We start from the raw sequence: 111,715 nt of genomic DNA, 5'->3' as shown, positions 1-111,715 counted from the left end.
CCAGCGAGATGTACAGCTGGCCGGTGAGCAGGTTGCCGGTTCGCGCCTGGGCCCTGAGGCCGCGCTCGACGAACATCTGCATAAGGCGCGCGGCATGCTCCTCGGTGTTGCCGCCCAGGGCTTGGGACAGCTTGTCGTGAGCGGCGCCCAGGCGGTTGGGGAAAATCACCGCACCGACCACCACGGGGAAGTTCTTGTTCTGCTCGTCGTAGTCGAGCTTGACTGACACCACGCGGCCGATGGGTACGCCGAGAAACTCCACTGGTGCATCGACGTTGAGGCCGCGCAGGGGTTGGTCGAAGCGCATCTGCACGTAGCGTGGCGGGCCGTCCGCAGGGGCCATCGCTCGGCGCATGTCGGAAAACAGGGTGAATTCGCTGTCCTCTGCGGCGGGTCTGGCGTCGGGGCTGTAGTTGGGGGCGCGGAAGGCGATGCCGCCGGCGAGTATCGCCGAGAGCGACTCGGTATTGACGGTAAGGCCGTCGGCGGCGACCGATACGTCGACGCCACTGGCGTTCCAGAAGCGCGTATCGTCGGTGACGAAGTTGTCGTAGGGCGCGTTGACGAACACCTGGACCTGGACACCCTTGCCATCGTCGGCCAGGCCGAACGAGATCACCTGACCAACCTGGAGGCGGCGAAAGTACAGCGGTGAGCCGATGCCGAGCGAGCCCAGGTCATCGGTGTGCAGGGTGAACTGCTTGCCCTTGACGCCAAAGGTCACTGGTGGCGGCGCTTCCAGGCCGACGAACTCGCGGCGGGTTTCCTCGGCCCGTCCGGCATCCGCACCGATGAAGGCGCCGGACAGCAGGGTGTCGACGCCGGATACGCCACTGGCACCGATGCGCGGCCGCACGACCCAGAACTTGGTGTCTTCGCGGGTAAAGGGTTCGGCGTGCTGATCCAGCTCGATCGTGGCGATGACGCGAGTGTGATCCTCGCTGAGGTTGATTTCGGTGACCTGGCCGATGACCACGTTCTTGTACTTGACCTGCGTCTTGTTGGCCTCGAGTCCTTCGGCCGTCTCGAAGCTCACGGTGATCTGCGGACCGGCCGAAAGCCAGTTCTGCACCACCATGGAAAAGCCCACCAGCGCCGCGGCGATGGGGACCAGCCAGACCAGCGAGACGCGAGCGCGTCGCTGCCTGATCTCGGGGGCGCCGGCAGGTGTTTCGGGGCGGTATGGGTTATCGGACATCGTCGTTCTCTGCATCCCAGGTCAATCGCGGATCGAAGGTCATCGAGGCCAGCATCGTCAGCACGACCACCAGGCCGAAGAACAGGATGCCCAGGCGTGGCTCTATGGTACTCAGCGCGCGGAACTGCACCAGCGCCGCCACCAGGGCCACGACCAGCACGTCCAGCATCGACCAGTAGCCGATGGTCTCGATGAAGCGGTACAGGCGCGCACGTTCGCGCATGGCCCAGCGGCTGCGGCGCTGGGCGCAGATCAGCAGCATGCCGAGCACGAAGAACTTCATGCAGGGCACCACCACGCTGGCGATGAAGATCAGCAGCGCGATGTCCCAGGAACCGCCTTTCCAGAACTCGACCACGCCGCTAAGAATAGTGTTTTCGCTGCCGCTGCCGAACATGTCGGTGTACATCACCGGCAGCATGTTCGCCGGCAGGTACAGGATCAGCGCGGCGATCAGCAAGGCCCAGGTACGTGCGATGCTGTTCGGCTTGCGCGGGTGGAGCGCGGCCTCGCAGCGCGGGCAGTCGCGGTCCGTCAGCCGGCATGCAAGGCCGCAGTCGTGGCACAGCTGCAGGCCCAATTCCGAGGCATAGGGCGGTGGGGTCATCGTGCCTCCACGCCCAGTTCGTCCCACAGGCCGCGTACGTCGCGACCGGCGATCAGCAGGATCAGGATGGTGAGGATGGCCATGGCCCAGAGGCCGATGCCCGGATGCACTTCGAGCATACCGGCGAGCTTGATGATGGCGACCAGAATGCCCAGCAGGCAGACCTCCAGCATGCTCCAGGGACGCAGGTGCTCCAGTGCCCGCATGCAGGCGCGAAAGCCCGGCGCGATCTTGCCGCTACGGGCGTGCACCAGCACCCAGGCCAGCAGGATGATCTGCAGGCCCGGCGCGAAGATGATGCTCAGCCCGGTGACCAGCGCGATGGGCGTGATCCGCCCGTAGGCCAGGGCCTCGACGGCGCCCCACAACGTCGCCTCGTTGCTGAGCCCCTGCAGGCCGATCTGCATGATGGGGAAGGCATTGGCGAACAGGAACAGGATCGCGGCCGCCAGGGTGAGCGCCAGCAACTGGTCGGTGTTCAGGTGACGGCCCCGCTCCAGCAGCGCGCCGCAGCGCAGGCAATGGGCGGTCTGTCGGCGCGCCAGGACAGGGCGCTGGTAGACCGAGTCGCAGTGCTCGCAGATGATCAGCGGCCGCCCGTCCAGCATGTCTTGCGCGCCGATGGCGGCCCGATCGGGTGCATCGGTTGCAGGCGGTGACGTCGAGCTGACGGGGCTCAAAGCATCCACTCGATGGGAAGAATCGACATAAACGACACGCTGGCTCTTTTCCAGAAGCTGGTCCGTGGCTCGGTGTCATGGCGCACCTGCTGGCCATTCCATTGTTCCAGCCAATGGAGTTTGCCTGATTCGCTGAGCCGCACCTCATAGGAGTTCGCGGGAATGCTGGTGTCGAAGGCCTCTTCGATCGCGCCCGCCATGCGCGGACTTTCGATCACGAAGCCCAGTTCTGTATTGAGATCGGCCGAGCGTGGATCGAAGTTGAACGAGCCCACGAACACCCTCGAACGATCCACGGCGAAGGTCTTGGCGTGCAGGCTGGAGCCGGAGCTGCCGAAGGGACCGAGATTTTCCTTGTGATCCTTCTCCGGCGACAGGCGGCGCATTTCGTAGAGCAGGATGCCGGCTTCGAGCAGGTCCTTGCGGCGCTTGGCATAGCCGGCATGCACCGCCGCGACATCGGTGGCGTCCAGCGAATTGGTCAGCACGCGAATCTTTACGCCGCGCTCGGCCATTCGTGCGAAGGCCTCGGTGCCGGCGGCGGTCGGCACGAAATAGGGCGAAACCAGTTCGACATGGCTCTCGGGCTCGCCGAGGATTTCACGCAGTTGATGAATCAGCAGGCCATCCGATTCGGCCATGCCAAGCCCCTTGGCCGGGTCGTCGCTGACCATTCGGGTTTCGGCCCATTCGAAGGCCAGAACGCCTTGCAGCAGGTTGGTGATGAAGGCCGATTCACCGATCGCCTGGATATACTCGGTGGCCGCGGGCGCTTTGGCCATGCGCGCGGCCGCGTCGGCGAAGGCCTGTAGCTGCGCCGCGCCGGCCTCGGGCAGGATCAGCTGCGCCGGATACGACGAGTCGCTGGCCCAGTAGCGGTCGAAGTCGCTGGAGACGTCGGCGACCACCGAGCCAACGGCCAGCACATCCAGGTCGGCGAACAGCACGCCTTCGGTGGCACCGAAGTATTCGTCACCAACGTTGCGCCCGCCGATGATGGTGGCCTGGCTGTCGGCGGTGAAGGATTTGTTGTGCATGCGGCGATTGGCGCGCATGAAGTCGGTGACGTAGCCGATCGACTTGGGCGTGCGGATCAGAAAGGGGTTGAACAGGCGAATCTCGATGTTGGCGTGGCTGTCGAGGGCTGCCAGTTCGGCGTCCAGTCCGCCCGTGCCGTTGTCGTCGAGCAGCAGGCGCACCCGAACGCCGCGCTGCGCGGCGGCACGCAGCTCATCGAGCAGCAGGGTGCCGGTGGTGTCGCCACGCCAGATGTAGTACTGCACGTCGAGTGTCTTCTGCGCCGCCCGGGCCAGCAGTACGCGGGCGGCGAAGGCATCGTGCGGATCGGCCAGCGCGTGGATGCCGGCCTTGCCCGGATGGACCTGGGCGCGTGGCGCGATGGCCCGACCGAGCGCCGTGTCGGCGCTTTCCGCCGGCGTCAGTGCGGACGAGAGGCTGCGGCCCTCGAGGTCGGGCAGGGCGCAGCCGCTCAACAGTCCGCCAAGCAGGCAGAACATCAGGGTTCTCCAACTGGCGAGGGTGCGTCTGATGATGGGTTTCTGGTTGAGAGTCATCTGTTCGCTCATGAACGAATCGAGGCCAGTGTCTGCTGGTGCTGGCGGCGTGAATGCTAGCGCACAAAGAGCCACTGCGGCTGCATGCGCTGACGATCGCGGCGCGCGCCGGGCCTCATGCCCGAGCGACCGCCGCCCTTTGGCACTCAAGTTTTCCCGGGCCGGCCCGATAGCCCATGAGACCGCTTTGCTCCTGGAGTTCATCGTGCGCCTGCGCCCTCTTATCCTGGCTTGCCTGCTGGCCTCGCCAGCCAATGCCATCACCTTCCAGACCCGTCTGGAGAGGGTGGAGTGGCAGGTCGAGGGCGATCAGTTCGAGTGCCGACTGGTGCAGCCGATTGCCGGTTTCGGCACGGGAGAGTTCGTCCGCCGGGCCGGCGAGCAGGCCATTTTTCGTCTGCAGTCGCCGGATCGCTGGCTGGGCAGCGGCTCGGCGACGCTGCTGGCGGCGGCCGCGCCCTGGCAGCCGACACGCAGCGACATCAACCTGGGTGTGGTGTCGGTCGGTGGCGGCGAGATTCCCTTCAACAGCTCGCACCTGCAGGCCGGGCGCCTGCTCAGCGGCCTGCTCGAGGGGCGCAGCCCGGTGGTGCGCCACCGCACGCTGCATGGCGGGGAGTCGCTCGAGGTGCGCTTGCTGCCGGCGCGCTTCGGCAAGGCCTACGAGGATTACCGCGCCTGCACGACCAAGCTGCTGCCGGTCAACTTCGATCAGATTCGTCAGTCGCAGATCGGTTTTCCCACCAGCGATGTGGCGCTGGATGACGTGGGGCGCGCCAAGCTCGACATCATCCTACAGTTCCTCAAGGCCGACCCGAGCGTCAACCGCATCCAACTCGACGGCCACTCGGACAACAGCGGCAACCGGCTCACCAACCGCGACCTCTCCCGTCGCCGTGCGCTGGCCGTCGAGGAATACCTGATCGCCAATGGCGTGCCGAAGGAACAGATCACGGTGCGTTTCCACGGCGAGCGCTACCCGCTGGTGGCCAACAACGGACCGGCCAATCGCGCCAAGAATCGCCGGGTCACCTTGCGCCTCGAGCGGGCGCCGGTCACCACCACCGCGGCGGCCGAACAGGTTACGCCGTCGTCCTGAGCCGCGGCGAACTCGCGCCCCTGTAAAACCGGCGTCGCGACCAGTAGAATTGCCGCTTTCCTTCAATCCCGGGAGTGGATGGCAATGGCCGACGTAAAGAAGGTAGTCCTGGCGTATTCCGGTGGCCTGGACACCTCGGTGATTCTCAAGTGGCTGCAAGATACCTATAACTGCGAAGTGGTGACTTTCACCGCCGACCTCGGCCAGGGCGAGGAGGTCGAGCCGGCCCGCGCCAAGGCCAAGGCCATGGGCGTCGAGGAAATCTACATCGACGACCTGCGCGAAGAATTCGTGCGCGATTTCGTCTTCCCGATGTTTCGCGCCAACACCGTCTACGAAGGCGAATACCTGCTGGGTACCTCCATCGCCCGTCCGCTGATTGCCAAGCGCCTGATCGAGATCGCCAACGAGACCGGCGCCGACGCCATTTCCCACGGTGCCACCGGCAAGGGTAACGACCAGGTGCGTTTCGAGCTGGGCGCCTATGCGCTCAAGCCGGGCGTGAAAGTCATCGCCCCCTGGCGCGAGTGGGATCTGCTCTCGCGCGAGAAGCTGATGGACTACGCCGAGAAACACGCCATCCCGATCGAGCGCCACGGCAAGAAGAAGTCGCCGTACTCCATGGACGCCAACCTGCTGCACATCTCCTATGAAGGCGGCGTGCTGGAAGACACCTGGACCGAGCACGAAGAGGACATGTGGCGCTGGACCAAGTCCCCGGAAGCCGCGCCGGACACCCCGACCTACATCGAGCTGACCTACCGCAAGGGCGATATCGTAGCCATCGACGGCAAGGACATGAGCCCGGCCGAAGTGCTGAGCTACCTGAACAAGGTCGGCGGCGAGAACGGCATCGGTCGCCTGGACATCGTCGAGAACCGCTACGTGGGCATGAAGTCCCGTGGCTGCTACGAGACCCCCGGCGGCACCATCATGCTCAAGGCCCACCGCGCCATCGAGTCCATCACCCTGGACCGCGAAGTCGCGCACCTGAAAGACGAGCTGATGCCCAAGTACGCCAGCCTGATCTACAACGGCTACTGGTGGAGCCCGGAGCGCCTGATGCTGCAGCAGATGATCGACGCCTCCCAGACCACGGTGAACGGCGTGGTACGCCTGAAGCTGTACAAGGGCAACGTGATCGTCGCCGGTCGCAAGTCCGACGAGTCGCTGTTCGACGCCAACATCGCTACCTTCGAGGACGATGCCGGCGCCTACGACCAGGCCGACGCCGCGGGCTTCATCAAGCTCAACGCCCTGCGCCTGCGCATCGCCGCCGGCAAGGGACGTTCGCCGCTCTGATGCAGTGGTAGAAGACCGCAAACCCCGGCCACCAGCCGGGGTTTGCGTTTGGAATCCCGAACCGGTTCTTGAATGAGGAGAAAACCGATGAGACTACTCCACACCATGCTGCGCGTCGGCGACATGGACAGATCCATCGCTTTCTATACCGAAGTGCTGGGCATGACCCTGCTGCGCCGCAAGGATTACCCCGACGGCAAGTTCACCTTGGCGTTCGTCGGCTACGGTGACGAGGCACACAACAGCGTGCTGGAGCTGACCCATAACTGGGGTGTCGACAGCTATGAGCTGGGCACCGGCTACGGGCATATCGCCCTGGAAGTGGAAGACGTCTACAAGGCGTGCGAGGACATTCGCAGCCGTGGCGGCAAGATCACCCGCGAACCGGGGCCGATGCTGCATGGCAGCAGCATCCTGGCTTTCGTCGAGGATCCGGACGGTTACAAGGTCGAGCTGTTGTCACCGACGCGTAAAGACTGAGCGGTAACCGCGCGAGCAAGAAAAAGCCCCGATTTCGGGGCTTTTTCTTAGAGGTCGAAGTCGAACTCGTTGAGTTGCTTCTGCAGGCGACGTTCCTCGAGCAGGTTGTCGATGATCCGGCGCTTGGTCAGGTTGGTCTTGGCCACTTCCACCGGGGCCTCTGCGGTATCGTCTTCATCCTCACCGACGAAGTCGTCTTCAATCTGGATATCTTCTTTCTCGGACACTTGTCTTCACTCCACGGCTAAGGCGCGTTGTTGGCGCACCTTATAGCGACAAAAAACAAGGTCGTAAAAAAGATTTTTTCAATCAGACGATAGGTTTTGCAGCCGCTCGCTCAATCGTCTGAAGTCTTGTGCTTGTATTCGCACAGGTCCTCGATTCGGCAACTGCCACACTGCGGTTTGCGCGCCTTGCAGACGTAGCGTCCATGCAGGATCAGCCAGTGGTGAGCGTCGAGCAGGTAGTCCTTGGGCACGAACTTGATCAGCTTGCGTTCGACTTCCAGCACGTTCTTGCCGGGGGCGATGTTGGTGCGGTTGGCGACGCGGAAGATATGGGTGTCGACGGCCATGGTGAACTGGCGGAACGCGGTGTTGAGCACCACGTTGGCCGTCTTGCGACCGACGCCGGGCAGGGCTTCGAGGTCTTCGCGGTTGTCCGGCACCTGGCTGCCGTGCTTCTCGATCAGGATGCGGCAGGTCTCGATGACGTTCTTCGCCTTGCCCCGGTACAGGCCGATGGTCTTGATGTACTCCGACAGCCCCTCGACGCCCAGCGCGTAGATCGCCTCCGGCGTGTTGGCGACCGGGTAGAGCTTGGCCGTGGCCTTGTTGACGCCGACATCGGTGGCCTGCGCCGAAAGGATCACCGCGATCAGCAGCTCGAACGGCGTGCTGTAGGCCAGCTCGGTCTTGGGCTCGGGGTTGTCCTCGTGGAAGCGACGAAAGATTTCCCGGCGTTTTTCGGCGTTCATGGTTACTCGATCACTCCGGTTACCCGCACCCGACGGCTCTGCACCGGTACTTCCGGTTGCTGCGCCTTGGCGCGTTCGGCCAGATGCAGGTCGATGCGGTTCTTCAGGGCGATCAGCAAGCCGAGCACGATGAACGCACCCGGTGGCAGGATCGCCAGCAGGAAGCCCTTGTAGTCGCTGAATACCGTGATCTGCCAGTCGGCGGCGATGGGGCCGAACAGCAGGTGCATGTTGGCGAACAGGGTGCCGGTGCCGAACAGCTCGCGCAGGCTGCCCAGCACCAGCAGCACCAGGGCGAAGCCCATCCCCATGATGAAGCCGTCGAAGCTGGCGATCAGCGGTTTGTGCTTGGCGGCGAAGCCGTCGGCGCGGCCGAGGATCACGCAGTTGGTGGTGATCAGCGGAATGAAGATGCCGAGGATCTGGTAGAGCTCGTAGGTGTAGGCCTGCATCAGCAGTTCGATGCAGGTGGTCAGCGCCGCGATGATCATCACGAAGGCCGGCAGGCGCACCGCCGTGTTGACTACGCCGCGCACCAGCGAGACGCAAAGGTTGGAGCAGGCCAGCACCAGCGCGGTGGCCAGGCCCAGGCCCAGGGCGTTGACCGACGAGTTGCTGACACCGAGCAGCGGGCAGAGGCCCAGCAGCTGTACCAGTGCCGGGTTGTTCTTCCACAGACCGTTGAGGGTCAGTTCGCGATAGCTGGGTGTGCTCATGGTCTGTCGCCTGTCTGCTCGGGCTGCGGATCGGTGATCTGCATGTCCTCACGGGTTGCAGCGCCGCCAGCGCGGGAATGGCTGGTCGCTTCGTCGGGTTGGCTCAACTCCGGCAGCGCCTGCTCGGGCTCGACCGGGTGGGTACTGGCGCCGAGCAGTTCGTCCTTGTGCGCATCGAAATATTGCAGGGCGCGGTGCACGGCGCCGACCACGGCACGCGGCGTGATGGTGGCGCCAGCGAACTGGTCGAAATCGCCGCGATCCTTCTTCACGGCCCAGCCGGATGAGGCCGGGTCGGTCAGTGAGCGGTTCTCGAAGCTGCGTATCCACTGACTCTTGGCCAGCTCGATCTTGTCACCCAGGCCGGGCGTTTCGCGATGTCGAACCACTCGCACGCCGGCGACGCGGCCGTCGGCGAGTACGCCGACCAGCAGGTGGATCGCGCCGCTGTAGCCATCCGGCGCGATGGCCTGAAGAATCACCGCGCTGGGCTTGCCGTCGTTGCGGGCGATATAGGCGGGAACGGCTTGCCGGGTGCCGAGCAGCGGATGGTGGACCTCGATGCTGCTGTCGAGCAACTGATTGTCGTAGCTGCCACGGGGCAGAATTTCGTTCAGTGCTCGCAATTGCGCCGCGCGCTCGGAAGCCTGGATGCGTTCGGCGGTGAACTGTTGCAGCAAGGTCACCGCGCCCACTGTGACGATCGCGAACAATCCCAGCACCAGGGCGTTCTTGGACATCGAGCGGCTGAGTTCGGGAAGGATCATGTCATTCGCCCAGCTTGAAGCCGCGCTCGGCCTTGCGGTGGCCGTAGGTGCGCGGGCGGGTGTAGTAGTCGATGGTCGGCGCCGCCAGGTTCATCAGCAGCACGGCGAAGGCGACGCCGTCCGGATAGCCGCCCCAGGCACGGATCACGTAGACGAGAATGCCGACGCCAGCGCCGAAGATAAGCCGCCCCAGGGTACTGGTGGCCCCGCTCACCGGGTCGGTGACGATGAAGAAGGCGCCGAGCATGGTGGCGCCGCTGAGCAGGTGAAACAGCGGCGAGCCGTGGCTGTCGGAGCCCGAGCCGTTCCAGAACACCAGGCTCATCACCGCCAGCGCCGCGAGCATGCCCACCGGCGCGTGCCAGCTGAACAGCCGCTTGTGCAGCAGGAACAGCCCGCCGGCCAGGAACGCTAGGTTGACCACTTCCGAGCCGATACCGCCGAAATGCCCGAACGCCGGGTTGGCCCAGAGTTCCTCGACGGTCAGGCTCCGGTTCAGTTTCATCACGTCCAGCGCGGTGGCTTGGCTCCAGCCATCGGGCAGCGCGGCGATGCCGAGGATATGCTGCAGGCCGGCGCCCAGGCCGACGCTGTGGGGTACGGGCCAGGTGGTCATTTCCACCGGGAAGGAAATCAGCACCACCACATAGCCGATCATCGCTGGGTTGAACGGGTTCTGCCCCAGGCCGCCATAGAGCTGCTTGCCGAAGACGATGGCGCTGCCGGTGGCGATCAGCGTGAGCCACCAGGGTGAGTAGGGCGGCAGCGCCAGCGCCAGCAGCACGGCGGTGACCAGCGCGCTGCCATCACGCAGGAAGAATTGCACCGGACGTTGCCGAACCTTGAGCAGCAGCGCCTCGAAACCCAGCGCGACGGCGCTGGCCCAGCACAGGTTGATCAGCGTGCCGGCGCCGTAGAGCCAGGTGAGGACGATCACGCCGGGCAGCGTGGCAGCCAGTACCAGCAGCATGACCCGCTGGGTGCGGTTGCTGCCGGTGGCGTGCGGTGAAGTGATGCGTGGCAGGGCCATTGGCTCTCCGGTCGAATGGATGCAGGGTGCGGCTTCACGAAAATGGCCGCGCCCGATAGGTGCGCCTGGGGCGCCGCTACTTATGAGTCGGTGTGTTCCTGCAGCTTGCGCTCGGCCTCGTTCAGGCGCTGGCGCGCGGCCTCGACAAGGGCGGCGTCGCTGTCGGCGTCGCGCTCCAGCTTGCGCAGATCGGCGCGGGCGAAAGCCACTTCGGTCTTCAGCGCGCGGGCCTGCTCGTCAATCGGGCGCTTGTCGGTGCGAACCAGCTCCGGCGCGGGCTTGGCGGATTTTTCCTCGGCGGCATGCAGGGCCTGTTCGGCACTGGCCAGGCCATCGCGCAGCTTGCTGAGCTCAGCCTCGTCGGCGCCGGCTTTTTCGGCTTTCTTCAGTTCGGCACGCTTCATCGCCAGTTCGATCTTGGCCTTCTTCAGCGCTTCGTCGCCGGCCGGTTTGCTCGGGGCGGCGGGTGCGCTTTGTTGCGCGCTGGCTAGCGTCTGTTCGGCGTCGGCCAGTTGGGCTTGCAGGCGCGTCAGCTCCGCTTGTTGCTGCTCGTCGCGACTCTCCAATTTTTCCAGCTTGCGTAGCTGGGCGCGGAGCATGGCGGCCTCGATCTTCGCTTTCTTGACGGCTTCGTCGTCGGCCGATTTGGCCGAGGCGACGGGGGCGTTTTGCTGTGCCTCGGCCAGTGCCTGTTCGGCCTTGGTCAGCTGGGCCTGCAGACGCGTCAGTTCGGCCTCTTGCTCGTCATCGCGGGTTTCGAGCTTTTCCAGCTTGCGTACCTGTGCACGCAGCATGGCGGCTTCGATCTTGGCTTTCTTGGCTGCTTCATCGTTGATCGGAGCGGACGTGGCTTCGGCAGACGGTGCGGCAGCGTTGGCTGCATCCAGCGCCTGTTGCGCATGGCTGGCGGCGATACGCAGTTCGGCGACCTGTGCTTCCAGCTCGGGCGTGGCGTGGGCGGCGAGCTGTTTTTCAGCTTTCTTCAGCGCGACCTGGGCCATGCTGGCTTCGATCTTGAGCTTTTTCTGTTCTTCGGACAGGCCGGCTTTCTGCGCCTGGACGGGGGCGACCGTGTCGTCCTGGCCGGCGGTTTGTGCCTGGGCTTGCTTGGCGCGCGCGGCGCGTTCGGCACGGGCCTTACGGTCGGCTTCCTTCTGCTCTTCGGCGCGACGCAGGCGTTCCTGGCGCCATTCGAAACGCTGCCTGGAGTGCTCGGCCTTCTGCTGTTTCTGCTCGAGCGCGCGGATCTCGCCCTTGGCGGCGCGGTAGTACTGCACCAGCGGAATGCTCGAGGGGCAGACATAGGCGCAGGCGCCGCACTCGATGCAGTCGAACAGGTTGTAGGCCTTGAGCTGCTCGTGTTCCTGGCCCAGGGCGAAGAAATGCAGCTGTTGCGGCAGCAGGCTGGCCGGGCAAACCTCGGCACATTCGCCGCAGCGGATGCAGGGCAGCGCCGGCGGCGGTGGCGGCAGCTCGGCCAGGGTGCTGGCCAGCAGGCAGTTGGTGGTCTTGATCAGCGGCACGTCCATCGATGGCAGGGTGAAGCCCATCATCGGGCCGCCCATGATCAGGCGGTTTAGCTTGCCACTGTCGAGGCCGGCGAAGGCCAGCAGTTCGGCCACGGGCGTGCCGATCAGCGCCTCGACATTCATCGGCCGGGCGAGCGCTTCACCGGTCAGAGTGGTGATACGCGAGATCAGCGGCTTGCCCAGCAGCACGGCGTCGTGGACGGCGACGCAGGTGCCGACGTTCTGGCAGAGCATGCCGATATCGGCCGGAAGGCCGCCGCTGGGGACTTCCTCGCCGGTGAGTATCTGGATCAGCTGCTTCTCGCCACCGGACGGGTACTTGGTGGGGAAGACCTTGAGCACATAGGGGCGTTCGCCGATGGCGGCGCGCACGGCGGCGATGGCTTCGAGCTTGTTGTCCTCAATGCCGATCAGCACCTGCTGCGGCTGGATCAGGTATTCGAGTATCTCGATGCCCGCGACCAGCTCCGCCGCCTTCTCGCGCATCAGCAGGTCATCGGCGGTGATGTAGGGCTCGCATTCGGTACCGTTGATGATCAGTGTGCGAATCGTCTGCGTGGGTGGCGCGGTCAGCTTCACAGCGGTGGGGAAGCCGGCGCCGCCGAGGCCGTTGATACCGGCCTGGCGGATGATGTCCAGCAACTCGGCAGGGGGTAACTGGCGGTAATCGGTGTGCGGTTGCAGTTCGATCCACTGGTCCCGGCCGTCGCTGTCGATGACGATGGCCGTCGCGGTCATGCCCGAGACGTGCGGGTAGGGCTGCGGGCCGATGAAGCTGACGGTGCCCGATGTGGGCGCATGCACCGGCGCGCTGACGAAGCCGCTGGCCTCGGCGATCAACTGGCCCTTGAGCACCTGTTCGCCGAGCGTCACGCAAGGTTCGGCGGGCGCGCCCAGGTGCTGGGCAAGCGGCACGATCAGCCGCGCAGGCAGCGGCATCCGCTGGATCGGCGCGCGGTTGGACAGCTCCTTGCGCTCCGGCGGATGGATGCCGCCATGGATGTCCCAGACGTTCAACGAGGTCATGCGGCCTGCTCCCGGTCACTGGCGATCAGCTGGCCCGGCGCCAGCGGCTGGTCCCATTTCCAGCTTTGCAGGTTGCTACCCAATTCGATCATGTCGATGCAGTCCACCGGGCAGGGCTCGACGCAGAGGTCGCAGCCGGTGCATTCGGAGACGATCACGGTGTGCATCTGCTTGGCGGCGCCGACGATGGCGTCCACCGGGCAGGCCTGGATGCATTTGGTGCAACCGATGCATTCGGCCTCGCGGATATAGGCGACGCGCGGCGGTACTTCGCCTTCCGCGGCGTCCAGCGGCTCGGGCTCGACATCCAGCAGATCGGCCAGCGCCTGGATGGTGGCCTCGCCGCCCGGTGGGCACTTGTTGATCTTGTCGCCGCCGGCGATGGCTTCGGCGTAGGGCTTGCAGCCCGGATAACCGCACTGGCCGCACTGGGTCTGAGGCAGCAGGGCGTTGATCTGCTCGGCAATCGGGTCGCCTTCGACCCGGAAACGTACCGCCGCGAAACCCAGGATGGCGCCGCACACCAGGCACAGCGCCAGCAGCGCGAGTATGGCAATCAGAACCAGGCTCATAGCTTGATCAACCCGGTGAAGCCCATGAATGCCAGCGACATCAGGCCGGCGGTGACCATGCCGATGGCGGCGCCCTGGAACGAGCGGGGGACGTCGGCGATGGCGATGCGCTCACGCATGGCGGCGAACAGCACCAGCACCAGGGAAAAGCCCAGGCCGGCGGCGAAGCCGTTGGCGGTCGCGGTGATGAAGGTGAATTCGGACTTGTTGGCATTGAGCAGGGCGACGCCGAGCACGATGCAGTTGGTGGTGATCAGCGGCAGGAAGATACCTAGCACGCGATAAAGGAGCGGACTGGTCTTGTTCACCACCATTTCGGTGAACTGCACCACCACGGCGATCACCAGGATGAAGCTGATGGTGCGCAGAAATTCCAGATCCAGCGGCTTGAGCACGTACTGCTGCACCAGATAGCTGCACATCGCCGCCAATGTCAGCACGAAGGTGGTGGCCAGCGAAAGGCCGATGGCGGTTTCGATCTTCTTCGAAACGCCCATGAACGGGCACAGGCCGAGAAACTGCACCAGCACGAAATTGTTGACCAGGATGGCGCTAACCATGATCAGGGCGAGTTCGGTCATCGCGGAATCCCTGTGTGCTCTGCACGAGCCCGAGGCTAAAAGGCGGCTATTATCGGGAAGCGCCGACGGCCATACAAGTCGCGACGGCCTGTCGCAGGGTGGGACTGCCTCCGGCGCGCCGGCCGTCAGTTGGCCGATCGTCCGCGATCAGGCTGTGGTCTGATGGAATGAGTCGTGGGCGGTTCGTCCCTGGAGGTGCCTCATGAACATCAGAACGCTCGTGCTGCTGTTGGGCCTGAGCCTGGCCGTACCGGTGCAGGCCGATGCGCCCGGCCGCGTCTGGGTCTACCAGCCGGACGGTGCCAGCTATCGCATTGGTGGCGGAGCGTACCGGTACGATCCACGCAGCCCTTACCCGCAGCATCGGCAATATCGGCCGAATCTGCCGCCGCGTTATCAGGGGCAGTTGCCCCCGCAATACTACGACAGACATCGTGGGCTGGATCGGCCGCAGCGCTGGGACGGTGGGCGGCGTCACGGCCTGGACCGGTCGCAGCGTTGGCGCCATGAGCATCGGCAGAATTCGTATCGCCGTAGTCAGGGTTGGAATCAGCGCCATGATTATCGGCCGTCGCAGCGCGGAAGTTTCGATCGGCGGAGTTATCGCCGGCACTGATCCCGGCAGCTCTTGCGGGCAGTCCGTTAGCGGATGCCCGCATGCTGCTCCTGTCGCCGCTACGTTCGAGCCGGATCAGCGATTTCTCCAGAGGGGCTCGCGCTTTTCCAGAAAGGCATTGACACCTTCCAGCGTGTCTTCTGCCTCGAACAATCCGATGAAGGCTTCGCGTTCGGCCGCACCGAGGGTGTTCGGTCCTCGGCTGCGTACGCTGTCGATCAGCGGCTTGATGGTGCGAACCGCCACAGGGCTCTGGCGGGCGACGCGCGCCGCTAGCAGCAGGGCATGGCCACGTGCTTCGCCCGGCTCGACGATCTGCTCGACCAGGCCGATGCGCAGTGCCGTTTCGGCATCGAGGCGTTCACCGCAGAGGATCATGCGCTTGGCCCAACCTTCGCCCACCAGCCAGGCCAACGCCTGGGTGCCGCCGGCACAGGGCAGCAACCCTACCGAAGCTTCCGGAAGGCCCAGTTGAGCCTGTCGCTCGGCGATGCGAATGTCGCAGGCAAGCGCGCATTCCAGGCCGCCGCCCAGGGCGAAACCGTTGATGGCCGCGATCGATACGCCGCGAAAGTCGCGCAGGGCCTCGAAGGCTTCGCCGAAACGGCGCGCCATTTCCCGCGCGCGAACCCTGTCGCCATCGGCGAAGAGCTTCAGCTCGGCGCCGGCGCTGAAGAATTTCTCACCCTGGCCGCAGATCACCAGTGCGTAGATGTCGTCGTCGTGATTGAGGTGCTCGACCACCAGCTTGAGGCCGATCAGCGATTCTCGATCCCAGGTATTGGCGGGCGGATGGTTGATGGTGATCAATGCCGTGTGGCCGTGCTTCTCGACGGTCAGCTTGTGGGTCAGGTCGAAGATGCCGGGCTTGTAGGGTTCGACGGCAGTACTCATGGGCTTGATCCTCGCAAGTTGGTCGGGGCTCTGCTGCGGGATGCAATTCTCCGCTGCTTCCCTTCAGAGTTCGCCGAGGCGCTGTGGTTGCAGCCGATGGAGGGACCGCCTGGCAGGGCGCGGGCCCTGCCAGGCGGTGGCAGAAGTCACTGCAATTGTAGCGGCTGGTTGGCCGAACGCCGTTCTTCCTGCCATTCGGCCAGCGTGGGGGCGGCCTGCTCGCCGGCCAGGCGGTGGACGATCTCGAAGTAGTCCTGCCTGAAGGGGTCCTTGAGCACTTCGTCGCGCGGCTTGACCTTCACCGCGTAGACCGTCTGCACGCTCTGGTGATCGAAGGGGCGCCAGTACTGCTCGTCCTTGAGCAGCGTGTAGCGATGCCCTTCGAGCGCTGCGATCACCTTTTCGCTATCGATGCTTCTGGCCCGAGTCGCCGCGTCAGCCCATTGGTGGACGATGGTGTAGGCGGCTGCAGCGGAGCTGGAGGGGTGGGTCTGGTAGCGCTCGCCGAAGTTCTTCACGAACGCCTTGCCCTGCTCGGAACCTTCGATTTCCGGCACGCGCCAGGTCCAGGGTTCGGTACCCAGTACGCCACGCATGATGTCGGGACCGGCGGCCTCGACCATGGTCATGCTCAGGTTGGGGACCGCGATCTGCATCTTCTTGTTCAGGCCCATGTCATCGGCAATGCGCATGGCGCGTACCATGTCCTCACCATAGAGAACCAGTGCCAGTACGTCGGCCCCGCTCTGTTCAGCCTGCTGCAAGGCTGCGCGGAAGTCGGACAGACGCGCGCCCGGGAAGGGGGTTCTGGCGCCGGGGTGCTGCGACTGATCGGTGGTGCCGGTCGCCTGGCGCAACGAGCTTTCGCTGGTGTGGCCCCAGGTATAGTCGGCGGTAAGGTAGAAATAACGCTTGTTCGGCATGGTCTTGTTCAGGTACTGCCCCAGCACGCGCGCGCTCATCCAGGCGCTGTTGCACTCGCGGAACATGTACCGGTGGCCATCCTTGCCGGTGGTGTCGTTGGAGTAGGTGATGGTGCCGAAGTAGAGCAGGCCGCGCTCTCTGGCGCGCTTGCTGGCGGCGATCGCCACGGCGCTGGAGACGCCGCCGAACAGCATGGCGACGCCTTCGTCCGCCAGGCGGTCGACGTTGGCGACGGACTTCTCCGGGCGTGAGGCAGAGTTGCGGCTGGAGAGCTGCAGGGGACGTCCGAGCACACCGCCTCTGGCGTTGATTTCGTCGATTGCGAGCAGGGCGCCGCGCATCTGCGACAGCCCTTCTTCCTTGTAGCTACCGGTACGGGGGTAATTCAGGCCGAGAGTGATGGGGTCGGCAGCCTCGGCGGCGAGACATAAACCCAGCCCGGCTGCCAGAAGGGCAATCCGCTTCATCGCAAGCTCCTTGTTGTAATTGTTGTTGGCGTAATTATTAGTTGTGTGAGGTCTTTTACCTCCATGTCGAGCCCTCGTCATCTAACCGTTGGTCTTAGTTTGAAGGCGCGTGCGCTGCGCAGCATTATTGAGAAAAATCCACTTGCCCTCTGGTGGTCAACGAGCGGTGTGGTGTCAGCTGTGCGGTTGACAGCGCCAGAGATCGCCCCCTATGGTCCGCGCGCTTGGGCCGACAGGAATCACGATGAAGCAAAATGACCGCATCAAGCTCGAAGCCGGCTGGAAGGCTGCCCTGCAGGACGAGTTCGAGCAGCCTTACATGACGGAACTGGGCGACTTTCTGCGGCGCGAAAAGGCCGCGGGCAAGCTGATCCATCCGCCCGGGCCGCTGATTTTCAATGCGCTGAATTCCACACCCCTGGATCGGGTAAAGGTCGTCATCCTCGGTCAGGACCCCTACCACGGTCCCGGACAGGCGCACGGGCTGTCGTTTTCCGTACAACCCGGCGTTGCGCCGCCACCCTCGCTGCAGAACATCTTCAAGGAGCTCAAGCGTGACCTGAATCTGGAGATTCCGCGGCATGGCTATCTGCAGCACTGGGCGGATCAGGGCGTGTTGATGCTCAACACCTCGCTGACGGTGGAGCAGGGTATGGCCGGATCACATGCCAAGGCGGGCTGGCATGTCTTCACCGATCGAATCATGGAAGTGGTCAACGCTCGGCGGCCGCATCTGGTCTTCATGCTCTGGGGGGCGCATGCCCAGAGCAAGGCCCGGCTGCTCGATCCGACGCGCCATCTGCTGCTCAAGTCAGCGCATCCGTCGCCGTTGTCGGCGCACCGTGGCTTCCTGGGCAATGGACATTTCAGTCGAGCGAACCAGTTTCTACGCCAGCAGGGCCTCGAGCCTATCGACTGGGCGTTGCCGGTCGAAGTGTGAAGGCGGGTGCCGGAAGAGTCCGGCACCGCTGTGGCGCTGTTACCGCTTCGAGCCGTGCGTGGCAGCCAGCTGCTTGGCTTCCTGGAGATGCTGTTCCAGTTTGGGCAGGGTCGACTGGGCGAATGCCTTGAGATCGGCGTTGTCACCCTGCTCGGCGTAGTTCCGGAACAGTTCGATGGTCTGCTCGTGAGCGACCACCTGGTTGTTGGCGTAGGCCTGGTCGAAGCTTTCTCCGTCACGCAGCTTGAGGATCATGGCCTTGGCCTTGTCCATCAGCGTGGCTTCATCGGACAGCTGCAGGTCTTCGTTCTGCCCAGCGATCTCGGCGAGCTTCTGGTTGGCCCTGGTGTGGTCATCGATCATCTTCTGCGCGAAGGCCTTGACGTCCTCGGCGGTTCCCTTCTCGAGCGCGAGCTTGGCGGTTTCGATTTCAGCGAGGCCCTTGGCGGAGGCTTCATCGACGAAGTTTTCACCCTGTGCGGCGACTGCCAGGTTGGCGGCGACGCCGAACAGCAGTGCGAGGGCGCCCGAGAAAAGAGCGGTGTTGATGCGGATCATGGTGTTGTTCTCCTTCATCTACCTGGAAACGCCCGTACCGTCCGATGCGGCATCGGATGCACAAAGCGGGATGCGGCGGGATAGCCGTCCTCTTTTGTGACTGAGGGGCGTAGAGGCGGTTCCTTCGCGGAATTCTGGCCAGGCGATGAGGTGAACGGCGCGGAGGCGGATGCCAGCAGCATTCGCCTCCCTAGGTGGTTACTGCAGCATGCTCATTGCGGCATCCATTGCCGCGGACAGGTCCTCGTCGTCACGCAGTAGCGTGTCGGGGTTGAGCCCCAGCTTGTCGAAGGCGCGAACCTGCGACCAGTCCATTTGCGTGTAGGGATGCGTGGTGCCCAGGTAGCTTTGCAGTGTCGCAACCTGGACGATGTCGACATAGTCCACCCTGGCAGAATCGCGCTCGAAGTCGCTGTAATGGCCCGGCACCGCAGCGATCGGCTCGGGGAAATCCCAGGTGCGCAGGATCCTTTCGCCGACGATGGGATGAATGCGGTCGATGACATGGTTGAGGCTGATGGAGTCGCTGAGCAGTGCGCCGTGCTCTTCTGCATAGGTGAGAATGGGCAGGACACCGATCTGGTGGACCAGGCCGGCAAGCGTTGCCTGATCGGGCGGCAGGCGAGTGAAATTGCGGCACAGCACATGGCTGATGGCGGCGATCTCGGTGCTCTTGTTCCAGACTTCACGCATCTTGCGATCGATGACGTCGGTGGTTGCCTGGAACATCTGTTCCATGGCGAGGCCGGTGGCGAGGTTGCAGGTGTAGTTGATGCCGAGTCGGCTGATGGCCGTCTGCAGGTCATTGATCTCGCGGTTGGTGCGCAGCAGTGGGCTGTTGACCACCTTGATCAGGCGTGCCGTCAGCGCCGTGTCGTTGCCGATGACCTTGGCCAGCGTGGGGATGCCGACGTCCGGGTCTTCAGCCGCCTCGCGTACCCGAAGCGCAACCTCGGGAAGCGTGGGTAGCACCAACTGGTCATTCTCGATCGCCTGGATCAGCTCGCGCTGGACTTTATCGGCAAGAGTACTCATGTCATTCCTTGTCGTTGTGCGGCCTGGCTTGGTGCGCAGCCCGGTATGGCTGGTTGGCTGTCAGCGCTGAATTTCTCGATCGGAATCGAGTGTATAGGGCAGGTCGAGCAGGCTCAGCGGCAAGCCATCGGGTGAGCCCAGGGTGATACGACCGTCCGCAGCGGCATCGTCCTGCAGTACGGCCAGCAGCTCGAACCCTTCGTCGCTCGTCGCTGCCAGGACGACCTCGCCCACGCTCGAACCATGCACCGGCGAGAACAGCTCGACACCCGCTGCGGGGCATTCCGTTTCGGCACCCTGCGAGGCAAGGCGGTAAAGGTGGCGCTTGAGCTTGCCCAGGTACTGCATCCGGGCAACGATTTCCTGCCCGGTATAGCAGCCCTTCTTGAAACTGACACCGCCCAGTGCCTGCAGGTTGATCATCTGCGGGATGAACAGCTCGCGGGTGGTGCCTGTCACCTGGCCGATACCCGCGCGAATCTGCGCCAGCATCCAGCGATTCAGCGGGGCTTCGGGAAGCTGGGAAGCCAGCCGCGTACGCAGCGTTTCGGCTTCGTCGGCCTTGGCCCAGAGTTCGGCTCTTCCATCCGCCAGGCGGATCGCGATGCGCCCGTTTTCCCGGGTCACGCTATCGGCGGTTTGCGGCAGATCCAGACCGAGGCTGACGAGCAGGCCGTCGCCGGCCGCCAGGCCGAAACGCACCCAGTCATCGCTCTCGTCGTGCAGGGTGGATTTGGAAAACACGGCGAACTTGCGCAGGTCGGCGAGCTGCGGTTCGACCAGTTCCCTGGCCATCGCCAGCAGGTATCCGTCGTTTTCAGGGAGGATGCGGAAGCTCGATTGCATGCGCCCCTTGGGCGTGCAACGGGCGCCGAGGCTGGACTGGCTGGCGTTGAGATAGCCAAGGTTGCAGGTCAGTTGTCCCTGCAGAAATTTGCTGGCATCGGGGCCGCGTACGGCCAGGACGCCCTCATGCGACAGGACGCTGAAAAAAGCAGTATCGGTCATGATCGGTCGCCATGGAAAAATCAGGCGAGCATCATAGCAGGACCGTTTGAAAACGCAGCGTGGGCTCCGTTGCATATGCGCAAGGTCGACGGGCTGCCGGTGCTGGCGCGAGCCGTTATACTGCGCCGCTTCACTCAAGGAGCATTGGCATGGTTGAACAATCGGAACTCAATCGTCTGTTCTGGCAGAGTCGTCGCGGCATGCTGGAGCTGGATGTGCTGCTGGTGCCCTTCGTCAAAGAGGTCTATCCGGAGTTGGACGAGGAAGACCAGCGGCGCTATCGCAAACTGCTCAGCTGCGAGGATCAAGACATGTTCGGCTGGTTCATGGAGCGTGGCGAACCTGAGGACGAAGATCTGCGCCGCATGGTTCGCATGATCCTCGACCGTGTCCAGCCCAAGTAATCCGCCCTTCGAGTGTCGTTGGCAGGCGTCGAGGCTGCTGCTGGCGCTGTATCTGTCGGTGCTGGGGTGCGCCGCGTGGGGGCTGCTGCTCCTGCCGTTGCCGCTCTGGCTGCGATGCCTGGGGCTGCTCTTCTGTCTCGCCCATGCGGGCTGGGTCGTCCCGCGGCACATCCTGCTCAGCAGCGACGATGCGTGGCGCGGTCTGCGACATGATGAATCCGGCTGGTCGCTCTGGAGCCGGCGCGAAGGCTGGCAGCCGATCCAGTTACGTCCCGACAGCCTCGCGCTGCCGGTGGCGGTGATCCTGCGTTTCAGGCGGCCGGGGCAATGGTTCGCCCGGGGTGTCTGCGTGCCGCGTGGTGCCTTGCCGGTCGACGAGCACCGCCGCCTGAGGGTGCGTCTGAAGTTCAGTCGCGATAGGTGGGCGGCGCCAGAATAGTATCCAGCGCCTCGGGCAGCAGGTCGGGATAATCCAGCGTGTAATGCAGGCCTCTGCTCTCTTTTCGCTGCATGGCGGAGCGGATCATCAGGTCGGCCACCGTCGCCAGGTTGCGCAACTCGATCAGGTCGCGGCTGACCTTGTAGTTGCTGTAGAACTCGTCGATTTCGTCCAGCAGCAGGCGGACTCGGTGCTGGGCGCGCGTCAGGCGCTTGTCGGTGCGGACGATGCCCACGTAGTCCCACATGAACCGCCGCAGCTCGTCCCAGTTGTGAGCGATGATCACGTCTTCATCCGAGTTGGTGACCTGGCTGGCGTCCCATTGCGGAAGGTTGGTCGGTCCGTCGATTTCCGGTAGCTCGCGCAGGATGTCGCGTGCGGCGGAACGTGCATAGACGAAGCACTCGAGCAGCGAGTTGCTGGCCATGCGATTGGCGCCATGCAAGCCTGTGAAGCTCGTTTCGCCAATTGCATAAAGGCCCGGGATGTCGGTGCGCCCGGCCCCGTCGACGACCACACCGCCACAGGTGTAGTGCGCGGCCGGTACCACCGGGATCGGCTCGCGCAGTATGTCGATGCCGAACTGCAGGCAGCGCTCGTGAACGGTTGGGAAGTGCGCCTTTATGAACTCGGCCGGCTTGTGGCTGATGTCCAGGTAGACGCAGTCGATGCCGAGGCGCTTCATCTCGTGGTCGATGGCGCGTGCGACTATGTCGCGCGGGGCCAGCTCGGCGCGTTCGTCGAAACGTGGCATGAAGCGTTCGCCGTTGGGCAGCTTCAGCAGTGCACCTTCGCCGCGCAGCGCTTCGGTGATGAGAAAGCTCTTGGCCTGCGGATGGTACAGGCAGGTGGGGTGGAACTGATTGAACTCCAGGTTGCCGACCCGGCATCCGGCGCGCCAGGCCATGGCGATGCCGTCGCCGCAGGCTCCGTCGGGATTGCTGGTATAGAGGTAGACCTTGGCGGCGCCGCCAGTGGCCAGTACGACGAACTTCGCCTGGAAAGTGTCCACCTCGCCGGTGGATCTGTCCAGTACATAGGCGCCCAGGCAGCGCTTGCCGGGCAGGCCCAGCTTGCGTTCGGTAATCAGGTCGACGGCGACGCGCTGGTGCAGCAGGTCGATGTTGCTTCTTTTCTGGGTGCGCGCGAGCAGGGTGTTGAAGATCGCCGCGCCGGTGGCATCGGCCGCATGGATGATGCGGCGATGGCTGTGCCCGCCTTCGCGGGTGAGGTGATATTCGAAGCTGCCGCTTTCGCGATCGGCCTCTTCACGGGTGAAGGGGACGCCCTGCTCGATCAGCCATTGGATGGCTTCGCGGCTATGTTCGACCGTGAAACGCACCGCTTCTTCATTGCAAAGCCCGCCGCCGGCGATCAGAGTATCGGCGACATGGGACTCGACCGTGTCGGTATCATCGAGCACGGCGGCCACTCCGCCCTGGGCCCAGTACGTCGAGCCGTTGGCAAGATCGCCCTTGCTGAGCACTCCGATGCGAAGGCTTTCTGGTAGGTTGAGCGCCAGCGTCAGGCCGGCGGCACCGCTGCCTATTACAAGAACGTCGTATTGATGATGTTGGCTCATGTTCGTTTCCGCAGGAAAGCGGCCGCCAGTATATCGAGCGAGCGACTTCGCAAAAAAGGCGGCTTGCGAATTATGTGGGTGATTGTCGGAACTTTTCCTGGGGTGTTTGCTCTATGTTAGTTGTGAATTCATATGGCCGGCGACCTGTGCCATGGTCGTCGGATTTGCCGTGGATAGCCGGAAGGCGCCAATCGGAAATCATCTCGAGGCGCTGCATGCAGACGGTGCCGGATGTTGCAGGAAGCTTGCTAGGAAGGGGGAGAACTTTTGCGTAGAGCCCGGGTCTATTCTGGCAGGTCGGTTCGCTGGTGTGGGCAGCACTCCCCGATTCCACTGAAGGAGTGCTTATGCTAACCCAGGAGCAGGACCAGCAACTGGTCGAGCGAGTACAGCGTGGGGATAAACGGGCTTTTGATTTGCTGGTACTCAAGTATCAGCACAAGATTCTGGGGCTGATCGTACGCTTCGTGCATGATTCTCACGAAGCTCAGGACGTCGCTCAGGAAGCATTTATCAAGGCCTATCGTGCGCTGGCTAATTTTCGCGGGGACAGTGCGTTCTATACGTGGCTGTACCGCATCGCCATCAATACGGCGAAGAATCATCTGGTGGCGCGTGGGAGACGCCCGCCGGACAGTGATGTAAGTTCCGAGGATGCAGAGTTCTATGACGGCGATCACGCCCTCAAGGACATCGAATCGCCGGAGCGAGCACTTCTCAGGGATGAAATCGAAGATACCGTTCACAGAACCATACAGCAGCTTCCGGAAGATTTGCGTACAGCTCTAACGCTGCGTGAATTCGATGGTCTCAGTTATGAGGACATTGCGAACGTCATGCAGTGTCCAGTGGGTACGGTGCGCTCTCGGATTTTCCGAGCGCGGGAAGCCATTGATAAATCGTTGCAACCTTTGTTGCATGAGTCCTGAGACAGCGGCGACAGCCAAGAGAGGAACCGCCATGAGTCGTGAAGCCCTGCATGAATCGCTGTCCGCGGTGATGGATAACGAAGCGGACGAGTTGGAATTACGTCGAGTGCTCGCCGCGGACGGCGATGACGAGATGCGGGCGACCTGGTCGCGTTACCAGATCGCACGTGCTGCGATGCACAGAGAGCTGATCGAGCCGCGGCTGGACATCGCTTCTGCGGTATCGGCCGCTCTGGCCGAGGAGCCGGCGTCTGCAGCAGCCAAGCCTGTACGTTCGGGCTGGCGCGGACTGGGGCGTTTGGCCGTTGCCGCTTCGGTGACGGTGGCTGTACTGGCCGGGGTGCGTCTGTACAATCAGAACGAAGTCGCCGGGCCGCAGCTTGCCCAGCAGGCACCGCAGCCTGGTATCGCAGTGCCGCAGACCAATCAGGGACCAGCCGTGCTGGCCGGCTACAGTGAGGGTTCGGCATCCGAGCAGGCCCAAGGCAACGCCGCCCAGGCACCCGCCGAAGGCTGGCATGAACAGCGGCTGCCGGCCTACGTGCGTCAACATGCGCAGCAGGCAGCTTTCGGTAGTGGGACGGAAAGTGCCCTTCCTTATGCTCGCGCTGCCAGCATGGAAGATCGCTAAGGACCGTTAGGGAGAAACATGCGCGTAATACCGCTGTGTGTGATGTTCGGGGGCTGGCTATCAATGCCGGCCCTCGCTGCTGATGCCGAAGCCTGGATGAATCGCTTCGTGGCAGCAGAAGATAGCCAGAGCTATGCCGGTACATTCATCTACGAGCGCAACGGCAGCTTTTCCACTCATACCGTCTGGCAGGCTGCGGAAGGAGAGCACACCAGGCAGCGTCTGCTGCAACTGGATGGGCCGCCATCGGAGGTGTTGCTGGTCGATGGAGACATCCGCTGCGCCAGTGCCCAGCTTGCGGTCCAGATGCCGAGTGGGCAGGCCTGGTCTGACAAGGCGCTCGACGTTGCGGCTCTCTCGCAATGGTATGACTTTCATCTGATCGGCGATTCGCGTGTGGCCGGCCGGCCGGCGGAAGCGCTGGTTGTTCGCCCCAAGGATCAGCATCGCTACGGTTTCGAACTGCACCTGGACCATGAGTCTGCGTTGCCGTTGAAATCCCTGTTGCTGGGGGAGAGCGGGCAGCTTCTCGAGCGCCTGCAGTACACCCAGTTTTCGCTTGGCTCGGTCGATCCTCAACAGCTCCAGCCGGGGCCTTCCTGTGAGCCGGTGAAGGCGATTGACGAGCAGTCCGGGGAGAAGGCCGTCGCCTGGCATTCGGACTGGCTTCCACCAGGTTTTCGGCTGCTTGACTCCAATGTGCGATCCAGCCCTGCATCCGGCGAGCCGGTGTCCTGGTTGTCTTATGGAGATGGCCTAGCTCGGCTCTCGGTGTTTCTCGAGCCATTGCATGGCGCTGCCGTCGCCGATGCGCGCAACCAGATGGGACCGACCGTGGCGGTCTCCAAGCGTCTGACGACGACCGACGGCGACGTGATGGTGACTGTCGTTGGCGAGGTTCCGCTGGGTACCGCTGAGCGTATCGCCCTGTCGATGCGCGCCGGGACCGACCAGGAAGGAAAATGATAGAAGAGCAGGGGCGGGTCATTGCGTTGGAGCCCGGCGCCGTATGGGTCGAGACGCTACGCAAGAGCACCTGTTCGGGATGCGCGGCCAAGAATGGCTGTGGCCAGGGCCTGATGGATCGTCTGGGCGTGCGCGAGCGCCGTGGGACGATTCGCGCATTGTCCGATCTGCAACTGCAAGTCGGTGATTCCGTGGTCGTGGGCATTCGAGAGGATGTCTTGCTGCGAGGCGCTTTCCTTGTTTATCTTCTGCCGCTGCTCATGCTTTTCGCTGCTGCTTTGTTAGCCACTCAACTGGCGTTGGCCGAGCCGTTCGTCATCCTGGCGGGGCTGGGTGGCTTTCTGGTTGCATGGCTCTTCGTCCGCAAGCGCAGCCAGCGGGCGGCGAGCGATTCAGCGCTGCAGCCGGTTGTGTTGCGCGCCATGCTGGCAGGGACGGCAAGCGTGCTGTAGTTTCCTTCGTTTCGTCATTGGAGACGGGTTGTTATGTTCCATCGGAAGAACTATTTCATTCTGGCAGCGGTGATGCTGCTCGTGGGCCATGTCGCAGTAGCGCAGGCACAGTTGCCCGACTTCACCCCGCTGGTGGAAAGCGCCTCTCCCGCGGTCGTCAATATCAGTACCAAGCAGAAGCTGCCGGCCCGTGGCGCTGGGGCGCATATGCCCGACCTGGAAGGACTGCCCCCCATCTTTCGGGAGTTTTTCGAGCGCAGCATTCCCGGGATGCCGAGTGATCGTGACCAGCAGCGCGAGGCGCAGTCGCTGGGCTCAGGCTTCATCTTCTCGGAAGATGGCTACATCCTGACCAACAATCACGTGGTCGCCGATGCGGACGAGATCATCGTGCGCCTGCCCGATCGCAGCGAGCTCGAGGCCAAGCTCGTCGGTGCCGATCCGCGTACCGATGTGGCGGTGCTGAAGGTCGAGGGCAAGGGGTTGCCGACCGTCCAGCTGGGCGATTCCAGCAAGTTGAAGGTGGGTGAGTGGGTGCTGGCGATCGGCTCGCCATTCGGCTTCGATCATACGGTGACCGCCGGCATCGTCAGTGCCACCGGACGCAGCCTGCCCAACGAAAGCTATGTGCCGTTCATCCAGACCGATGTGGCGATCAACCCCGGTAACTCCGGTGGGCCCTTGTTCAACCTGAAGGGTGAAGTGATTGGCATCAACTCGCAGATATTCACCCGTTCGGGCGGCTTCATGGGGCTATCCTTCGCTATTCCGATCGATGTCGCCATGGATGTGGCCAACCAGCTGCGCACCGATGGCAAGGTCAGCCGTGGTTGGCTGGGCGTGGTCATCCAGGAAGTGAACAAGGACCTCGCCGAATCCTTCGGGCTGGAGCGTCCGGCGGGCGCGCTGGTCGCTCAGGTGATGGACGGCGGGCCTGCAGCCAAGGGCGGATTGCGCGTGGGCGACGTGATTCTCAGCCTGAACGATGAGTCCATCGTCATGTCGGCCGACCTGCCGCATCTGGTAGGGGCGATCAAACCCGGCAGCAAGGCCCGGCTTGGTATCGTGCGTGGCGGTGAGCGTGAAACGCTGAACATCGTAGTCGGTGCGTTGCCGGAAGAGGGCGAGGCGGTCGTGGCATCCAGTACCGATGCGCAGAAGAGCAATCGGTTGGGGGTGAAGGTCACCGAACTGACCGCCGAGCAGAAACGGAACCTGGACCTGCCTGGCGGTGTGGTGATTACTGAAGTGCTTAACGGGCCGGCGGCGATGATCGGCTTGCGACCGGGCGACGTCATATCTCACCTGAACAACCAGGCGATCGATTCGGCCAAGACCTTCAGTCGTGTGGCGGAACAGTTGCCCAAGAACCGTTCGGTATCGATGCGTGTGTTGCGCCAGGGACGTGCCAGCTTCATCACCTTCAAGCTTGCCGAATAGGTACCAGCACTTCCTGTTTCGAAAGGGCGGCCGAGAGGCCGCCCTTTGTTTTTGTGCGCGCCAGGGGCAGTCCCGGTTCGGCGTGGCGTCGCAAACGTCGATCAGTTACACTCCCCGGCTATTTTCGGCGGGCAATCGGCCTGCGGCATTTTTGAGTGTTCAGTTGTGAGTGACCTGAGTCATATCCGTAATTTTTCCATCATTGCGCACATCGATCATGGCAAGTCGACGCTGGCCGATCGGTTCATTCAGATGTGCGGTGGCCTGACGGAACGTGAGATGGCTGCCCAGGTTCTCGACTCGATGGATCTCGAGCGCGAGCGCGGCATCACCATCAAGGCTCACAGCGTGACCCTTCATTACCAGGCGCGGGACGGCAAGACCTACCAACTCAACTTCATCGACACCCCCGGCCACGTCGACTTCACCTACGAGGTGAGTCGCTCGCTGGCGGCCTGCGAAGGTGCGCTGCTGGTGGTGGATGCCGGTCAGGGCGTCGAAGCGCAGTCGGTAGCCAACTGCTACACGGCCATCGAGCAGGGGCTGGAAGTGATGCCCGTGCTGAACAAGATGGACCTGCCCCAGGCCGACCCTGACAAGGTCAAGGCCGAGATCGAACACATCATCGGCATCGACGCCACAGATGCCGTCGCCTGCAGCGCCAAGAGCGGCATGGGTGTCGACGAGGTGCTGGAGCGCCTGGTCGCCACCATTCCGGCGCCTACCGGCGAGATCGAGGCGCCGTTGCAGGCGCTGATCATCGATTCCTGGTTCGACAACTACCTGGGGGTGGTCTCCCTGGTGCGCGTGCGTCACGGCCGGATCAAGAAGGGCGACAAGGTGCTGGTGAAATCCACCGGCAAGGTGCATCAGGTCGACAGCGTCGGCGTGTTCAATCCCAAGCACACCGCCACCGCTGACCTCAAGGCCGGCGAGGTGGGCTTCATCATCGCCGGTATCAAGGATATTCATGGCGCGCCGGTGGGCGACACCCTGACCCTGGCCAATACCCCAGACGTGGAGATGCTGCCCGGCTTCAAGCGGGTCAAGCCCCAGGTGTATGCCGGGCTCTTCCCGGTCAGCTCGGATGATTTCGAGGATTTCCGCGACGCGCTGCAGAAACTGACCCTGAACGATGCTGCCCTGCAGTACGAACCGGAAAGCTCCGACGCCCTGGGTTTCGGTTTCCGCATCGGCTTCCTCGGCATGTTGCACATGGAGATCATCCAGGAGCGGCTCGAGCGCGAGTACGATCTGGACCTGATCACCACGGCACCGACCGTGGTCTACGAGCTGGCGCTGAAGAACGGCGACGTCATCTACGTGGACAGCCCGTCGAAGCTGCCGGATCTGTCGGCCATCGAAGACATGCGCGAGCCCATCGTGCAGGCCAATATCCTGGTGCCGCAGGAGCATCTGGGCAGCGTCATCACGCTGTGCATCGAGAAGCGTGGCGTGCAGCGCGACCTGCAGTTCCTCGGTTCTCAAGTGCAGGTTCGCTACGACCTGCCCATGAGCGAAGTGGTGCTGGATTTCTTCGATCGTCTGAAGTCGGTCAGCCGCGGCTACGCCTCGCTCGACTACAGCTTCGAGCGCTTCCAGTCGGCCAACCTGACCCGGCTGGATATCCTCATCAACGGTGACAAGGTCGATGCGCTGGCGCTGATCGTGCACCGCGACAATGCACACTACAAGGGACGCATCCTGGTCGAAAAGATGAAGGAGCTCATCCCTCGACAAATGTTCGACGTTGCGATTCAAGCCGCTCTCGGTGGCCAGGTCGTGGCACGCAGCACGGTCAAGGCGTTGCGCAAGAACGTTCTGGCCAAGTGCTACGGCGGTGACGTGAGCCGCAAGCGCAAGCTGCTGGAGAAGCAGAAGGCCGGCAAGAAGCGCATGAAGCAGGTTGGCAACGTCGAAATTCCGCAAGAAGCATTCCTCGCGGTGTTGAAGGTAGATAGCTGATATGTCGATCAATTTCCCGCTGTTGCTGGTGATTGCCGTTGCGGTATGCGGTGCGCTTGCGCTGGCTGACCTGCTGTTCTTCGCGCCCCGTCGGCGGGCTGCGATCCAGGCCTATGAAGGGCGCGCTGGCAGCATCGATCAGTCGACGCTCGAAGCGTTGAACAAGGAGCCGTTGCTCATCGAGTACGGCAAGTCCTTCTTTCCGGTTCTGGCGATAGTGCTGGTGTTGCGCTCGTTTCTCATCGAGCCGTTCCAGATTCCGTCCGGTTCGATGATCCCGACGCTGGAAGTGGGCGATTTCATCCTGGTCAACAAGTTCGCCTATGGGATTCGCCTGCCGGTGGTGGACACCAAGGTCATCGAGGTCAGCGATCCGAAGCGTGGCGACGTGATGGTGTTCCGTTACCCCAGCGATCCGAACATCAATTACATCAAGCGAGTGATTGGCCTGCCGGGCGACAAGGTGCGCTACAGCAGCGACAAGCGTCTGTTCATCAACGACACGCCGGTAGCCGAGACACTGATCGGCGAAGAGCCTGGCAGCCTCGGAAGTGCACGGCTGTTCGAGGAAAAGCTGGGCGAAGCGGAGCATCTGATCCGCAAGGAAATGGGTCGTTACCGGATCGAGCCCGATCGGGAGTGGACCGTTCCCGCAGGGCACTATTTCATGATGGGCGACAACCGCGACAACTCCAATGACAGTCGCTACTGGCAGGACGCCCATATCCCGGCCGATCTGGCAGGCATGGTTCCGGACCACAACATCGTCGGCAAGGCCTTCGCCGTGTGGATGAGCTGGCCCGATCCGAAACTCAGCAACCTGCCGCATTTTTCGCGCGTTGGACTTATTCACTGAAGTCTGTGAATCAGGGCCCCTGTTCCGATGACGGGGCTCGCTATATTTGTCCGGCCCCGCTCGGTGGGTAACGCAACGACATAGAGGTCGACATGAGTTTCGCTCGTTCGCAAAAAGGGCTGTCCATGCTCAGCTGGATCGTGGTATTGGCTGTGGTAGCTTTCCTGGCCAGCACCGCGTTCAAAATGCTTCCGCACTATTTCGACTATATGTCCATGGACAAGACGATCAGCTCGGTGGGTGCCGGAGGGCTTGAGGACGTGCGGACCGTTGGCGATTTCTACCGGCATGTCGGCAAGGGCATGGAAGTCAACGGCATCCGTGACCTCGATCTGCGCGAAGCCGTCAAGGTCGAGATCGTAGAGGGACAGTTTCAGGTCCAGCTGAGCTACGAAAAACGCGAGCCGCTGATCGGCAATCTCGATCTGGTGGCCAATTTCGACAAAGAATACCGCCTAAGGATGCCGTGAGCACTTCGTTAGCCCGTCTCGAGCGCAAGCTCGGTTATCAATTCAAGGATCAGGAGCTGATGCTGCTGGCCCTGACCCATCGCAGCTATGCCGGACGCAACAACGAGCGTCTGGAGTTTCTCGGCGATGCCATCCTCAACTTCATTGCCGGGGAAGCGCTTTTCACGCACTTTCCCCAGGCCAAGGAAGGACAGCTGTCCCGCCTGCGTTCACGGCTGGTCAAGGGCGAGACCCTGGCGGTGCTGGCGCGAGGCTTCGAGCTGGGCGAGTATCTTCGTCTGGGGTCGGGAGAACTCAAGAGCGGCGGCTTTCGCCGCGAATCCATTCTGGCCGATACGCTGGAGGCGCTGATCGGCGCCATCTACCTGGACGCGGACATGGAGACGGCGCGCGATCGCGTGCTGGCCTGGCTCGCCAACGAACTGGACGGTCTGACGCTGGTCGACACCAACAAGGATCCGAAAACCCGGTTGCAGGAATTCCTGCAATCGCGTGCCTGTGAGCTGCCGCGTTACGAGGTGGTGGCGATTCAGGGCGAGCCGCACTGCCGGACCTTCTTCGTCGAGTGCCAGGTGGCACTGCTCAGCGACAAGACACACGGGCAGGGCGCCAGCCGGCGCATTGCCGAACAGGTAGCCGCCGCCTCGGCCTTGATCGCCTTGGGCGTGGAGAATGGCCATGAATGACGCAACGCCCTCGGAAGAAAGCATGAGCCGCTGTGGCTACGTCGCTATTGTCGGTCGCCCCAATGTAGGCAAGTCGACGCTGCTCAATCACATCCTCGGCCAGAAGCTCGCGATCACCTCGCGCAAGCCGCAGACCACCCGCCACAACATGCTCGGCATCAAGACCGAGGGTGCCATCCAGGCGGTCTACGTCGACACGCCGGGCCTGCACAGCAATGGCGAAACCGCACTCAACCGCTACATGAACCGTACCGCTTCGTCGGCTCTGAAGGACGTCGATGTGGTGGTCTTCGTGGTCGACCGCACGCGCTGGACCGATGAAGATCAACTGGTGCTCGACCGCGTGAAATACGTGGAATGTCCTCTCATCGTGGCGGTGAACAAGACCGATCGTGTCGAGGACAAGGCCGAGCTGTTGCCGCACTTCGAGTGGCTGGCGCAGCAGTTGCCGAATGCCGAGATCGTGCCGATTTCCGCTCAGCATGGGCAGAATCTGGAGGTGCTGGAAAAGCTGGTGGCCAAACACCTGCCGGAAGGCGAACACTTCTTTCCCGAAGACCAGATCACCGATCGCAGCAGCCGTTTCCTTGCCGCCGAGCTGGTGCGCGAGAAGATCATGCGTCAGCTGGGCGCGGAAGTGCCTTACCAGATCACCGTCGAGATCGAGGATTTCAAGCAGCAGGGGCATGTGTTGCATATCCATGCGCTGATCCTCGTCGAGCGTGACGGGCAGAAGAAGATCATCATCGGTGACAAGGGCGAGCGCATCAAACGCATCGGTCAGGAAGCCCGCAAGGACATGGAAGTGCTGTTCGATTCCAAGGTCATGCTGAACCTATGGGTGAAGGTAAAGAGCGGCTGGTCCGACGATGAGCGTGCGCTGCACTCGCTGGGCTATCAGTAAGACGGAAGACCGGAAGCCGGAAAACCTGATCACGATCTGGCGTAGGGTGGATCACGCTTCACCGATCCACCGGGTGGCGTTCCACGCGGGTGGCGTTCCACCGTGTGGTACTCCACCGAGCGGCGTCATGGTGGATGTAAGAAGCGACATCCACCCTACAACCAGCCTTCAGTTGGCCGACCCATGGATTCCATCCCCGCCCAATCCGCCTTCGTCCTGCACAGTCGCCCCTATCGCGAGAGCAGTGCGTTGGTCGACTTCCTCACGCCCCAGGGTCGTTTTCGTGCGGTGCTGCGTGGCGCGCGGGGCAAGGCCGGAACCCTGGCCCGTCCGTTCGTGCCGCTCGAGGTCGAGTTTCGCGGTCGCGGCGACCTCAAGAGCGTGGCTCGTCTGGAGAGCGCCGGTCTTGCGCACTGGCTCGACGGTAACGCGCTGTTCAGCGGCATGTACCTCAACGAGCTGCTGATTCGCCTCTTGCCGGCCGAGGATGAGCATCCGGCAATGTTCGATCACTACGCCGCAACGCTGCCGGCATTAGCGGCCAAGCGTCCACTGGAGCCGTTGCTGCGCGCGTTCGAATGGCGTCTGCTGAGCGAACTGGGCTATGGTTTCTCGCTCGATGAGGATGTGTCCGGGCAACCCATCGCCAGTGCCGGTCTGTATCGGCTCGTGCCGGACACGGGCCTGGAGCCTGTCGGCCAGTTCCAGCCGGGGTTGTTCAACGGTGCGGAACTGCTGGCGATGGCCGAGGCCGATTGGGAGGTGCCTGGGGCGCTGGCCGCGGCCAAGCGCCTGATGCGCCAGGCCCTGGCACCGCATCTGGCTGGTCGACCCCTGGTCAGCCGTGAATTGTTCATGAACATGAAGGAGCCTGTGCGTGACTGAAGCCAATCGAATTCTGCTCGGTGTCAACGTCGACCATGTCGCGACGCTGCGCCAGGCGCGCGGTACCCGCTATCCGGATCCGGTCAAGGCTGCACTGGACGCCGAGGAGGCGGGGGCGGACGGCATCACCGTGCATCTGCGCGAGGATCGTCGGCACATCCAGGAGCGCGATGTGCTGCTGATGAAGGATGCGCTGCAGACGCGGATGAATTTCGAGATGGGCGTCACCGAAGCCATGCTCACGTTCGCCGAGCGCTTGCGTCCGGAGCACGTATGCCTGGTCCCGGAGACTCGCCAGGAGCTGACCACCGAAGGCGGTCTCGACGTGGCGGGGCAGGAGGCGCGTATTCGGGATGCGGTTGAGCGTCTGGCGGCCTGCGGCGCCGAGGTATCGTTGTTCATCGATGCCGACTCCAGGCAGATCGAAGCGTCCGCACGCATCGGTGCGCCGGCCATCGAGCTGCATACCGGGCGGTACGCCGACGCGCACAGCGTTGCCGAGCGTGCCTGTGAGCTGGCGCGGATTCGCGACGGTGTCGAGCTCGGTCTCGGCCACGGGCTGATCGTCAACGCCGGACACGGCCTGCATTATCACAACGCCGAGGCGATCGCTGCGATCCGTGGCGTCAACGAGCTGAACATTGGTCACGCCATCGTTGCCCATGCCCTGTTCGTCGGCTTCAAACAGGCCGTCAAGGAAATGAAGCACCTCATCCTCAGCGCTGCGGCACGTGGGTGAGCCACGAGGGCGGCCCGTCGTTGGCGGGTTGTCCTTGGTGCGCCTCAGCGCCGAAATAGATTCACCAGGATGGTGAGCACGACGCTCAGGACGATCATCGAGGTAATCGGGATGAAGGTCCGGCTGCGTTCCGACTCGATACGGATATCACCGGGCAGCTTGCCGAACCAGTTCAGCAGCCCCGGCGCGTAATGCAGCGCCACGCCCAGCAGCAACAGCAGCACTCCTGCGGCCATCAGCCATTTCGCCATATTGCCTCCAGAAGTTCTGGTTATCCGGTCAGGTCACAGCGTTACTTGCGATAGACGTTCAACGCCGCGATGACCTGGCGGGACAGCTCCTCCGCAGGTTCGCTGCGGTCGGCGGCGCGCAACAGCTTGATCTGATAATCACCAAGTGCCGGTAGGTCCGGCCCTTCGTCCAGCCGCTTCAAGGGTGGTTTGACCAGGCTCAGGGGATAGGGTGCTATCGCCAGGTCGGCGATCATCGCCGCTTCCTGACCGGCGCACTGCTCGCTGGAATAGGCGATTCGATACGGTCGGCCCACGCGGTCGAGCGCATGCAGTGCCAGGCGCCGCCAGGCGCAGTCGGGCGTCGCCAGGGCCAGCGGCAGCGGAGTGCGCTCGGCCGCGACGCCGCCGGCCCGGCCAGCCCAGACCAGCGGCTCGCTGTGAACGACTTCGCCGCGTGTATCGTCCTGGCCCGCGTTGCCGACGCTCAGCAGCGCAACGTCCAGCTCGCCGGCATCGATGCGCTGGATCAGATCGATGGTACGACCCACCGACACATTCACCTCGACCCCCGGGTGGCTGCGGGCGAACTGCGACAGCAGTCCGGGCAGGATATGCGTGCCGATGTCCGCCGGTGTGCCGAAACGCACCCGCCCGTTCAGCCGTGGCGCGATGAATGCCCCAACTGCTTCCTCATGCAGCCTGAGCAGCCTCCGGGCATAACCGAGCAGCCGCTCGCCGTCGTCGGTCAGCGCGATGCGCCGGGCTTCGCGGACGAACAGACTGCAGCCGAGTAGGTTCTCCAGCCGCTTGATCTGCATGCTGACGGCCGAGGTGGTGCGGAAGATCTGTTGCGCTGCCCGCGTGAAGCTGCCGCTTTCGGCGATGCAGACGAAGGTGCGCAATACATCGATCTCGAGCAGGGGCGTCGCGCACGTCGGGAGCGGTTCGGGCAGGCTGGTCATGGCACACCTTTCAATTTCTCTTAACTGAAGGTTTTATTTTAGTCGTTTGTCTGAATCGTCAAGGCGACACATCCTGCTTTTGCCGACCAACAGTCGGTCGGCAGGCCAGGGTGCGCCGAGGCACCCCGTGCAAGCGGGAGACGACGATGCAGCATTCCGAACGGCAACAGCGATACAAAACCAAGGATCCTGATCGGCCAGTGATGCCGGCGTTTTACATGCCGGCCATGTGGCCGGTCGACCTTCAACAGTGGCTGGTCGACTGGTTCGTTGCCTGGCGCAAACGACGGCTCTATCGGCGCCTGCTCAGGCTCACTGACCGTCAGTTGCGGCGGCGGGACCTGAGCAGACCTCGGATCACCGAAAAGGCGAGGCTGCCGTTGCGGCAGGTCATTGCGGAGCAGCGCAGTCAGCGTGCTCACGAGAATTGCCGGCTCGGGCGATGATCCGCCCGGCGGTCGCGGACGGGCAGCCTGGCGTCAGGGCTTGCGCGCGATCAGCACGGCGCGCATCGGCGCCGGCAAGCCTTCGATGGTCTTGCTGTGATCCTGCGGGTCGAGGAATTCGGGCAGCGACTGGTAGCGCATCCAGTCCGTGCTGCGCTGTTCCTGGATGCTGGTGACGCTGATGTCGACGCAACGCACATCGACGAAGCCGGCACGGCGCAGCCAGCATTCCAGCGCCGCCACCGAAGGCAGGAACCAGACGTTGCGCATCTGTGCGTAACGATCTTCGGGAACCAGCGCGGTGTGTTCGTCGCCTTCGACCACCAAAGTTTCCAGTACCAGCTCGCCACCCCTGACCAGGCAATCCTTCAGGTCCAGCAGATGGTCGACGGGCGAGCGACGGTGATAGAGCACGCCCATGGAAAACACCGTGTCGAAGCCTTCGAGTTTCGCCGGGAGTTCTTCCAGCGCCATGGGCAGATGCCAGGCCGGCAGCTCGTCGAGGTAGCGCTTCATGGCGTGGAATTGGCAGAAGAACAGCCAGTTCGGATCGATGCCCACCACCGAGTCGGCGCCAGCGCCGAGCATCCGCCACATGTAGTAGCCGTTGCCGCAGCCGACGTCGAGGATGCGCTTGCCGGAGAGATCCAGATGTGGCGACACGCGGTCCCACTTCCAGTCCGAGCGCCATTCAGTATCCACGTGCACGCCGAAGACGTCGAAAGGCCCCTTGCGCCACGGCGACAGGCCGAACAACGCATCATGGGTGGCGGCGCGCGTCGCCTCGTCGCAATCGCCTTCCAGGCGGAAGGCTTCGCGCAGCTCGACGGAAACGGGCTGGATATCAGGCAGCGCGTCGACCGCGCGTCGCCAGCGTGGCAGGTCGCCGTGGCCGATGGCGAGCTTGGCTTCCAGCTGCTGCTGCAGGCCATTGGCCCAGGCGGCCAGCGGGGTGCCGGCCAGGCGCCAGGCGAGGGGTGTCAGGTCGAGGTTCATGGCAGAGCGATCAGCGAGGCGAAATTCAGGCACTGGAACCAGGGCACCACCTTGGAGAAGCCGGCGTCCAGCAATCGCTGGCGGTGGGTTTCCAGGCTGTCGGGCTTCATCACGTTTTCGATGGCGCTGCGCTTCTGGGCGATTTCCAGCTCGCTGTAGCCGTTGGCGCGCTTGAAGGCGACGTGCAGGTCGGTGAGCAGCGCATGTTCCTGTTTGTCCTCGAAGCGCAGCTTCTCCGAGAGAATCAGCGCGCCGCCAGGCACCAGCGCCTGGCGAATCCTGTTCAGCAGCGCCGGCCGCTGTTCGCGAGGGATGAACTGCAGAGTGAAATTCATCGCCACCAGCGAACTCGGCTGGAACTCAAGGGCGAGCACGTCCGCCTCGATCACATCGACCGGTAGCAGCTCCTGGAACATGGCGTCCTGGGCATGCAGGTATTCGCGGCAGCGTTCGACCATCGCGGTGGAGTTGTCGACGGCGATCACCTGGCAGTGGTCGGCCTTGACGTGTCGCCGCAGCGCCTGGGTCACCGCGCCCAGCGAGCAGCCGAGATCATAGAGGTGAGTGCCGGGCTGAGCGAACTGTGCTGCCAGCACGCCGATGTTCTCGACGATGGTGGGGTAACCCGGCACCGACCGCTTGATCATGTCGGGAAACACCCGCGCCACGTCTTCGTTGAAGACGAAATCCTGGTGCTGGGCGAGGGGCTTGGCGAACAGGCGGTCTGGGTCGTGGCTCACGGCGGCGTCTGGGCAGGCGGAAAAAACAGGGGCGGCATTGTAGCGGAAAGTCAGGCGCCAGGTGACGTTGCCGCTTATCGCACTTCGATACGGCAGTCGAACAGGCCGGCCGGCTCGACATCCGTCTCCCAGGGGCGCTGGTAGGTCAGCAGCAGGCGCCCGGAGCCGGCTTCCCGCGCCTCGAAGCGCCAGGTGGAAATGCCGTCGCCGCCGACGAGGTCACTGTCCGGTGTGCTGAAGACTTCCGGTCCCAGGCTCTTCAGTTGCGCCGCGGAAGCGTCCTGCAGATTCCAACGATAACCCGTGGCCGGGTTGCTCGGCAGGCTGATGATCAGCTTCTGCCCGCTATGCAGCGACAGCGGGCACTGGCGGTCTTCGCTGACCGAAATGCTGCTGGGCGGCGTACTCGTGCAGGCACCCAGCAACAGCAGGGAAAACGGCAGCAGGCAACGGGAGAGGGCGAAAGGCATGGTCGTCGGCACCGGTTGGAATACGAAAGGGCAAGGATAGCGGGCCTTGTCGTGCAAGCCCAAGCATCGGAGTCTTTTCTGTTCCTTGACGGTGCCCATGCTCCGTGTGGGTACAAGAGCGGGACGCTCTGCGTCCTTTTCAGGCGCAGAGCATCTAGAGGCGCATTCCCACGCAGAGCGTGGGAACGATCACACAGAGGGTGAGTTAGCGGAACTGACCTATATCAGAAGAGCACCTTGATCACATCGCTGAAACGCTTGGCGAAGTGCACCGTCAGGCCCTCCTTGAGGTAGTCGGGCAGTTCCTGGAAGTCGCCGCGATTCGAGTCCGGAATGATCAGCTCATACAGCTTCAGGCGTCGCGCGGCGATCACCTTCTCGCGCAGGCCGCCGATGGCCAGCACCTGGCCGGTGAGGGTCAGCTCGCCGGTCATCGCCACGCCCTTCTTCGGCGCCTGGTTGCGTGCGAGCGACAGTAGCGCGCTGGCCATGCTGATACCGGCGCTGGGGCCGTCCTTGGGCGTCGCGCCTTCGGGTACGTGCATATGGACGAAGGCTTGGTCGAAGAAGGCCGGGTCGCCCTTGAACTCCTTCAGGTGCGCATTCACGTAGCTGTAGGCGATTTCGGCGGATTCCTTCATCACGTCGCCGACCTTGCCGGTCAGCTTGAAGCCCCGGTTGAGGGTATGGATGCGGGTCGCCTCGATCGGCAGTGTCGCGCCGCCCATGCTGTTCCAGGCCAGGCCGGTGACCACGCCGATCCCGCTGAGCAGCTGTTCGGGATGCCAGAACGGCAGGCCCAGGTAGCCTTCGATGCTCTTGGGACCGATCTTGATGGTGCTGTCCGGCTCGTCGAGCAGCTTGACCACCGCCTTGCGCACCAGCTTGCCGAGCTGCTTGTCCAGCTGGCGCACGCCGGCTTCGCGGGCGTAACCCTCGATCAGCGTCCGCAGGGCCGCATCGTTGATAGTCAGGCGATTCTTCGGCACGCCGGCCCGCTGCAGCTGGCGGGGCCAGAGATGGCGCTTGGCGATCTCCAGCTTTTCCTCAGTGATGTAACCGGACAGGCGCACAATTTCCATGCGGTCCAGCAGCGGGTCGGGCACCGAATAAAGCGTGTTGGCGGTGCAGATGAACAGCACCTTGGACAGATCCAGGCGCAGATCAAGGTAATGGTCGAGGAAGCCGAAGTTCTGTTCCGGGTCCAGGGTTTCCAGCAGCGCGGAGGCCGGGTCGCCCTGGTGACTGCTGCCGAGCTTGTCCACTTCGTCGAGCATGATCACCGGGTTCATCACCTCGACTTCCTTCAGCGCCTGCACCAGCTTGCCGGGCAGGGCGCCGATGTAGGTGCGCCGGTGGCCCTTGATCTCCGCCTCGTCGCGCATGCCGCCGACACTGAAGCGATAGAAGGGCCGGCCCAGCGACTCGGCGATGGATTTGCCGATGCTGGTCTTGCCGACCCCGGGTGGCCCCACCAGCAGCACGATGGAGCCGGAAATCTCACCCCGGAAGGTGCCGACGGCGAGGAACTCGATGATGCGGCTCTTGATGTCGTCGAGCCCCGCATGGTGCTTGTTAAGCACCTTGCGCGCATGCGCCAGGTCCAGCTTGTCCTCGCCATAGACGCCCCAGGGCATCGACGTGGCCCAGTCCAGGTAATTGCGCGTGACGGCATATTCGGGCGAGCCGGTTTCCAGCACCGAGAGCTTGGTCAGTTCGTCGTCGATGCGCTTCTGCGCTGCGGGCGGCACCACCTTGCCTTCCAGCCGCGAGCGGAATTCGTCGGCGTCGGCGCTGCGATCGTCCTTGGTGATGCCCAGCTCCTGCTGGATGATCTTCAGCTGTTCCTTGAGGAAGAATTCGCGCTGGCGCTCGCCGATCTTGCGATTGACCTCGCCGGTCAGCTCCTTCTGCAGCTTGGCGACCTCGACTTCCCGGCGCAGCAGCGGCAGTACCTTCTCCATGCGCTTGAGCACCGGCACGCTGTCGAGTACTTCCTGCAGCTCCCTGCCGGGCGCGGTGGTCAGGGCCGCGGCGAAGTCGGTCAAGGGCGAGGGATCGTTGGGGCTGAAGCGGTTGAGGTAGTTCTTCAACTCCTCGCTGTACAGAGGATTGAGCGGCAGCAGTTCCTTGATCGCATTGATCAGGGCCATGCCATAGGCCTTGACCTCGTCGCGCGGGTCCTCGTCGCTTTGCGGGTAATCGACTTCCACCAGGTACGGCGGCTTGCGCCGCAGCCAGCCGCGGATGCGTACCCGGGCGATGCCCTGGGCCACGAATTGCAGCTTGCCGCCTTCGCGGGAAGCGTGGTGCACGCGCACCATGGTGCCGTGCTCAGGCAGGCTGTCGGGATCGAAGTGGGCCGCATCCTGTGCCGGCGTGTCCATGAAGAACAGCGCCAGACGCTGGTGCGGCGTCTTGCCGACCAACTCCAGCGTCTGCGCCCAGGGCTCTTCATTAACGATGACCGGCAGCACCTGCGCGGGAAAGAAGGGCCGATTATGGATCGGGATGATGTAGAGCTTGTCCGGCAGATTCTGGTCCGGTAGCACCAGCCCGGTGGAGGCGTCGGGCTCGAAGTCCTGATTGATCTCGTCGTTCATGCAGCACCCAATATCGATACATGACCCTTAGATTGGTCTTGTGCGAATGATTTCAATGGCGAGTAGCCGCCGTCAGCCTGGCATGTGACGGCAGCGATGTGCGTGACTGGCCGGTGCTTGTGGCTGCGCGCATGCGCGGCGGCGAATGCGGTGCTGGCAGTCTCGGTCCGTGTACCGCGTCATGCGTAGCGCGAGCGGTGTCCCTCGGCGGATATTTCAGTCGTCGGCCACCAGCAGCGAGCGGTCATCGATGGCGCCAGCGGCGATCAGATGCTCAGCTTCATCCGCGGCGACATGCACGCTGGCACCGTCGATGTGCAGCAGGTCCATGCGCACCTGCGGATCGGTGGTGATGCGTACATCCATGATTGCGCTGCGATAGGTGGTCTCGCCGATGACGACGGAGCAGGTGCCGGTCGTGGTGTCGATCTGAACGCTCATTGGAAGCCTCCTCGGGTGAACAGGACGGTGTCGATGCACGCGTTGTTTCTGTTCCGACCACAGAAGCCGGCATAGGGTCTGTCCAAGGCTCACACGAAGCGAATCGGCGTTTGCAAAATCTCCGGTTCGTGGGCAGGGATCCTGGCGACAGGCTATCCTTGTCGTCCTAGAGCTTCTGCCGTCCGGTCAGGCGTTACCGGCAAGGGGTGGTGAGGCAAGACCTTAGGAAAAGGACCCAACAAAAATGAGCAATCCGACCCTGATCACCTTCGTGATCTACATCGCTGCGATGATTCTCATCGGTTTCACCGCTTACCGCGCCACCAAGAACTTCGATGACTACATCCTCGGCGGGCGGAGTATCGGCAGTTTCGTCACCGCCTTGTCGGCTGGCGCTTCGGACATGAGCGGCTGGTTGCTGATGGGGCTGCCCGGCGCCATCTTCGTCGCGGGCCTTTCGGAAAGCTGGATCGCCATCGGCCTGATCGCCGGAGCCTGGCTGAACTGGTTGTTCGTCGCGGGACGCCTGCGGGTACACACCGAGCACAACCATAATGCCCTGACCCTGCCAGACTACTTCAGCCACCGTTTCGAAGACCACAGCCGCCTGCTGCGCATCTTCTCGGCGCTGGTGATCCTGGTGTTCTTCACCATCTACTGCGCCTCGGGCGTGGTGGCCGGCGCGCGGCTGTTCGAGTCGACCTTCGGCATGGAATACGGCACTGCCCTCTGGGTGGGCGCCGCCGCGACCATTCTCTACGTGTTCATCGGTGGCTTCCTCGCGGTCAGCTGGACCGACACCGTGCAGGCGACACTGATGATCTTCGCATTGCTGATCACGCCCTTGTTCGTGATCCTCGCGCTCGGCGACATGGGAGCGGCAATGGAAACCATCGCTGCCCAAGACCCGTCGAACTTCGACATGTTCAAGGGGCTTTCCTTCATCGCCATCATTTCGCTGCTGGGTTGGGGGCTGGGTTATTTCGGCCAGCCACACATTCTGGTTCGCTTCATGGCAGCCGACTCGGTGAGCACCATTCCCAACGCTCGCCGCATCGGCATGACCTGGATGATCCTCACCCTGGCAGGGGCCGTTGCCGTAGGCTTTCTCGGCATCGCCTATTTCGCCGACAACCCGTCCCAGGCCGGTGCTGTGACCGAGAACGGCGAGCGGGTCTTCATGGAACTGGTGAAAATCCTCTTCAACCCCTGGGTCGCCGGCGTGATTCTCTCCGGCGTGCTCGCCGCCGTGATGAGCACGCTCAGCGCCCAGCTGCTGGTGAGTTCCAGCGCGCTGACCCAGGACTTCTACAAGGCGTTCCTGCGCAAGGGCGCGTCCCAAGGCGAGCTGGTCTGGGTCGGTCGCGGTATGGTCCTGCTGATCGCGCTGATCGCGATCGGTATTGCCTCCAACCCCGACAGCAAGGTGCTGGGACTGGTGTCCTACGCCTGGGCCGGCTTCGGCGCCTCCTTCGGCCCGGTGGTGCTGATCTCGCTGCTGTGGAAGCGCATGACCCGCAACGGCGCACTGGTCGGCATGCTGGTTGGCGCCATTACCGTGGTGGTCTGGAAAGAATTCATCGGCCTGGGCCTGTACGAAATCATCCCCGGCTTCCTGTTCGCCAGCATCGCGATCTACATCGTCAGCCTGATGGGCAAGGAGCCGGCTGCATCCATTCAGCAACGCTTCGAAGCGGCCGACAAGGAATACCACGCCGGCTGATCGAACTCACCGCAAGCACCACCCCGGCTGGGGTGGTGCTGTCCTTTTCATCGGTGACTGCGCCGCTCGATGTCCGTTTATAGTCGGGGCCCGGGTACAAGGAAAACCGAATGTTCATCTGGCTACTGGTCGTCACCCTCGCTGTTTCGGCACTGGTCTGCTTCATCGCAACGCGATTCTTCGACAAGCCCATCGGCAGCATCCTGACGCGACTCGTCTCCGAAGAGCTGAGCTTTGCCTGGCATCGCTACATCACCTTCGCCATCTACGTCGTCGGTATCTCCGGCGGCGGCCGCATCTGGGCGCTGGAGCGGTACATCACTCCAAACACCGAAGAAGCGAGTGTCGTTCAACTGAACGCCGCCCGCTGGACCCTAGAGGTCTATCGCACCATCGTCGAAACACTGCAAGGCATCGCCTGGATGCTGCTGGTGTTCTTCATCTTTGCGCTTATTGCCTATGTGATCGTTCGTGGATTCGAACTTAGGCAGGGCAAGCGGGGCGAGTAGGTCAGTGGCCTGCCTTGCGGGCGATACGTACTTATTGATATCACTAGACGCCAGAAAAGAAAAGCCCTGTAAAAACAGGGATTTAATTTGAGATTTCTGGAGCGAGCGAAGGGAGTCGAACTCGAACCCTTTTTGCTTAGTGTGTCGTTTCGGCTTTAAGTGTGTCGTTGTGCGGTTTCGGGCTGATTGCCCTGCTCGTTTCGGCGTAATCTGTCACAGTGCTTTCGACATTTTCTCGACACCGCTTGGCCGTCGCTAGTATGCGCATCGCCGCCAAGACGTATCTTCGGCGTCGTATGGTTTGCTCAAGGAAGACGTTATGTATCAAGGTAAAGGCTTTCGCCGTCCCGAACTCGAAGCAAGTGAGACGCGAAATATTCAGTTGTTCCGAAGGCTCTCCTCTAAGGAGCTTTTACTGCTCAGAGTAGTGGTTTTGGCGTTCCTGACGCTGCTAGTAAACGTCGCTCTGACCATGGCTGATAGCGGGAGGGTTGAGCTCAAAGCTAGCCGTCTGAATTTCTCTCTCTCCGGTGATACTTTGTGGGCGGGATACGTTTTGGTAGCTGCTGCGGCGAGCGTTTGTGTATGGATATTTTTCTATAACCACGTTAGCAGCAGGGTTCATAAATTACTGGGTGAAGCAGTATGCTTCTTCTTTCTGGCTAGTTGGTTATTGGCCGCTTTTCTTGGTGGCGACCTTTTACCACTCTAAGAATCATCCGCCCGCTCCCTTGCTGCAATCTAAGGATAGATATGCGTTCTGTAATAAAAAATTAATCCATGGTCGCGAAGGCTTCAGCACTTCCCAGTGGCATGGATGCTAATTCTCATAGAGGTACTATCCACCAAACCGATTACTCTCAGGTCTTACGATTGCCCTGAGCACTATTCCATTCCTTTGCCTCCTTTGTTACTTCTGTCCGAAAATCGCTAGGGTAAAAGGTTTGGTGGGAGTAGCTTCATGAGCGTAATCGCAATGATACTTCTCGCGTTGCTGTTGATCTATCCGAAGAACGAGAAGGATGACCTGACAGCGGACGAGCGCAAGGTGCTCAAGCAAATCATCGAGCGTTGGAGGTAATCACCATGAGCGAATTCTTCGAAGACCTTCTGGAAAGCGTCCAGCAGATGGACGAAATTCATCGTGGCGAACGTCAGCCATCGCGTGAGTTCGTCGTCGACTCGCTACAGGTGAAAGATATCCGCAAGGCGACCGGGCTGACTCAAGCCAAGTTCGCGGCCATGATCGATGTTCAACTGGGTACGCTGCGTAACTGGGAACAAGGCCGACGCGAACCTACTGGGCCGGCTAAGGCTCTTCTGCGCGCCATTCATAACGATCCGAAGCACGTCATCCAGGCGCTTTCGTCCGTCTGATTCAGCCCTTGCTGCTGGACCTTTTCGACACTTCTTCGACACCACCAAAAGCCAGAAATGAAAAAGCCCTGTAAAAACAGGGCTTTAGCTTAAGGTATCTGGAGCGGGCGAAGGGAATCGAACCCTCGTCATGAGCTTGGGAAGCTCAGGTAATGCCATTATACGACGCCCGCTCAGGGGTGCCTTTGTACCAGAAGGTGGGTGGGAATTGAAGCGGTTGGCCGGGTTTTCGCTGAAAGGTTCAGGTCAGTGCGATTTCTGCCGGCGTCAGCGCGCGGTATTGGCCGGGTTGGAGTTGCGGGTCCAATGTCAGCGGGCCCATGCGCTCGCGGTGCAGGCGGGTGACCTTGTTGTTGAAGTGGCCGAACATGCGCTTGACCTGGTGGTAGCGGCCTTCATGCAAGGTCAGTCGGGCCAGGTGCGGGCCTAGGATTTCGAGCTGAGCGGGGCGGGTAGTAAGGTTTTCGAAGCGGAAGTAGAGGCCTTGGGCGAAGCGTTCGATGCAGATGGGATCGATTGGGTCTTCGGTTTCCACCCGGTAGGTTTTGCCCAGCAGGCTCTCGGGCTGGGTCAGGCGGCGGGACCAGAGGCCGTCGTTGGTGATGATCAGCAGCCCGGTGGTGTTGAAGTCCAGGCGACCGGCGATATGCAGTTCGGCCTTGTCCGGCTCGTCGAGCAGGTCGAGAACCGTCGGGTGCTGGGGATCGGAGGTGGCGCTGACGCAGCCGGTCGGTTTGTGCAACATGATGAAGCGCGCGGCCTTGCCTGCCTGTAGCGTCTGGCCTTCAAGCGACACATGATCGAACACGCGGATATCGCAGGTGCCGTCGCGTACCGCCTGGCCATTCACTTGCACCTGTCCCGACGCCAGCAACAGGCGGGCTTGTCGATGACTGCAATGAGGCAGGTTGGCGAGGAAGCGGTCGAGGCGCATCAGCTATCAGGGGATGACTCGCCGCGGGCGCAGCGCGCACAGAGACAGGCCTTGTTCCGTGCCTCGCTGGGAATCCGTTGGCGAGCATCCGGCGCGATGATGGCGCTGAAGCACCAGCAGGGCTGATCGGCGCCCTGCGGTTCGCACTGGCCGCACTGGTTGGGCTGCCCGCACAGCGGGCAGCAAGTGGGGTTGAAGGCCTGGACTGTCACTTCACCCGCTGACCGGGCTTGGCGCCGCTGTCGGGGCTGAGCAGGTAAATGTCCTCACCGCCGGGGCCGGCGGCCAGCACCATGCCTTCGGATACACCGAACTTCATCTTGCGCGCCGCGAGGTTGGCCACATACAGGGTCAGGCGGCCTTCGAGTTTGCTCGGGTCCGGGTAGGCGCTCTTGATGCCGGAGAAGACGTTGCGCTTGGCATCGCCGATGTCCAGGGTCAGGCGCAGCAGCTTGTCAGCGCCTTCGACGAACTCGCATTTCTCGATCAGGGCGATACGCAGATCGACGGCAGCGAACTGGTCGAAGGCGATTTCGGCAGCCAGCGGCTCCTTGGTCAGCTCGCCGTTGCCACCGGTCGGTGCAGTGCTTTCGCTGGCCGCCAGGTCTTCCTTGGAAGCTTCCACCATGGCTTCGATCTTCGCCGGTTCGATACGGGTCAGCAGCGGGGTGAAGGCGTTCAGCTGATGATTGGCGAGCAGCGTCTGGTGATCGTCCCAGGCCAACGGCGCGACGTTGAGGAAGCGTTCGGCATCGGCGGCGAGGTTCGGCAGTACTGGCTTGAGGAAAACCACCAACTGGCGGAACAGGTTGATGCCGGTGGCGCAGATCGCCTGGACCTCGGCCTGCTTGCCTTCCTGCTTGTTCAGTGCCCAGGGCGCCTTGTCGGCGATCCAGGCATTGGCGCGGTCGGCCAGGGCCATGATCTCGCGCATGGCGCGGGCGAAATCGCGGCTCTCATAAGCTTCGGCGATCGACGGCGCGGCGGCGCGGAAGGCATCGGTCAGCTCCGGTGCGGCGTTGTCGGCGACCAGCACCCCGGCGTTGCCCTTGTGGATGAAACCGGCGCAGCGGCTGGCGATATTGACCACCTTGCCGACCAGGTCGGAGTTGACCTTCTGCACGAAGTCTTCGAGGTTCAGATCAAGGTCATCGACGCCGCGCCCGAGCTTGGCTGCGTAGTAGTAGCGCAGGTACTCGGGGTTCAGGTGGTCGAGGTAGGTGCGGGCCTTGATGAAGGTGCCGCGCGACTTGGACATCTTCTGCCCGTTCACCGTCAGGTAGCCGTGCACGTTGACGGCGGTCGGCTTGCGGAAGCCCGCGCCTTCGAGCATCGCCGGCCAGAACAGGGTGTGGAAGTTGATGATGTCCTTGCCGATGAAATGGTACAGCTCGGCGCTGGAGTCCTTGTTCCAGAAGGCGTCGAAGTCCAGTTCCGGGCGGCGCGCGCAGAGGTTCTTGAAGCTGGCCATGTAGCCGATCGGCGCATCGAGCCAGACATAGAAGTACTTGCCCGGCTCGTCGGGAATCTCGAAGCCGAAATAGGGCGCATCGCGGGAGATGTCCCATTCGTGCAAGCCGCTGTCGAGCCATTCGGCGATCTTGTTCGCCACCGAATCCTGCAGGGTACCGCTGCGGGTCCACTCCTTGAGCATGGCCTCGAACTCGGGCAGCTTGAAGAAGAAGTGCTTGGAGTCGCGCAGCACCGGTGTCGCGCCGGAGATGGCCGAGCGCGGGTCTTTCAGGTCGGTGGGCTCGTAGGTCGCGCCGCACTTTTCGCAGTTATCGCCGTACTGGTCTTCAGCGGCGCATTTCGGGCAGGTGCCCTTGATGAAGCGGTCGGCGAGGAACATGCCCTTCTCGGGGTCGAAATACTGGGTCACCGAGCGGGTGGCGATATGCCCGGCATCGCGCAGCTTGCCGTAGACCAGCTCCGACAGCTCGCGGTTTTCCTCGGAATGGGTGGAGTGGAAGTTGTCGAAATCCACCAGGAAATCGGCGAAGTCGGCACTGTGTTCGGCCTGAACGTTGGCGATCAGCTGTTCCGGAGTGATGCCTTCCTTCTCCGCGCGCAGCATGATCGCCGAGCCGTGGGCATCGTCGGCGCAGACGTAGATGCACTGGTTGCCGCGCAGCTTCTGGAAGCGTACCCACATGTCCGTCTGGATGTACTCCAGCATGTGGCCAAGGTGGATCGAACCGTTGGCGTAGGGCAGGGCGCTGGTAACGAGGATCTGACGAGCTTCGGACATGGAAATGGCTGCACCGGTAGAACGAGAAGTCCGCAACTATAAAGGAAGCGACCACATGCAGGCCACCGCCGGGCAGTGAGGACGGGATGTCGCAAGGGCGCGCGCCGGCGTTGTCGCTGCTGTTAATATGGCCTCCTGTTTTACTCGGTCTTTCCTTGGAGTAGTCATGCCCGTCACCCGTGAAGCTGTGGAAGCGGTACTGCGTCAGTACACCGACCCCCATTTGAACCAGGATCCGGTCAGCGCCGGATGCGTGCGTTCGATCGAGATACAGGGCGAGCGCGTCAGCGTGCAGCTCGAACTCGGCTACGCGGCCGGACTGTTTCGCAGTGGCTGGGCACAGACGCTGGCCATGGCCATCGAGCAGCTCGATGGCGTGAGCCGCGCGGACGTACAGGTCGATTGCGTGATCAAGCCGCACAAGGCGCAGGACCAGGTGCCGGCGCTGGCCAACGTGAAGAACATCATCGCGGTGGCATCCGGCAAGGGCGGGGTGGGCAAGTCCACCACGGCGGCCAACCTGGCGCTGGCACTGGCCCGCGAGGGCGCGCGGGTCGGCGTGCTGGATGCCGATATCTACGGGCCGAGCCAGGGCATCATGTTCGGTATTCCCGAGGGGACCAAGCCGGAGATTCGCGACCAGAAATGGTTCCTGCCGCTGGAGGCGCATGGCGTGCAACTGATGTCCATGGCGTTTCTCTCCGACGACAAGACGCCGATGGTCTGGCGCGGCCCGATGGTGTCAGGTGCGCTGCTGCAACTGATCACCCAGACCGCCTGGAAGGATCTCGACTACCTGGTGGTGGACATGCCGCCTGGAACCGGTGACATCCAGCTGACCCTGGCGCAGAAGGTGCCGGTGACCGGCTCGGTGATCGTCACCACGCCGCAGGACCTGGCGCTGCTGGACGCCAAGAAGGGCGTCGAGATGTTCCGTAAGGTGAACATTCCGGTGCTGGGCGTGGTGGAGAACATGGCCGTGCACATCTGCTCCAACTGCGGCCATGCCGAGCATCTGTTCGGCGAAGGAGGCGGCGAGCGACTGGCGGATGAGTACAACGTCGATCTGCTGGCGTCGCTGCCGCTGTCCATGGCCATCCGCAGCCAGGCCGATGCCGGCAAGCCGACGACCATCGCCGACCCGGAAAGCCAGATCGCCATGATCTACCAGGAAGTGGCTCGTACCGTCGGGGCGCGCATCTCGCAAAGTGGGCAGATCATCGCCCAGTCGATGCCGAACATCGTGGTATCCGACGACTGATCGAGCAACGGCCGGAGCGTAGGGTGGATAACGCGAAGCTTATCCACCGCGTCATCGGTACCGAGAACGATGCAAGCCTCAATGGCCGGGTGGATGCATTTGGCGCTTTTCCAGCATCCCAAACCGCAGGCATAAAAAAAACCCCGCCGAAGCGGGGTTTTTTCAGAGAAGCACAGGTTAGATAACCTGAACTTCCTCAGCTTGCATGCCTTTCTGACCACGGGTGGCGACGAAAGAGACCTGCTGGCCTTCTTTCAGGCTCTTGAAGCCTTCACCCTGGATGGCACGGAAGTGAACGAAGAGGTCGTCACCGGATTGCGGAGTGATGAAGCCGAAGCCTTTTTCATCGTTGAACCACTTAACGGTACCGGTTTGGCGGTTAGACATTTAATGTCTCCTTGAACAATGTAGATTTGGTTTGAACGGGCAAATACCCCGAACGGTGACTGTGTGCAAGGAGTTAAAGGAGTCGTAGCAATGATCGGATCGAAATCTAAACATGTAGCGATTCACGGTGACACATGCAGCAGCAGCCAACGCAAGATACCGCATTTGCGCAGCAAAGCGAGCATTATTTTCAGTTTCTGCCAGGCGCCCGCTGGTAGCGGCGCACGGTCCCAGGTTGCGGGCTTTGAACAGGCTACGCGGGGCCGGTAAGATGCACGCCTTCTTCAATGATCAATCAGCACAATCAGGACGCCCGTCATGAGCATCAAATCGGACAAGTGGATTCGCCGGATGGCCCTGGAGCAGGGCATGATCGAACCTTTCGTCGAGCGCCAGGTGCGCACCGAGGGTAACGAGCGTCTGATCTCCTATGGCGTATCCAGCTATGGCTACGACGTGCGCTGTGCCGATGAATTCAAGGTGTTCACCAACATCAACTCGGCCACCGTCGACCCGAAGAACTTCGACGAGAAGAGCTTCGTGGATGTGAAAAGCGACGTCTGTATCATTCCGCCGAACTCCTTCGCCCTAGCGCGCACGGTCGAGTACTTCCGCATCCCCCGCAATGTGCTGACCATCTGCCTGGGCAAGAGCACCTATGCCCGCTGCGGCATCATCGTCAACGTCACGCCGCTGGAGCCGGAATGGGAAGGGCACGTGACGCTGGAGTTCTCCAACACCACCACGCTGCCGGCTAAGATCTACGCCAACGAGGGCGTGGCGCAGATGCTGTTCCTCGAGTCCGACGAGGAGTGCGAAGTGTCTTATCGCGATCGTGGCGGCAAGTACCAGGGCCAGCGTGGTGTGACCCTGCCCAAGGCATGACGTGAGCCAATGAAAAGCGCCGGAGGCCGAACGAGTTTTTCGTCCAGCCTCCGGCGCTTTTTTGTTGCTTAGCCTCCCAGATAGGCGTCGCGTACCCGCGGATCGCTCAACAGTTCTTCACCGCTGCCCTGGATCACGATGTGGCCGTTTTCCAGCACGTAGCCGCGGTCGGCGAGCTTGAGCGCCTGGTTGGCGTTCTGCTCCACCAGGAACACCGTCACGCCATCCTTGCGCAGCTGTTCGATGATTTCGAAGATCTGCTGAATGATGATCGGCGCCAACCCCAGCGAAGGCTCGTCGAGCAGCAACAGCTTGGGCTTGCTCATCAGCGCGCGGGCGATGGCGAGCATCTGCTGTTCGCCACCGGACATGGTGCCGCCGCGCTGCTGGTAGCGTTCCTTCAGGCGTGGGAAGAGTTCGAGCACATGGTCGAGCTGTTGCTCGAAGTCCGCCTTGCCGGTGAAGAAACCGCCCATGGAGAGGTTTTCCTCCACCGTCAGCCGGGCGAATATCCGACGGCCTTCCGGTACCACGGCAATCGCCTTGCGCATGATGTCGCAGGTCTGTTGGCCCACCAGCTCCTCGCCCTGGAAGCGAATGCTGCCGCTGCTCGCCTGTGGAGAACCGCAGAGCGTCATCAGCAGGGTGGATTTGCCCGCGCCGTTGGCACCGATCAGAGTGACGATTTCGCCTTGCTGGACCTGCATGTCGACGTTGTGCAGGGCCTGGATCTTGCCGTAGAAGGTCGAGACGTTTTCGAAAGTCAGCATGCTCACGCCTCCCCCAGATAGGCTTTGATCACATCCGGATTGTTGCGGATCTGCTCGGGAGAGCCGTTGGCCAGGGGGGTGCCCTGGTTGATGACATAGATGTGGTCGGAAATGCTCATCACCAGTTTCATGTCATGTTCGATCAGTAGCACCGTGACGCCATGCTCATCGCGCAACATGGCGATCAATGCCTTGAGGTCTTCGGTCTCTCGCGGGTTGAGGCCGGCGGCAGGCTCGTCGAGCATCAGGATGCGCGGGCGCGTCATCATGCAGCGGGCGATTTCCAGTCGTCGTTGCTGGCCATAGGCGAGGGTTCCGGCCGGGCGGTTGGCGACGTCGGTGAGGTTCACCTGCTCCAGCCAGTGCGCGGCGAAATCCATCGCGTCGCGTTCGCTCCTGCGGAACGCCGGCGTCTTCAGCAGACCAGCGATGAAGCCGGTTTTCAGATGCCGATGCTGGGCGACCAGCAGGTTTTCCACGGCGGTCATGTCCTTGAACAGGCGGACGTTCTGGAAAGTACGAACCACGCCCTTGCGGGCGATCTTGTGCCCGGGCAGGGCCTGGATCGCCTCGCCGTCCAGCAGAATCTCGCCGGCGGTGGGTTGATAGAAGCCGGTCAGGCAGTTGAATACGGTGGTCTTGCCGGCGCCGTTGGGGCCGATCATGGAAACCACCTGTTTGTCGTCAACGCGCAGCGCTACTTCGTTCACGGCCAGCAGGCCGCCGAAACGCATGGTCAGGCCGCGTACTTCGAGAATCGGGCGGCTCATCGTTTCAGCTCCATGTGGGGGCGTTGCATGGGCAGCAGGCCCTGCGGGCGCCAGATCATCATCAGCACCATCATGGCGCCGAACATCAGCATGCGGTACTCGCTGAACTCACGCATCAGCTCCGGCAGCAGGATCATCACGATGGCGGCGAGAATCACTCCCAACTGCGATCCCATGCCGCCGAGCACGACGATGGCGAGGATGATGGCCGATTCGATGAAGGTAAAGGATTCCGGTGAGACGAGCCCCTGGCGCGCGGCGAAGAAGCTGCCGGCAAAACCGGCGAAGGTCGCGCCGATGGTGAAGGCCGAAAGCTTGATCACCGTGGGGTTCATGCCCAGCGCACGGCAGGCGATCTCGTCCTCGCGCAATGCTTCCCAGGCCCGGCCGATGGGCATGCGCAGCAGCCGATTGATCACGAACAGTGTCAGCAGCACCAACAGCAGGGCGATCAGGTAGAGGAAGATCACCTTGTTGATCGAGGCGTAATCCAGCCCGAAGAACTCATGGAAGGTCTGCATGCCTTCGGCCGCGCGGCGGTCGAAGGTCAGGCCGAACAGGGTCGGTTTGTCGATGCCGCTGATGCCGTTGGGGCCGCCGGTGAGGTCGGTCATGTTGCGCAGCAACAGACGGATGATCTCGCCGAAGCCCAGGGTCACAATGGCCAGGTAGTCGCCCCGCAACCGCAGCACCGGAAAGCCCAGCAGGAAGCCGAACAATGCCGCCATGGCGCCGGCGATCGGCAGGCTGAGCCAGAAGCCGAAACCGTAGTAATGCGACAGCAGCGCATAGGTGTAGGCGCCGACCGCATAGAAACCGACGTAACCCAGATCGAGCAGGCCGGCCAGGCCGACGACGATGTTCAGGCCGAGGCCGAGCATCACGTAAATCAGGATCAGCGTGGCGATGTCCACCGCGCCGCGCGAGGCGTAGAACGGCCATACGAGCGCCAGCAGCACCAGAGCGATGATGATGTAGCGCTGGGTGGACGGCAGGGTGAGGAAGTTGCCGGCGCCGGCGGGCACGGCCGGCAGGCTGGGGCTGGCCGCCCAGCCCGCTGCCAGGCGGGTGCGGAACAGTTGCCAGACGAACATCGCCACGGCGCAGGCCGCGATGGTCCAGAAGGTCAGTGCATCGCCGTTGTGAACTTCGAGCCTGATGCCGACGGTGGTGAGCTTCAGACCGAAGATGGGCACCGCGACGGCGATGACCAGCAAGGCGCTGAAGAAGGCTGTACGCAGGTTGCGAGTCATACCTTTTCCACCTCCGGACGACCGAGGATGCCGGTTGGGCGGAACAGCAGGACCAGGATCAGCAGGGTGAAGGCCACCACGTCCTTGTACTGGTCGCCGAAGATGTCGGCGCCGAAGGCTTCGGCCACGCCCAGCACCAGGCCGCCGAGCATGGCGCCGGGAATGCTGCCGATGCCGCCCAGCACCGCGGCGGTGAACGCCTTGATGCCGGCGAGGAAGCCGATGTGGGGGTTGATCACGCCGTACTGCATGCTGATCAGCACTGCTGCCACGGCGGCCAGGGCGGCGCCGATGACGAAGGTCAGGGCGATGATGCCGTTGGTGTTGATGCCCAGCAGGTTGGCCATCTTCAGGTCTTCGGCGCAGGCACGACAGGCACGTCCGAGGCGCGAGCGCTTGATGAAGAACGTCAGGCCGAGCATCGCAACGATGGTGACGACGAAGATCAGGACCTGCATGTAGGACACGACCACGCCGTTCATCGAGCTTTCGCCGAATACCAGATTGCCCGGCATCAGGTTGGGAATGGCTTTGTCCTTGGAGTCCTGGGCCAGCAGCACGAGGTTCTGCAGGAAGATCGACATGCCGATCGCCGAGATCAGCGGAATCAGCCGGTTGCTGCCGCGCAAGGGTCGATAGGCTACCCGTTCGATGCTGTAGCCGTAGGCGCTGGTGACGATCATCGCAGCGGCGAAGGCGCCGATCATCAAGATCGGCAATGCATCGAGCCCCATCATCGACAGGCCGATGATCACGATGAAGGTGACATACGAGCCGATCATGTACACCTCGCCGTGGGCGAAGTTGATCATGCCGATGATGCCGTAGACCATCGTGTAACCGATGGCGATCAAGGCGTAGGTACTGCCAACGGTCAGACCGTTGATCAGCTGTTGAAAGTAGTGGTAAAGCTCAGGCATCACATCTCTCCTGAACACCCAGCATCCAGTGCTCGGCCGCCGAGGCGGACCTGCTTCGAACACGCTGCACGGAGAATGCAGTGCCAAGGGCCGCGTGCGGATCGCGCACACGCCAGTTCGAGGCGGGCCCGCTGTGCAGGCCACTCGCTTGGTGAAGGTGTCGCTGGGGCGCCCATCGCTTGTGGCCGGGTCAGCCCCGATCAGCTAAAACAAAGCCCACAGAGGGTACCGTGGGCTTCGATCATGGTCGTTCAGGTCACTTGGCTTCGGTCTTGCTGCCGTCCTGGTGCCATTCGTAGACCACGAAGTTGAAGTCCTTCAGATCGCCTTTCTCGTCGAACGACAGCTGACCGGTGGGCGTGTCGAAGGTGTTGCTGCGCAGGGCTTCGGCCACCTTGTCGGTGTCGGTGCTGCCGGCCTTCTCGATGCCTTCGGCCATCACCTGTACCGCAGCGTAGGAGGGGAATACGAACGGGCCGCTCGGGTCCTGCTTCTTCGCCTTGAAGGCCTCGACCAGTTGCTGGTTGCGAGGGTCCTGATCGAAGGATTTCGGCAGGGTGACGTACAGGCCTTCCGAAGCCGGGCCGGCGATCGCCGTGATCTCGGTATGGCCGACCCCTTCAGGGCCCATGAAGCGCACGTCCAGGCCTTTCTCTTTCGATTGACGCAGCAGCAGGCCCAGCTCGGGGTGGTAGCCGCCGTAATAGACGAAATCCACGCCCTCGCGCTTGAGCTTGGCGATCAGCGAGGAGAAGTCCTTGTCGCCGGCATTGACGCCCTCGAACAGCCCGACCTTGACGCCCTTGTCTTCCAGGGTCTTCTTGACGGCCGTGGCGATGCCTTCGCCGTACTGCTGCTTGTCGTGAATCACGGCGACGTTTTTCGGTTTGACGTTGTCGGCGATGAAGTTGCCGGCGGTGGGGCCTTGCAGGCTGTCGAGGCCGATGGTGCGGAAGATCAATTCATAGCCGCGAGAAGTGATGTCCGGGCTGGTGGACGCCGCGGTAACCATCAGGATGCCTTCGTCTTCGTAGATGTCCGAAGCCGGCTGGGTCGAACTGGAGCACAGGTGACCGACGACGAAGCTGACGCCGTCATTGACGATCTTGTTGGCCACGGCCACGGCCTGCTTGGGATCGCAGGCATCGTCGTACACCACGCCTTCGAGCTGCTGGCCATTCACGCCGCCGGCCTTGTTGATCTGCTCGATGGCCATCTGCGCGCCGATGAACTGCATGTCGCCATACTGCGCGACAGGGCCCGTGACGGGACCGGCCAAGGCGATGCGAATGTTATCGGCGGCAAGCGTGTAGCTGGCCGCTCCGGTCAAAGCGATGGCCAGGAAAAGTTTGGAAAGACGCTGGTTGGTCTTCATATGCGCTCCGTTGACTCATTATTGTTGGAATCTGCTGGCTGCAGTCTCGTTAAGGGACGAACATCCTCAAACGATGCGGCAACTGTACCGGCACAGTGTAGAAGCGTCATCGCCTATTTGCACAGCCGGCATCGATTCGTTTGATGAGGGCTCTGCGACCGCTATCATGTCGCCTTTCGAATCGAGTGAGCCCCCATGACCGAAGAAGCAGGCACTCTCTATGCCAAGTTGCTAGGCGAAACCGCGGCGATCAGCTGGCAGGAACTGCAACCCTTTTTTGCGCGTGGCGCTTTGTTGCAGGTGGCAGGCGACTGTGACCTGGTCGAAGCCGCGCTGGCCGTGGCTCAGGACGACGGCGACAAGGTGGCGCAATGGATGGCGAGCGGCCAGCTTGGCCGGCTCGAAGTCGAGCAGGCGCAGGACTGGCAGGCCCGCGACCCGGACCTGTGGGCCGTGGTGATCGCGCCCTGGGTCCTGGTGCAGGAGCGCGGTTCGCGGCCTGCCCTGCACTGAAATGGGGCGTTGTGCTCGAGCTGTAGCGATCATGCTCACGCCACTTTCTTGCACACGTCCTTGCGGTTGGGCATTTCCTTGCATTTCTCGCCGAGCACGCGGAATTCGCTTTCGTTGCGTTTCAGCTTGTTGGCCAGCATCTTCTCGACGATGAACAGCTCCTCCGAACCCAGGTGGCGCTCGGCCTGCTCGATGGCGGTGAGCGCCGCATCCTCATTGCCGCTGCCCAGGTGTTGGTTGATCAGCTGTTCGTAGACGCCGGGACCGGCCAGCGACCAGTCGCTGATCGCCTTCAACTGGGCCAGCGCCTGTTTCCTTTCGCCGGCCGCCATGTGCACGTTGAACAGGCTGCGGCGTATGCCGGGCTGGTTCGCCACCGGCGAGCGAAGCGCGCGCTGGGCGAGCGCCCGGGCATCCTTCAGGTTCTTCTGGCCCAGGGCCTCGTTGGCGCCATAGGCATTGCGGTAGGCTTCCAGCGAGGCCTTCACCGTCGGGTTGTCGCGGACCTTGCGCCAGCTGCGCTTGTCGACCCGGCCGTAGCGTTGCTCGTCGTACTCGCGCTGCAGGTACTGGCGCAGATCGGTATCGCGGCGTTGCGCGGACATGTGCGAGCGCGTCAGGTGCTCGCCCACGGCGGTGACCGTGGTCGCCAGCCCTTGGTTGAGGAAGGTATCGATCTCTTGCGTGAAGCTGTTGAGGTCGAGCCGCTTCAGCGAATCCTGCATGGCGCCTTTGCGGGCCTGGAGGAAGCTGCCGAGGACCGGCTTCTGCTTGCCTTGGAAGTCCTCAAGCCGCTGCAGGCTGTGGCTCGCGCCCCGCGGTGCATAGTTGGCCTTGACCAGCAGGTCGGTGCCGAGCAGGTCGGCCTGGTCTTCCTGGGCGCGGCCCCATGCGGTGTTCCAGACGTTGTCCGAGAAGGTGTTGGCCAGCGCGGTATAGAGCACCGTGTCGCCGATGACCTTCTGGGTGGCCTGCGGGTCCTTGCTGATCAGCGTCCATTGCGAGGCGCCGCGCTGCAGCCGCGTGTCGGCCACCGTCGCGGCGATCACGGCGGTGGTGGCGATGTTGGTGAGCAGTTCGCGCTGCTGGTCGAAGGCCAGTCGCCGGTCGTGATGGCGCAGCAGCACGTGGCTCATTTCATGGGCCAGCATGGCGGCGATCTCGTCTTCGCTTTCCACGCCTTCGAGCATGCCCAGGGGCACGAACAGGTTGCCGTAGGGATCGGCCGAGGGGCCGAAGGTGTAGCTGTCGATCACTTTCACCTGCAGGGGCGGCAGTTCCCCGGGCCAGCCCTTGCCGAGCCGCACGACGATGCTCTGCAGGTAGGTTTGCAGGGCGGGGATCACCACCAGGTTCTGCTGGCGGATCTCGTTGGCCGGCAGGCTGCGGCCATCGTAGCTCAGGCGCAGGTTCTGGCCGTGCTGGCGGTCGAGCGCGAAGTGCCTGCGCACTTCCTCCTGTTCCAGGTATTTGCCCTGGAAATTGCTCTGGGTGCTTTTGCCGGCGAGGTTGATGATCGCGTCCGGGGCGCCCTGGAGCGTGGCGCAGCCGGGCAGTGCGGACACCAGCATGGCCAGCAGCAAGGTCTTTACGTCAGGGTTTCGCACAGCCTGCTCCATAGCCGATGGTGGACAGGTTGGTGGCGCTTTCGGCCTTGCCCCTGGGCAGCCTGGCGCACGGCATGGGAACGGTCTTGCCCTCGTTCAGCCGAACGTCGACGCCGTCGAGCCAGACGCGCTGGCCGTCGATCTCGACCTGCACCAGTTCGAGGTCTTCGTTCCACTGCAGCGCCGCCAGCGGCGTGGCGGGCAGTTCGGTGCGCGGCTGCTTGCGCAGGAGCCGACCGGTTTCGTCCAGCAGGGCGACCGGATCGCTGACGTACTGCACCACGGCCAGTTCGGCAGCGTGGCCGATACCGCCGAGCAACAGGCCGAAGAGCACGATGAAGGGTTTATGCATGGGGACTCCTTTCACGAAAGTTGTTAGCGCCAGATGTTGCGTGGCGGCTCGTCGGCCTGTTGTCCAGGCAGCAGCAGGCCGATCAGCAGCAGAAGGCCGAGGATGTTCACCGGGGTGATGCGCAGCGTGTAGAGCAGCCAGCTGAGCGCGAACAGGAGCGCAACCGTGCAGAGCGGGATTGCGATGCCGCGCCGGCTGCGCGATTGGAACCAGAGGACGAAGAGCACGAACGCCATTTCGAACAGGTCGAGCACGTCGATCTCGGTGTCGAATACGGTAGGCGGCGTACTGAAGTAATCCATTCCGTACTGGAGCAGGTTGTCCAGCGCCATCGCATGGGCATAGACGCCCGGCAACTGGCCGTGGACAGGGGAGAGGGTGCGGTCCTTGGCGGAGGCGATATCTGCGCCGACCAGTACCAGGCGGTCGGCCAGCAATTCGCGCAGCAGGTCCTTTTCCTCGGGCACTGTGGTGGCCAGGGTGCTGGCGGTGATGGTCAGGTGATAGGGATGCAGTGTTTCGGCGGGGCGGCTGATCCGCCAGAAGATGGCCTGCAGCACCTGTTCCAGGGCCTGGCGCCAGGCGCCATGTTCTGCCGTGTGCTCACTCATGTCGCTTACGTGGCGCTGCTCTCGCGGCAGACCACGCCCCCATTGCAGCGCCATCGGCGGCTCCGCGCCGGCCAGTATCGGCGTTTCCGGCAGCGGACCGCAGGCGTGCCGGCGGCAATGGGCGCGGTACAGCGCGAAGGCGGCGCTGTCCATCCAGCCTATGTTCGTTTCCGCAGCCAGGGGGTACTGGTCCTGATAGCCGCTCCAGCTCACCAAAGCCGGCTGGCTGGCGGCGGCAAGCTCGGACAGCGTGGGGATGTCCGCCGTGCCCATGCTGGCCAGGTACAAGGGGATGGCCGCGTCCTGATAGCGCTCGAAAACATTGCTCAGCAACTGGCTGCTGTCGTTGCCGCGACCCTGTGAATGGTCGTAGCTGTACATCAGGTCCACCATCACGGCGGCGGGGCGGTAGGCCAGCAACTGGCGAAAGAGCTTGCTCTGTTCGGCGTAGGGCAACGGCCAGTGGCTGTCGCGCTGGCGCAGGTAATCGTCGTCGATGAGGACGACGGCGATGCGTTGCCGGGCGCCCTCGTCGTAGCCGTTGGCCAGGAGCTGGTTCAACAGGCGGGCGGAAGCTGCGTCGGTCGCGCTGGTGAGACCGAAAGGGTCGAGGAGGATGACGATCAACCCGCCGAGGCCGGCCAGCAGGGAAAACTTGCGCAGGAAGGCTGGCACTCGATCGATCCTTGATGATGGCTAAGTGATATCAAGGAATGTTCGGTGAACTGCTCCGCAAAAGTCAAACGTTACTGGGGGGCTCGGAGGCCGTTCAGCCACGCACCCAGCGCTGGCGCGCCCAGCCGCTGAGGCTGTCCACCGCCAGTACCATCAGCAGCATCGCCAGGATGACCGTCGAGGCCTGGGCTTCCTGGAACAGGCTGAGGCTCATGTAGAGCATCTGGCCCAGGCCGCCGGCCCCGACGAAGCCCAGCACGCTGGCCATGCGGATGTTGTTTTCCCAGCGGTACAGGATGTAGGCCACCAGTTGTGGCCAGATGGTCGGCAGGGTGCCGTAGCAGAACGCCGCGATGCGCCCGCTGCCGGCCATGCGCAGCGCTTCGGTGGGTGCGGCCGGGGTGTTTTCCAGCGCCTCGGCGAACAGCCGTCCCAGCACGCCGGCGGTGTGCAGGGCCAGCGCCAGGGTGCCGGCATTGGGGCCAAGGCCGGCGGCCAGTACCATCAGTGCGGCCCAGACCAGTTCCGGAATCGCGCGCAGGGCATTGAGCAGCAGCCGCGAAATCGCCTGGGCGACGGCGCCGAAGCGATTCGCCGCGGGCAGCGCCAGCAGCAGGCCGAGCAGCGCCGCCAGCAAGGTGCCGATGGCCGACATGGCCAGGGTTTCCAGCGCGCCGTAGCCGATGGCGCGCAGGTGCACCGGCGACAGGTCGGGCGCCATGAAGCCGGCGGCGTAATCGGCCATCTGCCCGAGCCCTTGCGGGCTTAACAGCGCGCTGGCCTCCAGTTGAAGGAATGCGAACGAGGCGATCACCGCAGCGATCAGGGCCATCGGAATCAACAGGCGCGACAGCAGCTTCATGCGAACCTCCAGCGCAGCAGGCGGCTGAGCAGGTCGGCCAGCAACACCAGCAGCAGGAAGGTCAGCAACATGCTCGCCACTTCGCCTCCGGCGAACATGCGCATGGAGAGATCCATTTGCTGGCCAAGCCCGCCGGCGCCGACGAAGCCCATCACCACCGAGGCGCGGATGGCGCACTCCCAGCGGTAGACGCTGTAGGACAGCATCTCCGAGGTGGCCTGCGGGAGCACACCATAGAAGAAGGCCTGCAGCCGCGAGGCGCCGGCACCCAGCAGCGCACGGGCCGGTAGTGGGTCCACCGATTCGAATATTTCCGCATAGACCTTGCCGAGCATGCCGGCGTAGGTGATGGCGATGGCCAGCACCCCCGCGGTCGGACCGAGGCCCACCGCACGCACGAACAATAACGCCCAGACGATTTCCGGCACGCTGCGCAGCACGATCAGCAAACCGCGAACCGGCCAGCGCCCCGCACGGCTCCACCAGGCGGGGCGACCGCCGCGGATAAGTGCGGAAACCGACAGGGCGCGGGTGGCGACAAGCGCGCAGGGCAGCGCCACCGCCAATGCCAGCGCCATGCCGGCTGTGGCGATGGCGAGGGTTTCCAGCGTGGCTTGCAACAGCAGCGCGAGAAATTCGCTGCCGTGCTCGGGGGGCCAGAAACCGGACAGGAAGATGCCCATGGTCTCCGCGTTGCTGCCATCGAAGAGCACGCCGATATCCAGCTCGCTCAGCTTCAGCCCGGGCCACAGCAACGCCAGCGCCAGTACCAGCGTCAGCAATCGTGGAAAAGCCGCGGGATCGCGTTGAGCAGGCGAGGAGGTCAGCATCGAGGGAGGTTCGGCACCTGGGATGCGACCGGTTCCGCGGGGCGCTGTTCCAGTTGCTCGTTGGCATAGAGTGCCGTCAGCTCTTCGGGTCGTAGCGCCTCGGCCGGTTTGTCGAACAGGATTTGACCGGCGCGCAAGCCGATGATGCGTGGAAAATGCGCCAGCGCCAGGTCCACCGCGTGCAGGCTCGCCACCAGCGTGGCGTTGCGGCGTTGCGCCTCCTGGTTGAGCAGGCCAAGCGTGTGATCGGACAGCACCGGATCCATGGCCGAAACCGGTTCGTCGGCCAGGATCAGTTCCGGCTGCTGGTAGAGCATCCGGGCGATGCCGACGCGCTGCAACTGGCCGCCGGAAAGCTGGTCGCAGCGCACGTAGAGCTTGTCCGACAGGTCCAGTCGGGCGAGCGCTTCGGCCGCGCCGCTGCGGTCCAGCGGGTAGATGAGGCTGAGCAGGCTTCTGGGTAGCGACCAGCGCCCCAGGCGTCCTGCCTGCACCGCGGTGACGACTCGCTGGCGCGGCGGCAGCGGCGGCGCCTGATGGACCAGGCCGATACGCGCACGCAGCTTGCGAAGCCTGAATGAGCCTTCACCCCACGGTTGTTCGCCGAGCAGGGAGAGCTGGCCGCGGTCGGGCTTCAGCCCGGTCGCCAGCAGACGCAGCAGCGTGGTCTTGCCTGCGCCGGACGGACCGATGATGGCGATGCGTTCGCCTTGTGCGGCCTGGATATCGATCCCCGACAGCGCCGTTTGCCCGCTGGCGTGGGTATGGCCCACGCCGGACAGGCTGAACGCCGGGTTCGATTCGATGGCGCGCCGGTCATCCTGTACCGAGGCAGCGGCGAAGGTGCTCATCCGAGGACAGGGACCGGCATTACTTGAGCAGGCCGGCTGCGCGAGCAGCTTCCTCGATGCCCTCGTAGTTTTCCGGCTTGGTCTCGATGAAGCGGCTGGCGGCCTGCAGGTCGAGGATGGCCTTGTGCTCGGGGTTGGCCGGATCGAGGGCGAGGAAGGCCGCCTTGATATTCTCGACCAGTGCCGGGTCGAGGTTGCCGCGTACCGTCCAGTTGTAGTCGTAGTAAGGCGGCGTGGTGGAGATCACCCGAACCTTGTCGGTGTCGACCTTGCCGGCGGCGACCAGCTTGTCCCATACCGAGGCGTTGAGCACGCCGGCATCGGCCTTGCCGGCCTCGACCCAGGCGGCGGTGGCGTCATGGGCGCCGGAATAGGCGATGCGCTTGAAGAACTGCTCGGGCTGGATGCCGTCCTTGATCATGAAGTAGCGGGGCATCAGGCTGCCGGACGTGGAGGAGACGGAGCCGAAGGCGAAGGTCTTGCCTTTCAGGTCCTGCAGCGACTGCACGTCCGGGTCGGCGGTGATGAACTTGCTGGTGAACTGCTCATCCTGCTCGCGCTGTACCAGAGGAATCGCATCGCCGGTCTTCAGGCGGGTCTGCACGAAGGTGAAACCGCCCAGCCAGGCCAGGTCGAGACGATCGGAGGCCAGGGATTCGACCACTGCGGCATAGTCGGAAACCGGAGTGAACTTCACCGGCATGCCCAGCTGTTGTTCGAGGTATTCGCCCAGCGGCTTGAACTTGCGGATCAGTTCGGTCGGGGCTTCATCGGGAATGGCGGACACCCGCAGCGTTTCGGCAGCGTGTGAAGTGACAATAGTCAGGGAAACGGCAAGGCCGGCAACGGCTGCCAAGGTGCGCTTCAGCATTGTGGTTCTCCGGTTCAATAGCGGAAAAAGCGCCGAATTATAGGGTGAGTGACAGGGCCGGGGGCAAGCGGCTTGATACCGGCCGAAAGAAACCGGAGGGCAGAAGAAACGCAAGGCGGCAGATTCGATCAGAACAGAACCCGTTCACCAGGCGCAGACGTCGCGCCTCGCAGAGGTACGCAGAGATGCCCGCACTACAAGGATTCATTCCGCCCTACATTCTCGACCGCATCATCAGGAACGGTTCGCAGCACCAGCGTCAGTGCGCGCTGGGCACGCTGGCCCACGTGCAGCAGCTGTTGCCCAACCCCGGCCCGCCGCGTCAGCGACCGGGCAATACGCTGCTGGCGGAGCGAGGCCGGCCCGGACAGCCCTTGCGCAGCGTCCATGACGCCCAGCGGCTGATGCAGTTGCCTGGAAAGGAAGTCCGCACCGAGGGCCAGCCGCCGACCGGCGACGATGCCGTGGACGAAGCCTACGAGGCGCTGGGGACTACTTACGCCTTCTTCTGGGAGGCATTCGGCCGGGACTCGATCGATAACCGGAGCTTTCCGCTGGTCGGGACGGTGCACTACGGCGAAGGCTACGAGAACGCCTTCTGGAACGGTGCGCAGATGGTGTTCGGTGACGGCGACGGCGAGATCTTCCAGCGCTTCACCCGGTCGCTGGATGTGGTGGCCCACGAGCTGGCGCACGGCATCACCGAAAGCGAGGCGGGGCTGGTGTATTTCAACCAGTCCGGCGCGCTGAACGAATCCGTGTCCGATGTGTTCGGCGTGCTCACCCGGCAGTTCTCGCTCGGGCAGACGGCGGACCAGGCCGACTGGCTGATCGGCGCCGACCTGCTGACCGAGAAGGTCCAGGGCGTGGCCCTGCGCTCGATGGCCAACCCCGGCAGAGCCTATGACGACCCCTTGCTGGGCAAGGACCCGCAGCCCGGCCACATGCGCGATTTCGTCGATACGCGCGACGATAACGGCGGGGTACACATCAATTCCGGCATTCCCAACCATGCGTTCTACCTGCTGGCGATGGCGCTGGGCGGCCATGCCTGGGAGAGGGCCGGGCACATCTGGTATGACACCCTTTGCGACCGGCGCCTGGCCAACGACGCGGATTTCGTGGCGTTTGCCCGGTTGACCCTGGATAACGCAGCGAATCGCTTCGGTGTGTCGAGCCCCGAGCGGCAGGCTGTCGAGCAGGCCTGGGCGGATGTCGGTGTCACAGCAATCTGAGGAGGCTCAATGAACATGAAACAGCTACCGAAGTTGGGCGACGACACCACTCTGCGGCTTTCGCGGCAGGGGGGCGTGGCAGCGATACAGGCGCTCAGCCGACCGCGGGAGATCGAGTTTGCCCAGTGCAGCGAGCAGCAGCGCGGGCAGATCTGCTCGGTGCTGGAAGGCTGCCTGCCTCTGGCGAGCGGCGTCAGTGGGCGCGGCGATCAGCGCTACTACCAGATCGAGCTGCGCTATCGCGAACACGAGCAGGACGACGAAATGGTGTTGCGGATACCCGAAGAGCAGGCCCCTGGCGAGCTGGTGCGGCTGTGGGACAAGGGCGAGGTGCTTTGAGCGGGCAGGTTGAAGCCAGCCGGGTTGCGGCTAGGGCCTGTTCCCGTTTCATCGCGTCCGCGCCGGAGCCTGTTTTTGCGCGAGGCAAGGCACGAGGAGCGAAGTTTGGTCGTTTCAAATAAGCGACGAGAAACGCCGCATCGCGCAAACACAGGCCCGGCCCTTCGGGTTGCGCGGCAAATATCGCCAAGCGGCGTTGCGGGACTTGGCAAGGGAACCACCATTGCCTGCGTCCCGCGCCTTGCCTGGCGATATTTGGCGCAGCAACGCGGAATGCGCTGAAATGGGAACAGACCCTAAAATCCTTCCCTTCGCTTTCCAGGAGCAATAACCCATGTCCGACCTGCCATCCATTGCCTTCGCCGGTATCGGCCTGATGGGCCTTCGCATGTGCCGCCGACTGATCGCGGCCGGCTTCCCCTTGACGGTGTGGAATCGCTCCCCGGACAAATGCGCCCCGCTCGTCGAGGCGGGTGCGCGGCAGGTGGGCAGCCCCGCCGAGCTTTGTGCGGCGGCCGATATCGTGCTGCTCTGCCTGGCCGATACCGCTGTGGTGCGCGAGGTGGTGTTCGGCATTGGCGGCATCGTCGAGGGCGCGCGGGCCGGGCAGGTGCTGGTGGATCATTCCAGCCTGGAGCCGGCCGCCACCCGCGCCATGGCCGCCGAACTCGAGTCGCGCAGCGGCATGCGCTGGGTCGATGCGCCGGTATCCGGTGGCACGGCGGGAGCCGAGGCGGGCAGCCTGGCGATCATGGCCGGTGGCCGCGCCGATGTCGTCGAGCGGGTGCGACCGGTCCTGATGCATCTGGGCCAGCGGCTTACGCACATGGGCGAGATCGGCGCCGGCCAGGTGACCAAGGCCTGCAACCAGATGATCGTCGCCTGCAATGCGCTGGTGATTGCCGAAGTGGTGGCGCTGGCCGAACGCTCAGGCGTCGATGCCAGCCTGATCGCGCCGGCGCTGGCCGGTGGTTTCGCCGATTCCAGGCCGTTGCAGATCCTTGCGCCGCAGATGGCCAGCAGTGAGTTCGAGCCGATCAAATGGCACGTGCGCACCCTGCTCAAGGACCTGGATACGGCGGTGCAGCTATCCCGTGAGGAAGGCAGCGCCACACCCATGACTGGCCTGGCCGCGCAGCTGATGCGTTTGCACGGTAGCCAGGGCCATCTCGAGCAGGACCCGGCAACGCTGGTGAAGATGTATCGGGAGCAGGATCGATGAGAATCGCCGCCAACCTGTCCATGCTGTTCACCGAACTACCCCTGGCCGACCGCGTGCTGGCCGCCCGCACGGCCGGTTTCGATGGCGTGGAAATCCAGTTTCCCTACGAGCTGCCGGCGATCCGCCTGAAAGAGCTGCTCGAACGCGCCGGCCTGCCGTTGGTGCTGATCAACCTGCCCGCCGGCGACCTGCTGCAGGGCGGCGCCGGCCTGGCCGGCGTACCGGCGCGACAGGACGAATTCGACGTCGCCTTGCGCGATGCGCTGACCTACGCGGCCATGGCCCGGCCACTGTGCGTGAACGTGCTGCCGGGCCGGCTGGCTGAAGGCGTGAGCCGCGAGCAGGCCCTGACGACGCTGGCCGACAACCTGCGCAAGAGCGCCGAAGCTTTCGCATTGCTGGGCATCCGTGTGCTCTGCGAAGCGATCAACCCGCTGGACATGCCGGGCTTCCTGATCAACACGCCCGAGCACCTGCGGGCATTGCTGGAACGGGTCGACCATCCCAACTGCCAGGCGCAGCTGGATCTCTACCACATGGCTCGTCAGCAGCTGGACGTGGAGGCCGGCATTCGCCTGCTGGGCGAGCGCATCGGTCATGTGCAGTTCGCCGACTGTCCCGGACGCGGTGCGCCGGGGTCGGGCGAACTGTGTTTCGAACCGTTGCTGAAAGCACTGCAGGAGGGCGGTTATCACGGCTGGCTGTCCGCCGAATACCGGCCCGATGCGCAGGGCACGGCGGCGAGCCTGGGTTGGCTGGCGACCTGGCGGCAGCGCTGAACCCATCGCATCGTGCGGCATAAGCAAGGCTGATGGTCACAGACAGGCGCGTGACAGCGTTCTAGAGTCGTACTCGAATACCGGTCGGTCACGGTCGGCGAATAACAATAAAGCGAGAGTGACGTCATGCAGCAATCCACCCAAGCCGCAAACGCCTGGCGCGTGCTGTTCCTGCTGTTCCTGGCGAACCTGTTCAACTTCTTCGACCGGACCATTCCGGCGATCATCAACGAACCGATTCGCCTGGAATGGGATCTCAACGATTTCCAGCTGGGGCTGATCGGTACCGTATTCACCATCGTCTACGCCATTGCCGGCGTGCCCCTGGGGCGCATGGCCGACAACGGCTCGCGGCGCAAGATCATGGGCTGGGGGCTCACCGCCTGGAGCGGCCTGACGGCGATCAACGGGCTGGCCTGGAACTTCTGGAGCTTCCTGCTGATTCGCATGGGCATCGGCATCGGCGAAGCCAGCTACGCGCCGGCGGCCAACTCGCTGATCGGCGACATGTTCCCGGCGCACAAGCGGGCCCGTGCCATGGGCATCTTCATGCTGGGCCTGCCGCTGGGGCTGCTGCTGGCGTTCTTCACCATCGGCTGGATGGTCCAGGCGTTCGACAGCTGGCGTGCACCCTTCTTCATCGCCGCGGTGCCGGGGCTGATCCTGGCGGTGTTCCTGTTCTTCATCAAGGAGCCGCAGCGTGGCGCCGCGGAGACGGTGAAGGTGTCCCAGGAGCAGGTCCGGAATCCGATCCGCAAGGTGCTGGCGATCCGTACCTTCTGGTGGCTGATCATGGCCGGCCTGGCGTTCAACTTCGCCACCTATGCGAGCAACGGCTTCATGGTGCCGATGCTGATGCGCTACTTCGCCGTGCCGCTGGTGGAAGCCTCGGTGGCGACCGGGGTGATCGTCGGCGTGACCGGGCTGGTGGGGTTGACGCTGGGCGGCTGGATCGCCGACCGTATCCACGCGCGCTATGCGCGCGGGCGTCTGCTGTTCGCCACCGCCAGCATGCTGGTGGCGACCCTGTGCACCGGTTGGTCGCTGCTGGCAGGGCAGATCGAGGTCGGCCTGTTCGTCGCCGTGTTCAGTATCGGCTGGCTGTTCTCCTACACCTTCTATACCTGTGTCTACACCGCCATTCAGGACGTGGTCGAGCCGCGTCTGCGGGCGACTGCGATGGCGCTGTTCTTCGCCGGGCTGTACCTGCTGGGCGGCGGCATGGGGACCGTGGTGGTGGGGTTGCTGTCCGACCACTTCGCGCATGCCGCGATGCTTGCCGCCGGCGCCAGCGAGATGAGTGAGGCGTTTCGCGCGGTCGGCTTGCACGATGCGATGTATCTAGTTCCGGCGAGCTTGCTGTTGACCATGGTGTTCCTGTTCTGCGCATCGCGGAGTTTTTGCCAGGATGCCAAGCGGATGGCAGAGGGGATGGCGGCGGATGCGCCTGAAGGGGAGGCTGTTCCGGCTTGACGGGGAGCTTCGCTCCATTACTGGCCAAATTCTTGGCTAGGTGATAGGGACGAAGGTTATTGAGATTTGGTGATCGGGTTGCTGGGACTCGGTGCCAAGCCGTTATCCGGGGGCTGATACTTCTGGTTTCGCCCTGCTGGGCGAGTCACTTTTGCCAGTCGCGACAAAAGTAACCAAAAACGCTTGCCCCTACATCCGGCCCTGCGCTGCGCGCAGGGTTCGTTCGCTCCACCGCTGCTCCAGGGGCCGGCTTACAAGGGCCGTCCCTGGCCCTTTAAGCGGGGACGCCTAGTCCTCTCGCCGCATCCATGCGGCTCGCTCCCTTACGCAACGGTTCCACTCACCCTCCTGAAAGGGGCGGTTGGTGTCGTCTGTTAACTCGTGCAAAAAAGCAAAGCCAACCAAGCGAACACCAGCGGCCTTCCAGGCGACTCGGACTCCTTTCCCCGTCAGGAGGCCGAGTGGAGGTGTTGCGCAGGGGGACGCGAGGCAGGACGCCGAGCGAGGAGCGAAGGACGGGGCCGCCTAGGCAGGGACGTCCCTTCGTGACGGCCCCCGGAGCAACACCGGAGCGAGGGGAGTCTGGCCGCAGGCCAGACCCGGATGTCGGGGTGGCCTTCTCTTTGGTTACTTTCTCTTGGCCAGACAAGAGAAAGTGACTCGGCAGGGGGCCGAAACCAGATGTGTCACCATGCTCGATAAGCGATTTTAACCACCGAAACCTGAGTCGCCTTTCGACAATCAACCTGCACCCAACCCCCACCTCCATTACACTGCGTGGCCGTTTTTCTGCACCCGGACCGCCCCATGCAAGACCTCACCCCCGCCCATGCCTGTGGCATCGACTTCGGCACTTCCAATTCCACCGTCGGCTGGTGGCGCCCGGGTGCCGATCCGCTGATCGCGCTGGAAGGGGAACAGCCGACATTGCCCTCGGTCGTGTTCTTCAATTTCGAGGAACGGCGCCCGGTCTATGGCCGCCAGGCGCTGGACGAATACCTGGAAGGCTACGAAGGCCGGCTGATGCGTTCGCTCAAGAGCCTGCTGGGTTCCAAGCTGCTGAAGAGCGAAACCACGGTGCTGGGCAGCGCCATGCCGTTCAAGGACATCCTTGGTCTCTTCCTCGGCACGCTCAAGACCCGGGCCGAATCAGCAGCCGGTCGACCGTTCGAGCAGGCGGTGCTGGGGCGGCCGGTGTTCTTCGTCGACGACGATCCCCAGGCCGACCGTGAAGCCGGCGATACCCTGGCGAATGCGGCGCGCAAGATCGGTTTCAAGGAGGTCTCGTTCCAGTACGAGCCCATCGCGGCCGCCTTCGACTACGAATCGCGCATCGAGCGGGAGGAGCAGGTGCTGATCGTCGATATCGGCGGGGGTACTTCGGATTTTTCCCTGGTGCGGCTGTCGCCCGAACGGCGCAACGTCGACGATCGCCAGTCCGATATTCTCGCCACTGCCGGCGTGCACATCGGCGGGACTGATTTCGACAAGCAGTTGAGTCTGCAGGGCGTGATGCCTTTGTTCGGCTATGGCAGCCGGATGAAAAGCGACGCGCCGATGCCCACCAGCACCCACATCAACCTGGCCACCTGGCACACCATCAACGCAGTCTATGCGGCGGCTTCGCAACGGGCGCTGCAGAGCATGCGCTACGACATCCTCGACCCCACCGGCATCGACCGACTGTTCCGCCTGATCGACCAGCGTGCCGGCCACTGGCTGGCGATGCAGGTGGAGCAGGGCAAGATCGAGCTGACCGAGGCGGATCGCTATCCCATCGACTTCCAGCGCATCGAGCCAGGCTTGCAGGTGGAACTGACCCGCTGCGCCTTCGAGAACGCCATCGCGTCGTTGCTCGTGCGCATCGCCGGCAGTGTCGACCAACTGCTGGCCGATGCCGGCGTGCAGCATGACGCCGTGGATACGGTGTTCTTCACCGGCGGTTCCAGCGCCATTCCCGCGCTGCGCCAGCGTATCGCCCAGCTGTTGCCGCGTGCGCGGCATGTCGAGGGCAACCGCTTCGGCAGCATTGGCAGCGGTCTGGCCATCGAGGCACACAAGCGCTACGGCTGAGCAGCGGGCCGCGCTGAAACCCGCTGTCATACAAACTTCATGATTGTTCGTCAGCGCCGAGGCTAGCCTGTGGCTCCCGGGATTGCCGCTCCGCTGGAGCCTCGTCAAGGAGCCATCATGGCCTATCGAATCCGCCCCCGATGCAACGTCGCCAAGGAAGTCCGCAGCGCTGCGCTGGATCGCATCGGCGAAGCCCGGCGCGCGCTGAAGCTGCCGGCCGCACAGCGGGCCGAAGGCGTACATCAGGCGCGCAAACGCTTCAAGGAGCTACGCGCACTTCTGCGTCTGGTGCGTGAGCCGCTGGGCGACAGCTTCCAGCGTGAGAACCGCTGCGCGCGCGACCTGGGCAGGGCGCTGGCCGAGTCGCGTGAAGCCACGGCCATGCTGGAAAGCTGGGACGCGCTGGCCAAGACGCAGCGCAGTTTCTTCGCGGGTGATGCATTGCAACAGGTGCGTCAGCGCCTGGGCGAGCGGGCCGAACCGACGGCGAAGGGCGGAGCGCTCGAAGCGGATATCGAGCAGGCGTTGTCCGAGCTGCGCGACCTGGCCGGGCGAGCAAGCGAATGGCCGCTCGAAGGCAAGGGCTTCGCTCTCTTGAAAGGAGGGCTGGAACGCAGCTATCGCGAGGGGCGCCGGGATCTCGCCCGTGCGCAGCGCACCCCTGATGCCGAAAATCTGCACGAATGGCGCAAGCGCGTGAAGGACCAGTGGTATCACAGCCAGTTGCTCGCGCCGTGCTGGCCGCAGGATTTCAAGCGTCGGTGCAGACACCTCAAGCGCCTGGCCGATGATCTCGGTGACGATCATGATCTGGCGATGATGGGGCAACTGCTCGCGGACGAGCCGGCGCTGTTCGGTGATGAGGCGACGCGCGAACGGCTGGCGGCGCTGATCGAGGAGCGGCGTGCCGCGCTGCAGGCTGCGGCGTTCGCGAGCGGACAGCGGCTGTATGCCGAGTCGCCCAAGGCGCTGGTAAAGCGCATCGAGGCCTACTGGCGGATTGCCCGCGCCGAGCGTGATTGAGCGGCAGTGCTTTGCAGCCTCGAGGGCGCGGCTCCCACAAAAGTACTGATGGTTCCCATGCTCCTGCGTGGGAACCCCAGCCGCAGTACTCGACGCCCTGTGACGCGAAGCCCGCACGCTGCGCGCCCACGCAGAAGCATGGACGCGATCATGCATCGCTGGCGTAGCGCCGCCCTCGGCGCGAAGCTTTTCAGCGTTCAGGTATCAGCCGGCGACCAGAACCCGAATGGCTTCCAGACGTAGCGCGGCCTTTTCCAGAGCCGCCAGGCCTTCTTCACGCTGCTTGCGCAGGGCTTCGATCTCGCTGTCGCGAACGCTGGGGTTGACCGCTTGCAGCGCGGTCAGACGGGCCAGTTCCTCGTCCAGGCTGGCCTTGAGGCGCTGCTGACCCTGAGCCACGCGTTCGGCGTGGCGCGGGGCTACCTTGGCTTCGGCGACGGCGATCTGCGCCGTGAGCTGGTCGCGCTGGGCCTGCACGAACTTGTTGGCGCTGGCCCGTGGCACGCTTTCCAGCTGGTCATTGAGTGTCTCGAAGGCAACCTTGGCGGCCAGGTCGTTGCCGTTGGCGTCCAGCAGGCAGCGCAACGCCAGCGGCGGCAGGAATCGGCTCAATTGCAGTGCGCGTGGCGCTACCACTTCGCTGACGAACAGCAGTTCCAGCAGCACGGTGCCGGGCTTGAGCGCCTTGTTCTTGATCAGCGCCACGGCGGTGTTGCCCATGGAGCCGGACAGCACCAGGTCCATGCCGCCCTGCACCATGGGGTGTTCCCACGTGAGGAACTGCATGTCCTCGCGGGCCAGGGCCTGCTCGCGATCGTAGGTGATGGTCACGGCCTCGTCGTCACCGAGCGGGAAGCTGGCGTCGAGCATCTTCTCGCTGGGACGCAGGATCAGGGCGTTTTCAGAGTGATCCTCGCTGTCGATGCCGAAGGCGTCGAACAGCTCTTCCATGTAGATCGGCAGCGCGAACTGGTCGTCCTGTTCCTCGATCGCTTCGACCAGCGCAGCACCCTGTTCGCCGCCCGCGGAGTTGAGCTCCAGCAAACGGTCGCGACCGGCATGCAGCTCGGCTTCCAGGCGCTCACGCTCGGTACGGGCTTCGTCGATCAGCTTGGCGAACTCTTCATCGTCACCTTCTTCAAGCTGGCTCAGCAGGCGCGGGCCGAACTGGTGCTGCAGGGCGTTGCCGGTGGGGCAGGTATTGAGGAAGGCGTTCAGCGCCTGGTGGTACCACTGGAACAGGCGCTCCTGCGGGCTGGTCTCCAGGTAAGGCACGTGCAGCTGGATCACGTGCGCCTGGCCGATGCGGTCGAGACGGCCGATGCGTTGTTCGAGCAGGTCGGGGTGTGCCGGCAGATCGAACAGCACCAGATGGTGGGCGAACTGGAAGTTGCGGCCTTCGCTGCCGATTTCCGAGCAGATCAGCACCTGCGCGCCGAACTCCTCATCGGCGAAGTAGGCGGCCGCGCGGTCGCGCTCGAGGATGCTCATGCCCTCATGGAAGACGGTCGCCGGGATGCCGGAGCGCACCCGCAGGGCGTCTTCCAGGTCCAGCGCGGTCTCGGCATGGGCACAGATGACCAGCACCTTGTACTTCTTCAGCATCTTCAGGGTATCTATCAGCCACTCGACGCGCGGGTCGAAGGTCCACCAGCGGTTTTGTCCGTCCGGCTCGTCCTGCTGGCTCTGGAAGGCGACTTCCGGATACAGCTCGACTCGCTCGTCCATCGGCAGTTCGAGGTATTCGACGGGGCAGGGTAGCGGGTAGGGATGCAGCTGGCGCTCGGGGAAACCACGCACCGCGGCGCGGGTGTTGCGGAACAGCAGGCGCCCAGTGCCGTGGCGGTCGAGCAGTTCGCGGATCAGGCGGCCGCTGGCGTCGATGTCGCCATCGGTGGCTGCCGCCAGCAACGCTTCGCCCTCGGCACCGAGGAACTCGTGGATGGTCTGGTGCGCGCGCTCGGATAGCCGGCCCTCGTCGAGCAGTTCCTGCACGGCTTCGGCGACCGGCTGGTAGCTGGCGCTTTCGGCGCGGAAGGCTTCCAGATCATGGAAGCGATTGGGGTCGAGTAGGCGCAGGCGGGCGAAGTGGCTTTCCTGGCCCAGTTGCTCAGGGGTGGCGGTCAGCAGCAGTACGCCCGGAATGACTTCGGCGAGCTGCTCGACCAGCCGGTATTCGGCACTGGCGTTTTCTGGGTGCCAGACCAAGTGATGCGCCTCGTCCACCACGAGCAGGTCCCAGCCGGCAGCGAAGGCGGCATCCTGGGCGCGCTCGTCGTCCTTCAGCCATTCCAGCGAGACCAGGGCCAGCTGGGTGTCTTCGAAGGGGTTGCTGGCATCGCTCTCGATGAAGCGTTCGTCGTCGAACAGCGCGACTTCCAGGTTGAAGCGACGACGCATCTCCACCAGCCACTGATGCTGGAGGTTTTCCGGCACCAGGATGAGTACACGCTTGGCGCGGCCGGAGAGCAACTGACGATGGATCACCAGGCCGGCCTCGATGGTCTTGCCCAGGCCCACTTCGTCGGCCAGCAATACCCGCGGCGCGATGCGATCGGCGACTTCACGGGCGATGTGCAGCTGATGCGCGATAGGTTGTGCACGTGCGCCGCCCAGGCCCCATAGCGAGGAGGTCAGCTGTTTGCTCTGGTTTTCCAGCGTGTGGTAGCGCAGCGTGAACCAGTTCAGCGGGTCGATCTGGCCGGCGAACAGGCGATCGCTGGCCAGGCGGAACTGGATGAAATTGGACAGCTGGGTTTCCGGCAGGGTGCAGGCTTCGTTCTGCGCGTTCAGGCCGTGGTAAATCAGCAGGCCATCGACGTCCTCGACCTCGCGCACGGTCATCTTCCAGCCTTCGAAATGGGTGACCTCGTCGCCTGGGGCAAAGCGCACGCGCGTCAGCGGGGCGCTGCGGGCTGCATATTGGCGGGTTTCGCCAGTGGCCGGGTAAAGCACGGTGAGCATCCGTCCGTCGAGCATCAGGATGGTTCCCAGGCCGAGTTCGGCCTCGCTGTCGCTGATCCAGCGTTGCCCCGGTAGATACTGCTGCGCCATGCTGCCTCCCGCTATGAAAAAAGCGCGCTATGGTAACGGAACACTGTCGTGAGAGCGACGACAGATGCTGATCGAACAACGGTAGCCCAGGGGTCGCGAAACGGGACCAGGCCCTAAAGCCCGCCGATAGTCGGCCGATCAATCGTTGAAAGGGAGAGTCACAATGCTGCCACCCATCCCCTCAGGCGTCATCCAGGTCACGGCCCAGCAGGATGTGGTCAAGCCCCGTCCGGACACGCCGCCGGTCACCCCGGTGCAGGCCAGCGCCAATGAAAGCGCGATCAGCCCGGACCGACGTCATCCCGATGATGGCGTGCAACTGCGGCAGGATGAGCAGCGTCGCCGGCAGCGCCGCGCTCGCCTCGCGGGGGAGGCGGAGGACGAACAGCCCGAGACGGATGATGCCGCCGAGCTGGAGGAACTGCCGCGTCAGGGGCGATGGGTGGATGTCGAGGTCTGACGCCCAATCCGCTCGCGCCTCGCTCGACTGGTCGGATGGCCAGTTGCAGTACCTGCCGCAGTGGGTCGATGCGAGAATGGCCGAGCAATGGCTGCGCGAGCTGCTGGTACGGACGCCCTGGGCCCAGCCGCAGCTGACACTCTATGGACGAACCGTCGCTGTGCCGCGGCAGGTCGCCTGGTACGGTGATGTCGATGCGCGCTACTGTTATTCAGGGCATACCCATGTGCCGCTGCCCTGGACGCCCTTGCTTAGCGAGATTCGCCGGCGGCTCGAAGAGCAGGTCGGCCAGCCGCTCAATGGCGTGTTGCTCAATCTTTATCGCGACGGGCAGGATGCGATGGGCTGGCACAGTGACGACGAAGCGGCCCTTGGGCCCGATCCGATGGTCGTCTCGCTCAGTCTCGGGGCCGCCCGGCGCCTGGATTTTCGCCGCAAGGGCGGCAGCCGGATCGAACATTCGATCCGGCTGGAACATGGTTCGCTGCTGGTCATGAGCGGTTCTACCCAGCATCATTGGCAGCACCAGATAGCCAGGACGCGCAAGGTGACCGCACCGCGCCTGAACCTGACCTTTCGTCTGATCCGCAACGAGTCCGAAACATGAGTAGTGATGTCAAGCTGATCGACTTCGGCGCCGAGCGCGACAAGCGCATCCATGACCTCAACGACAAGCGCCTCGCCGAAATGCGCCAGGCGTTCGAACAGGCCTTGCCGCTCGGCAAGGGCAAGCCAGCTGGCAAGTCGAAGAAGAAAAAGCCCGGCAAGCGTTAGGAATTGTTGCCGTTCGTCGCGAGTCGCGTTGCAGTGAGAAATGGCAACAGACCCTAACCGATTCGCCCGGGCAAATCCTCTCCCTCCGAACCATTCGCGTCGGTAATCGCTGGTATCCGTGACCGTACACGGGGATACCTACCCGCGAATGCCCTCTCGATACCCCTATTTCTTGATCCAGATCAGCAGAACGACTACCGCTCGGCGGGTGCGGGTCGGCTATTGACCCCGGTCAATTTATTCCTGCGATTAGGCCGGTAACTTGCAGCCATCGGACAGCGAAATGGCTTGGAGGAAAGAAATCATGTTCGTCGATAATGTGGTGCTCGCAGGGGTGGTCACGGTCGGCCTGATGGTCGCCTTCCTCGGCGGTTTCGGATATTTCATCTGGCGGGACGCGCAAAAGAAGCGCTGATCCAGCCGGATCACAGAGCACGCAAGGCATTTGGGCGACTTAGGTCGCCCTTTTTTTCGCCCGCTTTCCACCTGTGAGCCGCCGGCCTGCGAGTCGGTCCGGCAGCGTCTCGCGGCCTCAGCCGATGGAGATCGGTGGCAGCTCCTTCAGTTCGACGGTTTCCGCCCGGCGTGGTGCCAGCACTTCCGCTTCGCCTTCTACCACCAGCTCGCCGTTCTGATTGGACACATTGGTGCCGACGCGCACCCGATTCTTCGGCAGTTTCTCGAGGATTTCCACGTGCACGGTGATGGTGTCGCCGATCTTCACCGGACGGGCAAACCGCATGGTCTGCCCCAGATAGATGGTGCCTGGGCCAGGCAGGGTGCAGGCCACCGCGGCGCTGATCAACGCGCCGCTGAGCATTCCATGGGCAATGCGCTCCTTGAACAGCGTGCCGCGAGCGAACTCGGCATCCAGGTGCACCGGGTTGCGGTCACCTGACATGGCGGCGAACAACTGAATGTCGCGCTCGCCGATGGTTTTCTCGAAGCTCGCCTTCTGGCCGACTTCCAGGGCGGAGTAGGGCGTATTGCTGATGGTGGTCATCAAGTTTCCTCGGTAAGGGGGGGCGCCGGCGCGTCGCGCTCCGACGGTTCGAATAGGGTCGCGCACTGTGCCGCTGCGGCTGCTCCCTGCGCTGCGGCTGCATTCTAGAAGCAAGTCGCCGCTTTGTCCCGGATGCCTCTTGCGGAGCACGCATCTGCGCCGCGAAGCAGTGCGGCCCCTGATGGAAGATTCACGTCACTGATTACGCCGGTGCGGCTATTGTCTGCTGGCATGGAGCTGTTAAGTTCGTGCCAGCCCACTCTCAGGTAAAGAGGCCAATAACAATGCAACCTGACTTCTGGAATGACAAACGTCCTGCCGGCGTGCCCAACGATGTGGATATGGGTACCTACTGCTCGGCAGTGGAAGTTTTCGAGCGCTCCTGCAAGACCTTCGCGAACTGCCCGGCTTTCAGCAACATGGGCGTTACGCTCAGCTATGCCGATCTGGAGCGCTACTCAGCGGCCTTTGCCGCCTGGTTGCAGAATCACACCGACCTCAAGCCCGGCGATCGCATCGCCGTGCAGATGCCTAATCTCCTGCAGTATCCGATCGCCGTGTTCGGCGCCTTGCGTGCCGGGCTGATCGTGGTCAACACCAACCCGCTGTACACCGCGCGGGAAATGCGCCATCAGTTCAAGGATTCGGGTGCCCGGGCGCTGGTCTACCTCAATACCTTCGGCAAGCTGGTACAGGAGGTGTTGCCCGATACCGATATCGAGTTTCTCGTCGAGGCACGAATCGGCGACATGCTGCCGGCATTGAAGGGCCTGCTGGTCAACGCCGCGGTCAAGCATGTGAAGAAGATGGTGCCGGAATATCGCCTGCCACAGGCGGTGTCCTTCAAACAGGCGCTGCACGACGGCGCTCGGCACAGCCTCCGGCCGGTACCGCTGAGTCTCGACCAGGTGGCGGTGCTGCAATACACAGGCGGCACCACCGGCGTGGCCAAGGGCGCCATGCTGACCCATGGCAACCTGGTGGCCAACATGCAGCAGGTGCGGGCCAACATGCAGCAGCTTGGCGAGGACGGTCACCCGGTCGTTCGCGAAGGGCAGGAAGTGATGATCGCACCGCTGCCGCTCTATCACATCTACGCCTTCACCGTGAATTGCATGTGCATGATGGTGACCGGCAACCACAACGTGCTGATCACCAATCCCCGCGACATCGACGGCTTCGTCAAGGAATTGCAGCGCTGGCGGTTCACCGCCTTCCTCGGGCTCAACACCCTGTTCGTCGCGTTGATGGCGCACCGCGACTTCAACCGAATCGATTTCTCCGGCCTGAAGGCGACCAACTCCGGCGGCACCGCACTGGTTTCCGCCGTGGCGGACCGCTGGAGGCAAATCACCGGCTGCCAGGTGGGCGAGGGCTACGGCCTCACCGAGACCTCACCGGTGGTCTGTGCCAACCCGCACGGTGCGATGATGCGTCCGGGAACCGTCGGGCTGCCGGTGCCGGGCACTCTGCTCAAGGTGATCGACGACGAGGGGAACGAGCTGCCGCTGGGAGAGCGCGGCGAGCTCTGCGTGAAAGGGCCGCAGGTGATGAAGGGCTACTGGCAGCGACCGGAAGCGACCGAGGAAGTGCTGGATGGCGAAGGCTGGCTGAAAACCGGCGATATCGCCGTCATCGATACCGATGGCTTCGTGCGCATCGTCGATCGCAAGAAGGATCTGATCATCGTCTCGGGGTTCAACGTCTATCCGAACGAGATCGAGGACGTGGTGATGGCGCATCCGCAGGTCGCCGCTTGTGCCGCGATCGGGGTGGCGGACGAAAAATCCGGGGAAGTGGTGAAGCTGTTCGTGGTACCCAGCGATGCGGCCCTCACTGTCGAAGCCCTGCAGGCATATTGCAGGGAAAACTTCACCGGCTATAAAGTGCCGCGCCATTACGTTTTCCGTGATTCCTTGCCGATGACTCCGGTTGGCAAGATCCTTCGCCGAGAGCTACGCGATCTGGCCTGAACTCCGGAAAAAATCGCAAGTTCCTGCCATTTTTTGAAGTGACCAATCGCTATTGATTGGTCACTTTATGTCGTTTTGACTCGCTGCGGACTCTATTCGGCTGGTTTCAAAGCTGCTAACCTCGAATCCGCTTTTTGCCCGGAATTACGGTACAAAAGTTAACAAAACACAACAAAACAGCTGTCATTTGGCAGTAAAGCTGTCGCTTAGGAGTAGGGTTTCATGACCGAAAACTTCTGGAAGGATAAATATCCTGTCGGGATCAACAGCGAGATCGATCCTGATGAGTACCAGAACATCCAGGCTGTCCTCAGACAGTCCTGCGAGCGTTTCGCGGACAAGCCGGCCTTCAGCAACCTCGGCAAGACCCTGACCTACGGCGAGCTTTACAAGCTGTCCGGTGATTTTGCGGCCTACCTGCAACAGAACACCGACCTGCAACCGGGCGATCGTATCGCCGTTCAGCTGCCCAACCTGCTCCAGTACCCCATCGTCGTGTTCGGCGCCATGCGCGCCGGCCTGATCGTGGTCAACACCAATCCGCTGTACACCGCGCGGGAAATGGAGCACCAGTTCAACGACTCGGGCGCCAAGGCCCTGGTCTGCCTGGCCAACATGGCGCACCTGGCTGAGGAAGTGCTGCCGAAAACCGGCATCAGGCACGTCGTCATCACCGAAGTCGGCGACATGCTGCCCACGCTCAAGCGTATGCTGGTCAATGCCGTGGTCAAGCATGTGAAGAAGATGGTGCCGGCCTACAGCCTGCCCGGCGCGACCCGCTTCACCGATGCCATGGCCCGCGGTCGGGACAAGGCGGTACAGGAAGCCAGCCCGCAGAGCGACGACGTCGCCGTGCTGCAGTACACGGGCGGCACCACGGGTGTGGCCAAGGGCGCGATGCTGACCCATCGCAACATCATCGCCAACATGCTGCAGTGCCGTGGTTTGATGGGCTCGGAGCTGGGCCTGGGCTGTGAAACCATGGTCGCGCCGCTGCCGCTGTACCATATTTACGCCTTCACCTTCCATTGCATGACCATGATGCTGATCGGCGCGCACAACGTGTTGATCACCAACCCGCGCGATCTGCCGGCCTTCATCAAGGATCTGGGCAAGTATCGCTTCACCGGTTTCGTCGGCCTGAACACCCTGTTCGTCGCGCTGTGCAACAGCGAGGATTTCCGCAAGCTGGATTTCTCCGGCCTGAAGGCCACCTTCTCCGGCGGCATGGCGTTGCAGCTGGCAACGGCCGAACGCTGGCAGGCGGTCACCGGCTGCACCATCTGCGAAGGCTACGGCATGACCGAAACCGCGCCGGTGGTGTCGGTCAATCCTTTCCAGAACAACCAGATCGGCACCATCGGCATCCCCATGCCGTCGACTCGCTGCAAGGTCATCGACGACGAGGGCAACGATCTGCCGGTAGGCGCCATCGGCGAGCTCTGCGTGAAGGGCCCGCAGGTGATGAAGGGCTACTGGCAGCGTCCGGAAGCGACCGCCGAAGTGCTCGATGCGGAAGGCTGGCTGAAGACGGGCGACATCGCCATCATCCAGGACGACGGCTACATGCGCATCGTCGATCGCAAGAAGGACATGATTCTGGTCTCTGGCTTCAACGTCTATCCCAACGAACTGGAAGACGTGCTCGCGACCCTGCCGGGCGTGCTGCAGTGTGCCGCCATCGGCGTGCCGGACGAGCGGGCGGGCGAGGCGATCAAGCTATTCGTGGTAACCCGGCCCGGCGAAAGCCTGACCAAGGAGCAGGTCATGCAGCACATGCACGACAACGTCACCGGCTACAAGCGACCCAAGTACGTAGAGTTCCGCGAGAGCCTGCCGACCACCAACGTCGGCAAGATCCTGCGTCGCGAACTGCGCGACGAGGAGCTGAAGAAGCTCGCCGCCGCCAGCTGATCCGAGCGATAGCCTAAAGCCCCGCCAGAGTGTCTGCGCGGGGCTTTTTCATGTCTGGCATGCCTCCTGAATCTGACAAGGTTATTTCGTTCGGCGGGGTAAATAAGCCGTGCTACCCGCCGACAAGCTTAAGCGACCCTTCGATATCGTCGCTTTTAGGCCATCACGGCTCCACGTTCAGGAAGACAAGAAATGCTGCTCAATCTGCGACTTCGGACGAAACTTCTTCTGCTGGCCCTTGGGCCTATCCTGCTATTGGCCATCCTGCTTAGCGGTATCACTGTCTACAAGCTGCAGGAGCTTGCCGAGCAACAGGAAGAACAGACCCGACAGAGCCTGACTCAGGACCGCCGCGCTGAACTCAAGCATTACGTCGAGCTGGCGCTCAGGGTTGTCGGGCCACTCCATGAGCGTTCTGTGCAGGGCGACCGGAAGGCGCGCGACGAGGCGGTCGCCATTCTCGAAAAAATGTCCTACGGCAAGGATGGCTACTTCTGGGGCTATGACGGCAAGGCGGCGCGCATTCTCCAGGGCGACACCCGGGACAGGATCGGCGAGAGCTTCTACGATTACCGCGACCCCAACGGGGTCTATGCGATACGCGAGCTGGTCAAGGCCGGCCAGAACGGTAGCCATTACGTCGATTACAGCTTTGTGCTGGGTGACGGCACCACCCTGGTTCCGAAGGTGGGGTATGCGGAGCATCTCCCGAAGTGGGACATGGTGTTCGGTACTTCGTTGAACCTCGACGGCGTCGAGCGTGACGTGCAGGCTGCGCGTGCGGAATTCCAGGAGCGGATCGACGCCCTGGTGATGATCATGCTCGGCTCGGCCGTCGTGCTGCTGGCGCTGATGGGGCTGCTGGCGCTGCTGATGAGCAATGCGCTGCTGCGCCCGCTGATGCTGATCAAGAACAACCTGGACGACATGGCCCAGGGCGACGGCGACCTGACTCAGCGTCTGCCGGTGACCAGCTCCGATGAGCTGGGTGACCTGGCGCGCTCCTTCAACCGCTTCGTCGAGAAGATCCATTCCCTGGTTCAGCAGGTGGCCGGTACCACCACCCAGCTCGCCGGGCTGGTCGGTGCGGTCGCCAGCCAGGCGCAGCGCTCCGAACAGGCGATGGCGGCTCAGCGGCATGAAACCGATCAGGTAGCCACCGCCATCAACGAAATGTCCGCGGCGGCCCATGAAGTGGCGATGAGCGCACAGCGTGCGGCTGAAGCGGCGCAGGAAACCGATCAGCAGGGCCAGGCCGCCAAGCGGGTGGTGGACGGCAGCGTGCAGCAGATTCACGCGCTGGTCGGCGAATTGCGCGAGAGCGGTGAGTCGCTCGATGGCTTGCGCAAGGATGTGCAGGGCATCGTCGGGGTGCTCGACGTGATTCGTGCGGTAGCCGAGCAGACCAACCTGCTGGCACTCAACGCGGCCATCGAGGCAGCGCGTGCCGGTGAAGCCGGACGTGGTTTCGCGGTGGTTGCCGATGAGGTACGCGCGCTGGCAAGCCGCACGCAGCAGAGCACGGTGGAGATCCAGGGCATGGTCGATCGCCTGCAGAGCACCACGGCCAGGACAGTTGCCGGCATGCAGCATGCGAGCGAGCAGGGCGAGAGCACCCGCGAGCAGTCCAACCAGGCCGGTGCGTCGCTGGATGCCATCGCTGCGCTGATCGGCACCATCAACTCGATGAACGCGCAGATCGCCAGCGCGGCCGAAGAGCAGACCGCAGTCGCCGAGGAGATCAACCGCAGCGTGCATCACATCGCCGATGCGGTGGATGGCGTGGCCAGCGAAGCCGCCGAGAGCGCACAGACCTCGCGGGAACTCAACGCGCTGGCCGAGAGCCTGCAGCGGATGGTCGGTCAGTTCCGGGTCTGATCGGCATCGAGGGCGGCGGCCGCCTGGCCGTCGCCGGGTTCGCAGGAGGCGGCCATGGTCGCCGCCCAGCGGATCGACGCGGGGCGCTGCAAATCTGCGACAATCGCGCCCTTCACGAATTGCCCCACGGCTGTCCATGACCGACGCAACGCCCGCCTTCGATACCCTGCACAAGAACCTCGACCAGGCCTTCAGCGCCGACCGGCATCGCCTGCGCCGGCAGCTGCACGAGCTGAGGAAAAAACCGGACGAGAGCAAACTCGCCCAGTGGCTCGAGCGCTTCCAGGCTTCGGCGGCCAAGGTCGAGACGCGCCGGCAGAGCGTGCCGACCATCCGCTACGACGATGCTCTGCCGATCGCCGCCAAGCGCGACGAGATCAAGGCGGCGCTGGAGAAGCATCAGGTACTGGTGATCGCCGGCGAGACCGGCTCGGGCAAGACCACTCAGTTGCCGAAGATCTGCCTGGAAATCGGCCGTGGCGTCCACGGACTGATCGGCCACACCCAACCCCGTCGCCTCGCCGCGCGCAGCGTCGCCAGCCGCGTGGCCGAGGAAATCGGCGCGCCGCTGGGCGAGCTGGTCGGCTATCAGGTGCGCTTCGAGGACCAGAGCACCGAGCGCACGCTGATCAAGCTGATGACCGACGGCATCCTGCTGGCGGAGACCCAGCACGATCGCTTCCTGGAGAAGTACGACACCCTCATCGTCGACGAGGCCCACGAGCGCTCGCTGAACATCGACTTCCTGCTGGGCTTCCTCAAGACGCTGCTGCCGCGCCGGCCTGATCTGAAAGTCATCATCACTTCGGCGACCATCGACCTTGAGCGCTTCTCGAAACATTTCAGTGGGGCCGGCCTTCCGGATGCCCCGATCATCGAAGTCTCCGGCCGCACCTACCCGGTGGAAACCTGGTACCGGCCGCTGGCTGCCGAGACCGACGAGGATGGCAACCGCGTCGAGGACGATCTGACTGTCGATCAGGGCATTCTCGCCGCGCTGGATGAAATCGAAACCCACGAGAAAACCGTCGGCAAGCGCCCCGGCGACGTGCTGGTGTTCCTGCCCGGCGAGCGGGAAATCCGGGAGGCCGCCGAGATGCTGCGCAAGGCCAGCCTGCGCTTCACCGAGGTGCTGCCGCTGTATGCGCGCCTGACGCCGGGCGAGCAGCAGAAAATCTTCAAGCCCGCCGCTGGCCGCAAGATCGTGCTGGCCACCAACGTCGCGGAAACCTCGCTCACCGTACCGGGCATCCGCTACGTGATCGACTCCGGCACCGCGCGCATCAGCCGCTACAGCTACCGCGCCAAGGTCCAGCGGCTGCCCATCGAGGCGGTGTCCCAGGCCAGCGCCAACCAGCGCAAGGGCCGCTGTGGACGGGTCGAGCCGGGTATCTGCATTCGCCTGTACAGCGAGGAGGATTTTCTCAGCCGCCCGGAGTTCACCGACCCGGAAATCCTGCGCACCAACCTTGCGGCGGTGATCCTGCAGATGCTGCACCTGCGCCTGGGCGACATACAGGATTTCCCCTTCATCGAGCCGCCGGACGGCAAGGCCATCAGCGACGGCTTCAACCTGTTGCAGGAGCTTTCGGCGGTCAACCGCGAGAACCAGCTGACGCCGCTCGGCCGGCAGCTGGCGCGCCTGCCCATCGACCCGCGGCTGGGCCGCATGATGCTGGAAGCGGCGCAGCAGGGCAGCCTGGCCGAGGTGCTGATCGTCGCCAGCGCGCTCTCGGTGCAGGACGTGCGCGAGCGTCCGGCCGATCGCCAGCAGCAGGCCGATCAGGCGCACGCGCAGTGGAAGGACCCCGATTCGGACTTCGCCGCGCTGATCAACCTCTGGCGCGGTTTCGAGGAGAAGCGCCAGGAGCTGGGCTCCAATCCGCTGCGTAGCTGGTGCCGGAAGAATTTCCTCAACTATCTGCGTCTGCGTGAATGGCGCGATGCCCATCGCCAGCTCACCCTGATCGCCCGTGAGCTCAAACTGGGCGCGGGCAAGGCGGTGGATGGCTCCGGCCATCCCCCCTACGCAAAATCCGGTTCCCGTAGGGTGGAAGACGGCGAAGCCTCTTCCACGCGTTCGCCCGAGGCCGCCTCCCAACTCGCCCCAACCAAAGACACCAAGGTCAACGTCATCCTCCGCCAGCAGGCCGAAGCCAGCGAGGCCGCGCAGAAGGCCAAGAGCTACGCCGCGGTGCACAAGGCCATTCTTGCCGGCCTGCTCAGCCAGATCGGCCACAAGACCGAGGAGGGCGACTTCCTCGGTGCGCGCCAGCGGCGCTTCTGGATTCATCCCTCCAGCGTGATCGGCCGCAAGAAGCCCAGTTGGATCATGGCCGCCGAGCTGGTGGAGACCACCAAGCTGTTCGCCCGCATGGTGGCGAAGATCGAGCCGGACTGGATCGAGCCGCTGGCCGGGCACCTGATCAAGAAGAACCACTTCGAGCCGCACTGGGAGAAGAAGCGCGGCCAGGTGGTGGCCTATGAGCAGGTCACGCTCTACGGGCTGATCGTGGTGGGCAAGCGCCCGGTGCACTACGGCCCGGTCGATCCGCTGGCGGCACGCGAGCTGTTCATCCGCGAGGGCCTGGTGCGCGGCGAGATCAACAGCCGCGCCCGGGCGCTATCGGCCAACCGACAACTGCTCGAACGCATGGACGAGCTGGAAGCCAAGGCGCGCCGCCGCGACATTCTCGCCGACGAGGAAACCCTCTACGCCTACTACGAAGCGCGCCTGCCGACGGATATCTACCAGACCGCCAGCTTCGAGAACTGGTACAAGCGCGAGAGCCAGAAGAACCCGCAACTGCTGGTCATGCTCGAGGAAGACGTGCTGGCCCGCGATGCTCGCGAAGTCACTGCCGCGCAGTACCCCGACACCCTGCGCATCGGCGAGCTGCAGTTGCCTCTGGACTATCACTTCGAGCCCAACCACCCGCGCGACGGTGTGACCCTGCGCGTGCCGGCGCCGCTGCTGCCGCAGCTGCGCGCCGAGCGGCTCGACTGGCTGGTGCCGGGCCTGATCGAGGCCAAGGCCGTGGCGCTGGTGCGCAACCTGCCTAAGGCGATCCGCAAGAATTTCGTGCCGGTGCCGGATTTCGTCGGTGCGGCGCTGGGCAAGATCACCTTCGGCGACGGCGCGCTGCCCGAGGCGCTGGGCCGCGAACTGCTGCGCATGACCGGCGCCCGCGTGCCCGATGAAGCCTGGGCCGAAGCCGCCGCCGGGCTGGACAGCCATCTGAAGATGAACATCGAAGTGGTGGATGCGCGCGGCAAGTTCCTCGGCGAAGGCCGCGATCTGGCCGAACTCACCGCGCGTTTCAACGAGGCCAGCCAGGCCGCACTGGTGCCGGCGCAACGGAAGGCCGAGCAGAAGCCAGTCGAGGCCAGGGGCTTCGCCGAGGTCGCCGAAACGGCGCAACAGAAGGTCGCCGGGCTGTCGATGACGGTCTACCCGGCGCTGGTGGAAGAGGGCGGGGTGGTCAAGGAAGGACGCTTCCCGACCCAGGCCGAAGCCGAATACCAGCACCGCCGTGCGCTGCAACGCCTGCTGCTGCAGCAACTGGCCGAGCCGGCGAAATACCTGCGCAGCAAGCTGCCAGGGCTTACCGAGCTGGGCCTGCTCTATCGCGACATGGGCAGGGTCGATGCGTTGGTCGAGGACATCCTGCTGGCGAGCCTGGAAAGCTGCATTCTCGACGGCGAAACCCCGTTGCCGCGCGACGGCGCCGCCCTGGCTTCGCTGGCCGAGAAAAGACGCGGCGACTGGACCGGCCACGCCGAGCGCCTGGCGCGCCTGGTGTTGGACATCCTCAAGCATTGGCACGGCCTGCAGAAACGCTTCAAGGGCCGCATCGACCTGGCCCAGGCGGTGGCGCTCAACGATATCAAGGCGCAGCTCGGCAATCTCGTCTATCCCGGCTTCGTCCGCGAAACACCGGCGCAGTGGCTCAGGGAATACCCGCGCTATCTGAAGGCCATCGAGCAGCGCTTCGAGAAGATCGGCGCCCAACTGCAGCGTGATCGGGTATGGTCCGGCGAGCTGGCGGGTTATTGGGAGCAATACCAGGCCCGGCTGAAGAAGCACCAGCAGGAAGGCAAGCGCGATCCGGAGCTGATCCAGTACCGCTGGATGCTGGAGGAATACCGCGTCTCGCTCTGGGCGCAGCAGCTCGGGACGAAGATGCCGGTGTCGGACAAGCGGCTGAACAAGCAGTGGAGTCAGGTCGAGCCTTAGCAGCTTGTACGGGGCGCGCCGGATCGGACCCTCTCGGTTGGATCGCAATCCGTAGGGCCGAACTTGTTCGGCCTTTTGCAACCTTGGCCGAATGATTCGACCCTACGGCCGAACGCTAAAGACGTTGTGAATTGGGAAACCTTGCATGCAAAGCCGTAACAGTCTGCCGGGCGTGGCCAGCTCGGTCGGGGCCTCGGTGCTCTTCGCCACGCTGTACTACTACACCTCGCTGCTCGAACCGCTGGACGGCCAGCAGATCTACGGCTGGCGCATCCTGCTTACCGCGCCTTGCCTGGCGCTGCTGCTCCTGGGCTTCGGGCGCTGGGGCGAGGTTCGCCAGATCTTTGCACGCCTGGCCGCCGAACCGCGGCTATGGTTTGCGTTGCCGTTGTCCTCGGCATTGGTCGGCTTGCAGCTCTGGCTGTTCATGTGGGCGCCGATCAACGGCCACGGACTGGACGTCTCCCTCGGCTACTTTCTGCTGCCGCTGACCCTGGTACTCACCGGGCGGCTGGTCTTCGGCGAGGCGATCAGCCGCCTGCAACGCCTGGCCTGCGTGCTGGCAGCCGTCGGTGTCGGCAACGAACTGCTGCTGGCCTCTTCGCTGTCCTGGCCAGTGCTGGCGGTCGCCCTCGGCTATCCCTGTTACTTCATCCTGCGCCGCAAGATAGGCACGGCCAACCTCGGCGGCCTGTGGCTCGACCTGGTCATCAGTCTGCCGGTGGCCGCCGCCTTTGCCGTGGGCGACAGCGCCACCCTGCAACAGGTCATCGAACGTCCGCGCCTGCAGCTGCTGATCTTCGGGTTGGGCGCGCTCAGCGCGCTGGCGCTGGCCCTGATGATCATCGCCACCCGCCTCAACCTCGCCTTGTTCGGCTTGCTCAGCTACGTCGAACCGGTGCTGCTGGTGGTGGTGGCGCTGCTGCTCGGCGAAAGCATCGCGCCTGATCAGTGGCTGACTTATGGCGCGATCTGGGCGGCAATCGCGGTGCTGGTGGTGGAGGGGGTGAGGGCGTTGCGGAGGAGGTAGCGCAAGGGCCAAGGCGGATGTCCTTCGCCACTAGGGTCTGTTGCCATTTCGTCCGCGGCCGCGCCGGCGCCTGTTTTTACGCGAGGCAAGGCATGAGGAGAGAAGTTTGGTCATTCCAAATGAACGACGAATAACGCCGCATCGCGTAAAAACAGGCCCGGCCCGAAGGGTTGCGCGGGAAATGACGCCAGCTGTCGTTGTAGGACTTGGCAAGGGAATGACGCGGCCGGCCGAGGCCATTACCTGCGTCCTACGCCTAACCTGGCGCCATTTCTCGCAGCAACGCGGCTCGCGGCGAAACGGCAACAGTCCCTAGGTACCCGAAAGCCTCAGCGTTCTGATCAGCAGATCGTGCAGGCTGTCCACGGCCTTGGAGCCCTGTGAGGCCCGGCTTCGATACACGGCGACTTCCATCGGCTCGAGCGGGCCCAGGCCCTGCTCGCTACCGTGTATTTCCAGGTGCGACGGCGCGCTGCAGCGGGTCAGTGCGGCGATGGCCAGGCCGCTTTCGACCGCCGCGATCTGGCCCGCCAGGCTGGAGCTGTTGTACACCACCTTGTAGCGGCGCCCCTGCAGCGCCAGGGAGCGGATGGCGCTGCGTCTGGCCAGGCTGGTGTCTTCGTAGACGGCGATGGGCAGCGGGTCGCGTTGCCAGAGCTGGAACTGGGTGGCGCCGACCCACACCATCGGCTCGTGGAACAACAGCGTGCCGTGACGGGGATGGTCTCGGGAGACCAGTGCCAGATCCAGATCGCCGCGCTCGACGCGGGGGATCAGCGAGGTCGACTGCTCGCAGTCCAGCTCGATCTCCACTGCCCCGTGGTGGGGCGCGAAGCGCTTGAGCACCGGCGTGAGATAGCGCGCGGCATAGTCATCCGGGACGCCCAGGCGAATGCGCCCGCTCAGCTCCTCTCCGTGGAAAGCCGCCTGGGTCTCGGCATGCAGGTCGAGCATCCGCCGCGCATAGCCCAACAGCATCTGCCCTTGCGGGGTGAGCTGGTGCTGCCGGGGGCCGCGTATCAGCAGCTGGCAATCCAGGGCGGCCTCGAGCTTTCTGAGCTGCATGCTGACGGCGGATTGGGAGCGGTGTACGTGAGGCGCCGCGCCGGACAGGGAGCCCGCATCCACCACGGCAACGAAGCATTTCAACCAGTCGATCTGGAGGTCCTGGAAGGTCATGGGTATGCTCATCCATTTGTTTAGCGAATAGCATACAAGCGAATTATGCGTTTTTCTCGATCTGTGCGCCTGGCGCATAGTGCGACGTTTCAACCGCCCCGAACACAAGGTTGCACATGTCCGACGCCGAAACCCAACTGCATGAATTCGACCGCCGGATGGTCTGGACCGGCTTCAGGCAACTCGTCCCCCTGTCCGTGTTCGTCACGATTTTTGGCGCGGCCTTCGGGCTGGCAGCCGTCCAGGTGGGCCTGGATAACTCGCTGATCATGGCCATGAGCACGCTGGTGTTCGCCGGCGCCTCGCAGTTCGCGGCGCTGGAGTTGTGGGGGAGTCAGGTCCCGGTCTTCACGCTGGCGATCACCGTGTTCGCCATCAATGCGCGGCACCTGCTGATGGGGGCGACGCTCTATCCGTGGCTGCGCCATCTGCCGCCGCGCAGGCGCTATGGCGTCATGCTGCTGGCCTCGGATGCCAACTGGGCGATGTCCTTGCAGGCGTTCGCGCGCGGTCAGCCGGGCATGGGCATCCTGTTCGGGGGCGGTATAGCGTTGTGGGCATTCTGGGTGCTGGGCACCTGGCTGGGCGTCCACTTCGGCGGGGCCATTCGCGATCCGCGCAGCTTGGGGCTGGACATGGTGATGGGCTGCTTCCTGCTGGCCATGGTGGTGGGTGGGGAGAAGAACCTGCGGCTGCTGATGATCTGGATCATCGCCGCCTGCACCTCGCTGCTGGCCTACCGGTATCTGCCGGAGAACAGCCATGTCGTGGTGGGGGCACTGGCGGGCGGGCTGGCCGGTGCCTTCTGGATGGAGAAGACCGATGAGCATTGAGCCGACAGGCTTCGGCGCACTGGTGCTGGTGTTGCTGATGGCGGTGGTGACACTGGCGACCCGCTGGGGCGGAGTCTATGTGATGGCGTTCGTGCCCATCGGCCAGCGGGTCAGGCGCTTCATCGGCGCCATGTCCGGTTCCGTGCTGGTGGCGCTGCTCGCACCCATGGCGCTCGAAGGGGACAACGGCGCACGGCTGGCATTGCTGAGCACGGCCATCACCATGCTGGTGGTGAAGAAGCCGTTGCCCGCGATCGCCGCCGGCATCGTGACGGCGGCGCTGTTCCGACAGTTCTGACAAGCCGCTAGCGCCCCTTTATCAGGGCGGGAATCGCCTTCAGGTAGACCAGTTCGCCGATCAGTTCCATCAGGGTCTGGCAGATTACGGCTGCCGCGGCGAGCCCGCGGATAGATTCCGGCAGGGCCAGCGCCAGGGGCAGCACCACCAGGGAGTTACGCGTGGCCGCGCTGAACGCGACGGCTCGGGTCGCCGTGGTGTTCAGGCCGAACAGCCTGGCGCTGAAAAAACCGAGAACAGGTGCCAGCAACAGGAACGCTCCGTACACCGGCAGCAGCGGCGCCAGGACTTCGAACTGCGCCGTCACGGCTCCGATCTGCGATCCGACAACGACGATCAGGACCGCCGCCATCGCCGGCACCGGCAGCCAGGCCCAGCCAGCGCTCCATGAGCGGAGCAGGGCGGAGCGCCGCCCGCCGAATTCCGTGGCCACGGCTGCTAGCAGCGGAATGACGATCAGCAGCACGAAGGCCTCTGCAAAAGGCCGTATATCGATGACCGCGCCGGCCTGCGCGCCGAGCATCACCTGGAGATACAGCGGCAGCAGCAGAAGCTGGAGCAGCAACAACAGTGGTGTTGCCGCGAGCACCAGACGGGAATCGCCCTTGCCCAGGTGGGTGAAGACCACCACGTAGTCGATACAAGGCGTCAGCAGTACCAGCAGTGCGCCGGCCAGCAGGGCCTTGTTCGACGCCAGCGGCAGGGTCAGCAGCCAGACCAGCAGCGGGACCAGCACGAAGTTGGCGAGCAGCAGCGCGCCGAGGAAACGGCGATTGGCCAAAGGCTGGCGAAGTTCGAGGAAGGGAATCTGCAGGAACATCGCGTACATCAGCACGGCGATCGCCGGTGTGATGGCCGCCGCCGCAAGCCCGGCAAAGGCCGCAGAGTTCAGCCCGGCGATGGCCGCCACGGCCACCGCGACGAAATACAGGCTGACCTGGTTCTGCTCCAGCCAGTCGCGCGACATGATCACCCCCCTGATGAACGGGGCGTGATCATACATCGTCCATGCCGTGGCGGTTGTCAGCCACTGCGCCGTCAGGCCATCGGGCCTTCGAATACCCACTGTTCCTGCGGGGTGCGGTCGCTGGCCTGCTCGCGCGCCTGCAACGCTTCGGGCAGCGCGCTGGCGTCGCCGCGATAGCCGATGGCGACGAAGGCATTGATGGCCATATTTGCCGGCGGTTTGAGGTATTGCCGTGCGCGGTCGGCATCGAAGCCGCCCATGGCATGGGTAGCCAGGCCCATGTCATGAGCCTGCATGGCCAGGTTCATCCAGGCCGCTCCGGTGTCGAAGGCATGGCTGGCGAAGGGCTTTTCCTCGCCATCCGTGCCGGTACGGGTGGTTTGTGACAGCACCGCCACCAGCGCGCCGGCATGCCTGGCCCAGACCTGGTTGGACTCTACCAGCAGGCCGACGAAATCCTCGAACAGCGGCGTGCCGGCCAAGGCGTAGCAGAAGCGCCATGGCTGGAAGTTGACAGCCGAGGGCGTCCAGCGCGCAGCTTCGAACAGTGACCGCAGCTGTTCCTGCGTCAACGGTCGGCCATCGAAGGCACGTGGCGACCAGCGTGCGGTGAAGGCGGGGGAGATGGGATGCTGGGCCTGTCTTGCGTTGCTCATGCGTGCTCCTGGCAGCTGTGAAAACGTCGATTTAACGCACGAAGGCTGCCGGGATGCTAGTCCGATGGCATTCTGATCAGTCGCCGGTCGGCTCCTGGGCGATGGGTTTGACCGCAGCCCGAGCACGTACCTAAAGTGACCAACCCCGATAACTGACGATCCCTTCGCGACATGGACAATCATCTGCTCCTCGCCTTCATCTCGGCCGCTTTTCTGCTCACGGTTACGCCTGGGGTGGATACCGCCATCGTGCTGCGGGCGGCGACGGTGGATGGACGGCGGCAGGCGCTCATGGCGTCCCTTGGCATCGCCCTGGGCTGCCTGATCTGGGGGGCCGCGGTATCGCTTGGGCTTGGCGCGCTGCTGCGCGCATCCGAGATGGCGTATACCCTCGTCAAGTTCGCCGGCGCCCTCTATCTGGTCTGGCTGGGTGCCAGGTTGTTGCTCAAACCACGAGCGACACTCGAATCGACGGCTGGCGAAGCGTATTCGCGAAGCGGCGATGCGTTCTGGCGAGGCTTCCTGACCAATCTGCTCAACCCCAAGGTCGGGGTGTTCTATGTCACCTTCCTGCCGCAGTTCGTGCCCGCCGGGGCTGGCGTTGCAAGCTATTCCTTTTTCCTCGCCTGCCTGCATATCGCGTTGACGCTCGCCTGGTTCGCTGTGCTGATCGCGGCCACGGTCTCCCTGGGCCGGTTTCTGCGGCAGCCATCGGCGGTCAAGGTGCTGGATCGGCTGACAGGCGGCATCTTCGTCGCCTTTGGCATCAGGCTCGCTGCGTCACCCGCGCCCTGAGGCTGCTCCGCCAATCCGCATCGCTGCTCGGGTTGCGCTGCTGAGCAAGGTGAACGAGCGACCAGCAGGCATTGAAAGCCGTTCGGCAGATGCCTTTCATTGGGTTGATAGCCTAGTGCTATCATTGGATTGGCAATTTCAATGCCTTCTTTCTGCCGCCCGCCGCTAGAATCGCGCCGCTATTACTGCAATCGCTCCGTTCGGGGCTTGGATTAGGGAAGCATGTATCAGATCTACAGCTGTATCGCCGACCTGCATCATCCGGGGTTGGTGATCATGGCTGCGCTGTTGTGCCTGCTGGGCACCTTCATCACCATGCGGCTGTATCGCCGTGCGCAACATACCCAAGGCGTACAGAAAGCCGGCTGGTGCGTTCTGGGCGCCGGTACGGCGGGCGCGACCATCTGGTCGACGCACTTCGTCGCGATGCTGGGCTATCGACCCGGTCTCCCCATCGAGCTGGACCCGGCGCTGACCTCGCTGTCGCTGCTGGTGGCCATGCTCGGCGCTTCGGCGGGGCTGCTGATCGCCATGCTGAGCAAATGGCGATTGGCGCCGGCTTATGGCGGCGGGCTGTTCGGGTTGAGCATCTCGGCGATGCATTACCTCGGCATGCTGGCCTACCGCGTACAGGGGCTGGTGGTCTGGGACATGGGCTACGTGGTCGCTTCCATCCTCCTGGCGGTGGGGCTCGGGGCGCTGGCGTTCCATCTCGCGCATCGACTTCGCGGTGGCTGGGTACCCGCGCTGGTGCTCAGCCTGGCGACGGTATCGCTGCACTTCACCGGAATGGCCGGCTTCGGCGTGTCGCCGTTGCTGCTTGAGCACGAGCTGACCAATCCGCCGGCCATCCAGGCGCTGGCCTTTGCCGTGGCGGGCGTGACCCTGCTGATCTTCGGCGCCGGGCTGGCGAGCTACCTGATCGACGACAGCGTGCGGCTGGAGTCGGTCAGGCGTCTGCATTTCCTGGCCATGAACGATGCACTGACAGGGTTGCCCAACCGCGAAAGCTTCAACAACCATCTGGAACACGAGCTGGCCCGCGCGCAGATTGCCGGGGGCCAGGTCGGACTGCTGTACATCGACCTGGATGGCTTCAAGGCCGTGAACGACCTGCACGGCCATGCGGCCGGCGACGAGGTGCTGCGGCTGCTCGGCCAGCGCTTCAAGGCCCTCGATGACGAACATGTGCATCTGGCGCGCCTCTCTGGTGACGAGTTCGCGGCCGTGCTGCGCATGCACAGCGTGGAGGAGCTGAGCCTGTTCGCCGAGAAACTGCAGGATGTGATCAACCAACCCATGCCGACTTCCTTCGGGCTGTTCAACCTGGGCGCCAGCCTGGGCGGCGCGGTTTACCCGCAGGATGGCCACACCAAGGAAAGCCTGCTCGGCAATGCCGACCTGGCGATGTACCGGGCCAAGCGCGAGCTGGGCCAGCAGGTGTGTTTCTACGAACCGGCGATGGATGAACGGGTGCGTCTGCGCCAGTCATTGGCCAGCGAGCTGCGCGCCGCCATCGAGCATGACCAGCTGCAGGTGCACTACCAGCAGCAGATCGATATCGCGACCGGGCGCGTCCGTGGCTACGAAGCGTTGCTGCGCTGGCAGCACCCGACCCGGGGCAGTATTCCGCCGAGCGAGTTCATTCCCCTCGCCGAGCGCGACACCACCATTCTGCTTCTCGGCGAATGGGTACTGCGCAAGGCCTGCCAGGACGCGGCACGCTGGATGCATCCCTGTAGCGTGGCGGTCAACCTGTCGCCCATGCAGTTCATCCATGACGACCTGCCGAGCCTGGTGCGGCGTATTCTCGACGAGACAGGGCTGGCCCCCGCGCGCCTGGAGCTGGAACTGACCGAATCGAGCATCTTCGCCGACCGTGACAAGGCGCTGGCGATGCTCACGCGCATCAAGGCGTTGGGTGTCAGCATCGCCCTGGACGATTTCGGTACCGGTTATTCATCGCTGGATATCCTGCGCTCTTTCCCGTTCGACAAGATCAAGACCGACCGCTCTTTCATGCCCAGCATCGAGGAAAACCCCCAGGCCCGCGCGATCATTTCCGCCGTGCTGGCCCTGGGGCGTAGCCTGGACATTCCCGTCCTGGCCGAGGGCATCGAGACGCCTGGCCAGCTGGAACTGTTACGAGACATGGGCTGCGCGGCGGTGCAGGGCTATTTCCTGGGCAGGCCGAAGCCGCTGACGGCACTGGTCGAGGCCGGGCAGATCGCGTTGCTGCACGAAGGCCTGCCGGCCTGATCCATCCTGGCGCTGGTCCTGGTCGCGCCGTAACGGCCGTGCATGGCGCTAGGGTCTGTTCCCGTTTCGTACGCGGCCGCGCCGGAGCCTGTTTTTTCGCGAGGCAAGGCGCGAGAAGCGAAGTTTGGTCATTCCAAATAAGCGACGAGTAACGCCGCCTCGCGAAAAAACAGGCCCGGCCCGAAGGGTTGCGGCGGCAAATGGCGCCATGCGGCGTTGCGGGACTTGGCAAGGGAATGACCATTACCTGCGTCCCGCGCCTTGCCTGGCGCCATTTGGCGCTGCCACGCGGCTTGCGACGAAACGGGAACAGACCCTAGGGGCGCCTCCCTTTTCAAACCGTTCTCAGGGACTGATGCCGTTGCCGAGTTGCCTGGCCTCGGGGCATCAGGCTGTGACCGGTCGCAGTTCCCCATCCTTGTCCAGATGCAGGCGCATGAAGTCCTGGGCCAGGAACAACCGGCCCCGATACGCCGCTGACGCCTCCGCACGAACGTCCTCGATGGAGAAGCCGCCATCGGCCTTTGCCTGGTAGCGCGCGCTGAAGTGCGTCAGCACCAGGTTCGGCAACCCGACGTTCTCTGCGAAAGCCGCCACCTGGGCGGCGGTGCTGTGGCCGAACTGGTCGCGGGCCGCGGTGGCCGCAGGCTGGGTGTAGGTCGCCTCGTGCACCAGCACCTGGGCGGCCCGGCAGGTGTCGGCGAGCAGTTCCGGACGGTCGTTGTCGCCGCCGATGACGATGCGTCGCGGGCGGCGACCGAAGTCGAGATACATCTCGCTGCGTAGCCTGCGGCCCTCATGCTCGACGTCGAAGCCGCGCGCCAGCTGGCCCCAAAGCGGGCCGCGGGGAATGTTGTCGCGCTCCAGGCGATCGATGGCGAGCTTCGGATCGGGACGGGCTTCGGTGAAGCTGTAGCCGTAAGAGGGCACACGATGGGAGAGGGCGGCGACCTCGACGCGAACCTGCGGAGTGCGCCATTGGCCGAGGCTTTCCGCCGCATGGAAGCGCAGCTCGAACGGCAGCCCGGTGCGGCTCATGGCAAAGGTCGCGCGTAGCCAGTCCTCGATGCCTTCAGGGGCGATGATGTCCAGCGGCTCCTGCCGGCGCGCCATGCCGGCACTGGCGAGCAAACCCGGCAGGCCGTAGCAGTGGTCGCCGTGCACGTGGGTGATGCAGATGGCGCGCAGGCCGTGCAGCGTCAGCGGCGTGCGTAGCAACTGATGCTGAGTGGCCTCGCCGCAGTCGATCAGGTACCAGCCCTTGCCGCTGTTTTCCAGCAGGGCCAGCCCGCTGACGTTGCGCGCCCTGGTGGGTATTCCGGACGATGTGCCGAGAAAGAGCAGGTCCACCTGGGTACTCCTGTGCCGTGGGCGTCAGTATGTCGAGTCGGCGCGAGGCCGATAGATTCCACCATCGAGGGCGTCGTGTCGTCCGTTCTGTACCGATTAGGATCGGTCTCGTTTGCTTGTGCGGGCCCTACAGGCAAGAATCCGGCTTTCTACGCGGCTCCGGCTTTCGTTCTTCAGTGCCGAAGCGGCGTCATCCACTCCAACGTATTCGAATTTGATCATATGAACCACCGCCACGCCGTACCCGCCGATGCTTCCGGCGTACTCCCTGAAAATGTCCAGCGCGGAAACATCTGGCGGCTTGCCATCGCACAGGCGTTGGCCGGTGCCAACACGGTGGTTGTCTACGCCACGGGCGCCATTGTCGGAGATATGCTGGCCCCGACGCCCGTATTGGCAACCCTGCCGATTTCCATCTTCGTGGTGGGCATGGCGGCGTGCATCCTTCCGGTGGGTGCGATTGCCCGGCGCCATGGCCGGCGTGCCGCCTTTCTGGCAGGGACGGGAGCCGGCGTACTGACCGGCCTGCTGGCCATGCTCGCCGTCATCCTGGGATGGTTCTGGCTGTTCTGCCTCGCGACCTTCTTCGGCGGGGGCTACGCCGCCGTGGTGTTGTCGTTCCGTTTCGCGGCAGCCGACGGCGTGGCACCGAAGCGGCGGGCACGCGCGCTGTCGTTCGTCATGGCCGGAGGCGTCGCGGCTGGGGTCGTCGGCCCGCAGCTGGTGACCTGGACGATGGACTGGTGGCCCCCTCACATGTTCGCGGCCACCTTTCTCGTGCAGGCGGCGGTCGCCGCTCTGTCGGCGCTGATCCTGCTCGGCGTTCGCTCGCCGACGCCAACCACGGCGGAAATTGCCGGCGGACGTCCGCTTGCGGCGATCGCCCTGCAACCGCGTTTCGTCGCCGCGGCGATCTGCGGCGCCGCCTCTTACCTGGTGATGAACTTCCTGATGACGGCCGCACCGCTGGCCATGCACATCTCCGGACATTCGCAGACCTCGGCGAACCTGGGACTGCAATGGCACGTCATTGCGATGTATGCGCCCAGCTTCTTCACGGGCAGCCTCATCGCGCGTTTCGGTGCCATGCGCGTCGCGACGGTCGGGCTGCTTTTGACCGGGCTGTCCGCCGCGATAGGCCTGGGCGGCATCGAGGTCATGCATTTCTGGTGGATGCTGGTGTTGCTTGGCATTGGCTGGAACTTCGGTTTCCTGGGGGCCTCGGCCCTGGTCCTGGAGTGCCACAGGGCCGAGGAGAAAACACGCGTGCAATCGCTTAACGACTTCATCGTGTTTGGCCTGATGGCCATCGGGTCGTTCCTGTCGGGCGGTCTGCTGGCCGGCTATGGCTGGGATACGGTGCTCTGGGTGTCCTTTGCGCCGCTGGCCATCGCGTTTACCGGATTGCTGGTGGCAGGGCGTCGACGGAAGGCCGGTTCGCTGGAACCGGGAGAGATCGGGTGACGGATGCCCTGATCATCAGCGCGCGCTCATGGCCGTGCTGATAGTTGCCGCACAGGAGCGGAGCCCCGCCGTTCTCCGCACCGGCGACGCATGCTCAGGGCGTTTCGCAGTTGACCATCCAGGACACGCCGAAACGGTCGGTGAACATGCCGAAGCGCTCGGCCCAGAAGGTTTTCTCCATCGGCATCACTACCTGCCCGCCCTCGGACAGCGCCGCGAACAGGCGCTCGCCCTCGGCGACGCTATCGGGGTGAAGGCTGATCGAGCAGCCCTTGATGCCTTCATAGGGGGCGCCACCGCAGAACTCACCGGGCAGGGTGTCCGAGGCCATCAGGCGGTACTCGCCCAGGCTCAGGCAGACGTGCATGACACGGTCGTGGTATTCGGCGGGAAACTGTTCGGCGTCCGGTGCCTGGCCGAAGCTGAACAGTTCCAGCGTGCCGCCCAGCGCCTGCTGGTAGAAGGCGAAGGCTTCGCGGGCCTGGCCGCCGAAGGTGAGGTAGGTGGATATCTTCATCGGGTTTGTCCTCGTGCCGATCCAATTCGGGTGGAAGGAGCCTAGACGAAAAAATCTCGCAGGCTCCTTTCACTGGTCGAACGGGCGTCTGGCGAATCGACAGCGGCATCCTGTCCCTCGCGATGCCGTTCGGCCGAGGGCACCATTCACGAGCGCCGCAGGCAAGCTGCACTATGCTCAACGCTGTACAGGACCATGGCCGCCCGTGGCGCGTCCTGGCTTGCGAACAATGACTCGAGGAGTTCGACATGGGGCTGGTGCTCATACTGCTGGCGTTGATTGCGTTCATCGTTTATTCCACGGTGCGCTGGAAGCTGCATCCCTTCCTCGCGCTGCTGGCCGCGGCGATTCTGGCGGGCTTCGCCTACCAGGTGCCGGTCGGGGAAATTCTCAAGACGGTGGCCTCCGGTTTCGGCGGCATCCTCGGCTACATCGGCATCGTCATCGCCCTGGGCACCATCATCGGAGTGATCCTCGAACGCTCCGGTGCGGCAATCACCATGGCCGAAAGCGTGATTCGACTGCTGGGCGAGCGCTTTCCGACGCTGACGCTGTCGATCATCGGCTATCTGGTGTCGATCCCGGTGTTCTGCGATTCCGGCTACGTCATTCTCAACTCGCTGAAGAATGCCCTGGCGGCGCGGATGAAGGTTTCGGTCGTGGCCATGAGCGTCGCGCTGGCCACCGGTCTGTATGCCACCCATACCTTCGTGCCGCCGACGCCGGGCCCGATTGCCGCGGCGGGCAACCTGGGGCTGGAAGGTTCGCTGGGGCTGGTGATCGCCGTCGGCCTGCTGGTCTCGGCGGTGGCCGCACTGGCCGGGATGCTCTGGGCCAACCGTTTCCTCAGGCAGGACGACCGCGAGCTGCTGGACGAAGCCCCCAGCGAGCTGCTCGCCGAGGACGTGGATTTCGATACCTTGCGAGCCCGCTACGGCGTGCTGCCCAGCGCCTGGCAGGCCTTCGCACCGATCTTCGTGCCCATCGCGCTGATCTGCATCGGCTCGGTCGTTGCGCTACCGGGCAGGCCGCTGGGCGAGGGTGTCGTGTTCTCGGTGCTGAGCTTTCTCGGCCAGCCGGTGGCTGCTTTGCTGATCGGCCTGGGTTTCGCCTGCCTGCTGCTCAAGGACGAAAACAAGCGCCAGCAGTTCCATGATCAGGTAGCCGCAGGCATCGTCTCGGCCGCACCGATCCTGCTCATCACCGGAGCCGGCGGTGCCTTCGGCGCCATGCTGAAGATCACCCCGCTGGGCGATTACCTGGGGCAGAGCCTGTCGGCGCTGGGGGTCGGCTTGTTCATGCCCTTCATCGTCTCCGCCGCGCTGAAGACGGCGCAGGGTTCGACCACCGTCGCCCTGGTGACGACCTCGGCCATGGTCGCGCCGCTGCTCGGCAGCCTGGGGCTGGACAGCGAGATGGGTCGGGTGCTGACGGTGATGGCCATCGGTGCGGGCGGCATGACCGTTTCCCATGCCAACGACAGTTTCTTCTGGGTGGTCTCGCAGTTCAGCCGGATGAAGGTTTCCACCGCCTACCGCGCGCAGACCGTGGCGACGCTGATCCAGGGTGTGGTTGCCATGGCCGCCGTCTGGCTGCTGAGCTTGGTGCTGCTCTGACAGGCCGCTGAAAAAGTACCTGCGTAGTCATTGCTGCGTTAAAAACAGGCTGCCTCGCCTACGCTTTTCAACGGCCTGCTAGATTCTCTTGGGATCACACCGGGAGAGCTGCCCCGGTGTGATCCATGACGCTAGCGCGCCGAGTTAGTACCGGACAGCGTCTTGATCATCGCCACCGTCAGGTACAGCCGCGGCGCGATGCTCGACAGTTCCAGGTATTCGTCATCCGCGTGCAGGCCGGCACCCACCACACCCATGGTTTCCAGCACGGCGGGCTTGTCGCTGCCGGGCACGTAGGCATAGCCGGCATCGGTGCCGAAGCGCATGGCGATGGGCTCGATATTCTTGTCGATTTCACCGTAGAGCTGCCGAGCCGTCTCGGCCAGGTGATCCGAGCCGGCATTCTTCGCCAGCGGCGGGCGGCCCTTGTCGATGCGCAGTTCCACGGTGGTGTCGTCGATCAGCTTGTCCTTGATGATGCGCTGGGCATCGGCCAGGACGCGGTCGTACTCGCCGAGATCCGAGTAGCGCATGTCGGCTTCGGCGGCCGCGCTGGCGGGAATGATGTTGCGCTTCTCGCCGCCCTTGATCATCGTCCAGTTCACCGTGGTGCCCTTGTCCGGGTCGCCCAGATCCTTGAGCTGCACCAGTTGGTGCGCCAGCTCCATGATCGCGTTGCGACCATCCTCGGGGGCGGATCCGGCGTGGGAGGATTTGCCCTTCACCTCCAGCATCACGGCGTTGATGCCGTTGGTGGCGACGGTCACGGCATCCTTGTCCGGCGGCTCGTAGGAGAAGACGTAATCGTGCTTGCGGGCGAGCTCGGCGATGATCTTCTTCGAACCGGCCGAGCCCATTTCCTCATCCGGGTTGAACAGCACGGTGAGGGTGCCGAAACCGTCGAACTGCTGCGCCTGCAGGAGTTTGACCGCATGCAGGATCATCGCCACGCCGCCTTTGGCATCGGCTACGCCGGGGCCATAGGCGCGCTTCTCATCCGTACGGAACGGCCGTTTGGCGGCGGTGCCTTCGGCGAACACGGTGTCGTAGTGGACCATCAGCAGGAAGTTTGCCGTGCCGGAGCCTTTCAGCGTACCGACGATGTTGTCGCCGGCCGACGGCGTGGCCGGGGTGGCCGTGACCTCGGCACCCAGCGCTTCGAGGCGCTCGACCAGCATTTCGCTGACCCTGGCCAGCCCCTGCTGCTGGCCGGTGCCGGTGTCCACTGCCACCAGTGTCTTCAAGGTTTCGAGATAGGCCGGCTGCTCCGCCTCGGCCTGCTTGAGCAGCTCGCTGGGCTGCAGATCGGCCGCGAGGACCGGAAAGGTGAACAAGCCGAGCGCGAGGGCAGCGGCGATGGATGTACGTCGAGCGTGCATGGAGGGCCTCGTTCATTGTTGTGGTTATCGAGGATGAGAGGCCCGGCGCGCGCGCATCGTTCCGCCAATCAGGTCTCGCTGTCCAGGCCGTACAGCCGTTTGCTCCAGTCTTCCACCCTGCGTTCCTGCAGGCGGCGGTCGACCAGCTTGCGCCACGACGGCACCAGCGGCAGTTCGCTCAGTTCATGCAGGGCGGCCTGGTCCAGAGTGCGCTGGTAGAGCACCTCCAGTACCCGTGTCAGCGACCAGCGCGGGAAAGGGCGGTGTTCGAGGCTGAGCATCTGCCCGGCTTCGAGGGCGCCGGGCTCGAGTACCCGGTAGTACCAGCCGGTCATGCCGCTCTGCTGCACGCGCAGGGCCATGTCCGCGACGCCGAAGCGATCGTTGAGCTTCCAGCAGGGTTGGCGTGTCTGGACGACCTCCAGCCGGGCCTCGCCACAGCGCAGCACGTCCCCCAGGCACAGGTCCGCCTCGCAGAGGCCGCGGGTGCTGATGTTCTCGCCGAAGGCGCCTGGCTGCTCCAGCAGCGGCAAGGCACCGAGTTGTTCGCGCCAGCGGGCGTAGTGTTCGTAGGCATAGTGATGGACGGCCTTGTTCGGGCCGCCATGCACCTTGCGGTCGCCCTGCTCATCGCCTTCCAGCCCTTCGATATCGACATGCACGGGGCCTGCAACCGGTTGCTTGGCAATCGCACTGAAGCTGCCGGGGCGGGTATAGGGCACGGCCTTGCCCACGAGCAGACGCTCGATCCTTGCCAGTTTCATCTCGATGCTCCGAATGTCCATGTCAGCCGGCGATTATGCCTCATCGTCCGGACCGTATATGGTTCGCCTGACAGAACCCAGACGGAGCCTTCGATGAGCCTGACCACCCCCTACGATCCGCAGAACATCTTCGCCAACATCATTCGTGGCGAGGCCCCTTGCTACAAGCTATACGAGGACGAAGATGTGCTCGCCTTCCTCGACCTGTTTCCACAATCCTTCGGCCATACGCTGGTGATCCCCAAGCGCTCCGCCGCCTGCAACCTGCTCGACGTGGACACCGAGGCGCTGTGCAAGATGATGGCGGTGGTGCAGCGGCTCACCCGCGTGATCGTCGACGAGTTGCAGCCGGACGGCGTGCAGGTGGCGCAGTTCAATGGTGCGCCGGCGGGGCAGACCGTATTTCATATCCACATGCATATCGTCCCGCGTTACGCGGGGCAGGGCATGGGCGTGCATGCCGCCCAGCAGGCGGACCACGCCGAGCTGGAGCAGCTGCAGAAGCGCCTGGCACAGCGGATCGCGTGAATGCCTGGCTGGCGGCTCAGCCGCCGGCCAGTTGTGTCAGCGCATGCAGCACCAGGCCGACGAGGCCGCCGACCAGGGTGCCGTTGATGCGGATGAACTGCAGGTCTTTGCCGACGCTGTTTTCCAGCTGCTGCACCAGTTCGGCGCTTTCCCAGTTTTCCACCCGTTCGGCGATGTAACGGCCGATCTGCCCACGGTAGCGCTCCAGCAGCCTGGGGGCGGCGGCCATCAGCTGCTCGTTGATCCAGCCACGCATGGCGGTGTCGGCGGCCAGGGCGTCGCCCAGGCCGGCAGACAGTTCGACGATGCGCCGGCCGATACGGGATTCGTCACTGGCCAGATCCTGCTCCAGCCACTCGGCCAGTTCCTGCCAGAGGTTGGCGAAGTAGGCGCTGGTGGCCGGGTGCTCGAGCAACTGCGCGAGAATCCGCTCGACCTCCAGCGCGTAGGCGGGGTCATGCCTGAGGCGGTCAATGTACTCGCCGACATGCTCGTCGAAGCGCTGGCGGATCAGGTGCTCGGGGTCGGCGGCGATCTCGGCGATCAGTGCCGACAGGCCGTCGACGAACTTGTTCGCCGACCAGCCGCCCACCGACCTGCCCAGGCCGAGATAACGCAGCGTGCGGATCTCCGAGGTGATGGCGTCGGCCACCAGCGTGCGGGTTTGCTCGTCCTGCATGATCGAGTCGAGACGGATCAGCAGCTCGTCGAGCATGGCCTGGTGACGGCCCTGGCTGGTCAGCACCTCCAGCGCCTGGGCCAGTGGAGTGGACAGGTCGAACTTGCGTACGCGGTTGATGACCTTCGCCTGGACGAAGTCGCGCACCCGTTCATCGTGCAGCGCCGCGACCCCGAAATGCGCGATACCGGTGAGCTGGCGGCCGACGGCTGCGGCGTTGTCCGGGTGGCGCAGCCAGCCCGCCAGGCGTCCGGCCAGGTCCAGCTCCGCCAGCTTGGCCAGCACCAGTGGCGTGGCCAGGAAGTGCGTGGTGATGAAGCTCGACAGGCTCTGGCCGATGCGCGTCTTGCTGCGCGGGATGATCGCCGTATGCGGAATCGGCAGGCCGAGCGGGCGGCGAAACAGCGCGGTGACGGCGAACCAGTCGGCGATCGCGCCGACCATGGCGGCCTCGGCGAAGGACGCGAGATAGCCCCAGGCCGGATGCCGGTCTTCCATCATGGTGGCCAGGGTATAGAGCAGGGCGGCAAGCAGCAGCAGAAGGCCGGCGACCAGCTTCATCCGCGAAACCGGTGATTGCCATGTGCTGGAGAGTGAGGGCATGGAGATTCTCGTCGTCGATGGCGGTAGCAATGAAACCAGGATGCTCGGTAGACAGCGGAGCATGGGCCTGGGATCGGTCTGCTTACGCGGAGAATACAGGTGATCGGTTATCCACAAGCCAGGAGCTTCGCGCCGAGGCCGGCACTCCCACAGGTACGAGGGCCATCCCGCCGCGCATTCGTGGGAGACGCGCCCTCGCGTCGAATGCAGGCGCAAGCCTGCCAGCCTTGATTCTTTCTCGATGAGTCAGCCGCTGAAAGGGCCAGATGTGTACCAAGGAGCTTGCGCCGGTAGGAGTGCCGCTTGCCTCTGCCGTCCCTCCTCCCCAGAAAGAAGAGGGTTGGCAGGGGCAGTGGAGGCTCAGAGTGCGTCTTCCTCCTCGCGGATCAGCACGTACTCGCCTTCGACATCGTTGAGGCAGTCCCAGACATAGAACATCGAGATCTTTCCCGGGGCTTCCGTCACGGCGGCGTAGTCACCGGGCACCGGGATGAAGCTCGCGCCCGAATCGGGTGCGGCTTCGCAGGCGATGCGGGCGGTGATGAAAGCGTCGGGCGGCGTGCCGTCGAAATAGTCTTCCCGGTCCTTGGCATCCCATTCGGCAGGCGCCTGGAACGGCCCCAGGAACAGGATGCGTGCATCGCCAAGGTCCTGTTCTTCGGCTTCGGTGTTGTATTCGTCAGCGCGATACAGGGTGGACTCGAGCGCGTCCGGGTTTTCGAGGATGGCAGTGCGAGATTGAGCGGTAAGGGGATACATGAAATCTCCGACTGCAGTGAAGTGAATCGGCAGTGTGGAGCAGCCGCCAGGCGGGTGCAATGGCCACTATCGGACCGCCGGCTCCCGGCATTGCGAACGCCATCCGCCGGACCGGCCTCCAAGTTCAACCAGCCCTAACGAACGTTGCGAGGTCGTCATGAAGCAGAACCAGCCAGGTAGCGAGCCGTCTCCCACCGATGAAACCGACACGACGATGACCGACGCGGGCGAGAAGAATGCCGGCGAAGACCCTGATTTCGACGAACAGCTGCAACCGCAGGATGACCGCGAACCGGAGGTGGCGCCGGATGACCCGGACATCCAGGGTGTCGGTGACGCTGGCAAGCCAAGCTAGTGGCCGGTGTGGTTAGTTTGTTAACTCAAGTTCGGATAATCAGGGGTTCTGAGATAAGGCGCTGCGACGAGTCATAGCGGGCAGGAGCAGCAACGCCGTACCGGAGCCCCGAGCGCCGAAATTGACTAACTGAACTGACCAGACAGGCCACTAGGTCTGACTTCGTTCGTGGTCGGCCGCGGCAACGGAGGGTAATTTCCTTCAATACCCTTGGCCGCCAGCGCCCTAGCCTGCTTCCAGCTCAACCACTGGAAGCAGATATCTATGGACCCCTACCTTTCCATGGCCGCCTTTGCCCTGGCGTCATCCATCACCCCCGGCCCGGTCAATCTCGTGGCGCTGAACTGCGGCGCACGCTTCGGTTTTCGCGCGAGCCTGCGGCACATTTCGGGGGCGACTCTGGGCTTTACCCTGTTGCTGCTGCTGATCGGACTGGGCCTGTACCAGCTGCTGGAGCGAGCGCCGGCATTGATGCGGGGGATCCAGTGGGGTGGTGTTGCCTTTCTTCTCTACATGGCCTGGCGACTGGTGGCGGACGACGGCCGGCTCGAGCCGGGGCAGGCGCGTGGTGGACCGTCGCTGTGGGAGGGGGCACTGATGCAGTGGCTCAACCCCAAGGCCTGGTTGGCATCGGTGGCCGGGATGGGGCTGTTCGCCGCGGACGGCGACGTGCTGCGGGTGTGGTCGTTCGCCGGGCTGTACTTCCTCATCTGCTATGCCTCGATCGCCTGCTGGGCCTGGGCCGGCAACTACCTGGGCCGCCACCTGCGGCAGGCCGCGCGAGTACGCTGGTTGAACCGGACGATGGCGCTGCTGCTGGCGGGTAGCGCTTTTTATCTACTGACCTGAGCGGTCGCGGTATTGCCCGGGTGTCGCCGCCAGCTGGCGCTTGAAGGTGCGCTGGAAATGCGCCTGGTCGGCAAATCCCGCGGCCAGCGCCACCTCGGCCAGATCCCGATCCTGCCTGAGCCAGTGCTGGCTGCGCTGGATACGGCGGTTGAGCAGGTAGGCGTGTGGCGTCATGCCGTAGTGCTGCTTGAAGGTGCGAATCAGGTAGGACGGCGAGAGCCCGGCCGCCTGGCAGATGTCTTCCAGCCGCAATGCGTGGGTGCAGTGATCGGCGATGTAGTCGGCGGCGCGTTGCAACTGGCGTAGTGGCTCGGCGTTCGACAGCGAGGGGACAGGCGCCAGCGTTTGCTGAAGCAGGCTGAAAAATTCGACGGCGAGGCTCTGCTTGTGCAGGGTTTCGATCTGCGGGTCGAGCAGCGTGGCGTAGAGCTGCGTCAGGCCGGCGAACAGCGCCGGGTCGCGGCTGAGGATCGGCGAATAAGGCATGAATGCGCTATCGGCACTGGCACCCAGCTCGCCCTGCAGCGTACCGAGCCAGCCGGCATCCACGTAGAACATCAGGTAGGACCAGGGCTGCCCGTCGATGGGATTGCAGGCGTGTACGGTCTGCGGATTGATGATCACCAGCGCGCCACGCTCGAGCCGCTCGCGCGCATCGCCGTTGAAGTAGGTGCTGCAACCCGCGGTTATCGCACCGATCGAGAAGGTCTCGTGGCAATGCGGCGCGTAGCAGACCTTGCGTCCATCCTCGACCGCGCGGGCCTCGATGAAGGGCAGGGCGGCATCGCGCCAGAAGCGTGGCTGGGTGCTTTCGCGTGCGTTGCTGTTCACATGGTGCCTGCCTGGTCGGAGGTCGCCGTCCATTGAGCCTGCCGAAAGTCATTGCGCGGCGAACCCAGCCCGACGGGATCGCCCGCCGGCAAAATGGCTGGACAGGGGTGTAGCTTGAGGGCAATATCAAAGTGCCATCAGGCGGCAGGCTGTGTGGACTGTACAGAAGTGCGTAGTCTCTTGTGTCCGTGAGCCCCAGTCAAAGGAATGATTCCGTTCGATCCGAACGTTCGTGTGTTGTATGGGACATGGCTGAAGGCCGGGCCTGCTTGCTGCCCCCATCACCCCTCGCAATTCGCTGATCAATCCTGTTCATCGCTGCCCTGGCTCCGGAGGCCGGGTCGACAGGATTTTTCACCTGCCCGCTCGTGCTGCCCGGATCGTCATGGATCAAGGGACACAACAAGTATGAAGACCCGTTCAACTTCGTCGCGCCATTTCGTTTTGCTGGGTGCCATCGCGTTGGCCAGCGGCTGCCAGACCCTGGCGCCGACGGAAAAGATGGCCGATTTCAATCAGCTTTATGCCTCGGGCAACTATCAGGCCGCCGCTGATTCCGCCCTGCAGAGTGCCGGGGGCCTGTCTACGGAAAAGCAGCCGGAGCTGCTCTGGTCGTTGCAGGCGGGCACGGCGTTGACGGCCAGCGGCCAGTTCGCGTTGAGCAATCAGGTATTCGATGCCGCCGAAGACCTGGCCAAGGAGGAAGATACCGAGCATCTGGTGCGCAAGGGGTTCGAGAAGCTGACCTCGACGCTGGTCAACAACAACCTCAATCGCTACTCGCCGACCGTGTATGACGGCGTGATGGTCAACACCTACAAGGCGCTGAACAGCATGTTTCTCGCCGATGCTCAGAACGCGCGGATCGAGTTCAACCGCGCTGCCGATCGCCAGCGCCGCGCTGAAGAGCATTTTCGCAGCAAGATCCAGGCACAGAAGGAAAAACTGAGCGAAGAACAAGTCAAGGCCGAAGCTCCCGCCCCGGCCAACGGCTATCAGCCGAACCGCGCCGAGGCGGAGAAGACGGTCTACCAGGCCTATCCTGAGCTGCAGGAGTGGCAGGTTTACCCGGATTTCGTGAACCCCTACACCGACTATCTGCACGGCCTCTATTTCATGCTCGGCAGTAGCGACAAGGATGATCTGGGCAAGGCCCGGGATTCGCTGCGTCGAGTTGCCGGAATGAATCCGAACAACCCGGCGGTGAAAACCGATCTTCAGGTAGTGAACAATCTGATCCGTGGCACCTGGCGCAAGCAGAAGCTCAACCCGGCGGTGTGGGTGATCTTCGAGAATGGCCTTGGGCCGGAGATCGAAGAGCTGCTAGTGCCCATTCCGCTGTTCCTGGTCAACGACAAGGTCGAGTATTCGCAGCTGGCGCTGCCCAAGCTGAAATTACGTGATCAGGCCTACAGCCATCTCGAACTGTTCGCCGGAAACAAGCCGCTGGGCAAGACCGAGCAGCTGGCCAGCCTGGATCGCGTGGTGCAGACCGAGTTCAAGAAGGAATTTCCCTACAAGGTGACCGAAGCGGTCATCAGCACCATCGCCAAGGGTGCGATCCAGTACGAAGCGCGCAGACAGGGCGGTCTGGCCGGAGCGCTGGCCGCCGGGGTCTATCAGGCGGCGACCACGCGTGCCGACAAGCGCATCTGGAGCGCCTTGCCGAAGGAAGTGCAGGTCGCCCGAATCCGTCCACCGGCCAATCGCAAGCTCACCATCAAGAGCCCCGGTCTGGCCGAGCCGTTGGAGGTCGAGCTGCCCGATTCGCAGTTCTCGATCGTCTACATCAAGGCCAGCGCACCCGGCTCCCAGCCCGTCTATCAGATCGCCGGTTACTGACCGGCCTCAGCGAGTCGATGAAATGAATATTCGTACCCTGGCCCTGGCGGCCACGATGCTGCTTGCGGCGGGTTGCCAGACGCAACCGGTCGCCACGCCCTATCCACAACTGGTACTGGGTCCGCGCGCCAGCGGTTACCTGGAGATTGAGGCGGTGCAGGAAGGCAAGGCGTCCAGCGACCTGCTGCGCGCCGGCGTGCGCCTTTACAACAAGAGCCTGCTGAAGCAGGAACTGCGTTACCGCTTCGAGTGGCTCGACAGCGATGGCTTCGAGCTGTCTGGCCTGGCGGCGCGCTGGGAGTTGCTGGAACTGCGCCCGCGTATCAGTCATTCGCTGGACCGCGTCGCGCCTTCGCCGCGCGCCGTGGCCTACCGCATCCATCTGTTCGATGCCGATACACCACCTGTCAATACCAATGCTTCGGGGAGTCATCAATGAAATTCGGGGATAAAACCAAGTTGTTCCGGGCTATGGGCCTGGCTGCCGTCCTTGGTCTGACTGTCGGCTGTGCGCCGCAAACGCAGCTGCTGTCGTCCTCTGCCGTGGACCGGCCCATCACGCTGGGCCTGAGCGCCGCCGATTTCGAACAGGCCGCCGCGGCTGCGACGCAGTCCATGCTGCTGTCCGGCGCGGTCGACCGGAACGATGGCAAGAAGAACATCATGGTGGTCTCCACCGTACTCAACGACACCATGCAGCGCATCGACACCGATCAGTTGGTGAAGAAGATCCGCGTCGAACTGCTGCGCAGCGGCAAGGTGCAGGTCACCACCGCCATCGGCCTGCACGGTGCCGAGGACCAGATGAACACGGCATTCTCCGAGCTGAGCCAGTCGCGCAAGGTGGACCGCTCCACGCTGGTCAAGCAGAAGCTGGCCGCGCCGAACATGAGCCTGTCCGGCAAGATCCTGCAGCGCAACAACCGCGTCGATCGCAACAAGGAACTGGTCGAGTACTACTTCCAGATGACCCTGAGCGACCTGCAGAACGGCCTGGCCGTATGGGAAGGTGAAGAACAGATCAGCAAGCTTGGCAGCGCCAAGGGCACCTCCTGGTAAGGATAGGAACGATGAAGAAATTGATTGGCAAGACGCTGTTGGCGCTGGCTGTGGCCGGCTGTATGGCACCGCTGTCTTATGCCCAGGAGGCCGTCGAGGTTCAGGAAGTCTCCGAGCAGGAGCTGGATACCACAGCGGCCAACATTGCCCAGGCGGCACGGCCGCAGGTGACCGATCCCGGTATGGAGATCGAAGCGCTGATCGAGGACTTCGAAGCCTCGCCGCTGGGCCAGAGCTTCCGTGACCGACCTGGGCTGTTCTACACCACTGCCAGCACCGTGGTGATGGCCAAGCCGGAAAGCCGCGACTGGGGCAACGCTCGCGTCATGGCGTACAAGGAGGCGCTGCTCAAGGCCCAGGCCAAGTACGTCGAGCACCTGGGCGTGAGCGTGCGTACCGAGAGCATCAATCGCCTGTTCGACGACAAGACCCAGATGCCGTCGTTCAGCGAGGCCGATCTGCGCGCCAGCAGCAAGCTGGGTGAGTTGTTCGACAAGGCGGTCGCCGTAGTTGGTGGCAAGCTGGACGGTGAGCTGCAGGAAATGGGGATCGACCCGGCGGAATTCCGCGCCGCTCCCCAGGAGAAGCGCGCCAAGCTGTTCGAGCGCTCGGTGGCCGAGACCACTGTAACCCGTGCCCGCCAGACGCTGACGGGCGTCATCCCGGTGAAGACCTTCGAGGCGCACAACGAGAACGGCGACCACGCGGTGGCCGTCGCCATCGTTGCGTCCAGCAAGTTCCGCCAGTTCGTCCACGACATTGCCCAGAGCAAGGGCGACATCGCTCCCGATCCGGCCAAGGCTAGCCCTCAGCCACTGTTGCAGATGCTGCGCGGCGACAAGCGCGCGTTGATCAACGAGTTCGGTATTCGCCGCATGTACGACGAACAGGGCTATCCGGTGCTGATTTCCTTCGGTCAGGCGAGCAATCCCTATCGCGGCGACGACTACCAGCAGCGTGCCGATAACCGCGAGTTGTCCTACGCCGCGGCCAAGGCGTCCAGCTATGCCAACTTCGCGTACCTGTTCAACGCCACTGGCGCCTCCGAGCAGGCCACCAGCCAGAAGATGAGCCGCCAGACCACCGGCGTGGTACGCGCTGAAGGCCAGAGCATCACCGAGTCGGAGGAGCAGACCCAGGAATTCATCCAGACCATCGATCGTGAAATCTCCGCGCGAGGCAGCATCTCCAACCTGCCGGGTACCCGGGAGCTGTTCCGCTGGAGCGAGAAACACCCGCTTTACGGCCATGAGATCAACGGCGTCGTCTACATCTGGCATCCGTTGAGCGAGCAGAACGCCCGCCAGCTGCGTGATTTCAAACCAGCCCGCACCAGCAGCCAGGGCGCTCAACAGCCGCAGAACCGCAGCAGCGGCCAGGCGGGCACCAGCCAGAGCCGCGACCTGATGTCGGCTGATGATTTCTGAGGGCTCTCCCATGCGAATGATTGGAACAACGCTGGGTCTGCTGCTGATACTCCTCAGCTCGCCCGCTTCGGCGGCCGAACAGGCGGTCGATGCGGTCGGCTACGGCGCCAACCGGACCCAGGCCATCGCCGATGCGCTGGTGCAGGGCTTGCGTCAGGTGACCGGTGTCAGCGTCGAAAGCCGCGAAGTCATGCAATCCATCTCCGGCCGCCAGAGCATCAGCGAGGGCGACCAGGCTAGCCACACCAGCAGTTTCGAAGTGGCCCGTCAGGGCGATCTCAAGTTGACTACCGGTGGCGTGGTATCGCGCTACGACGTGCACGACGTCGCGCAGGAAACCGATGGCAGCTATCGCGCTGATATTACCCTGCACGTGGTCAAGTACGACAAGCCGGGGTTGCCTGCCGACAGCCGCCGTACCCTGGCAGTGCTGCCGTTTCACGTCGACCGCAGCAGCTTCTCGCTGCTGGGTGACAATACCCCGGCGACCAAGGTGGAATCCGAGCTGCGCAACCGCATTCTCGACCTGTTCACCCAGTCGCGTCGGCTGAATGTGCTGGATCGCGAGTTCGGTACCGAATTCCAGCAGGAGAAGGCCATCTGGGTAGGCGATGATGCGGCGCTGGCGGAGCAGGCCAGGGCCGGCAACGTGCTGGGAGCCGACTACATCGTTGTGGGGAATCTGCGCGGCCTGCGTAGCACGCGAAGCGTCAAGACGCTGCAGCTGACTGGCGAGACCATCACCAGCTACAGCGGCAGTGCGCAACTGGACTACAAGATCATCCTGGCCGCGACGCGCCAAGTGAAGTGGTCCGACTCCATCACCTTGAACTTCAGCGATGCCGGTATTCGCGGCTTGCTGGCCAAGTACGGCTCGTCCCAGGCGGGGATGACCGCCGAGTTGGCCGAGCAGCTGGTCAACGGCGCCCTGTCGAACATCTACCCGATGCGCGTCGTCGCGGTGAACGGCAAGACCGTGGTGCTCAATCAGGGCGGCAAGACCCTGAAGGCCGGCGACAAGCTCAGTGTCTACTTCCTCGGCGAAGAGATGTTCGATCCCTATACCAAGGAATCGCTGGGGCAGATGGAAGAGAAGGTGGCCGATATCCAGGTGGTGCGGGTCAATGCCAAGACCACTTACGCGAAAATCGTCGGTGGCGACGCCGAGCTGGTGGAAACCGGCGCCATCGTGCGTCGTTGAGCGCAGTCTGCTAAAACCTTTCTGGAACGCTGCGCTTCCGCGCGGCGGCAACATGGAGTTTTTATGCGTCTGCTCATTGCTCTGACTTCGTTGCTGTCCCTGACGGCCTGTTCCTCCTGGCAGCCCGACGCCGAGGACATCGTGCCGGTGCCGGCGGATCGGGTGCTGGCTTATCAGCAACCTGTGGAGCATAGCGGTGAGGTGGTGGTGACGCGAGACTTCGGTTGGCGCGGCGGCGGTTGCTATATCGCGCTGATGATCGATCGCGAGCTGGCCGCTCGGGTGCACGTGGGCGAGGTGGTGCGCCTGCAGGTGCCGGCCGGCCAGCGCATTGTCAGCATCGGCACCGATCCGCTGGACGATACCCTGTGCGGCAAGCTGCGGTTGCGCCGCGAGAAGCTGGCGCAGGTGGAGGCGGGGCAGACGCTGGAGTACCGCATCATCGTCGACAACCAGATCGGCTTCGACATCGTTCCGCAGGAGCCCTGAATGGCATGGCTGCTCGGCCTCGCACAAGACTGCTGGGAGCTGCCAATTGGCTGCCGGTTGGCGCAGCAGCGCGGCTAGCGATGAAACGGCAACAGTCCCTGATGTGACCCACTGCACCGAATCCGCCTGCTAGAGCGGGCCACG

General features: G+C 63.6%; 111 protein-coding genes and 1 tRNA gene (1 of these 112 cut by a window edge). 58 read left to right on the top strand and 54 right to left on the bottom strand.

All coding sequences use genetic code 11. From position 1 onward, the window contains the following. From EA795_RS15585 to EA795_RS15570, 4 genes are all read right to left on the bottom strand, one after another. Window positions 1–1,198, bottom strand: the 5' portion of a protein-coding gene (locus EA795_RS15585; protein WP_122078281.1) for a PqiB family protein. 479 nt of this gene lie to the left of the window's left edge; the window shows 1,198 of its 1,677 coding nt (coding positions 1–1,198); the start codon lies at window positions 1,196–1,198; its stop codon lies beyond the left edge, outside the window. Then, window positions 1,188–1,805, bottom strand: coding sequence for a paraquat-inducible protein A (locus EA795_RS15580; protein ID WP_014851817.1), 618 nt, complete (start codon window positions 1,803–1,805; stop codon window positions 1,188–1,190). The genes EA795_RS15585 and EA795_RS15580 overlap by 11 nt, the downstream gene beginning before the upstream one ends. After that, window positions 1,802–2,413 (bottom strand): paraquat-inducible protein A, encoded by a 612-nt coding sequence (locus tag EA795_RS15575; RefSeq protein ID WP_058074666.1) that lies wholly within the window; start codon window positions 2,411–2,413, stop codon window positions 1,802–1,804. The genes EA795_RS15580 and EA795_RS15575 overlap by 4 nt, the downstream gene beginning before the upstream one ends. 68 nt (window positions 2,414–2,481) lie before the next feature. After that, the gene (locus EA795_RS15570) at window positions 2,482–4,071 is read right to left on the bottom strand and encodes a phospholipase D family protein (protein WP_122078279.1); all 1,590 of its coding nucleotides are present in this window, start codon (window positions 4,069–4,071) and stop codon (window positions 2,482–2,484) included. 193 nt (window positions 4,072–4,264) lie between these two features. Between EA795_RS15570 and EA795_RS15565 the strand changes: the two genes are divergently transcribed. The 3 genes from EA795_RS15565 to gloA all read left to right on the top strand — a co-directional run bounded on the left by EA795_RS15565 (window position 4,265) and on the right by gloA (window position 6,940). After that, window positions 4,265–5,158 (top strand): flagellar protein MotY, encoded by an 894-nt coding sequence (locus tag EA795_RS15565; RefSeq protein ID WP_043942725.1) that lies wholly within the window; start codon window positions 4,265–4,267, stop codon window positions 5,156–5,158. An 84-nt stretch (window positions 5,159–5,242) separates the two neighbouring features. Beyond that, window positions 5,243–6,460: an argininosuccinate synthase gene (locus tag EA795_RS15560; RefSeq protein ID WP_122078278.1), complete on the top strand. Its 1,218-nt coding sequence runs from the start codon at window positions 5,243–5,245 to the stop codon at window positions 6,458–6,460. 87 nt (window positions 6,461–6,547) lie between these two features. Further along, entirely contained in the window at window positions 6,548–6,940 is a 393-nt protein-coding gene (gloA, locus tag EA795_RS15555; RefSeq protein WP_014851822.1) for a lactoylglutathione lyase, read from the top strand. A 47-nt stretch (window positions 6,941–6,987) separates the two neighbouring features. On the opposite strand, the gene EA795_RS15550 is transcribed toward gloA, so the two are convergent. The 8 genes from EA795_RS15550 to rsxA form a co-directional block, all read right to left on the bottom strand. Beyond that, window positions 6,988–7,167, bottom strand: coding sequence for a PA3496 family putative envelope integrity protein (locus EA795_RS15550; protein WP_014851823.1), 180 nt, complete (start codon window positions 7,165–7,167; stop codon window positions 6,988–6,990). Window positions 7,168–7,277: 110 nt separating this feature from the next. Continuing rightward, window positions 7,278–7,916, bottom strand: coding sequence for an endonuclease III (nth, locus tag EA795_RS15545; RefSeq protein WP_014851824.1), 639 nt, complete (start codon window positions 7,914–7,916; stop codon window positions 7,278–7,280). Between the two features lie 2 nt (window positions 7,917–7,918). Continuing rightward, window positions 7,919–8,632 carry an electron transport complex subunit E gene (locus EA795_RS15540; RefSeq protein WP_014851825.1) on the bottom strand — a complete coding sequence of 238 codons (714 nt, stop codon included), beginning with the start codon at window positions 8,630–8,632 and terminating at the stop codon, window positions 7,919–7,921. Next, entirely contained in the window at window positions 8,629–9,399 is a 771-nt protein-coding gene (gene rsxG, locus EA795_RS15535; RefSeq protein WP_014851826.1) for an electron transport complex subunit RsxG, read from the bottom strand. Before rsxG ends, EA795_RS15540 begins: the two co-directional genes overlap by 4 nt. Before the next feature lies 1 nt (window position 9,400). After that, the gene (locus EA795_RS15530; protein WP_014851827.1) at window positions 9,401–10,429 is read right to left on the bottom strand and encodes an RnfABCDGE type electron transport complex subunit D; all 1,029 of its coding nucleotides are present in this window, start codon (window positions 10,427–10,429) and stop codon (window positions 9,401–9,403) included. A gap of 80 nt (window positions 10,430–10,509) precedes the next feature. Continuing rightward, a complete protein-coding gene (gene rsxC, locus EA795_RS15525) occupies window positions 10,510–12,984 on the bottom strand; it encodes an electron transport complex subunit RsxC (protein ID WP_122078276.1) in 2,475 nt (824 codons plus the stop codon). Beyond that, window positions 12,981–13,556: an electron transport complex subunit RsxB gene (gene rsxB, locus EA795_RS15520; RefSeq protein ID WP_058074643.1), complete on the bottom strand. Its 576-nt coding sequence runs from the start codon at window positions 13,554–13,556 to the stop codon at window positions 12,981–12,983. Before rsxB ends, rsxC begins: the two co-directional genes overlap by 4 nt. After that, window positions 13,553–14,137 (bottom strand): electron transport complex subunit RsxA, encoded by a 585-nt coding sequence (gene rsxA, locus EA795_RS15515; protein ID WP_014851830.1) that lies wholly within the window; start codon window positions 14,135–14,137, stop codon window positions 13,553–13,555. The genes rsxB and rsxA overlap by 4 nt, the downstream gene beginning before the upstream one ends. 202 nt (window positions 14,138–14,339) lie before the next feature. Here rsxA and EA795_RS15510 point away from each other — a divergent pair, with 202 nt between their 5' ends. After that, a complete protein-coding gene (locus EA795_RS15510) occupies window positions 14,340–14,753 on the top strand; it encodes a hypothetical protein (RefSeq protein ID WP_058074644.1) in 414 nt (137 codons plus the stop codon). A gap of 75 nt (window positions 14,754–14,828) precedes the next feature. Here EA795_RS15510 and EA795_RS15505 read toward each other — a convergent pair whose 3' ends face one another. After that, window positions 14,829–15,647 carry an enoyl-CoA hydratase gene (locus tag EA795_RS15505; RefSeq protein ID WP_058074645.1) on the bottom strand — a complete coding sequence of 273 codons (819 nt, stop codon included), beginning with the start codon at window positions 15,645–15,647 and terminating at the stop codon, window positions 14,829–14,831. 146 nt (window positions 15,648–15,793) lie between these two features. After that, window positions 15,794–17,038 carry a substrate-binding protein gene (locus tag EA795_RS15500; RefSeq protein ID WP_122078275.1) on the bottom strand — a complete coding sequence of 415 codons (1,245 nt, stop codon included), beginning with the start codon at window positions 17,036–17,038 and terminating at the stop codon, window positions 15,794–15,796. 244 nt (window positions 17,039–17,282) lie between these two features. Between EA795_RS15500 and ung the strand changes: the two genes are divergently transcribed. Beyond that, window positions 17,283–17,978, top strand: coding sequence for a uracil-DNA glycosylase (gene ung, locus EA795_RS15495; RefSeq protein WP_122078273.1), 696 nt, complete (start codon window positions 17,283–17,285; stop codon window positions 17,976–17,978). A gap of 39 nt (window positions 17,979–18,017) precedes the next feature. Here ung and EA795_RS15490 read toward each other — a convergent pair whose 3' ends face one another. The 3 genes from EA795_RS15490 to ygfZ form a co-directional block, all read right to left on the bottom strand. Beyond that, a complete protein-coding gene (locus tag EA795_RS15490; protein ID WP_043942517.1) occupies window positions 18,018–18,536 on the bottom strand; it encodes a DUF4142 domain-containing protein in 519 nt (172 codons plus the stop codon). A 198-nt stretch (window positions 18,537–18,734) separates the two neighbouring features. Continuing rightward, complete coding sequence (locus EA795_RS15485) at window positions 18,735–19,571, bottom strand: HDOD domain-containing protein (protein ID WP_014851836.1); 837 nt, start codon at window positions 19,569–19,571, stop codon at window positions 18,735–18,737. A 60-nt stretch (window positions 19,572–19,631) separates the two neighbouring features. Continuing rightward, on the bottom strand, window positions 19,632–20,579 hold the full coding sequence (gene ygfZ / locus EA795_RS15480) for a CAF17-like 4Fe-4S cluster assembly/insertion protein YgfZ (RefSeq protein WP_014851837.1): 948 nt from the start codon (window positions 20,577–20,579) through the stop codon (window positions 19,632–19,634). 149 nt (window positions 20,580–20,728) lie between these two features. On the opposite strand from ygfZ, the gene EA795_RS15475 reads away from it, so the two are divergent. Then, window positions 20,729–20,983, top strand: a complete 255-nt coding sequence (locus tag EA795_RS15475; RefSeq protein ID WP_014851838.1) for an FAD assembly factor SdhE — start codon at window positions 20,729–20,731, stop codon at window positions 20,981–20,983. Next, window positions 20,967–21,422: a protein YgfX gene (locus EA795_RS15470; protein ID WP_115027508.1), complete on the top strand. Its 456-nt coding sequence runs from the start codon at window positions 20,967–20,969 to the stop codon at window positions 21,420–21,422. The genes EA795_RS15475 and EA795_RS15470 overlap by 17 nt, the downstream gene beginning before the upstream one ends. Here EA795_RS15470 and nadB read toward each other — a convergent pair. Next, the gene (gene nadB, locus EA795_RS15465) at window positions 21,391–23,004 is read right to left on the bottom strand and encodes an L-aspartate oxidase (protein WP_014851840.1); all 1,614 of its coding nucleotides are present in this window, start codon (window positions 23,002–23,004) and stop codon (window positions 21,391–21,393) included. The two genes, EA795_RS15470 and nadB, sit on opposite strands and share 32 nt — an antisense overlap. A 347-nt stretch (window positions 23,005–23,351) precedes the next feature. Between nadB and rpoE the strand changes: the two genes are divergently transcribed. From rpoE to pdxJ, 12 genes are all read left to right on the top strand, one after another. Then, window positions 23,352–23,933 (top strand): RNA polymerase sigma factor RpoE/AlgU, encoded by a 582-nt coding sequence (gene rpoE, locus EA795_RS15460; protein WP_014851841.1) that lies wholly within the window; start codon window positions 23,352–23,354, stop codon window positions 23,931–23,933. Between the two features lie 31 nt (window positions 23,934–23,964). Next, a complete protein-coding gene (locus EA795_RS15455) occupies window positions 23,965–24,564 on the top strand; it encodes a sigma-E factor negative regulatory protein (RefSeq protein WP_122078272.1) in 600 nt (199 codons plus the stop codon). An 18-nt stretch (window positions 24,565–24,582) separates the two neighbouring features. Then, complete coding sequence (locus EA795_RS15450) at window positions 24,583–25,530, top strand: MucB/RseB C-terminal domain-containing protein (protein ID WP_170162240.1); 948 nt, start codon at window positions 24,583–24,585, stop codon at window positions 25,528–25,530. Next, the gene (locus tag EA795_RS15445; RefSeq protein ID WP_014851844.1) at window positions 25,527–25,982 is read left to right on the top strand and encodes a SoxR reducing system RseC family protein; all 456 of its coding nucleotides are present in this window, start codon (window positions 25,527–25,529) and stop codon (window positions 25,980–25,982) included. The genes EA795_RS15450 and EA795_RS15445 overlap by 4 nt, the downstream gene beginning before the upstream one ends. A 33-nt stretch (window positions 25,983–26,015) precedes the next feature. Next, a complete protein-coding gene (locus EA795_RS15440) occupies window positions 26,016–27,422 on the top strand; it encodes a DegQ family serine endoprotease (protein WP_014851845.1) in 1,407 nt (468 codons plus the stop codon). A 165-nt stretch (window positions 27,423–27,587) separates the two neighbouring features. Further along, window positions 27,588–29,387, top strand: coding sequence for a translation elongation factor 4 (gene lepA / locus EA795_RS15435; protein WP_014851846.1), 1,800 nt, complete (start codon window positions 27,588–27,590; stop codon window positions 29,385–29,387). 1 nt (window position 29,388) lies between these two features. Further along, entirely contained in the window at window positions 29,389–30,243 is an 855-nt protein-coding gene (gene lepB / locus EA795_RS15430; protein WP_014851847.1) for a signal peptidase I, read from the top strand. A 92-nt stretch (window positions 30,244–30,335) separates the two neighbouring features. Further along, entirely contained in the window at window positions 30,336–30,713 is a 378-nt protein-coding gene (locus tag EA795_RS15425) for a DUF4845 domain-containing protein (RefSeq protein ID WP_014851848.1), read from the top strand. Next, window positions 30,710–31,399, top strand: a complete 690-nt coding sequence (gene rnc / locus EA795_RS15420; protein ID WP_014851849.1) for a ribonuclease III — start codon at window positions 30,710–30,712, stop codon at window positions 31,397–31,399. The genes EA795_RS15425 and rnc overlap by 4 nt, the downstream gene beginning before the upstream one ends. Then, a complete protein-coding gene (gene era, locus EA795_RS15415; RefSeq protein ID WP_122078270.1) occupies window positions 31,392–32,303 on the top strand; it encodes a GTPase Era in 912 nt (303 codons plus the stop codon). The genes rnc and era overlap by 8 nt, the downstream gene beginning before the upstream one ends. Before the next feature lie 183 nt (window positions 32,304–32,486). Then, window positions 32,487–33,188, top strand: a complete 702-nt coding sequence (gene recO, locus EA795_RS15410; RefSeq protein ID WP_122078268.1) for a DNA repair protein RecO — start codon at window positions 32,487–32,489, stop codon at window positions 33,186–33,188. Next, window positions 33,181–33,927: a pyridoxine 5'-phosphate synthase gene (gene pdxJ, locus EA795_RS15405; protein WP_122078267.1), complete on the top strand. Its 747-nt coding sequence runs from the start codon at window positions 33,181–33,183 to the stop codon at window positions 33,925–33,927. Before recO ends, pdxJ begins: the two co-directional genes overlap by 8 nt. Before the next feature lie 44 nt (window positions 33,928–33,971). Here pdxJ and EA795_RS15400 read toward each other — a convergent pair whose 3' ends face one another. Next, window positions 33,972–34,178, bottom strand: a complete 207-nt coding sequence (locus tag EA795_RS15400; protein ID WP_058074657.1) for a DUF2905 domain-containing protein — start codon at window positions 34,176–34,178, stop codon at window positions 33,972–33,974. Between the two features lie 41 nt (window positions 34,179–34,219). Then, on the bottom strand, window positions 34,220–35,113 hold the full coding sequence (locus EA795_RS15395; RefSeq protein ID WP_376748161.1) for a LysR substrate-binding domain-containing protein: 894 nt from the start codon (window positions 35,111–35,113) through the stop codon (window positions 34,220–34,222). 155 nt (window positions 35,114–35,268) lie between these two features. Between EA795_RS15395 and EA795_RS15390 the strand changes: the two genes are divergently transcribed. Next, window positions 35,269–35,568, top strand: a complete 300-nt coding sequence (locus EA795_RS15390; protein WP_122078263.1) for a hypothetical protein — start codon at window positions 35,269–35,271, stop codon at window positions 35,566–35,568. 33 nt (window positions 35,569–35,601) lie between these two features. Here EA795_RS15390 and cmoB read toward each other — a convergent pair whose 3' ends face one another. The 5 genes from cmoB to EA795_RS15365 all read right to left on the bottom strand — a co-directional run bounded on the left by cmoB (window position 35,602) and on the right by EA795_RS15365 (window position 40,818). Continuing rightward, window positions 35,602–36,564, bottom strand: a complete 963-nt coding sequence (cmoB, locus tag EA795_RS15385) for a tRNA 5-methoxyuridine(34)/uridine 5-oxyacetic acid(34) synthase CmoB (protein WP_122078262.1) — start codon at window positions 36,562–36,564, stop codon at window positions 35,602–35,604. Continuing rightward, entirely contained in the window at window positions 36,561–37,304 is a 744-nt protein-coding gene (cmoA, locus tag EA795_RS15380; protein WP_122078260.1) for a carboxy-S-adenosyl-L-methionine synthase CmoA, read from the bottom strand. Before cmoA ends, cmoB begins: the two co-directional genes overlap by 4 nt. A 74-nt stretch (window positions 37,305–37,378) precedes the next feature. After that, complete coding sequence (locus EA795_RS15375; protein ID WP_122078320.1) at window positions 37,379–37,774, bottom strand: protease inhibitor I42 family protein; 396 nt, start codon at window positions 37,772–37,774, stop codon at window positions 37,379–37,381. A gap of 224 nt (window positions 37,775–37,998) precedes the next feature. Continuing rightward, window positions 37,999–40,377, bottom strand: coding sequence for an endopeptidase La (lon, locus tag EA795_RS15370; protein WP_122078258.1), 2,379 nt, complete (start codon window positions 40,375–40,377; stop codon window positions 37,999–38,001). Between the two features lie 216 nt (window positions 40,378–40,593). After that, window positions 40,594–40,818, bottom strand: a complete 225-nt coding sequence (locus tag EA795_RS15365; protein ID WP_122078256.1) for a DUF3203 family protein — start codon at window positions 40,816–40,818, stop codon at window positions 40,594–40,596. Window positions 40,819–41,062: 244 nt separating this feature from the next. Between EA795_RS15365 and putP the strand changes: the two genes are divergently transcribed. From putP to EA795_RS15345, 4 genes are all read left to right on the top strand, one after another. Next, window positions 41,063–42,541: a sodium/proline symporter PutP gene (gene putP / locus EA795_RS15360; RefSeq protein ID WP_014851861.1), complete on the top strand. Its 1,479-nt coding sequence runs from the start codon at window positions 41,063–41,065 to the stop codon at window positions 42,539–42,541. 110 nt (window positions 42,542–42,651) lie between these two features. Then, entirely contained in the window at window positions 42,652–43,050 is a 399-nt protein-coding gene (locus tag EA795_RS15355; protein WP_014851862.1) for a hypothetical protein, read from the top strand. A 319-nt stretch (window positions 43,051–43,369) separates the two neighbouring features. Then, window positions 43,370–43,762: a hypothetical protein gene (locus tag EA795_RS15350; protein ID WP_014851863.1), complete on the top strand. Its 393-nt coding sequence runs from the start codon at window positions 43,370–43,372 to the stop codon at window positions 43,760–43,762. 374 nt (window positions 43,763–44,136) lie between these two features. Continuing rightward, window positions 44,137–44,427, top strand: a complete 291-nt coding sequence (locus EA795_RS15345; RefSeq protein ID WP_014851866.1) for a helix-turn-helix domain-containing protein — start codon at window positions 44,137–44,139, stop codon at window positions 44,425–44,427. A 99-nt stretch (window positions 44,428–44,526) separates the two neighbouring features. Here the strand turns inward: EA795_RS15345 and EA795_RS15340 are convergent. The 4 genes from EA795_RS15340 to metG form a co-directional block, all read right to left on the bottom strand. After that, window positions 44,527–44,600: transfer RNA gene (locus EA795_RS15340), tRNA-Gly, on the bottom strand. A gap of 68 nt (window positions 44,601–44,668) precedes the next feature. Then, window positions 44,669–45,361 carry a pseudouridine synthase gene (locus EA795_RS15335; RefSeq protein ID WP_122078255.1) on the bottom strand — a complete coding sequence of 231 codons (693 nt, stop codon included), beginning with the start codon at window positions 45,359–45,361 and terminating at the stop codon, window positions 44,669–44,671. Next, complete coding sequence (locus EA795_RS15330; RefSeq protein WP_122078253.1) at window positions 45,361–45,573, bottom strand: cysteine-rich CWC family protein; 213 nt, start codon at window positions 45,571–45,573, stop codon at window positions 45,361–45,363. Before EA795_RS15330 ends, EA795_RS15335 begins: the two co-directional genes overlap by 1 nt. Then, a complete protein-coding gene (metG, locus tag EA795_RS15325; RefSeq protein WP_122078252.1) occupies window positions 45,570–47,612 on the bottom strand; it encodes a methionine--tRNA ligase in 2,043 nt (680 codons plus the stop codon). The genes EA795_RS15330 and metG overlap by 4 nt, the downstream gene beginning before the upstream one ends. A gap of 166 nt (window positions 47,613–47,778) precedes the next feature. Here metG and apbC point away from each other — a divergent pair, with 166 nt between their 5' ends. After that, window positions 47,779–48,873, top strand: a complete 1,095-nt coding sequence (gene apbC / locus EA795_RS15320; protein WP_122078250.1) for an iron-sulfur cluster carrier protein ApbC — start codon at window positions 47,779–47,781, stop codon at window positions 48,871–48,873. Window positions 48,874–49,050: 177 nt separating this feature from the next. Here the strand turns inward: apbC and EA795_RS15315 are convergent, their stop codons facing one another. Continuing rightward, a complete protein-coding gene (locus tag EA795_RS15315) occupies window positions 49,051–49,260 on the bottom strand; it encodes a cold-shock protein (protein ID WP_037040365.1) in 210 nt (69 codons plus the stop codon). A gap of 318 nt (window positions 49,261–49,578) precedes the next feature. On the opposite strand from EA795_RS15315, the gene dcd reads away from it, so the two are divergent. Next, window positions 49,579–50,145 (top strand): dCTP deaminase, encoded by a 567-nt coding sequence (gene dcd / locus EA795_RS15310; RefSeq protein ID WP_014851871.1) that lies wholly within the window; start codon window positions 49,579–49,581, stop codon window positions 50,143–50,145. A gap of 68 nt (window positions 50,146–50,213) precedes the next feature. Here dcd and EA795_RS15305 read toward each other — a convergent pair whose 3' ends face one another. The 5 genes from EA795_RS15305 to EA795_RS15285 all read right to left on the bottom strand — a co-directional run bounded on the left by EA795_RS15305 (window position 50,214) and on the right by EA795_RS15285 (window position 55,233). Next, a complete protein-coding gene (locus EA795_RS15305) occupies window positions 50,214–50,915 on the bottom strand; it encodes an ABC transporter ATP-binding protein (protein WP_014851872.1) in 702 nt (233 codons plus the stop codon). A 2-nt stretch (window positions 50,916–50,917) separates the two neighbouring features. Next, the gene (gene livG, locus EA795_RS15300) at window positions 50,918–51,685 is read right to left on the bottom strand and encodes a high-affinity branched-chain amino acid ABC transporter ATP-binding protein LivG (protein WP_014851873.1); all 768 of its coding nucleotides are present in this window, start codon (window positions 51,683–51,685) and stop codon (window positions 50,918–50,920) included. Then, window positions 51,682–52,938 (bottom strand): high-affinity branched-chain amino acid ABC transporter permease LivM, encoded by a 1,257-nt coding sequence (locus EA795_RS15295; protein ID WP_014851874.1) that lies wholly within the window; start codon window positions 52,936–52,938, stop codon window positions 51,682–51,684. The genes livG and EA795_RS15295 overlap by 4 nt, the downstream gene beginning before the upstream one ends. After that, complete coding sequence (livH, locus tag EA795_RS15290; protein ID WP_014851875.1) at window positions 52,935–53,858, bottom strand: high-affinity branched-chain amino acid ABC transporter permease LivH; 924 nt, start codon at window positions 53,856–53,858, stop codon at window positions 52,935–52,937. Before livH ends, EA795_RS15295 begins: the two co-directional genes overlap by 4 nt. 256 nt (window positions 53,859–54,114) lie before the next feature. Continuing rightward, window positions 54,115–55,233 (bottom strand): branched-chain amino acid ABC transporter substrate-binding protein, encoded by a 1,119-nt coding sequence (locus EA795_RS15285; protein WP_058073673.1) that lies wholly within the window; start codon window positions 55,231–55,233, stop codon window positions 54,115–54,117. Window positions 55,234–55,428: 195 nt separating this feature from the next. On the opposite strand from EA795_RS15285, the gene EA795_RS15280 reads away from it, so the two are divergent. Beyond that, a complete protein-coding gene (locus EA795_RS15280; RefSeq protein ID WP_122078249.1) occupies window positions 55,429–55,746 on the top strand; it encodes a DUF2288 domain-containing protein in 318 nt (105 codons plus the stop codon). A gap of 35 nt (window positions 55,747–55,781) precedes the next feature. On the opposite strand, the gene EA795_RS15275 is transcribed toward EA795_RS15280, so the two are convergent. The 7 genes from EA795_RS15275 to EA795_RS15245 all read right to left on the bottom strand — a co-directional run bounded on the left by EA795_RS15275 (window position 55,782) and on the right by EA795_RS15245 (window position 62,405). Further along, the gene (locus tag EA795_RS15275) at window positions 55,782–57,365 is read right to left on the bottom strand and encodes a M48 family metallopeptidase (RefSeq protein WP_122078247.1); all 1,584 of its coding nucleotides are present in this window, start codon (window positions 57,363–57,365) and stop codon (window positions 55,782–55,784) included. After that, complete coding sequence (locus tag EA795_RS15270) at window positions 57,340–57,705, bottom strand: hypothetical protein (RefSeq protein WP_058078075.1); 366 nt, start codon at window positions 57,703–57,705, stop codon at window positions 57,340–57,342. Before EA795_RS15270 ends, EA795_RS15275 begins: the two co-directional genes overlap by 26 nt. Window positions 57,706–57,728: 23 nt before the next feature. Continuing rightward, entirely contained in the window at window positions 57,729–58,991 is a 1,263-nt protein-coding gene (locus EA795_RS15265) for a CHASE2 domain-containing protein (protein WP_122078245.1), read from the bottom strand. Between the two features lie 94 nt (window positions 58,992–59,085). Next, entirely contained in the window at window positions 59,086–59,853 is a 768-nt protein-coding gene (phnE, locus tag EA795_RS15260) for a phosphonate ABC transporter, permease protein PhnE (protein WP_122078244.1), read from the bottom strand. Next, on the bottom strand, window positions 59,850–60,683 hold the full coding sequence (locus EA795_RS15255; protein ID WP_122078242.1) for a PhnE/PtxC family ABC transporter permease: 834 nt from the start codon (window positions 60,681–60,683) through the stop codon (window positions 59,850–59,852). Before EA795_RS15255 ends, phnE begins: the two co-directional genes overlap by 4 nt. Then, on the bottom strand, window positions 60,677–61,534 hold the full coding sequence (locus EA795_RS15250; protein WP_205891495.1) for a phosphonate ABC transporter ATP-binding protein: 858 nt from the start codon (window positions 61,532–61,534) through the stop codon (window positions 60,677–60,679). The genes EA795_RS15255 and EA795_RS15250 overlap by 7 nt, the downstream gene beginning before the upstream one ends. Before the next feature lie 19 nt (window positions 61,535–61,553). Continuing rightward, a complete protein-coding gene (locus EA795_RS15245) occupies window positions 61,554–62,405 on the bottom strand; it encodes a putative selenate ABC transporter substrate-binding protein (RefSeq protein ID WP_122078241.1) in 852 nt (283 codons plus the stop codon). A gap of 185 nt (window positions 62,406–62,590) precedes the next feature. On the opposite strand from EA795_RS15245, the gene EA795_RS15240 reads away from it, so the two are divergent. From EA795_RS15240 to EA795_RS15210, 7 genes are all read left to right on the top strand, one after another. Beyond that, complete coding sequence (locus tag EA795_RS15240) at window positions 62,591–63,640, top strand: M4 family metallopeptidase (protein WP_122078239.1); 1,050 nt, start codon at window positions 62,591–62,593, stop codon at window positions 63,638–63,640. A 15-nt stretch (window positions 63,641–63,655) separates the two neighbouring features. Next, on the top strand, window positions 63,656–63,979 hold the full coding sequence (locus EA795_RS15235; protein ID WP_043942729.1) for a protealysin inhibitor emfourin: 324 nt from the start codon (window positions 63,656–63,658) through the stop codon (window positions 63,977–63,979). A gap of 334 nt (window positions 63,980–64,313) precedes the next feature. Continuing rightward, the gene (locus EA795_RS15230) at window positions 64,314–65,201 is read left to right on the top strand and encodes an NAD(P)-dependent oxidoreductase (protein ID WP_122078237.1); all 888 of its coding nucleotides are present in this window, start codon (window positions 64,314–64,316) and stop codon (window positions 65,199–65,201) included. After that, window positions 65,198–65,980, top strand: a complete 783-nt coding sequence (locus tag EA795_RS15225; RefSeq protein ID WP_058073665.1) for a hydroxypyruvate isomerase family protein — start codon at window positions 65,198–65,200, stop codon at window positions 65,978–65,980. The genes EA795_RS15230 and EA795_RS15225 overlap by 4 nt, the downstream gene beginning before the upstream one ends. 126 nt (window positions 65,981–66,106) lie before the next feature. Continuing rightward, entirely contained in the window at window positions 66,107–67,453 is a 1,347-nt protein-coding gene (locus tag EA795_RS15220) for a spinster family MFS transporter (protein ID WP_122078235.1), read from the top strand. Window positions 67,454–68,260: 807 nt separating this feature from the next. Further along, a complete protein-coding gene (locus EA795_RS15215; protein WP_122078233.1) occupies window positions 68,261–69,526 on the top strand; it encodes an Hsp70 family protein in 1,266 nt (421 codons plus the stop codon). Window positions 69,527–69,643: 117 nt separating this feature from the next. After that, window positions 69,644–70,549, top strand: coding sequence for a CHAD domain-containing protein (locus EA795_RS15210; protein WP_122078232.1), 906 nt, complete (start codon window positions 69,644–69,646; stop codon window positions 70,547–70,549). Window positions 70,550–70,753: 204 nt separating this feature from the next. Here EA795_RS15210 and rapA read toward each other — a convergent pair whose 3' ends face one another. After that, window positions 70,754–73,603, bottom strand: a complete 2,850-nt coding sequence (gene rapA, locus EA795_RS15205; protein WP_115027521.1) for an RNA polymerase-associated protein RapA — start codon at window positions 73,601–73,603, stop codon at window positions 70,754–70,756. A 163-nt stretch (window positions 73,604–73,766) separates the two neighbouring features. Here rapA and EA795_RS15200 point away from each other — a divergent pair, with 163 nt between their 5' ends. The 4 genes from EA795_RS15200 to ccoM all read left to right on the top strand — a co-directional run bounded on the left by EA795_RS15200 (window position 73,767) and on the right by ccoM (window position 75,252). Further along, window positions 73,767–74,063 (top strand): aspartate-semialdehyde dehydrogenase, encoded by a 297-nt coding sequence (locus EA795_RS15200; protein WP_122078230.1) that lies wholly within the window; start codon window positions 73,767–73,769, stop codon window positions 74,061–74,063. Next, window positions 74,050–74,670, top strand: coding sequence for an alpha-ketoglutarate-dependent dioxygenase AlkB family protein (locus tag EA795_RS15195; protein ID WP_122078229.1), 621 nt, complete (start codon window positions 74,050–74,052; stop codon window positions 74,668–74,670). Before EA795_RS15200 ends, EA795_RS15195 begins: the two co-directional genes overlap by 14 nt. Further along, window positions 74,667–74,837, top strand: a complete 171-nt coding sequence (locus tag EA795_RS21220) for a hypothetical protein (protein ID WP_167670024.1) — start codon at window positions 74,667–74,669, stop codon at window positions 74,835–74,837. The genes EA795_RS15195 and EA795_RS21220 overlap by 4 nt, the downstream gene beginning before the upstream one ends. A 304-nt stretch (window positions 74,838–75,141) precedes the next feature. Continuing rightward, entirely contained in the window at window positions 75,142–75,252 is a 111-nt protein-coding gene (gene ccoM / locus EA795_RS21525) for a cytochrome c oxidase subunit CcoM (RefSeq protein WP_014851898.1), read from the top strand. Window positions 75,253–75,369: 117 nt separating this feature from the next. On the opposite strand, the gene EA795_RS15190 is transcribed toward ccoM, so the two are convergent. Further along, entirely contained in the window at window positions 75,370–75,840 is a 471-nt protein-coding gene (locus EA795_RS15190) for a MaoC family dehydratase (protein WP_014851899.1), read from the bottom strand. Between the two features lie 284 nt (window positions 75,841–76,124). Between EA795_RS15190 and fadD2 the strand changes: the two genes are divergently transcribed. From fadD2 to rarD, 5 genes are all read left to right on the top strand, one after another. Next, the gene (gene fadD2, locus EA795_RS15185) at window positions 76,125–77,813 is read left to right on the top strand and encodes a long-chain-fatty-acid--CoA ligase FadD2 (RefSeq protein WP_122078227.1); all 1,689 of its coding nucleotides are present in this window, start codon (window positions 76,125–76,127) and stop codon (window positions 77,811–77,813) included. Between the two features lie 222 nt (window positions 77,814–78,035). Next, window positions 78,036–79,727 (top strand): long-chain-fatty-acid--CoA ligase FadD1, encoded by a 1,692-nt coding sequence (gene fadD1 / locus EA795_RS15180; RefSeq protein ID WP_014851901.1) that lies wholly within the window; start codon window positions 78,036–78,038, stop codon window positions 79,725–79,727. Between the two features lie 192 nt (window positions 79,728–79,919). Next, window positions 79,920–81,605: a methyl-accepting chemotaxis protein CtpM gene (locus EA795_RS15175; RefSeq protein WP_122078226.1), complete on the top strand. Its 1,686-nt coding sequence runs from the start codon at window positions 79,920–79,922 to the stop codon at window positions 81,603–81,605. Between the two features lie 136 nt (window positions 81,606–81,741). Next, a complete protein-coding gene (hrpA, locus tag EA795_RS15170) occupies window positions 81,742–85,842 on the top strand; it encodes an ATP-dependent RNA helicase HrpA (RefSeq protein WP_122078224.1) in 4,101 nt (1,366 codons plus the stop codon). Window positions 85,843–85,987: 145 nt separating this feature from the next. Continuing rightward, window positions 85,988–86,872 (top strand): EamA family transporter RarD, encoded by an 885-nt coding sequence (gene rarD, locus EA795_RS15165; RefSeq protein ID WP_122078222.1) that lies wholly within the window; start codon window positions 85,988–85,990, stop codon window positions 86,870–86,872. Between the two features lie 312 nt (window positions 86,873–87,184). Here rarD and EA795_RS15160 read toward each other — a convergent pair whose 3' ends face one another. Beyond that, the gene (locus EA795_RS15160; protein ID WP_014851905.1) at window positions 87,185–88,051 is read right to left on the bottom strand and encodes a LysR family transcriptional regulator; all 867 of its coding nucleotides are present in this window, start codon (window positions 88,049–88,051) and stop codon (window positions 87,185–87,187) included. A gap of 116 nt (window positions 88,052–88,167) precedes the next feature. Here EA795_RS15160 and EA795_RS15155 point away from each other — a divergent pair, with 116 nt between their 5' ends. Continuing rightward, complete coding sequence (locus EA795_RS15155; protein ID WP_014851906.1) at window positions 88,168–88,884, top strand: AzlC family ABC transporter permease; 717 nt, start codon at window positions 88,168–88,170, stop codon at window positions 88,882–88,884. Continuing rightward, a complete protein-coding gene (locus tag EA795_RS15150; RefSeq protein ID WP_014851907.1) occupies window positions 88,874–89,182 on the top strand; it encodes an AzlD family protein in 309 nt (102 codons plus the stop codon). Before EA795_RS15155 ends, EA795_RS15150 begins: the two co-directional genes overlap by 11 nt. A gap of 7 nt (window positions 89,183–89,189) precedes the next feature. On the opposite strand, the gene EA795_RS15145 is transcribed toward EA795_RS15150, so the two are convergent. Further along, window positions 89,190–90,149, bottom strand: a complete 960-nt coding sequence (locus EA795_RS15145) for an arsenic resistance protein (protein WP_122078317.1) — start codon at window positions 90,147–90,149, stop codon at window positions 89,190–89,192. A gap of 71 nt (window positions 90,150–90,220) precedes the next feature. Next, window positions 90,221–90,805 carry a nitroreductase family protein gene (locus EA795_RS15140; RefSeq protein ID WP_058073653.1) on the bottom strand — a complete coding sequence of 195 codons (585 nt, stop codon included), beginning with the start codon at window positions 90,803–90,805 and terminating at the stop codon, window positions 90,221–90,223. Between the two features lie 171 nt (window positions 90,806–90,976). Here EA795_RS15140 and EA795_RS15135 point away from each other — a divergent pair, with 171 nt between their 5' ends. Together EA795_RS15135 and EA795_RS15130 are read left to right on the top strand one after the other, a co-directional pair. Continuing rightward, window positions 90,977–91,600 (top strand): LysE family translocator, encoded by a 624-nt coding sequence (locus tag EA795_RS15135; protein WP_122078221.1) that lies wholly within the window; start codon window positions 90,977–90,979, stop codon window positions 91,598–91,600. A 222-nt stretch (window positions 91,601–91,822) separates the two neighbouring features. After that, window positions 91,823–93,859, top strand: a complete 2,037-nt coding sequence (locus tag EA795_RS15130; RefSeq protein WP_122078219.1) for a putative bifunctional diguanylate cyclase/phosphodiesterase — start codon at window positions 91,823–91,825, stop codon at window positions 93,857–93,859. Between the two features lie 387 nt (window positions 93,860–94,246). Here EA795_RS15130 and EA795_RS15125 read toward each other — a convergent pair whose 3' ends face one another. Further along, window positions 94,247–95,209, bottom strand: coding sequence for a ribonuclease Z (locus tag EA795_RS15125; protein ID WP_122078217.1), 963 nt, complete (start codon window positions 95,207–95,209; stop codon window positions 94,247–94,249). A gap of 222 nt (window positions 95,210–95,431) precedes the next feature. On the opposite strand from EA795_RS15125, the gene EA795_RS15120 reads away from it, so the two are divergent. Further along, window positions 95,432–96,673, top strand: coding sequence for an MFS transporter (locus EA795_RS15120; RefSeq protein WP_122078215.1), 1,242 nt, complete (start codon window positions 95,432–95,434; stop codon window positions 96,671–96,673). A 94-nt stretch (window positions 96,674–96,767) separates the two neighbouring features. Here EA795_RS15120 and EA795_RS15115 read toward each other — a convergent pair whose 3' ends face one another. Continuing rightward, window positions 96,768–97,190 carry a VOC family protein gene (locus EA795_RS15115; RefSeq protein ID WP_014851913.1) on the bottom strand — a complete coding sequence of 141 codons (423 nt, stop codon included), beginning with the start codon at window positions 97,188–97,190 and terminating at the stop codon, window positions 96,768–96,770. A gap of 248 nt (window positions 97,191–97,438) precedes the next feature. On the opposite strand from EA795_RS15115, the gene EA795_RS15110 reads away from it, so the two are divergent. Beyond that, window positions 97,439–98,806, top strand: coding sequence for a GntP family permease (locus EA795_RS15110; protein WP_122078214.1), 1,368 nt, complete (start codon window positions 97,439–97,441; stop codon window positions 98,804–98,806). A gap of 131 nt (window positions 98,807–98,937) precedes the next feature. On the opposite strand, the gene EA795_RS15105 is transcribed toward EA795_RS15110, so the two are convergent. Both EA795_RS15105 and EA795_RS15100 read right to left on the bottom strand, forming a co-directional pair. Beyond that, entirely contained in the window at window positions 98,938–100,185 is a 1,248-nt protein-coding gene (locus EA795_RS15105; protein ID WP_122078212.1) for a M20/M25/M40 family metallo-hydrolase, read from the bottom strand. A gap of 68 nt (window positions 100,186–100,253) precedes the next feature. Beyond that, the gene (locus EA795_RS15100) at window positions 100,254–100,949 is read right to left on the bottom strand and encodes an MOSC domain-containing protein (protein ID WP_043942730.1); all 696 of its coding nucleotides are present in this window, start codon (window positions 100,947–100,949) and stop codon (window positions 100,254–100,256) included. A gap of 93 nt (window positions 100,950–101,042) precedes the next feature. On the opposite strand from EA795_RS15100, the gene EA795_RS15095 reads away from it, so the two are divergent. Then, complete coding sequence (locus EA795_RS15095; protein ID WP_122078210.1) at window positions 101,043–101,477, top strand: HIT family protein; 435 nt, start codon at window positions 101,043–101,045, stop codon at window positions 101,475–101,477. Between the two features lie 16 nt (window positions 101,478–101,493). On the opposite strand, the gene EA795_RS15090 is transcribed toward EA795_RS15095, so the two are convergent. After that, window positions 101,494–102,759, bottom strand: a complete 1,266-nt coding sequence (locus tag EA795_RS15090) for a DUF445 domain-containing protein (RefSeq protein WP_122078209.1) — start codon at window positions 102,757–102,759, stop codon at window positions 101,494–101,496. A 360-nt stretch (window positions 102,760–103,119) separates the two neighbouring features. Continuing rightward, complete coding sequence (locus tag EA795_RS15085; RefSeq protein ID WP_122078207.1) at window positions 103,120–103,518, bottom strand: hypothetical protein; 399 nt, start codon at window positions 103,516–103,518, stop codon at window positions 103,120–103,122. A 157-nt stretch (window positions 103,519–103,675) separates the two neighbouring features. On the opposite strand from EA795_RS15085, the gene EA795_RS15080 reads away from it, so the two are divergent. Both EA795_RS15080 and EA795_RS15075 read left to right on the top strand, forming a co-directional pair. Continuing rightward, the gene (locus EA795_RS15080) at window positions 103,676–103,873 is read left to right on the top strand and encodes a hypothetical protein (protein ID WP_014851920.1); all 198 of its coding nucleotides are present in this window, start codon (window positions 103,676–103,678) and stop codon (window positions 103,871–103,873) included. 264 nt (window positions 103,874–104,137) lie between these two features. Continuing rightward, on the top strand, window positions 104,138–104,722 hold the full coding sequence (locus EA795_RS15075) for a LysE family translocator (RefSeq protein ID WP_014851921.1): 585 nt from the start codon (window positions 104,138–104,140) through the stop codon (window positions 104,720–104,722). Here EA795_RS15075 and EA795_RS15070 read toward each other — a convergent pair. Next, the gene (locus EA795_RS15070) at window positions 104,711–105,586 is read right to left on the bottom strand and encodes an AraC family transcriptional regulator (RefSeq protein ID WP_122078205.1); all 876 of its coding nucleotides are present in this window, start codon (window positions 105,584–105,586) and stop codon (window positions 104,711–104,713) included. The two genes, EA795_RS15075 and EA795_RS15070, sit on opposite strands and share 12 nt — an antisense overlap. Before the next feature lie 375 nt (window positions 105,587–105,961). Here EA795_RS15070 and EA795_RS15065 point away from each other — a divergent pair, with 375 nt between their 5' ends. The 6 genes from EA795_RS15065 to EA795_RS15040 all read left to right on the top strand — a co-directional run bounded on the left by EA795_RS15065 (window position 105,962) and on the right by EA795_RS15040 (window position 111,571). Next, entirely contained in the window at window positions 105,962–107,395 is a 1,434-nt protein-coding gene (locus tag EA795_RS15065; protein WP_122078203.1) for a COG3014 family protein, read from the top strand. Between the two features lie 22 nt (window positions 107,396–107,417). Next, window positions 107,418–107,834: a YcfL family putative periplasmic lipoprotein gene (locus EA795_RS15060; RefSeq protein ID WP_058073642.1), complete on the top strand. Its 417-nt coding sequence runs from the start codon at window positions 107,418–107,420 to the stop codon at window positions 107,832–107,834. Further along, entirely contained in the window at window positions 107,831–108,454 is a 624-nt protein-coding gene (lpoB, locus tag EA795_RS15055; RefSeq protein ID WP_204934976.1) for a penicillin-binding protein activator LpoB, read from the top strand. Before EA795_RS15060 ends, lpoB begins: the two co-directional genes overlap by 4 nt. Window positions 108,455–108,465: 11 nt before the next feature. Next, the gene (locus EA795_RS15050; protein WP_058076370.1) at window positions 108,466–109,881 is read left to right on the top strand and encodes a DUF6844 domain-containing protein; all 1,416 of its coding nucleotides are present in this window, start codon (window positions 108,466–108,468) and stop codon (window positions 109,879–109,881) included. 10 nt (window positions 109,882–109,891) lie between these two features. Continuing rightward, window positions 109,892–111,082: a hypothetical protein gene (locus tag EA795_RS15045; RefSeq protein ID WP_122078201.1), complete on the top strand. Its 1,191-nt coding sequence runs from the start codon at window positions 109,892–109,894 to the stop codon at window positions 111,080–111,082. A gap of 63 nt (window positions 111,083–111,145) precedes the next feature. Continuing rightward, on the top strand, window positions 111,146–111,571 hold the full coding sequence (locus EA795_RS15040) for a 3-isopropylmalate dehydratase (protein ID WP_115027540.1): 426 nt from the start codon (window positions 111,146–111,148) through the stop codon (window positions 111,569–111,571). Window positions 111,572–111,715 lie beyond the last annotated feature (144 nt).

Source organism: Stutzerimonas nitrititolerans (genome assembly GCF_003696285.1).
Lineage (GTDB): Bacteria > Pseudomonadota > Gammaproteobacteria > Pseudomonadales > Pseudomonadaceae > Stutzerimonas > Stutzerimonas nitrititolerans.
This window is presented reverse-complemented; position numbering and strand designations above follow the sequence as displayed.

Bases quoted from the DNA above. Each gene is read 5' to 3' on its own strand.
- EA795_RS15580 (WP_014851817.1), bottom strand. From the start codon at position 1,805: ATGACCCCACCGCCCTATGCCTCGGAATTGGGCCTGCAGCTGTGCCAC.
- EA795_RS15575 (WP_058074666.1), bottom strand. From the start codon at position 2,413: ATGCTGGACGGGCGGCCGCTGATCATCTGCGAGCACTGCGACTCGGTC.
- EA795_RS15570 (WP_122078279.1), bottom strand. From the start codon at position 4,071: ATGAGCGAACAGATGACTCTCAACCAGAAACCCATCATCAGACGCACC.
- EA795_RS15560 (WP_122078278.1), top strand. From the start codon at position 5,243: ATGGCCGACGTAAAGAAGGTAGTCCTGGCGTATTCCGGTGGCCTGGAC.
- gloA (WP_014851822.1), top strand. From the start codon at position 6,548: ATGAGACTACTCCACACCATGCTGCGCGTCGGCGACATGGACAGATCC.
- nth (WP_014851824.1), bottom strand. From the start codon at position 7,916: ATGAACGCCGAAAAACGCCGGGAAATCTTTCGTCGCTTCCACGAGGAC.
- EA795_RS15540 (WP_014851825.1), bottom strand. From the start codon at position 8,632: ATGAGCACACCCAGCTATCGCGAACTGACCCTCAACGGTCTGTGGAAG.
- rsxG (WP_014851826.1), bottom strand. From the start codon at position 9,399: ATGATCCTTCCCGAACTCAGCCGCTCGATGTCCAAGAACGCCCTGGTG.
- EA795_RS15530 (WP_014851827.1), bottom strand. From the start codon at position 10,429: ATGGCCCTGCCACGCATCACTTCACCGCACGCCACCGGCAGCAACCGC.
- rsxC (WP_122078276.1), bottom strand. From the start codon at position 12,984: ATGACCTCGTTGAACGTCTGGGACATCCATGGCGGCATCCATCCGCCG.
- rsxB (WP_058074643.1), bottom strand. From the start codon at position 13,556: ATGAGCCTGGTTCTGATTGCCATACTCGCGCTGCTGGCGCTGTGCCTG.
- rsxA (WP_014851830.1), bottom strand. From the start codon at position 14,137: ATGACCGAACTCGCCCTGATCATGGTTAGCGCCATCCTGGTCAACAAT.
- EA795_RS15510 (WP_058074644.1), top strand. From the start codon at position 14,340: ATGAACATCAGAACGCTCGTGCTGCTGTTGGGCCTGAGCCTGGCCGTA.
- EA795_RS15505 (WP_058074645.1), bottom strand. From the start codon at position 15,647: ATGAGTACTGCCGTCGAACCCTACAAGCCCGGCATCTTCGACCTGACC.
- EA795_RS15500 (WP_122078275.1), bottom strand. From the start codon at position 17,038: ATGAAGCGGATTGCCCTTCTGGCAGCCGGGCTGGGTTTATGTCTCGCC.
- ung (WP_122078273.1), top strand. From the start codon at position 17,283: ATGAAGCAAAATGACCGCATCAAGCTCGAAGCCGGCTGGAAGGCTGCC.
- EA795_RS15490 (WP_043942517.1), bottom strand. From the start codon at position 18,536: ATGATCCGCATCAACACCGCTCTTTTCTCGGGCGCCCTCGCACTGCTG.
- EA795_RS15485 (WP_014851836.1), bottom strand. From the start codon at position 19,571: ATGAGTACTCTTGCCGATAAAGTCCAGCGCGAGCTGATCCAGGCGATC.
- ygfZ (WP_014851837.1), bottom strand. From the start codon at position 20,579: ATGACCGATACTGCTTTTTTCAGCGTCCTGTCGCATGAGGGCGTCCTG.
- EA795_RS15475 (WP_014851838.1), top strand. From the start codon at position 20,729: ATGGTTGAACAATCGGAACTCAATCGTCTGTTCTGGCAGAGTCGTCGC.
- nadB (WP_014851840.1), bottom strand. From the start codon at position 23,004: ATGAGCCAACATCATCAATACGACGTTCTTGTAATAGGCAGCGGTGCC.
- rpoE (WP_014851841.1), top strand. From the start codon at position 23,352: ATGCTAACCCAGGAGCAGGACCAGCAACTGGTCGAGCGAGTACAGCGT.
- EA795_RS15455 (WP_122078272.1), top strand. From the start codon at position 23,965: ATGAGTCGTGAAGCCCTGCATGAATCGCTGTCCGCGGTGATGGATAAC.
- EA795_RS15450 (WP_170162240.1), top strand. From the start codon at position 24,583: ATGCGCGTAATACCGCTGTGTGTGATGTTCGGGGGCTGGCTATCAATG.
- EA795_RS15445 (WP_014851844.1), top strand. From the start codon at position 25,527: ATGATAGAAGAGCAGGGGCGGGTCATTGCGTTGGAGCCCGGCGCCGTA.
- EA795_RS15440 (WP_014851845.1), top strand. From the start codon at position 26,016: ATGTTCCATCGGAAGAACTATTTCATTCTGGCAGCGGTGATGCTGCTC.
- lepB (WP_014851847.1), top strand. From the start codon at position 29,389: ATGTCGATCAATTTCCCGCTGTTGCTGGTGATTGCCGTTGCGGTATGC.
- EA795_RS15425 (WP_014851848.1), top strand. From the start codon at position 30,336: ATGAGTTTCGCTCGTTCGCAAAAAGGGCTGTCCATGCTCAGCTGGATC.
- era (WP_122078270.1), top strand. From the start codon at position 31,392: ATGAATGACGCAACGCCCTCGGAAGAAAGCATGAGCCGCTGTGGCTAC.
- recO (WP_122078268.1), top strand. From the start codon at position 32,487: ATGGATTCCATCCCCGCCCAATCCGCCTTCGTCCTGCACAGTCGCCCC.
- EA795_RS15400 (WP_058074657.1), bottom strand. From the start codon at position 34,178: ATGGCGAAATGGCTGATGGCCGCAGGAGTGCTGCTGTTGCTGCTGGGC.
- EA795_RS15390 (WP_122078263.1), top strand. From the start codon at position 35,269: ATGCAGCATTCCGAACGGCAACAGCGATACAAAACCAAGGATCCTGAT.
- cmoB (WP_122078262.1), bottom strand. From the start codon at position 36,564: ATGAACCTCGACCTGACACCCCTCGCCTGGCGCCTGGCCGGCACCCCG.
- EA795_RS15375 (WP_122078320.1), bottom strand. From the start codon at position 37,774: ATGCCTTTCGCCCTCTCCCGTTGCCTGCTGCCGTTTTCCCTGCTGTTG.
- lon (WP_122078258.1), bottom strand. From the start codon at position 40,377: ATGAACGACGAGATCAATCAGGACTTCGAGCCCGACGCCTCCACCGGG.
- EA795_RS15365 (WP_122078256.1), bottom strand. From the start codon at position 40,818: ATGAGCGTTCAGATCGACACCACGACCGGCACCTGCTCCGTCGTCATC.
- putP (WP_014851861.1), top strand. From the start codon at position 41,063: ATGAGCAATCCGACCCTGATCACCTTCGTGATCTACATCGCTGCGATG.
- EA795_RS15355 (WP_014851862.1), top strand. From the start codon at position 42,652: ATGTTCATCTGGCTACTGGTCGTCACCCTCGCTGTTTCGGCACTGGTC.
- EA795_RS15350 (WP_014851863.1), top strand. From the start codon at position 43,370: ATGTATCAAGGTAAAGGCTTTCGCCGTCCCGAACTCGAAGCAAGTGAG.
- EA795_RS15345 (WP_014851866.1), top strand. From the start codon at position 44,137: ATGAGCGAATTCTTCGAAGACCTTCTGGAAAGCGTCCAGCAGATGGAC.
- EA795_RS15335 (WP_122078255.1), bottom strand. From the start codon at position 45,361: ATGCGCCTCGACCGCTTCCTCGCCAACCTGCCTCATTGCAGTCATCGA.
- metG (WP_122078252.1), bottom strand. From the start codon at position 47,612: ATGTCCGAAGCTCGTCAGATCCTCGTTACCAGCGCCCTGCCCTACGCC.
- apbC (WP_122078250.1), top strand. From the start codon at position 47,779: ATGCCCGTCACCCGTGAAGCTGTGGAAGCGGTACTGCGTCAGTACACC.
- EA795_RS15315 (WP_037040365.1), bottom strand. From the start codon at position 49,260: ATGTCTAACCGCCAAACCGGTACCGTTAAGTGGTTCAACGATGAAAAA.
- dcd (WP_014851871.1), top strand. From the start codon at position 49,579: ATGAGCATCAAATCGGACAAGTGGATTCGCCGGATGGCCCTGGAGCAG.
- EA795_RS15305 (WP_014851872.1), bottom strand. From the start codon at position 50,915: ATGCTGACTTTCGAAAACGTCTCGACCTTCTACGGCAAGATCCAGGCC.
- livG (WP_014851873.1), bottom strand. From the start codon at position 51,685: ATGAGCCGCCCGATTCTCGAAGTACGCGGCCTGACCATGCGTTTCGGC.
- EA795_RS15295 (WP_014851874.1), bottom strand. From the start codon at position 52,938: ATGACTCGCAACCTGCGTACAGCCTTCTTCAGCGCCTTGCTGGTCATC.
- livH (WP_014851875.1), bottom strand. From the start codon at position 53,858: ATGCCTGAGCTTTACCACTACTTTCAACAGCTGATCAACGGTCTGACC.
- EA795_RS15285 (WP_058073673.1), bottom strand. From the start codon at position 55,233: ATGAAGACCAACCAGCGTCTTTCCAAACTTTTCCTGGCCATCGCTTTG.
- EA795_RS15280 (WP_122078249.1), top strand. From the start codon at position 55,429: ATGACCGAAGAAGCAGGCACTCTCTATGCCAAGTTGCTAGGCGAAACC.
- EA795_RS15275 (WP_122078247.1), bottom strand. From the start codon at position 57,365: ATGGAGCAGGCTGTGCGAAACCCTGACGTAAAGACCTTGCTGCTGGCC.
- EA795_RS15270 (WP_058078075.1), bottom strand. From the start codon at position 57,705: ATGCATAAACCCTTCATCGTGCTCTTCGGCCTGTTGCTCGGCGGTATC.
- phnE (WP_122078244.1), bottom strand. From the start codon at position 59,853: ATGAAGCTGCTGTCGCGCCTGTTGATTCCGATGGCCCTGATCGCTGCG.
- EA795_RS15255 (WP_122078242.1), bottom strand. From the start codon at position 60,683: ATGCTGACCTCCTCGCCTGCTCAACGCGATCCCGCGGCTTTTCCACGA.
- EA795_RS15250 (WP_205891495.1), bottom strand. From the start codon at position 61,534: ATGAGCACCTTCGCCGCTGCCTCGGTACAGGATGACCGGCGCGCCATC.
- EA795_RS15245 (WP_122078241.1), bottom strand. From the start codon at position 62,405: ATGCTGAAGCGCACCTTGGCAGCCGTTGCCGGCCTTGCCGTTTCCCTG.
- EA795_RS15240 (WP_122078239.1), top strand. From the start codon at position 62,591: ATGCCCGCACTACAAGGATTCATTCCGCCCTACATTCTCGACCGCATC.
- EA795_RS15235 (WP_043942729.1), top strand. From the start codon at position 63,656: ATGAAACAGCTACCGAAGTTGGGCGACGACACCACTCTGCGGCTTTCG.
- EA795_RS15230 (WP_122078237.1), top strand. From the start codon at position 64,314: ATGTCCGACCTGCCATCCATTGCCTTCGCCGGTATCGGCCTGATGGGC.
- EA795_RS15225 (WP_058073665.1), top strand. From the start codon at position 65,198: ATGAGAATCGCCGCCAACCTGTCCATGCTGTTCACCGAACTACCCCTG.
- EA795_RS15220 (WP_122078235.1), top strand. From the start codon at position 66,107: ATGCAGCAATCCACCCAAGCCGCAAACGCCTGGCGCGTGCTGTTCCTG.
- EA795_RS15215 (WP_122078233.1), top strand. From the start codon at position 68,261: ATGCAAGACCTCACCCCCGCCCATGCCTGTGGCATCGACTTCGGCACT.
- EA795_RS15210 (WP_122078232.1), top strand. From the start codon at position 69,644: ATGGCCTATCGAATCCGCCCCCGATGCAACGTCGCCAAGGAAGTCCGC.
- rapA (WP_115027521.1), bottom strand. From the start codon at position 73,603: ATGGCGCAGCAGTATCTACCGGGGCAACGCTGGATCAGCGACAGCGAG.
- EA795_RS15200 (WP_122078230.1), top strand. From the start codon at position 73,767: ATGCTGCCACCCATCCCCTCAGGCGTCATCCAGGTCACGGCCCAGCAG.
- EA795_RS15195 (WP_122078229.1), top strand. From the start codon at position 74,050: ATGTCGAGGTCTGACGCCCAATCCGCTCGCGCCTCGCTCGACTGGTCG.
- EA795_RS21220 (WP_167670024.1), top strand. From the start codon at position 74,667: ATGAGTAGTGATGTCAAGCTGATCGACTTCGGCGCCGAGCGCGACAAG.
- ccoM (WP_014851898.1), top strand. From the start codon at position 75,142: ATGTTCGTCGATAATGTGGTGCTCGCAGGGGTGGTCACGGTCGGCCTG.
- EA795_RS15190 (WP_014851899.1), bottom strand. From the start codon at position 75,840: ATGACCACCATCAGCAATACGCCCTACTCCGCCCTGGAAGTCGGCCAG.
- fadD2 (WP_122078227.1), top strand. From the start codon at position 76,125: ATGCAACCTGACTTCTGGAATGACAAACGTCCTGCCGGCGTGCCCAAC.
- fadD1 (WP_014851901.1), top strand. From the start codon at position 78,036: ATGACCGAAAACTTCTGGAAGGATAAATATCCTGTCGGGATCAACAGC.
- EA795_RS15175 (WP_122078226.1), top strand. From the start codon at position 79,920: ATGCTGCTCAATCTGCGACTTCGGACGAAACTTCTTCTGCTGGCCCTT.
- hrpA (WP_122078224.1), top strand. From the start codon at position 81,742: ATGACCGACGCAACGCCCGCCTTCGATACCCTGCACAAGAACCTCGAC.
- rarD (WP_122078222.1), top strand. From the start codon at position 85,988: ATGCAAAGCCGTAACAGTCTGCCGGGCGTGGCCAGCTCGGTCGGGGCC.
- EA795_RS15160 (WP_014851905.1), bottom strand. From the start codon at position 88,051: ATGACCTTCCAGGACCTCCAGATCGACTGGTTGAAATGCTTCGTTGCC.
- EA795_RS15155 (WP_014851906.1), top strand. From the start codon at position 88,168: ATGTCCGACGCCGAAACCCAACTGCATGAATTCGACCGCCGGATGGTC.
- EA795_RS15150 (WP_014851907.1), top strand. From the start codon at position 88,874: ATGAGCATTGAGCCGACAGGCTTCGGCGCACTGGTGCTGGTGTTGCTG.
- EA795_RS15145 (WP_122078317.1), bottom strand. From the start codon at position 90,149: ATGTCGCGCGACTGGCTGGAGCAGAACCAGGTCAGCCTGTATTTCGTC.
- EA795_RS15140 (WP_058073653.1), bottom strand. From the start codon at position 90,805: ATGAGCAACGCAAGACAGGCCCAGCATCCCATCTCCCCCGCCTTCACC.
- EA795_RS15135 (WP_122078221.1), top strand. From the start codon at position 90,977: ATGGACAATCATCTGCTCCTCGCCTTCATCTCGGCCGCTTTTCTGCTC.
- EA795_RS15130 (WP_122078219.1), top strand. From the start codon at position 91,823: ATGTATCAGATCTACAGCTGTATCGCCGACCTGCATCATCCGGGGTTG.
- EA795_RS15120 (WP_122078215.1), top strand. From the start codon at position 95,432: ATGAACCACCGCCACGCCGTACCCGCCGATGCTTCCGGCGTACTCCCT.
- EA795_RS15115 (WP_014851913.1), bottom strand. From the start codon at position 97,190: ATGAAGATATCCACCTACCTCACCTTCGGCGGCCAGGCCCGCGAAGCC.
- EA795_RS15110 (WP_122078214.1), top strand. From the start codon at position 97,439: ATGGGGCTGGTGCTCATACTGCTGGCGTTGATTGCGTTCATCGTTTAT.
- EA795_RS15105 (WP_122078212.1), bottom strand. From the start codon at position 100,185: ATGCACGCTCGACGTACATCCATCGCCGCTGCCCTCGCGCTCGGCTTG.
- EA795_RS15100 (WP_043942730.1), bottom strand. From the start codon at position 100,949: ATGAAACTGGCAAGGATCGAGCGTCTGCTCGTGGGCAAGGCCGTGCCC.
- EA795_RS15095 (WP_122078210.1), top strand. From the start codon at position 101,043: ATGAGCCTGACCACCCCCTACGATCCGCAGAACATCTTCGCCAACATC.
- EA795_RS15090 (WP_122078209.1), bottom strand. From the start codon at position 102,759: ATGCCCTCACTCTCCAGCACATGGCAATCACCGGTTTCGCGGATGAAG.
- EA795_RS15085 (WP_122078207.1), bottom strand. From the start codon at position 103,518: ATGTATCCCCTTACCGCTCAATCTCGCACTGCCATCCTCGAAAACCCG.
- EA795_RS15080 (WP_014851920.1), top strand. From the start codon at position 103,676: ATGAAGCAGAACCAGCCAGGTAGCGAGCCGTCTCCCACCGATGAAACC.
- EA795_RS15075 (WP_014851921.1), top strand. From the start codon at position 104,138: ATGGACCCCTACCTTTCCATGGCCGCCTTTGCCCTGGCGTCATCCATC.
- EA795_RS15070 (WP_122078205.1), bottom strand. From the start codon at position 105,586: ATGGACGGCGACCTCCGACCAGGCAGGCACCATGTGAACAGCAACGCA.
- EA795_RS15065 (WP_122078203.1), top strand. From the start codon at position 105,962: ATGAAGACCCGTTCAACTTCGTCGCGCCATTTCGTTTTGCTGGGTGCC.
- EA795_RS15060 (WP_058073642.1), top strand. From the start codon at position 107,418: ATGAATATTCGTACCCTGGCCCTGGCGGCCACGATGCTGCTTGCGGCG.
- lpoB (WP_204934976.1), top strand. From the start codon at position 107,831: ATGAAATTCGGGGATAAAACCAAGTTGTTCCGGGCTATGGGCCTGGCT.
- EA795_RS15050 (WP_058076370.1), top strand. From the start codon at position 108,466: ATGAAGAAATTGATTGGCAAGACGCTGTTGGCGCTGGCTGTGGCCGGC.
- EA795_RS15045 (WP_122078201.1), top strand. From the start codon at position 109,892: ATGCGAATGATTGGAACAACGCTGGGTCTGCTGCTGATACTCCTCAGC.
- EA795_RS15040 (WP_115027540.1), top strand. From the start codon at position 111,146: ATGCGTCTGCTCATTGCTCTGACTTCGTTGCTGTCCCTGACGGCCTGT.